At 71.4% G+C, this 109,380-nt stretch carries 106 protein-coding genes, 4 tRNA genes and 2 pseudogenes (1 of these 112 only partly in view); 59 read left to right on the forward strand and 53 right to left on the reverse strand.

Annotation, left to right across the window (positions count from 1 at the left end):
• Window positions 1-470: 470 nt before the first annotated feature.
• Window positions 471-1,082 carry a DUF7504 family protein gene (locus tag ACQE3L_RS10275; protein ID WP_426963686.1) on the reverse strand — a complete coding sequence of 204 codons (612 nt, stop codon included), beginning with the start codon at window positions 1,080-1,082 and terminating at the stop codon, window positions 471-473.
• A gap of 300 nt (window positions 1,083-1,382) precedes the next feature.
• Between ACQE3L_RS10275 and ACQE3L_RS10280 the strand changes: the two genes are divergently transcribed.
• The 5 genes from ACQE3L_RS10280 to ACQE3L_RS10300 all read left to right on the forward strand — a co-directional run bounded on the left by ACQE3L_RS10280 (window position 1,383) and on the right by ACQE3L_RS10300 (window position 6,024).
• A complete protein-coding gene (locus ACQE3L_RS10280; RefSeq protein ID WP_426963687.1) occupies window positions 1,383-2,522 on the forward strand; it encodes a multicopper oxidase domain-containing protein in 1,140 nt (379 codons plus the stop codon).
• 164 nt (window positions 2,523-2,686) lie between these two features.
• Window positions 2,687-3,076, forward strand: a complete 390-nt coding sequence (gene fer, locus ACQE3L_RS10285) for a ferredoxin Fer (protein ID WP_426963688.1) — start codon at window positions 2,687-2,689, stop codon at window positions 3,074-3,076.
• 202 nt (window positions 3,077-3,278) lie between these two features.
• The gene (locus ACQE3L_RS10290; RefSeq protein ID WP_426963689.1) at window positions 3,279-4,316 is read left to right on the forward strand and encodes a prepilin peptidase; all 1,038 of its coding nucleotides are present in this window, start codon (window positions 3,279-3,281) and stop codon (window positions 4,314-4,316) included.
• 89 nt (window positions 4,317-4,405) lie between these two features.
• Window positions 4,406-4,825 carry a phosphoribosyl-AMP cyclohydrolase gene (hisI, locus tag ACQE3L_RS10295; protein ID WP_426963690.1) on the forward strand — a complete coding sequence of 140 codons (420 nt, stop codon included), beginning with the start codon at window positions 4,406-4,408 and terminating at the stop codon, window positions 4,823-4,825.
• A complete protein-coding gene (locus ACQE3L_RS10300) occupies window positions 4,825-6,024 on the forward strand; it encodes a DUF7118 family protein (protein ID WP_426963691.1) in 1,200 nt (399 codons plus the stop codon). Before hisI ends, ACQE3L_RS10300 begins: the two co-directional genes overlap by 1 nt.
• Before the next feature lie 42 nt (window positions 6,025-6,066).
• Here ACQE3L_RS10300 and ACQE3L_RS10305 read toward each other — a convergent pair whose 3' ends face one another.
• From ACQE3L_RS10305 to ACQE3L_RS10325, 5 genes are all read right to left on the reverse strand, one after another.
• Window positions 6,067-6,660, reverse strand: coding sequence for a DUF7411 family protein (locus tag ACQE3L_RS10305; protein ID WP_426963692.1), 594 nt, complete (start codon window positions 6,658-6,660; stop codon window positions 6,067-6,069).
• 4 nt (window positions 6,661-6,664) lie between these two features.
• Window positions 6,665-7,030, reverse strand: coding sequence for a DNA-binding protein (locus ACQE3L_RS10310; RefSeq protein ID WP_426963693.1), 366 nt, complete (start codon window positions 7,028-7,030; stop codon window positions 6,665-6,667).
• Between the two features lie 80 nt (window positions 7,031-7,110).
• Window positions 7,111-8,364 carry a threonine synthase gene (locus tag ACQE3L_RS10315; protein ID WP_426963694.1) on the reverse strand — a complete coding sequence of 418 codons (1,254 nt, stop codon included), beginning with the start codon at window positions 8,362-8,364 and terminating at the stop codon, window positions 7,111-7,113.
• 402 nt (window positions 8,365-8,766) lie between these two features.
• Window positions 8,767-9,426 (reverse strand): DUF7384 family protein, encoded by a 660-nt coding sequence (locus tag ACQE3L_RS10320; protein ID WP_426963695.1) that lies wholly within the window; start codon window positions 9,424-9,426, stop codon window positions 8,767-8,769.
• Window positions 9,427-9,432: 6 nt separating this feature from the next.
• Entirely contained in the window at window positions 9,433-10,497 is a 1,065-nt protein-coding gene (locus ACQE3L_RS10325) for a putative sulfate/molybdate transporter (protein WP_426963892.1), read from the reverse strand.
• A 165-nt stretch (window positions 10,498-10,662) separates the two neighbouring features.
• Between ACQE3L_RS10325 and ACQE3L_RS10330 the strand changes: the two genes are divergently transcribed.
• From ACQE3L_RS10330 to ACQE3L_RS10350, 5 genes and pseudogenes are all read left to right on the forward strand, one after another.
• Window positions 10,663-11,622, forward strand: coding sequence for an ABC transporter substrate-binding protein (locus ACQE3L_RS10330; RefSeq protein ID WP_426963696.1), 960 nt, complete (start codon window positions 10,663-10,665; stop codon window positions 11,620-11,622).
• Between the two features lie 34 nt (window positions 11,623-11,656).
• Window positions 11,657-12,436 carry an ABC transporter permease gene (locus ACQE3L_RS10335; protein ID WP_426963697.1) on the forward strand — a complete coding sequence of 260 codons (780 nt, stop codon included), beginning with the start codon at window positions 11,657-11,659 and terminating at the stop codon, window positions 12,434-12,436.
• 137 nt (window positions 12,437-12,573) lie between these two features.
• Window positions 12,574-13,275, forward strand: a pseudogene (locus ACQE3L_RS10340) (ATP-binding cassette domain-containing protein); the annotation flags it as partial.
• Between the two features lie 93 nt (window positions 13,276-13,368).
• Window positions 13,369-14,265: a substrate-binding domain-containing protein gene (locus ACQE3L_RS10345; protein WP_426963698.1), complete on the forward strand. Its 897-nt coding sequence runs from the start codon at window positions 13,369-13,371 to the stop codon at window positions 14,263-14,265.
• Window positions 14,262-14,981: a TOBE domain-containing protein gene (locus tag ACQE3L_RS10350; RefSeq protein WP_426963699.1), complete on the forward strand. Its 720-nt coding sequence runs from the start codon at window positions 14,262-14,264 to the stop codon at window positions 14,979-14,981. Before ACQE3L_RS10345 ends, ACQE3L_RS10350 begins: the two co-directional genes overlap by 4 nt.
• Window positions 14,982-15,014: 33 nt before the next feature.
• On the opposite strand, the gene ACQE3L_RS10355 is transcribed toward ACQE3L_RS10350, so the two are convergent.
• Window positions 15,015-15,680 (reverse strand): potassium channel family protein, encoded by a 666-nt coding sequence (locus ACQE3L_RS10355; RefSeq protein ID WP_426963700.1) that lies wholly within the window; start codon window positions 15,678-15,680, stop codon window positions 15,015-15,017.
• A gap of 188 nt (window positions 15,681-15,868) precedes the next feature.
• Here ACQE3L_RS10355 and ACQE3L_RS10360 point away from each other — a divergent pair, with 188 nt between their 5' ends.
• Both ACQE3L_RS10360 and ACQE3L_RS10365 read left to right on the forward strand, forming a co-directional pair.
• A complete protein-coding gene (locus ACQE3L_RS10360; protein WP_426963701.1) occupies window positions 15,869-16,720 on the forward strand; it encodes a hypothetical protein in 852 nt (283 codons plus the stop codon).
• Window positions 16,721-16,723: 3 nt separating this feature from the next.
• On the forward strand, window positions 16,724-17,851 hold the full coding sequence (locus ACQE3L_RS10365; protein ID WP_426963702.1) for a tetratricopeptide repeat protein: 1,128 nt from the start codon (window positions 16,724-16,726) through the stop codon (window positions 17,849-17,851).
• Between the two features lie 11 nt (window positions 17,852-17,862).
• Here ACQE3L_RS10365 and ACQE3L_RS10370 read toward each other — a convergent pair whose 3' ends face one another.
• The 5 genes from ACQE3L_RS10370 to ACQE3L_RS10390 form a co-directional block, all read right to left on the reverse strand.
• Window positions 17,863-18,654: a sugar phosphate isomerase/epimerase family protein gene (locus ACQE3L_RS10370; protein WP_426963703.1), complete on the reverse strand. Its 792-nt coding sequence runs from the start codon at window positions 18,652-18,654 to the stop codon at window positions 17,863-17,865.
• Between the two features lie 45 nt (window positions 18,655-18,699).
• On the reverse strand, window positions 18,700-18,984 hold the full coding sequence (locus tag ACQE3L_RS10375; protein WP_426963704.1) for a type II toxin-antitoxin system RelE family toxin: 285 nt from the start codon (window positions 18,982-18,984) through the stop codon (window positions 18,700-18,702).
• A complete protein-coding gene (locus ACQE3L_RS10380; protein WP_426963705.1) occupies window positions 18,977-19,258 on the reverse strand; it encodes a ribbon-helix-helix domain-containing protein in 282 nt (93 codons plus the stop codon). The genes ACQE3L_RS10375 and ACQE3L_RS10380 overlap by 8 nt, the downstream gene beginning before the upstream one ends.
• A gap of 353 nt (window positions 19,259-19,611) precedes the next feature.
• A tRNA-Thr gene (locus ACQE3L_RS10385) sits at window positions 19,612-19,683 on the reverse strand.
• A gap of 183 nt (window positions 19,684-19,866) precedes the next feature.
• On the reverse strand, window positions 19,867-20,511 hold the full coding sequence (locus tag ACQE3L_RS10390) for a DUF7114 family protein (protein ID WP_426963706.1): 645 nt from the start codon (window positions 20,509-20,511) through the stop codon (window positions 19,867-19,869).
• 60 nt (window positions 20,512-20,571) lie between these two features.
• Between ACQE3L_RS10390 and ACQE3L_RS10395 the strand changes: the two genes are divergently transcribed.
• On the forward strand, window positions 20,572-21,264 hold the full coding sequence (locus ACQE3L_RS10395; protein ID WP_426963707.1) for an enoyl-CoA hydratase/isomerase family protein: 693 nt from the start codon (window positions 20,572-20,574) through the stop codon (window positions 21,262-21,264).
• A 28-nt stretch (window positions 21,265-21,292) separates the two neighbouring features.
• Here ACQE3L_RS10395 and ACQE3L_RS10400 read toward each other — a convergent pair whose 3' ends face one another.
• Window positions 21,293-22,252, reverse strand: a complete 960-nt coding sequence (locus ACQE3L_RS10400) for a M48 family metallopeptidase (RefSeq protein ID WP_426963708.1) — start codon at window positions 22,250-22,252, stop codon at window positions 21,293-21,295.
• A 116-nt stretch (window positions 22,253-22,368) separates the two neighbouring features.
• Here ACQE3L_RS10400 and ACQE3L_RS10405 point away from each other — a divergent pair, with 116 nt between their 5' ends.
• A complete protein-coding gene (locus tag ACQE3L_RS10405; RefSeq protein ID WP_426963709.1) occupies window positions 22,369-23,451 on the forward strand; it encodes an aminopeptidase in 1,083 nt (360 codons plus the stop codon).
• Between the two features lie 57 nt (window positions 23,452-23,508).
• Here the strand turns inward: ACQE3L_RS10405 and ACQE3L_RS10410 are convergent, their stop codons facing one another.
• Window positions 23,509-24,447, reverse strand: a complete 939-nt coding sequence (locus tag ACQE3L_RS10410) for a DUF7351 domain-containing protein (protein WP_426963710.1) — start codon at window positions 24,445-24,447, stop codon at window positions 23,509-23,511.
• 126 nt (window positions 24,448-24,573) lie between these two features.
• On the opposite strand from ACQE3L_RS10410, the gene ACQE3L_RS10415 reads away from it, so the two are divergent.
• The 8 genes from ACQE3L_RS10415 to ACQE3L_RS10450 all read left to right on the forward strand — a co-directional run bounded on the left by ACQE3L_RS10415 (window position 24,574) and on the right by ACQE3L_RS10450 (window position 31,772).
• Complete coding sequence (locus ACQE3L_RS10415) at window positions 24,574-24,789, forward strand: PLDc N-terminal domain-containing protein (protein ID WP_426963711.1); 216 nt, start codon at window positions 24,574-24,576, stop codon at window positions 24,787-24,789.
• A gap of 133 nt (window positions 24,790-24,922) precedes the next feature.
• Complete coding sequence (locus ACQE3L_RS10420; RefSeq protein ID WP_426963712.1) at window positions 24,923-25,252, forward strand: hypothetical protein; 330 nt, start codon at window positions 24,923-24,925, stop codon at window positions 25,250-25,252.
• A gap of 293 nt (window positions 25,253-25,545) precedes the next feature.
• On the forward strand, window positions 25,546-26,844 hold the full coding sequence (locus tag ACQE3L_RS10425) for a 4Fe-4S ferredoxin N-terminal domain-containing protein (RefSeq protein WP_426963714.1): 1,299 nt from the start codon (window positions 25,546-25,548) through the stop codon (window positions 26,842-26,844).
• Window positions 26,841-28,163, forward strand: coding sequence for an NrfD/PsrC family molybdoenzyme membrane anchor subunit (gene nrfD / locus ACQE3L_RS10430; protein WP_426963715.1), 1,323 nt, complete (start codon window positions 26,841-26,843; stop codon window positions 28,161-28,163). Before ACQE3L_RS10425 ends, nrfD begins: the two co-directional genes overlap by 4 nt.
• Window positions 28,160-28,423 carry a hypothetical protein gene (locus ACQE3L_RS10435; RefSeq protein ID WP_426963716.1) on the forward strand — a complete coding sequence of 88 codons (264 nt, stop codon included), beginning with the start codon at window positions 28,160-28,162 and terminating at the stop codon, window positions 28,421-28,423. The genes nrfD and ACQE3L_RS10435 overlap by 4 nt, the downstream gene beginning before the upstream one ends.
• Before the next feature lie 274 nt (window positions 28,424-28,697).
• Entirely contained in the window at window positions 28,698-29,870 is a 1,173-nt protein-coding gene (locus tag ACQE3L_RS10440) for an Mrp/NBP35 family ATP-binding protein (RefSeq protein WP_426963717.1), read from the forward strand.
• A 105-nt stretch (window positions 29,871-29,975) separates the two neighbouring features.
• Window positions 29,976-31,334: a heme o synthase gene (gene cyoE / locus ACQE3L_RS10445; RefSeq protein WP_426963718.1), complete on the forward strand. Its 1,359-nt coding sequence runs from the start codon at window positions 29,976-29,978 to the stop codon at window positions 31,332-31,334.
• Window positions 31,335-31,772, forward strand: coding sequence for a DUF3054 domain-containing protein (locus tag ACQE3L_RS10450; protein ID WP_426963719.1), 438 nt, complete (start codon window positions 31,335-31,337; stop codon window positions 31,770-31,772). It begins immediately after the preceding gene.
• A gap of 292 nt (window positions 31,773-32,064) precedes the next feature.
• Here ACQE3L_RS10450 and ACQE3L_RS10455 read toward each other — a convergent pair whose 3' ends face one another.
• From ACQE3L_RS10455 to ACQE3L_RS10465, 3 genes are read right to left on the reverse strand one after another with little or no spacing between them, the layout of a single operon-like run.
• The gene (locus ACQE3L_RS10455) at window positions 32,065-32,271 is read right to left on the reverse strand and encodes a hypothetical protein (RefSeq protein WP_426963721.1); all 207 of its coding nucleotides are present in this window, start codon (window positions 32,269-32,271) and stop codon (window positions 32,065-32,067) included.
• The gene (locus ACQE3L_RS10460) at window positions 32,268-33,146 is read right to left on the reverse strand and encodes a winged helix-turn-helix domain-containing protein (protein WP_426963722.1); all 879 of its coding nucleotides are present in this window, start codon (window positions 33,144-33,146) and stop codon (window positions 32,268-32,270) included. The genes ACQE3L_RS10455 and ACQE3L_RS10460 overlap by 4 nt, the downstream gene beginning before the upstream one ends.
• Window positions 33,147-33,192: 46 nt before the next feature.
• Window positions 33,193-34,095: an ArsR/SmtB family transcription factor gene (locus ACQE3L_RS10465; protein WP_426963723.1), complete on the reverse strand. Its 903-nt coding sequence runs from the start codon at window positions 34,093-34,095 to the stop codon at window positions 33,193-33,195.
• Between the two features lie 306 nt (window positions 34,096-34,401).
• On the opposite strand from ACQE3L_RS10465, the gene ACQE3L_RS10470 reads away from it, so the two are divergent.
• Together ACQE3L_RS10470 and ACQE3L_RS10475 are read left to right on the forward strand one after the other, a co-directional pair.
• A complete protein-coding gene (locus tag ACQE3L_RS10470; RefSeq protein ID WP_426963725.1) occupies window positions 34,402-34,839 on the forward strand; it encodes a DUF8159 domain-containing protein in 438 nt (145 codons plus the stop codon).
• On the forward strand, window positions 34,836-35,771 hold the full coding sequence (locus tag ACQE3L_RS10475) for an alpha/beta hydrolase (protein ID WP_426963726.1): 936 nt from the start codon (window positions 34,836-34,838) through the stop codon (window positions 35,769-35,771). Before ACQE3L_RS10470 ends, ACQE3L_RS10475 begins: the two co-directional genes overlap by 4 nt.
• Window positions 35,772-36,622: 851 nt before the next feature.
• Here ACQE3L_RS10475 and ACQE3L_RS10480 read toward each other — a convergent pair.
• Window positions 36,623-36,696: transfer RNA gene (locus ACQE3L_RS10480), tRNA-Lys, on the reverse strand.
• Between the two features lie 154 nt (window positions 36,697-36,850).
• Between ACQE3L_RS10480 and ACQE3L_RS10485 the strand changes: the two genes are divergently transcribed.
• Window positions 36,851-38,146, forward strand: a complete 1,296-nt coding sequence (locus ACQE3L_RS10485) for a M20/M25/M40 family metallo-hydrolase (RefSeq protein WP_426963728.1) — start codon at window positions 36,851-36,853, stop codon at window positions 38,144-38,146.
• Window positions 38,147-38,176: 30 nt separating this feature from the next.
• On the opposite strand, the gene ACQE3L_RS10490 is transcribed toward ACQE3L_RS10485, so the two are convergent.
• On the reverse strand, window positions 38,177-38,833 hold the full coding sequence (locus ACQE3L_RS10490) for a DUF7119 family protein (protein ID WP_426963729.1): 657 nt from the start codon (window positions 38,831-38,833) through the stop codon (window positions 38,177-38,179).
• A gap of 148 nt (window positions 38,834-38,981) precedes the next feature.
• Between ACQE3L_RS10490 and ACQE3L_RS10495 the strand changes: the two genes are divergently transcribed.
• The 3 genes from ACQE3L_RS10495 to prs all read left to right on the forward strand — a co-directional run bounded on the left by ACQE3L_RS10495 (window position 38,982) and on the right by prs (window position 41,111).
• Window positions 38,982-39,956 (forward strand): HVO_0234 family beta-propeller protein, encoded by a 975-nt coding sequence (locus ACQE3L_RS10495; protein ID WP_426963730.1) that lies wholly within the window; start codon window positions 38,982-38,984, stop codon window positions 39,954-39,956.
• Between the two features lie 102 nt (window positions 39,957-40,058).
• Window positions 40,059-40,129: transfer RNA gene (locus ACQE3L_RS10500), tRNA-Gly, on the forward strand.
• A gap of 133 nt (window positions 40,130-40,262) precedes the next feature.
• Window positions 40,263-41,111, forward strand: coding sequence for a ribose-phosphate diphosphokinase (prs, locus tag ACQE3L_RS10505; RefSeq protein ID WP_426963731.1), 849 nt, complete (start codon window positions 40,263-40,265; stop codon window positions 41,109-41,111).
• A 24-nt stretch (window positions 41,112-41,135) separates the two neighbouring features.
• On the opposite strand, the gene ACQE3L_RS10510 is transcribed toward prs, so the two are convergent.
• Complete coding sequence (locus tag ACQE3L_RS10510; RefSeq protein WP_426963732.1) at window positions 41,136-41,390, reverse strand: DUF8151 family protein; 255 nt, start codon at window positions 41,388-41,390, stop codon at window positions 41,136-41,138.
• A gap of 168 nt (window positions 41,391-41,558) precedes the next feature.
• Between ACQE3L_RS10510 and ACQE3L_RS10515 the strand changes: the two genes are divergently transcribed.
• Entirely contained in the window at window positions 41,559-41,786 is a 228-nt protein-coding gene (locus ACQE3L_RS10515; protein WP_426963733.1) for a DUF7860 family protein, read from the forward strand.
• A gap of 172 nt (window positions 41,787-41,958) precedes the next feature.
• Here the strand turns inward: ACQE3L_RS10515 and ACQE3L_RS10520 are convergent, their stop codons facing one another.
• From ACQE3L_RS10520 to ACQE3L_RS10540, 5 genes are all read right to left on the reverse strand, one after another.
• A complete protein-coding gene (locus ACQE3L_RS10520; RefSeq protein ID WP_426963734.1) occupies window positions 41,959-42,600 on the reverse strand; it encodes a non-canonical purine NTP pyrophosphatase in 642 nt (213 codons plus the stop codon).
• Between the two features lie 104 nt (window positions 42,601-42,704).
• Entirely contained in the window at window positions 42,705-43,376 is a 672-nt protein-coding gene (locus ACQE3L_RS10525; protein WP_426963735.1) for a molybdenum cofactor guanylyltransferase, read from the reverse strand.
• A 97-nt stretch (window positions 43,377-43,473) separates the two neighbouring features.
• The gene (gene yqeC, locus ACQE3L_RS10530; protein WP_426963736.1) at window positions 43,474-44,226 is read right to left on the reverse strand and encodes a selenium cofactor biosynthesis protein YqeC; all 753 of its coding nucleotides are present in this window, start codon (window positions 44,224-44,226) and stop codon (window positions 43,474-43,476) included.
• A gap of 170 nt (window positions 44,227-44,396) precedes the next feature.
• On the reverse strand, window positions 44,397-44,846 hold the full coding sequence (locus tag ACQE3L_RS10535; RefSeq protein WP_426963737.1) for a hypothetical protein: 450 nt from the start codon (window positions 44,844-44,846) through the stop codon (window positions 44,397-44,399).
• Between the two features lie 63 nt (window positions 44,847-44,909).
• Window positions 44,910-47,522 carry a heavy metal translocating P-type ATPase gene (locus ACQE3L_RS10540; protein WP_426963738.1) on the reverse strand — a complete coding sequence of 871 codons (2,613 nt, stop codon included), beginning with the start codon at window positions 47,520-47,522 and terminating at the stop codon, window positions 44,910-44,912.
• A gap of 137 nt (window positions 47,523-47,659) precedes the next feature.
• Between ACQE3L_RS10540 and ACQE3L_RS10545 the strand changes: the two genes are divergently transcribed.
• Both ACQE3L_RS10545 and ACQE3L_RS10550 read left to right on the forward strand, forming a co-directional pair.
• On the forward strand, window positions 47,660-48,004 hold the full coding sequence (locus ACQE3L_RS10545) for a DUF5518 domain-containing protein (protein ID WP_426963739.1): 345 nt from the start codon (window positions 47,660-47,662) through the stop codon (window positions 48,002-48,004).
• Between the two features lie 70 nt (window positions 48,005-48,074).
• Window positions 48,075-48,662 (forward strand): hypothetical protein, encoded by a 588-nt coding sequence (locus ACQE3L_RS10550; RefSeq protein WP_426963740.1) that lies wholly within the window; start codon window positions 48,075-48,077, stop codon window positions 48,660-48,662.
• Between the two features lie 252 nt (window positions 48,663-48,914).
• Here the strand turns inward: ACQE3L_RS10550 and lpdA are convergent, their stop codons facing one another.
• The 4 genes from lpdA to pdhA are packed head-to-tail and all read right to left on the reverse strand — an operon-like array spanning window position 48,915 to window position 54,091.
• Window positions 48,915-50,342 carry a dihydrolipoyl dehydrogenase gene (gene lpdA, locus ACQE3L_RS10555; protein ID WP_426963741.1) on the reverse strand — a complete coding sequence of 476 codons (1,428 nt, stop codon included), beginning with the start codon at window positions 50,340-50,342 and terminating at the stop codon, window positions 48,915-48,917.
• Window positions 50,342-52,000: a dihydrolipoamide acetyltransferase family protein gene (locus tag ACQE3L_RS10560; protein ID WP_426963742.1), complete on the reverse strand. Its 1,659-nt coding sequence runs from the start codon at window positions 51,998-52,000 to the stop codon at window positions 50,342-50,344. Before ACQE3L_RS10560 ends, lpdA begins: the two co-directional genes overlap by 1 nt.
• Window positions 51,997-52,986, reverse strand: coding sequence for an alpha-ketoacid dehydrogenase subunit beta (locus tag ACQE3L_RS10565; RefSeq protein ID WP_426963743.1), 990 nt, complete (start codon window positions 52,984-52,986; stop codon window positions 51,997-51,999). Before ACQE3L_RS10565 ends, ACQE3L_RS10560 begins: the two co-directional genes overlap by 4 nt.
• A 1-nt stretch (window position 52,987) precedes the next feature.
• Entirely contained in the window at window positions 52,988-54,091 is a 1,104-nt protein-coding gene (gene pdhA, locus ACQE3L_RS10570; RefSeq protein ID WP_426963745.1) for a pyruvate dehydrogenase (acetyl-transferring) E1 component subunit alpha, read from the reverse strand.
• A gap of 274 nt (window positions 54,092-54,365) precedes the next feature.
• On the opposite strand from pdhA, the gene ACQE3L_RS10575 reads away from it, so the two are divergent.
• The 6 genes from ACQE3L_RS10575 to ACQE3L_RS10600 all read left to right on the forward strand — a co-directional run bounded on the left by ACQE3L_RS10575 (window position 54,366) and on the right by ACQE3L_RS10600 (window position 61,626).
• A complete protein-coding gene (locus ACQE3L_RS10575; protein WP_426963746.1) occupies window positions 54,366-55,610 on the forward strand; it encodes a DNA double-strand break repair nuclease NurA in 1,245 nt (414 codons plus the stop codon).
• A 604-nt stretch (window positions 55,611-56,214) separates the two neighbouring features.
• A complete protein-coding gene (thiD, locus tag ACQE3L_RS10580; RefSeq protein WP_426963747.1) occupies window positions 56,215-57,057 on the forward strand; it encodes a bifunctional hydroxymethylpyrimidine kinase/phosphomethylpyrimidine kinase in 843 nt (280 codons plus the stop codon).
• A 237-nt stretch (window positions 57,058-57,294) separates the two neighbouring features.
• Entirely contained in the window at window positions 57,295-60,123 is a 2,829-nt protein-coding gene (gene mutS / locus ACQE3L_RS10585; RefSeq protein WP_426963748.1) for a DNA mismatch repair protein MutS, read from the forward strand.
• Between the two features lie 109 nt (window positions 60,124-60,232).
• Window positions 60,233-60,586: a MarR family transcriptional regulator gene (locus tag ACQE3L_RS10590; RefSeq protein ID WP_426963749.1), complete on the forward strand. Its 354-nt coding sequence runs from the start codon at window positions 60,233-60,235 to the stop codon at window positions 60,584-60,586.
• A 3-nt stretch (window positions 60,587-60,589) separates the two neighbouring features.
• Window positions 60,590-60,919 (forward strand): type II toxin-antitoxin system PemK/MazF family toxin, encoded by a 330-nt coding sequence (locus ACQE3L_RS10595; RefSeq protein WP_426963750.1) that lies wholly within the window; start codon window positions 60,590-60,592, stop codon window positions 60,917-60,919.
• A gap of 113 nt (window positions 60,920-61,032) precedes the next feature.
• Window positions 61,033-61,626, forward strand: coding sequence for a DJ-1/PfpI family protein (locus ACQE3L_RS10600; RefSeq protein ID WP_426963751.1), 594 nt, complete (start codon window positions 61,033-61,035; stop codon window positions 61,624-61,626).
• A 379-nt stretch (window positions 61,627-62,005) separates the two neighbouring features.
• Here ACQE3L_RS10600 and ACQE3L_RS10605 read toward each other — a convergent pair whose 3' ends face one another.
• Window positions 62,006-62,299: a PadR family transcriptional regulator gene (locus ACQE3L_RS10605; protein WP_426963752.1), complete on the reverse strand. Its 294-nt coding sequence runs from the start codon at window positions 62,297-62,299 to the stop codon at window positions 62,006-62,008.
• Between the two features lie 61 nt (window positions 62,300-62,360).
• Here ACQE3L_RS10605 and ACQE3L_RS10610 point away from each other — a divergent pair, with 61 nt between their 5' ends.
• The gene (locus ACQE3L_RS10610; RefSeq protein ID WP_426963753.1) at window positions 62,361-64,742 is read left to right on the forward strand and encodes a DEAD/DEAH box helicase; all 2,382 of its coding nucleotides are present in this window, start codon (window positions 62,361-62,363) and stop codon (window positions 64,740-64,742) included.
• Window positions 64,743-64,831: 89 nt separating this feature from the next.
• On the opposite strand, the gene ACQE3L_RS10615 is transcribed toward ACQE3L_RS10610, so the two are convergent.
• Window positions 64,832-65,944, reverse strand: a complete 1,113-nt coding sequence (locus ACQE3L_RS10615; protein ID WP_426963755.1) for an aminopeptidase — start codon at window positions 65,942-65,944, stop codon at window positions 64,832-64,834.
• 315 nt (window positions 65,945-66,259) lie between these two features.
• Here ACQE3L_RS10615 and ACQE3L_RS10620 point away from each other — a divergent pair, with 315 nt between their 5' ends.
• The 6 genes from ACQE3L_RS10620 (at window position 66,260) to ACQE3L_RS10645 (ending at window position 72,406) form a co-directional block, all read left to right on the forward strand.
• Window positions 66,260-67,261: a PstS family phosphate ABC transporter substrate-binding protein gene (locus ACQE3L_RS10620; protein WP_426963756.1), complete on the forward strand. Its 1,002-nt coding sequence runs from the start codon at window positions 66,260-66,262 to the stop codon at window positions 67,259-67,261.
• Between the two features lie 102 nt (window positions 67,262-67,363).
• A complete protein-coding gene (gene pstC / locus ACQE3L_RS10625; RefSeq protein ID WP_426963757.1) occupies window positions 67,364-68,338 on the forward strand; it encodes a phosphate ABC transporter permease subunit PstC in 975 nt (324 codons plus the stop codon).
• Entirely contained in the window at window positions 68,339-70,156 is a 1,818-nt protein-coding gene (gene pstA, locus ACQE3L_RS10630; protein WP_426963758.1) for a phosphate ABC transporter permease PstA, read from the forward strand.
• A 142-nt stretch (window positions 70,157-70,298) separates the two neighbouring features.
• Window positions 70,299-71,210, forward strand: a complete 912-nt coding sequence (locus ACQE3L_RS10635; RefSeq protein ID WP_426963759.1) for a decarboxylating 6-phosphogluconate dehydrogenase — start codon at window positions 70,299-70,301, stop codon at window positions 71,208-71,210.
• A 140-nt stretch (window positions 71,211-71,350) separates the two neighbouring features.
• Window positions 71,351-71,902 (forward strand): DUF7342 family protein, encoded by a 552-nt coding sequence (locus tag ACQE3L_RS10640; RefSeq protein ID WP_426963760.1) that lies wholly within the window; start codon window positions 71,351-71,353, stop codon window positions 71,900-71,902.
• Window positions 71,903-71,917: 15 nt separating this feature from the next.
• Window positions 71,918-72,406: a hypothetical protein gene (locus ACQE3L_RS10645; RefSeq protein WP_426963762.1), complete on the forward strand. Its 489-nt coding sequence runs from the start codon at window positions 71,918-71,920 to the stop codon at window positions 72,404-72,406.
• A 119-nt stretch (window positions 72,407-72,525) separates the two neighbouring features.
• On the opposite strand, the gene arcS is transcribed toward ACQE3L_RS10645, so the two are convergent.
• From arcS to ACQE3L_RS10665, 4 genes are all read right to left on the reverse strand, one after another.
• A complete protein-coding gene (gene arcS, locus ACQE3L_RS10650) occupies window positions 72,526-74,295 on the reverse strand; it encodes an archaeosine synthase subunit alpha (protein WP_426963763.1) in 1,770 nt (589 codons plus the stop codon).
• Between the two features lie 47 nt (window positions 74,296-74,342).
• Entirely contained in the window at window positions 74,343-75,824 is a 1,482-nt protein-coding gene (gene tgtA / locus ACQE3L_RS10655) for a tRNA guanosine(15) transglycosylase TgtA (protein ID WP_426963764.1), read from the reverse strand.
• A 650-nt stretch (window positions 75,825-76,474) separates the two neighbouring features.
• Complete coding sequence (locus ACQE3L_RS10660; protein WP_426963765.1) at window positions 76,475-76,822, reverse strand: nuclear transport factor 2 family protein; 348 nt, start codon at window positions 76,820-76,822, stop codon at window positions 76,475-76,477.
• Between the two features lie 48 nt (window positions 76,823-76,870).
• On the reverse strand, window positions 76,871-77,293 hold the full coding sequence (locus ACQE3L_RS10665; RefSeq protein WP_426963767.1) for a cupin domain-containing protein: 423 nt from the start codon (window positions 77,291-77,293) through the stop codon (window positions 76,871-76,873).
• A gap of 130 nt (window positions 77,294-77,423) precedes the next feature.
• Here ACQE3L_RS10665 and ACQE3L_RS10670 point away from each other — a divergent pair, with 130 nt between their 5' ends.
• Window positions 77,424-78,623 carry a M50 family metallopeptidase gene (locus tag ACQE3L_RS10670; RefSeq protein ID WP_426963768.1) on the forward strand — a complete coding sequence of 400 codons (1,200 nt, stop codon included), beginning with the start codon at window positions 77,424-77,426 and terminating at the stop codon, window positions 78,621-78,623.
• Window positions 78,624-78,650: 27 nt separating this feature from the next.
• Here the strand turns inward: ACQE3L_RS10670 and ACQE3L_RS10675 are convergent.
• From ACQE3L_RS10675 to ACQE3L_RS10690, 4 genes and pseudogenes are all read right to left on the reverse strand, one after another.
• Window positions 78,651-80,374 (reverse strand): annotated as a pseudogene (locus ACQE3L_RS10675) (HVO_2922 family protein).
• A gap of 97 nt (window positions 80,375-80,471) precedes the next feature.
• Window positions 80,472-80,544, reverse strand: a tRNA-His gene (locus tag ACQE3L_RS10680).
• A gap of 398 nt (window positions 80,545-80,942) precedes the next feature.
• Window positions 80,943-81,107, reverse strand: coding sequence for a hypothetical protein (locus ACQE3L_RS10685; protein WP_426963769.1), 165 nt, complete (start codon window positions 81,105-81,107; stop codon window positions 80,943-80,945).
• 50 nt (window positions 81,108-81,157) lie between these two features.
• Window positions 81,158-82,192: a succinylglutamate desuccinylase/aspartoacylase family protein gene (locus ACQE3L_RS10690; protein ID WP_426963770.1), complete on the reverse strand. Its 1,035-nt coding sequence runs from the start codon at window positions 82,190-82,192 to the stop codon at window positions 81,158-81,160.
• A 134-nt stretch (window positions 82,193-82,326) separates the two neighbouring features.
• Here ACQE3L_RS10690 and ACQE3L_RS10695 point away from each other — a divergent pair, with 134 nt between their 5' ends.
• Window positions 82,327-82,833, forward strand: a complete 507-nt coding sequence (locus ACQE3L_RS10695) for a DUF8056 family protein (RefSeq protein ID WP_426963771.1) — start codon at window positions 82,327-82,329, stop codon at window positions 82,831-82,833.
• Window positions 82,834-82,893: 60 nt separating this feature from the next.
• On the opposite strand, the gene ACQE3L_RS10700 is transcribed toward ACQE3L_RS10695, so the two are convergent.
• On the reverse strand, window positions 82,894-83,853 hold the full coding sequence (locus ACQE3L_RS10700) for a DUF5787 family protein (protein WP_426963772.1): 960 nt from the start codon (window positions 83,851-83,853) through the stop codon (window positions 82,894-82,896).
• A gap of 79 nt (window positions 83,854-83,932) precedes the next feature.
• Here ACQE3L_RS10700 and ACQE3L_RS10705 point away from each other — a divergent pair, with 79 nt between their 5' ends.
• The 3 genes from ACQE3L_RS10705 to ACQE3L_RS10715 all read left to right on the forward strand — a co-directional run bounded on the left by ACQE3L_RS10705 (window position 83,933) and on the right by ACQE3L_RS10715 (window position 85,874).
• The gene (locus tag ACQE3L_RS10705) at window positions 83,933-84,325 is read left to right on the forward strand and encodes a hypothetical protein (RefSeq protein WP_426963773.1); all 393 of its coding nucleotides are present in this window, start codon (window positions 83,933-83,935) and stop codon (window positions 84,323-84,325) included.
• Window positions 84,322-84,930 (forward strand): NUDIX hydrolase, encoded by a 609-nt coding sequence (locus ACQE3L_RS10710; protein ID WP_426963774.1) that lies wholly within the window; start codon window positions 84,322-84,324, stop codon window positions 84,928-84,930. Before ACQE3L_RS10705 ends, ACQE3L_RS10710 begins: the two co-directional genes overlap by 4 nt.
• A 101-nt stretch (window positions 84,931-85,031) precedes the next feature.
• Window positions 85,032-85,874, forward strand: a complete 843-nt coding sequence (locus ACQE3L_RS10715) for an NAD+ synthase (protein ID WP_426963775.1) — start codon at window positions 85,032-85,034, stop codon at window positions 85,872-85,874.
• A gap of 31 nt (window positions 85,875-85,905) precedes the next feature.
• Here the strand turns inward: ACQE3L_RS10715 and uppS are convergent, their stop codons facing one another.
• A complete protein-coding gene (gene uppS, locus ACQE3L_RS10720; protein ID WP_426963776.1) occupies window positions 85,906-86,844 on the reverse strand; it encodes a polyprenyl diphosphate synthase in 939 nt (312 codons plus the stop codon).
• A 112-nt stretch (window positions 86,845-86,956) separates the two neighbouring features.
• Here uppS and ACQE3L_RS10725 point away from each other — a divergent pair, with 112 nt between their 5' ends.
• From ACQE3L_RS10725 to lwrS, 3 genes are all read left to right on the forward strand, one after another.
• Window positions 86,957-88,363 (forward strand): APC family permease, encoded by a 1,407-nt coding sequence (locus ACQE3L_RS10725; RefSeq protein ID WP_426963777.1) that lies wholly within the window; start codon window positions 86,957-86,959, stop codon window positions 88,361-88,363.
• A 74-nt stretch (window positions 88,364-88,437) separates the two neighbouring features.
• A complete protein-coding gene (locus tag ACQE3L_RS10730; protein ID WP_426963778.1) occupies window positions 88,438-88,713 on the forward strand; it encodes a 4a-hydroxytetrahydrobiopterin dehydratase in 276 nt (91 codons plus the stop codon).
• Window positions 88,714-88,737: 24 nt separating this feature from the next.
• A complete protein-coding gene (gene lwrS / locus ACQE3L_RS10735) occupies window positions 88,738-89,172 on the forward strand; it encodes an LWR-salt protein (protein ID WP_426963779.1) in 435 nt (144 codons plus the stop codon).
• A 23-nt stretch (window positions 89,173-89,195) separates the two neighbouring features.
• Here the strand turns inward: lwrS and ACQE3L_RS10740 are convergent, their stop codons facing one another.
• Window positions 89,196-90,461 (reverse strand): ornithine cyclodeaminase, nickel-pincer nucleotide-dependent, encoded by a 1,266-nt coding sequence (locus ACQE3L_RS10740; protein ID WP_426963780.1) that lies wholly within the window; start codon window positions 90,459-90,461, stop codon window positions 89,196-89,198.
• A 157-nt stretch (window positions 90,462-90,618) separates the two neighbouring features.
• Between ACQE3L_RS10740 and ACQE3L_RS10745 the strand changes: the two genes are divergently transcribed.
• Entirely contained in the window at window positions 90,619-91,707 is a 1,089-nt protein-coding gene (locus ACQE3L_RS10745; RefSeq protein WP_426963781.1) for a phosphoribosylaminoimidazolesuccinocarboxamide synthase, read from the forward strand.
• A 33-nt stretch (window positions 91,708-91,740) separates the two neighbouring features.
• Here the strand turns inward: ACQE3L_RS10745 and ACQE3L_RS10750 are convergent, their stop codons facing one another.
• Window positions 91,741-92,136, reverse strand: a complete 396-nt coding sequence (locus ACQE3L_RS10750) for a universal stress protein (protein ID WP_426963782.1) — start codon at window positions 92,134-92,136, stop codon at window positions 91,741-91,743.
• A 105-nt stretch (window positions 92,137-92,241) separates the two neighbouring features.
• On the opposite strand from ACQE3L_RS10750, the gene ACQE3L_RS10755 reads away from it, so the two are divergent.
• The 3 genes from ACQE3L_RS10755 (at window position 92,242) to ACQE3L_RS10765 (ending at window position 94,397) form a co-directional block, all read left to right on the forward strand.
• Window positions 92,242-93,270: a DUF7490 domain-containing protein gene (locus ACQE3L_RS10755; RefSeq protein WP_426963783.1), complete on the forward strand. Its 1,029-nt coding sequence runs from the start codon at window positions 92,242-92,244 to the stop codon at window positions 93,268-93,270.
• Window positions 93,267-93,638, forward strand: a complete 372-nt coding sequence (locus tag ACQE3L_RS10760) for a DUF8060 family membrane protein (protein WP_426963784.1) — start codon at window positions 93,267-93,269, stop codon at window positions 93,636-93,638. The genes ACQE3L_RS10755 and ACQE3L_RS10760 overlap by 4 nt, the downstream gene beginning before the upstream one ends.
• Before the next feature lie 153 nt (window positions 93,639-93,791).
• A complete protein-coding gene (locus ACQE3L_RS10765) occupies window positions 93,792-94,397 on the forward strand; it encodes a DUF7504 family protein (protein WP_426963785.1) in 606 nt (201 codons plus the stop codon).
• Between the two features lie 24 nt (window positions 94,398-94,421).
• Here the strand turns inward: ACQE3L_RS10765 and ACQE3L_RS10770 are convergent, their stop codons facing one another.
• The gene (locus ACQE3L_RS10770) at window positions 94,422-94,742 is read right to left on the reverse strand and encodes a DUF8113 family protein (protein WP_426963786.1); all 321 of its coding nucleotides are present in this window, start codon (window positions 94,740-94,742) and stop codon (window positions 94,422-94,424) included.
• 126 nt (window positions 94,743-94,868) lie between these two features.
• Window positions 94,869-95,705: a Rieske (2Fe-2S) protein gene (locus ACQE3L_RS10775; RefSeq protein ID WP_426963787.1), complete on the reverse strand. Its 837-nt coding sequence runs from the start codon at window positions 95,703-95,705 to the stop codon at window positions 94,869-94,871.
• A 195-nt stretch (window positions 95,706-95,900) separates the two neighbouring features.
• Here ACQE3L_RS10775 and ACQE3L_RS10780 point away from each other — a divergent pair, with 195 nt between their 5' ends.
• The 3 genes from ACQE3L_RS10780 (at window position 95,901) to ACQE3L_RS10790 (ending at window position 100,856) form a co-directional block, all read left to right on the forward strand.
• Window positions 95,901-97,529, forward strand: coding sequence for a hypothetical protein (locus ACQE3L_RS10780; protein WP_426963788.1), 1,629 nt, complete (start codon window positions 95,901-95,903; stop codon window positions 97,527-97,529).
• Between the two features lie 87 nt (window positions 97,530-97,616).
• Entirely contained in the window at window positions 97,617-100,403 is a 2,787-nt protein-coding gene (locus tag ACQE3L_RS10785) for a phosphoenolpyruvate carboxylase (RefSeq protein WP_426963789.1), read from the forward strand.
• Between the two features lie 135 nt (window positions 100,404-100,538).
• Window positions 100,539-100,856, forward strand: coding sequence for an RPA12/RPB9/RPC11 RNA polymerase family protein (locus ACQE3L_RS10790; RefSeq protein WP_426963790.1), 318 nt, complete (start codon window positions 100,539-100,541; stop codon window positions 100,854-100,856).
• A gap of 72 nt (window positions 100,857-100,928) precedes the next feature.
• Here ACQE3L_RS10790 and ACQE3L_RS10795 read toward each other — a convergent pair whose 3' ends face one another.
• The 8 genes from ACQE3L_RS10795 to ACQE3L_RS10830 all read right to left on the reverse strand — a co-directional run.
• A complete protein-coding gene (locus tag ACQE3L_RS10795) occupies window positions 100,929-102,347 on the reverse strand; it encodes an ABC transporter ATP-binding protein (RefSeq protein WP_426963791.1) in 1,419 nt (472 codons plus the stop codon).
• Window positions 102,340-103,614: an ABC transporter ATP-binding protein gene (locus ACQE3L_RS10800; protein ID WP_426963792.1), complete on the reverse strand. Its 1,275-nt coding sequence runs from the start codon at window positions 103,612-103,614 to the stop codon at window positions 102,340-102,342. Before ACQE3L_RS10800 ends, ACQE3L_RS10795 begins: the two co-directional genes overlap by 8 nt.
• Window positions 103,615-104,619 (reverse strand): ABC transporter permease, encoded by a 1,005-nt coding sequence (locus ACQE3L_RS10805; RefSeq protein ID WP_426963793.1) that lies wholly within the window; start codon window positions 104,617-104,619, stop codon window positions 103,615-103,617.
• A gap of 64 nt (window positions 104,620-104,683) precedes the next feature.
• A complete protein-coding gene (locus ACQE3L_RS10810) occupies window positions 104,684-105,673 on the reverse strand; it encodes an ABC transporter permease (RefSeq protein WP_426963794.1) in 990 nt (329 codons plus the stop codon).
• Window positions 105,674-105,692: 19 nt separating this feature from the next.
• Window positions 105,693-107,324 carry an ABC transporter substrate-binding protein gene (locus ACQE3L_RS10815; RefSeq protein ID WP_426963795.1) on the reverse strand — a complete coding sequence of 544 codons (1,632 nt, stop codon included), beginning with the start codon at window positions 107,322-107,324 and terminating at the stop codon, window positions 105,693-105,695.
• A gap of 180 nt (window positions 107,325-107,504) precedes the next feature.
• On the reverse strand, window positions 107,505-107,933 hold the full coding sequence (locus ACQE3L_RS10820; protein ID WP_426963796.1) for a type IV pilin domain-containing protein: 429 nt from the start codon (window positions 107,931-107,933) through the stop codon (window positions 107,505-107,507).
• A 104-nt stretch (window positions 107,934-108,037) separates the two neighbouring features.
• Entirely contained in the window at window positions 108,038-108,460 is a 423-nt protein-coding gene (locus tag ACQE3L_RS10825) for a type IV pilin domain-containing protein (protein ID WP_426963797.1), read from the reverse strand.
• Between the two features lie 202 nt (window positions 108,461-108,662).
• Window positions 108,663-109,380, reverse strand: partial view of an NADP-dependent malic enzyme gene (locus ACQE3L_RS10830; protein WP_426963798.1) — the final stretch only. Its footprint extends 1,535 nt past the window's final position; 718 of the gene's 2,253 nt are visible here — the last part of the coding sequence; its start codon lies beyond the right edge, outside the window; its stop codon occupies window positions 108,663-108,665.

Here is a 109,380-nt window from a genome sequence, read left to right on the forward strand (position 1 = left end):
GATAGCGATACTGAGTAGAGTACGGTAGTTGTGCTGTTTTTCTGTCAGATTATGCTTCCATAACTGCTGTTGAGCCTGCTGCTCTAGACAGCAACGTCTAGAAAGCCCCAGCCGGCTCGACCGCGCCGGGCCTCGCTGTGCTCCTCGCTCTCAGCACCGCCCGCTGCGGTGCTTGCGTCGTCCGGGCGGGTTCGAGCCGACTGCCCCTTTCAACCCCACCCCGCCCCGCGACCGCACCGTAGGCCTCGCACCTCCCCAGCCTCGGCGGTGGCGCGGCCGCGAACCGCACCGCAATGCGGCCGCGCCGCCGCCTCCCTCGCGCGGTCGCGGCGACACAGGGTCGCCGCGGCGCGCGCCGACAGCACAGCACCGCAACCGCCCCGCTCCGCGACCGCACAGCACCGCACCGCCGGGAATTTCAGAAATGTGGGTGTTTTGCTTCCGTCTGTAACACCCAGTATCGCTATCGCTCAGAATGTCGTCCAGTCACTCGGCCCGTCGACCCGTTCGCGGACGCGGAACTGGCGCTCGTCGCCCTTGACGCGCGTCTCCACGAGCGCGTCGAACGCCTCGTGGAGCGTGTGTCTGACCGATTCGTCGTGCATCGTCGACCCGAGGGTCGCGACGAACGGCCAGCCCTCGTTCGCGGCCTGTGTCGCGAGCGCGCGCGCGAAGCGGTGGACGCGTTCGGGGTCGGAGAACATCAGCAGCTGCGAGAGCGAGTCGAGGCCGACCGCGCGGGAGGCGGTGGGGCCGCCCCCTTCGACGAGCTCCGTGAACTGGACGCCGAGGTCGGTGAGGTTGCCGGGCGAGGCGACGTAGCGGGTCTCGTCGGCGCCGTCGGCCGAAAGCTCGCGGTCGCGGGTCATGCAGTCGATCACGACGACGCGGTCGTCGGCCGCGCCCGTGATCCGCTCGTGGTCGGTCCTGACCTTCCCGGCGGTGCGGCCGGTGGAGATCACGATCGGCGACGAGGCCCACTCGTGGAGCAGACGGTGGAACAGGTCGTACTCCCCGCTCATCGGTGGCCCGGTGAGGAGCACGCTGTCGGCCGCTTCGACGGCCGCTGAGAGGGGGGTCATCCCGCCTCCGCCCGCTCCGTTTGGATACGGAATTGCGTCATGTCGTCGACCCGCAAGCGGCCCCTCTCCGCGTGCTCGTGACGGAGGAAACGTCCATACGTGGATCCACGCCGAGCGAGCGATAAGTGTTTGGTCCCAATTGTCAGCGGTGAGAACTGTGCGGGCGGTGAGAGCCGTTTTCGGTCTAAGGGTGTTACTTCGAGAAACGGAATCATAAGTGCTTCCCCCGTTCTCGCGTTATAACCCTGTGAGAACACGCGTTCGGGTTTGTAAGGTCGCTCCGAGTACGTTCACTTGCTTATGACGAACCAAATCGGCGCTCCCGGTACGGAGCTCTCACGGCGGGATTTCGTGCGTGCGACGGGATCGGCGGGCGTTCTCGGACTTGCAGGGTGTGCTGCGCCCCGAAACGGGACCGCCGACGGGAACGTCGTCGCGCAGGCGGAGGGGGGTGACCTCCCCGCGGCCGCGGCGCCGCAGGTCGTCGACCTCACGGAGCAGAACAATCAGGTGACGCTCCGGTCGGTCACCTCGCGGCTCCCCGTCCATCCCGGCGACGCGATGGGTGGGCCGGTCGAGCTGCCCCGCGTGTGGGCGTGGCAGGCCGACGACCGCGCGCCGAGCGTGCCCGGTCCGGTCCTCCGGACGACCGAGGGCGAGGACGTGGAGGTGACGCTCGACAACACCGACGCCAACATGCCTCACACGGTCCACTTCCACGGCGTCAGCAAGACGTGGGAGAACGACGGCGTCCCGACGACCACCGGGATCACGGTCGCGCCCGGCGAGAGCCACACCTACGAGATCCCCGCGAACGTCCCCGGGACCCACCTCTACCACTGTCACTACCAGACCCACCGCCACATCGATATGGGGATGTACGGCTTCTTCCGGGTCGACCCCGAGGGGTACGAGCCGGTCGACCAGGAGCTGTTCATGACGGTGAAAGACTGGGACTCCCGGCTCAACCGCCAGTTCGCGGGCGAGGACGTCTCCTACAGCGCCCGGGACCGGAGCCCGGACACGTTCACCATCAACGGCCGGTCGGCGCCGCGGACGCTCCACCCCGAGGACGGCTCGCCGATCATCGTCTCGCAGGGTGACACCGTCCGCGTCCACTTCGCCAACAACGGCTACATGAGCCATCCGCTCCACACCCACAACCACCGGTTCAAGGTGGTCGAGAAGGACGGCTCGCCGATCCCGGAGGTCGCCCAGTACGACCAGGACGTGGTCAACATCGCGCCGGCCGAGCGCAAGACGATCGAGTTCGAGGCCGACGCCGACCCCGGGATCTACCTGCTCCACTGCCACAAGGTGAGCCACGCGATGAACGGGAACAGCTACCCCGGCGGGATGGTCGGCGGTATCGTTTACGAGGAGGCGATGGACTCCGACATCTTCGCCCAGCTGATGGACTACGCGGGCTACGAGCTGTAGCGACGACGGGCGGCGGCCGCGCACCGGACCCCCGACCGTTCTCCCGATCGCCGATTTTGTATCGTCGCTTTCGATTTATCAGCGCGTCGCGAACCGCCGGGACGACGGCGTCGGACTCTATCGAACAGCAAAGCCTAATGAGGTGGGCGTCGAATTCGCGCCTGATGCCCACGGTAGAATACCTCAACTACGAAGTGCTCGACGACCACGGTTGGTCGATGGACGACGACGACCTCTTCGAGAAGGCGGCGGACGCCGGCCTCGACGGGGAGGATTACGGCACCCTCGACGTGAACCAGGGCGAGTACATCCTCGAGGCCGCGGAGGCGCAGGGCTACGACTGGCCCTTCTCCTGCCGCGCCGGTGCCTGCGCGAACTGCGCGGCCATCGTCAAGGAGGGTGAAATCAACATGGACATGCAGCAGATCCTCTCCGACGAAGAGGTCGAGGAGAAGAACGTTCGCCTGACCTGCATCGGCAGCCCGGACGCCGAAGAGGTCAAGATCGTTTACAACGCGAAGCACCTCGACTACCTTCAGAACCGCGTCATCTGAGGCCACTCGGCCGCGAGGCCCGACGAATCCGTTTTTTGCCTGACGCCACGCCGCCCGCCAACTCCCCGTGTTCTCCGCCTCCTGTCACTCGCTCTCGTGGGTGTCGCGGCTGGACGACGGTCGCGGCGATGAGCACTCCGCCGGTTCGCGTCTCACCGACGGCGATCCGAACCCCTAACTCCCCGGCGGCCACGGCTCGGGTATGATCGCCTCGGCGCCGGACCTGCTCCGGCTCGTCGCGGTCCCCGTCTTCGCGTGGGCCGCCTATCGCGACGTGCGGACGCGCCGCGTTCCCAACCGCGTCTGGCCGCCGCTGTACCTCCTCGGCGCGGCGCTGCTGCTGTGGGACCTTCTGGCACGCTGGCCGCTCGCGGGAGTCGCCGGTGACCTCTTCGTGACCCGGGTCGCGGTCAGCCTGCTCGTGGTCGCGCCGCTCGGGTACGCCTTCTGGTACGTGGGGGGGTTCGGCGGCGCGGACGCGAAGGCGCTGATCGCGCTCGCGCTGCTGTTCCCCACGTACCCGAGCTACTTCCTGCCGGTCGCGTGGCTCCCGGCGTTTCCGGCGGTGCGGACCTACGTCGGCGTCTTTTCGCTGACGGTGCTGACGAACGCCGTCATCCTCGGTGCGCTGTACCCGCTCGGTCTCGGGGCGTACAACGGCGCTCGCGGTCGGTTCTCCCCGGCCATGTTCCTCGCCAAGCGCGTTCCGGTCGGGCGGCTCCCGCACCTCCACGGGCGGCTGTTCGAGACGCGAGAGGGGTTCACCCGGCGCGGACTCGACCTGGACGCGCTCCGGATGTACCTGCGCTGGCGCGGCCTGACGCTCGCGGACGTGCGGGCCGACCCCGATCGGTTCCGCGACCCCGCGGGCGTCGGTGAGACGAACGACCCGACGGACGGCGGGACCCATGTCGGCCCCGCGACCGACGGCGGGGAGCGGGTCGACGGGGGGGATTCGGGGTCGGACGCGGTGCCGGAGGGGCAGTCGGCCCCGGAGTCGGAAACGGCCACGACCGCGGACCCCTGGGCGGCGGAGCGCTTCCTCGCGGAGATCGAGGGGTCGGCGTACGGTACCGACCCCGAGACGCTACGTGAGGGACTGGAGACGGTCGCCGAACGCGAGGCGGTCTGGGTCTCCCCCGGGATGCCGTTCGTGGTTCCGCTGTTCCTCGGACTGCTGCTCGGCCTGACGTACGGCGACCTGCTGTTCGCGCTGCTGCGCGCGGTCGGGTTCGTCTGAGGGGCGTTCCGCGGTCGGGCCGCCGCGCGCGGTCCCGGTCGTCCGGGACAGACAAAAGGACTATTCGCGGCCTGCCCGTCCCCTCACGCATGAGCGAGGACGCGACCGCGGCGACCGGCGAGGCGGACGGGGATGCGTCGGACGGCGACGACGGGGTCGAAGTGGACTTCGGCGAGAGCGGTCTCGTCCCCGCCGTCGCACAGGACGCCGAGACGGGCGAGGTGCTGATGCTCGCGTACGTCTCCCCCGAGGCGCTCGAACGCACCCGCGAGACGGGCGAGGCGCACTACCACTCCCGGTCGCGCGACGAGTTGTGGCACAAGGGGGCCTCCTCGGGGCACACGCAGGCCGTCGAGGAGGTCCGCGTCGACTGCGACGCCGACGCGCTGCTGTACGTCGTCGAGCAGGCGGGCGGCGCTTGCCACACCGGGCACCACTCCTGTTTCCACCGGACCGTCGACGGCGAGCACGTCGGCGAGAAGGTGTTCGACCCCGACGAGGTGTACTGATGGTGGACGCGGGAACCGACGCGGACGAGGCCGGCGACTCCGGAGCGGTCGACGCCGAGGAACCGGGACCGACCCCGGGCCCGGTCCGGGAGGCGGCGACGGCCGCGGCCGACCTCCGCGAGGCGTACGACGACCTCGCGGCGGTCGAGGCGCGGATCGCGGACCTCGGTCGCGAGCGCGTGGAGGCCGCGGCGGACCGCTACCGGAACGCGGTCCGAGTGCTCGACGACTACGAGGAGGACGCGGTCGGGACGGGCGACTTCGGCGCGTACGTCCAGTTCGAGAGCGCGTTCGAGGGCGTCACGGACGTCGAGGCGGACGCGCTCGCGGCCGACGCCTTCGCGGCGGCCAACGAGGCGGTCGACAAGCGCCGGCTCTCCGAGTCGGACTTCGAGGCGGCCCGCGAGCACCTCGAGGACGCCCGCGAGTACGTCCGCCTGTTGGAGCGGCGCGACGAGGCGCTCGACGACTATCGGCGCGCACGCCGGGACGCCAACGCGGCGCGCTCCGAACTCGACGACCGCGTCGACGAACTGGCCGACCTGGCGGACGCCGCGGAGGTCGACCTCGACGTCCCCCTCGACCGCCTCCGCGAACCGATAACCGAGTACAACGAGGCGGTCGAGGCGGACTTCCGGCGGTTCAAGAAGGACGAGAGCGCCCGCGAGCTGTTCGACCTGCTGGAGCGGGCCGGGTCCGCGCCGCTGATCGACGTGGACGAGCCGCCGACCGACCTGACGGAGTACGTCGCGGAGTACCCCGCCGCCGAGGAGCCGGTGCCGGACCTGCTGGAGTACGCCGACTACTCGCAGTCGAAACTGGACCACTACGTCGATGACCCCGGTGCGCTCCGCCGGACGGTCGCGGTCCACCGGACGTACCTGGAGCGGCTGGACGGCGAGCCGTTCGCGCTGGCGTGGCCCCCGAAGCCGGCCGAGGAGCTCCGCTACCGGATCGAGGAGCTGATCCCGGTCGTCTCCCGCTTCGCCGACGAGGAGACGGTCGCGACGCTGCGTGACGTGCTGACGGCGACGCGCGACGACGACTACGAGCGCATTCGGGAGGCGGCGACGGTTCGGGCGGAGCTGGACGGCGACGAGCTGGAGCTGGTCGCCTCCGGTGCGGTTCACGACCGGCTCGCGGAGGCGCGGGAAGTCCGGGAGCTCGTGCGGGACGTGCTCGCGGAGACGGAGCGGTAGCCGCCGGGGGACGGAAAAAGGGGCAGTTACGTCCGCGACGCGCTACTCGGCGCGCCCGTGGACGTACGTCTGCTCGTGGTCGGGAAACACCTCGGCGACGACCTCGTCGCCGTCCTCCGCGCGGAGGAGCGCGCGGATCTCCCCCTCGTAGTCGGCCTTCTCGATCTTCTCGCTGGGTCCCTGTTCCACCTCGAAGGTGGCGGTCACGAGCCGGTCGACCGCGTGGCGACCGAACCCAGAGAGGGGGGCGATGTAGTCGACGTCGTGTCTGTCCTCGAGGCTCTGCGCCTGCGCGCGTGAGACGGTGGGGACGCGGTCGTCGCGGCGCGTCCCGTCCGCGACGGCGTCGACGTCGAGCCCCGCGACCGTCTCGAGGGCGTGTTCGTGGATGCGCTGGATGCCGTTGCGCGGGAAGCCGTCCTCGCGCATCGTCGCCGCGGCCTCGCGCGCGACGGCCTCGTCGAGGTCGACGCGCTCGAAGGGGAAGCCGAGCGCCTCGGCCGCCCGCCTGGCGTGTTCGTAGTCGTCCGTCAGCCCGAACGTTCCCGTCACGCAGCGCACGTCGTAGAAGCGGTCCAACAGGAGGGCGGCGAGCGAGGAGTCTTTCCCCCCGCTGTACAGCAGGGCCAGCTCCATCCCCTTACCGCCGCCGGATGTCGAAGCTCTTCTGGTCGGGCTGGAGCTCGCGCAGCAGCTCCTTCATCTGGTCCTCGTCGATCCGGCCCTGGATCCGGCCGCTCTGGGCCAGCGCCGCGACCTGCTTTTTGACCTTCTTGGCGAACTCCGGCTTGGACATCTCGACCGCGTTGAGCCGCTGGCGCGCGTCGTCGGTGAGGTGCTGTTTGAGCACGGCCTCCTGCTGGGCCTCCGCGCGCTCCTGGGCGGCCTGCTGGGCCTCGGGGTCGGCCCCGCCAGCGCCGCCCTCGCCGCCGGCGCGCTCCTGTAGCTCCTGCATCTTCTTCTCGCGAAGCTCTTCCAGTCGTTCGTCGTCGGGGTTGCCACTCATACGCGCACCTTGTGCGTACTCGCGAAAAACGATTTCGGAGGATCCGGGGTCGTCGCTACTCCTCGGCGACCGGTCCGCTTCTACTCCTCGAGGTCTCGATCCGCGGTCTCCTCCGCCTCCCGTTCCCCGAGGTGCGCGCGCAGCGCGTCCACGTCCTTGTTGCCCGCGCCCGTGTTCAGCAGGACGACCGTGTCGTCGGGGCCGAACTCGCCCCGCTCGGCGAGTTCGAACGCGCCCGAGACCGCGGCCGCGCAGGTCGCGCCGACCTCCAGTCCCTCGCGGCGCGCGACCTCGATGGCGGCGTCGAGGATCGCCGCGTCCGAGGTGGCGACCGCGCCGCCGTCCGACTCCCGGACCGCGTCGAGGATCAGCGGACTCGCGCCGGGATCGGGGATCGCGATGCCGTTGCAGGCGGTGTCGACCTCGTCGTCGGCGAGCGGTTCGTGCTCGTCCGCGCCGGCCTCGTAGGCGGCGACGACCGGGGCACACCCCTCGGCCTGCGCGACGTACATCGGCGCGAGGTCGTCGGTCCAGCCCAGTTTCTCCGCCTCGACCGCGGCCTTGTGCATGCCGACGAGGCCCACGCCGCCGCCGGTGGGGTAGACGACCGCGTCCGGCGCCTCCCAGTCGAGCTGCTCGAGGAGTTCCAGCGCCATCGTCTTCTTCCCCTCGTGGCGATACGGCGTGACGAACGTCTTCGTGGAGTACCAGTCGGGGTGTCCGTCCATCGCCGCCGCGTACGCGGCGCCCGCATCGCCGATCTGGGAGCTCCCGGCGGCCCCGCCCACGGGGTCACAGACGTGGAGCTCCGCCCCGTGGACTTCGGTCATCGCCTTCTGCGTGAAGCCGGCGCGCTTCGGCAGGTAGACGTGCGCGTCCAGTCCCGCGCGGGCGGCGTAGGCGGCCGCGGCCTGCCCCGCGTTGCCCGCGGAGTTGAGCGCCACCGTCCCCGCGCCGTGCTGGACGGCCGCGGTCATCGCCGCCGCCTGCCCGCGGTCCTTGAACGTCCCCGTCGGGTTGCGCCCCTCGTCTTTCAGGAGGACGCGGCCGACGCCCATCGCGTCCGCGAGCTCGGGACACTCGACGAGCGCCGTCCCGCCCTCGCCCATCGACACCGCCGCCTCCGCGGGGAACGGGAGCAGTTCCGCGTAGCGCCACATCGAGTCCTCCTCGCGGTCCGCGAGCTGCTCGGGCGACAGATCGACACGGTCGTAGTCGTAGGCCGGGTCGAGGATCCCGCCGCAGTCCGGACAGCGGCCGGGTTCCTCGGCGGGGTCGAAACGGTTCCCGCAATCGACGCAGTCGAGTCCGACGAACGCCTCGGAGGTCTGCATACGCGGTGTCTGTGCGCCCGGGGGGGTAATGGCTGTGGCGCCCGATGCGCGGACACGTCGCGAAGCGACCGCGAGCGGGCGCGGCCTTTCTCGGTGGGCTTCCGAGCACAGCGGAACGCCGGCCCACACGAACCCGACGTCGTTCGCGCGGTCGCGGGCATCGGCAACCGTCCCCGCAGTTCGCGGACCCATCTCTCGGCCAGATGCAGACCCATCCCTCGGCCACATGCGGACCGACGAGCTCTCCGATCGGTCACCCGACAGCGCCACGGTCGGCCGCGAACCCTTTTGAGGGAAAGCGCGCCATCCCGCCGCGTGCCAGGGGCTTTCACCCCGGAGCGGGCAGCGGTCGCGCGACACGTCGCTCCGGGAGCGGTTCGTGTCGCCCGTTCGCCCTGATCCCTACCGTCCCGGCTCGTCCGTGTTCTCTCGCGGCGCCCGGTCCGGGCCGGGGTAGTCGCCGTCCCGGACCTCCGGGTAGAGCCGTGCCGCGTCGAAGACGGCCGCGAACGCCCGCGGTTCGCGGACGCTGACCGGCACGCGATCGCGGAGCGCCGCCCCCGCCCCGGCGCTCGTCAGCCGGTCGTCCAGCGAGAGGACGTGCATCGCGCCGCCCCGATAGGCGGACCCCAGCGCCGGGTGGTCGTCCGGGGGATGCACAACCGGCTCGCGCCAGTCCGCGACCGCCGCGCGCCAGTCTGCCGCCAGCGACGCGTCCGCGGGATCCGCGAGGTCCGCGACGACCGACTCGGCGTCGTCGAGCAGCGCGTCGCTCGCCACCAGCGTCGTCCACGAGTGCCGCCACAGCGCCTCCAGCGCCGCCCGCGCGGAGCCCCCGACCAGCAGGTCCGCCGCGAGCACGTCCGCGTCCGCGACGACGCGCGCCGGGGTCGGTTCGGGCGGCGCCGGCGCCGCGTTCTCGGCCGCGTCGTCCCGGCTCGCGTCGCTCCCCGCGTTCCCGTCACTTCCCGTCCGATCGCGAACGCGCACGAGCGCCTCGCGGACGTCCGCCTCGTCGGCGTCGACCGCGGCGGCGCGGCCGAACAGCGACTGCCAGTCCATGTGCGGTCAACGACCGCTCCGGACATCCAACTTGCGGAGCGTCGCCCACGCCGCGGCCCCGGCGACGAACGCCACGCCGACGTTCGTGAGGGCCCCGAGGAGTCCGACGCCGACCGTGGCGAGGCGGTCGTCCCCGGAGAGCGCGGTCCGCGAGAGATCGGCGCCGACGAGCACCAGCAGGACGCCGAGCGCCGCGAGCGGGAACGCCACCACCACGCCCGCGACGAGCGCAAGCAGGAGGTAGCCGATCCCGAGCAGGACGTTCGCGCCGCCCGTGCGCGCCCCGAAGGCGTGCTTGCCGGCGAGGCCACCGCTGCCGTGGCACATCGGGAGCCCGCCCGCGGGAACCGACAGCAAGGTCATCGCGCCCATGCTTCCCGCGAGTCGGTCCGCGGACACCTCGCGGTCGAACAGGTCCTCGCAGAGCAACGCCGTCGCGACGGCCGCGTTGCCGACGGTCATCGCCAGCTGTGCGGCCGCGCCCTCGACCGCCCCGACCGAGAACGAGGGTCCGCCGCCGGCGAACGGCGTGAGTGTCGGCAGCGACGGCGTCGGAACCCCGACCGCGTCGACGGCGACAGCGAACCCTCCGGCGAGCACGACCAGCGCGCTCGCGCTCCCGTGGCCGAGCGCGTAGAGGGTCACGACGACGAGCGCCGCGGCGACCGCGATCTCGGGCGCGCCGACCGCCAGCTCGGCTCCGGTGACGACGAGCAGCAGCCCAACCGCGAGCTGGATCCCGCGGACGACCGGCAGCCCGACGACGCGCTCGACGGCGCCGACGACGCCGAACCGTCCGGCGATCAGCAGGACGACGCCCGCGAGGAGCCCCCCGGCGACGAGTTCACCGTAACTCATCGCGCCGGCGATGGCCAGCCCCGCGAGCGCCTTCATCGGCTCGACCGAGATCGGGAGCCCGTAGACGACGCCCCACACGATCTGGAAGACGCCGAACGCGACCAGCGCGTGCGGGAGCGACAGCGGCGTCAACGCCCCGAGCGCGACGACGATCGGGAGAACCGTAACCGAATCCCCCAACGCGCCGGTCAGCTCGTCGGCGTCGAACCGCATCTCACGGGCGTCCGAAAAGCGCGTTGTAGCCACGCATATGGGTTCTTCCGGGGATACGTGAACGTTTTCAGAAAACGAACGGAGTTGTCCCCGACCCCCGAGTCAACCGAACGCGATTACCCCAATCCCGGAATTATTATGTGTCCGCGGTCAACCGATGTATCCATGACGAAACAACGACGCGAGTTCCTGAGCGCTATCGCGGGTGCGACGGTCGTCGGAAGCGCCGGGTGTCTGGGATCGGGGCAGAGCGGCGGCAACGGAACCGAAGACGGAAGCGGGAGCGGAAGCGGCGGCAGCGTGCCGCCGGTCGCGGAGGAGACGCTCACGCTGACCACGACGACGAGTACCTACGACACCGGACTGCTCGACGCGTTGAACAGCGCGTTCACCGAGCAGTACGGCGCGGAAGTCGAGGCCGTGGCGCAGGGGACCGGCGCGGCGCTGGAGACGGGGCGGAACGGCGACAGCGACCTGGTGATGGTCCACGCGCGGTCGCTGGAGGACGAGTTCCTCCGCGAGGGGTACGGCGTCAACCGCCGCGACCTCATGTTCAACGACTTCGTGATCGTGGGGCCGTCCGACGACCCGGCCGGCATCAGCGGGATGGAGTCCGCGGCCGACGCGTTCGCGACCATCGCGGAGACGGAGTCCGTGTTCGTCTCCCGCGGCGACAACTCCGGGACGCACACGAAGGAACTCATCATCTGGGAGGAGGCGGGCGTCGAGCCGGGCGGCGACTGGTACCGCGAGGCCGGCGCCGGGATGGGCGACGTGCTCAACCAGGCGAACCAGACGCCCGCGTACACGCTCGCGGACCGGGGGACGTTCATCTCGATGCGGTCTGAGATCGACCTCGAGATCCTCGTTCAGGGGCCCATCGAGGGCGGCCCGGAACTGCTGGCGAACCCCTACGGCGTCATCGCGATCAACCCCGGCGTCCACGAGAACGTCAACTACGACCTGGCGATGTCGTACATCGGCTTCATCACGAGCCCGGAGGGCCAGCAGGTCATCGAGGACTACACGATGAACGGGGAGCAGCTGTTCTTCCCGGAGGCGGTCTCCGAGGACCCGAACTTCCAGCAGTACGTCCCCGAGGGCTGGAGCGCCGACGACTCGTGAGATTCATGACGGAACGCGCTCGGATCGGTAGCGTATGACTCCGACCGTCGCGGCGCTCGTCGAGGCGACCCTCGCGCTCGCGACGGTCGGCATCGGTAGCGCCGCCGACGCGGTCGCGGGCGCCGCGCCGCTGCTCGTCGAGTTCCCGTTCCAGCGGAACTACGTCACGAGCATCGTCCGCGTCTCGCTGTACGTGAGCCTCACCGCGGTCGCGCTCGCCACGCTGGCGAGCGTCCCGGTCGCGCTGCTCGTCGGCTTCGTCGACTTCCCCGGCAAGCGGCTGGTCGTCGCCGTGATCAACACGGGGATGGGGTTCCCGAGCGTCGTCGTCGGCCTGCTGGTGCTGGTGTTGGTCTCCAATCAGGGACCGCTCGGTCCGCTGGACCTCGTGTTCACGAAGGAGGCGATGATCATGTCCCAGTTCGTGCTCGCGTGGCCCGTCATCACCGGCGTCAGCCTCGCCGCCGTGACGAGCGTCGAGGACGGCGTTCGGGACGCCGCTCGCGCGATGGGCGGGACGCGGGTCGACGTGGCACTGGTGACGATCAAGGAGGCCAGATACGGGATCGTCACCGGCGTGCTCGCGGGCGTCGGTCGCGCCATCAGCGAGGTCGGGTCGGTGTTCATCGTCGGCGGCAACATCGCCAGCGCCGACGGCACCTCCATCACGCGGACGCTCACGACCGCGATCCAGTTGGAGGCGCGGCAGGGCCGGTTCGAGACCGCGATGGTGCTCGGCGCGATCCTGCTCGTGTTGGTGCTCGGCGTCAACGCGGTCGTTCTCCGACTCGGCGACCAGCGGGGTGGGCGATGAGTCAGCCACAGGAAACCGAGCGGGAGAGCGAGGCGGTAACCGGGGCGCCCCATGACCGTCAGCGCACGGGCGAGTCGGTCGTCTCGCTGGACGGTGTCGCGCGTCGCTACGGCGAGGAGGCGGTGTTCGAGGACGTGAGCCTCGACGCGCGGCCCGGCGAGACGCTGGCGATCATCGGTCCCTCGGGCGCCGGTAAGTCGACGCTGTTGCGGATGTTCGGGCTGTTCGAGCCGCCGGACGAGGGGCGCGTTCGCGTCGACGACACCGACGTGTGGACCGTCGGCGAACGCGAGCGGCTCGCGGCCCGCCGCCGCGTCGGGACCGTGTTCCAGGAGGCGAACCTGTTCGACGCCTCCGTCCAGCGGAACGTCGCCTACGGGCTCCACGTCCGCCGAGCGTGGCCCGAACGGCTCCGGGAGTCGCTCCGCCGGTTCGTCCGGACCGAGCCGCCCGAGGCGGTCCGGGACGCGCTGTCGACGGTCGGACTCGCCGACGCGGCGACCCGCGACGCCGACTCGCTGTCGGGCGGGGAGGCGCAGCGCGTCGCCTTCGCTCGCGCGCTCGCGTACGAGCCCGACGTCCTGCTGCTCGACGAGCCGACCTCCGATCTGGACCCCCGGAACACCGCGGTGCTGGAGAACGCGGTCGAGACCGCCCGCGACAGCGGGATGGCCGTGGTGATGGCGACCCACGACATGCATCAGGCCGAGCGGATCGCCGACCGCGTCGCGGTGCTGCTCGACGGCGGCCTCGTCGAGGTCGGCCCCGCGGAGCGGCTCTTCGAGGACCCCGACGACCCGCGGACCCGGAAGTTCGTGGACGGTGACCTGGTGTACTGAGAAACCTATACAGGTTTCTTCATCTAGGAAACGGAACTACCGAGGGTTACGCGATCCGAAACGGTTTCGGCGGACGCCGCCGAACCGGCCGGTATGCCGACCCGTCGCCGGAGCGTGATCGCCGCCGGTGGCGGACTGCTCGGTGTCGGCGGGGTCGGGCTCTCGACGCTGTCGACGGCCGACGATCCCGACCCGGCGAGCGGCCGCCTCCGTCTCGCCGTGGGCACGACCCTGTACGACTCGGGACTCGCCGAGGAACTGGCGGCCGCGGTCGCCGAGACGCGCCCCGACCTCGCGCCGGCGCCGGTGCCCCGCGGGACCGGGGCCGCGCTCCGGGCGCTGGCCGCGGGCGACGTCGCCGCCGCGATAGTCCACCATCCGCGTGCGGAGCGACGGGCGGTCGCCGCCGGGGACGCCGTCGACCGCCGGCCGTTCTGTGTCAACGACTTCCTGCTGGTCGGTCCGCCGGGAGACCCCGCCGGCGCCGCGGACGCCGCCGACGCCGCGGCCGCGTTCGACCGGGTCGCCGCCGCCGGCGAGCGGTTTCTCTCCCGCGGCGACGACTCCGGAACCCACGCCCGGGAGCGGCGGATCTGGGCCGCGGCGGACCGCGGCCCGCGCGGCGACTGGTACGGGGCAACCGGGAGTTCGATGGGCGAGACGCTTCGGATCGCCGGGTCCGTGGGCGCGTACACGCTCGTCGACCGCGGGACGTTCGTGAGGCGGCGCGGCACGGTCGACCTCGAGACGGCCTTCGCGACCGGCCTCGCCTCGCCGTCGCCACTTCTGCGGAACGTCTACAGCGTGGTGCGCGCGCCGCCCGATCGCGTGGACGACGCGAGCGCCGGGGCCGCTCGAACGCTCGTGGAGCTGCTCGTCGGCGACCCGGGACGAGGGGCGGTGCGGGGGTTCCGGGCGGACGGCGAACGGGCGTACCGGCCGGTCGAGGGAACAGACTCAAGCGACCGGCGGCGCTCCGTGAAGCCGTGACCGACGAGGACCCGGAGGGCGAACCGGCCGCGACCGCCCGCGCGACCCTCCGCCGGAGCGGGATCGCCTTCGACGCGGACGACGCCGCGCTGCTACGGGCCGTCGCCGCGGAGGGGTCCGTCGCGGGAGCCGCGGCGACGCTCGGCCGTTCGCGGGCGCGTGCGCTCGCCCGACTGGAGACGCTGGGGGGCGCGTTCGGCTCGCTCGTGGAGCGAACGCGCGGCGGCGCGGGCGGCGGCGGGAGTCGACTCACGGAGCGCGGCGAGGCGGTGCTGGCGCGGTTCGACCGCCTCGAGCGCGGCCTGCTGCTGTCCGCGCGGGCACCGGAGACCGCGCTGGACGGCGAGGTCGTCGACGTGGACGGCGAACTCGCGACCGTGACGACGGCGATCGGCGACGTGCGCGCGCTCCACGACGGACTGCGTCCGGGCGACGCCGCGCAGGTTCGAGTGGGGGCGGACGCCGTCACGCTTCAGGGGGCCGACGCCACGCCCGCGGCCGACGAGACGAGCGCGCGCAACCGCTTTTCGGGGACCGTCGCCGCGGTCGAGCGCGGGGAGACGGTCGCGACGGTGCGCGTGACCGTCGCGGAGACCGACGTGACGCTCGCGGCGCTCGTCACGGTCGCCAGCGCCGACAGGCTCGCTCTCGAACCGGGACGGGGCGTGACCGTCAGCTGGAAGGCGACCGCGACCGCGGCCGTGGCGCCGCCGTGACGGAGCCCTCTCCCCGGTCCGAGTCCGTCCGACTCAGGCCGCCTCGGCCGCCGTGAGCTCCGCGCGCACGTCCGCGACCGCCTCGGTGGCCGCCAGCAGCGCGATCCGGTCGCCGGCCTCGACGACCGTCCCGGGGAGCGGGATGGTCAGCGACTCCCGGTCGCGGCCGTGCGCGTAGATGCGCCCGCGGTCGCCCAGGTCGATCTCGTTGACGTGCGCGCCGACGATGGGCGCGTCCTCGGGCACGGTCAACACGAGGATCTGGAGCCCCTCGGTCAGGTCCGCGATGGCGTTGAAGTCGCCGCCCAGCAGCGCGGTCTTCGCGCCCGCGGCGCCGAGCCGCTCGGGATAGATAACCTCGTCCACGTCGTCGGAGTAGCGCTCGTAGACGGCCGCCTCCACGTCCTCGCTCACGCGCATGACCGTCCGCGTGCCGTAGTCGCCCGCGATCAGACAGATCTGGTGGTTCGTCTCCGGATCGCCGGTGAAGCCGCCGACCGCGTCCGCCTCCGCGACGCCCGCCTCCTGGAGCGTCGCCTCTCGGGCGCCGTTCCCCTCCACGACGCGAAAGCCCCGCTCCCCCGCGCGCTCGACCTTCATGCGGTCGTTGTCGACCACGACCACGTCGTGGCCCTCCTCGTCCAGCACGCGGGCGACCCGCGAGCCGACCCGACCGTATCCGACGACGATGACGTTCATGCGAGTCCGGTACGACAGGTGACGGCAAAAGTGTGGGTGGTGGTGCCACGACACGGGGACTGGCGCGGCCGGTGCGACGGCGCCACAGCCGATGCGACGGCACCACGACCGTCCGCCGTCGTCCAGCGCGCCGGTCCGGCTTCCGGGCGAGTCAAAACTATTTATTGACCACCTGTGTTAGCGCCGGTATGGTTACCGTCCAGTCGCACGTGCGTCCCGGCGGAGCGGTGAACGAGGACCTCGTCCGGACCCACGGGAACGCGGTCGTCGTGCTGGACGGGGCGACCGGACTCTCGGACCGGAGCGTCACCGACGCGGCGTCGGACGGGCGGTGGTACGTCGAAGCGCTCGCCGAGGAACTCGGGACCCGGATCGACGAGGGCGGGGGTCGGGACCTGCGGGACCTCGCCTCGGAGGCAGTCGCGGCGGTCGCGGACAGGTACGGCGACCACCCGGGCGCCGCCGAGCAGGACTCCCACGAGGTCCCCTCCGCGGCCGGCGCGGTCCTTCGCTGGGACGACGACCTCGAGTACCTGGTACTCGGCGACTGCGGGGTCGTCGTCGACGCCGGACCCGAGTCCAGAGCGGTCCTCGGCGAGGGGCCGCGCGACCTCGACCGGCGGGTGGTCGAGGAGATGGTGGCGATCCGCGAGGCGGCCGACGGCGCGGTCTCCTACGAGTCGCTCCGCGAGCGCGTGCATCCCATGCTGGTCGACCACCGGAAACGGAAGAACCGCGAGGGCGGCTACTGGACGTTCGGGCTGGACCCGTCGGCGGTCGACCACGCCGCGACCGGCTCCCTCGACCGCCGCGACGCCGAGTTCGCTGTCGCGTTCACCGACGGGTTCGAACCGGTGTGTACGACCTACGACGCGTTCGCGGACTGGTCGACGCTGGTTCCGTACCTCCGAACGGACGGCATCGAGCGGGCGGTCCGCGTCCTGCGTGCCTTCGAGGAGTCCGACCCCGAATGTCGCGAGTATCCCCGTCTGAAGCCGTCCGACGACGTCGCGGTTGCGACGGTCGACCTGAGCGAGTGACCCATGGCCGAACTGAGCGACGACCTCGTCGACCGGATCGAGGCGCGAGCGGACGAGTCGGGGACCGACGACCTGATCGAACTGTTCGGGGACCTCCCGCCCGAGACCGACCGCGAGTGGGAGCTCGCGCTGACGCGGCTGATCGAGGTCGCCCCCGACCGCAAGGAGGACCTCCGGCGGGTCTTCGAGTCGGACGACTTCGGCCAGTCTGACCCCGAAACCGTCCGCTTCGCCGCGTTCTTCGCCTACTGCACGTTCCTCCGGCGACGCGGGAACATCAGCGAGTTCGGCCGCGTCCTCGAGAAGCACGCGGAGTTCGACGACCACCCGATGTACCCGCACTTGCAGGGGCTGCAGGCGAAGCAGCTCCGGACCGGGGAGAGCTACGAACGCGCCATCGAGTACGCCCGACGGGCCCAGTCCCGCGTCGGCCCCGATCACGCCGGCGTGAACCACGCCTACGTCACGGCGATCGTGCAGGCGCTCGAGGAGGACAAAGAGGAGTTCCTCGGGACCCCCCGCGAGCAGCTGCTGGAGGAGGCCGAAGGGATCATGGACCAGCTCATCACCGAGCCGGTCTACCCCAAGTTCAAGGTGACCCTCGGCCGGCTCCGCGCCCTCCAGGGCCGGTACGACGACGCGATCCGGCAGATCAACGAGGGCATCGACCTCGAGGACGACTCGAAGGACAGCTACGTCCTCCGCGTCAACAGCTACCGCAACCATGAGTCGCGGGTGTACCTCGACAAGTACGTCGACGAGATCCAGCGCCGGCAGGACCAGCTCAAGGAGGACGTCGACGACGCGCTCGAGGCGGTCGAGACCGCACAGGAGGAGTCGAAAGACCAGATCAAGAAGCTCCAGGGACAGACGCTGCAGTTCCTCGGGTTCTTCGCCACGCTGCTCGCGGTCATCATCTCGACGGTGACGATCACGCTCGAGTTCTCGATCCTCCCCGCGACCGCCCTGATCGTCGTGCTGATCGGCGGGCTCCTGATCGCGTTCGGCGGCTTCACCGTCATGCTCCCCGTCGACCGGGCCCTGCGGAAGGGCTCCGCGCTGTTCCTCATGGGGCTTTTCACCGCCGGGCTGGGGTTCGCCGTCGCCGCCAGTATCGCGGGCGTCGTCTGACCCCGCCCGGGTTACCGCGTCGACGCCAGCAGCTCGTCGAGGTGGCGGGCGCTCCGCTCGACGTACGCCATGTTCGGCGTGGTCACCTCGACGGAGGCCGACCCCGTCCAGCCGTCCGGCAGCGCCGAGAACAGCCGCGCGAAGTCGATCGATCCCGCGCCGAGGGGCAGGTGCTCGTCGGCGGCGGTCCGCGTGTCGTTGAGGTGGAGGTGCGAGACGCGGTCCGCGTGGGCCGCGAGGAACCGAGCCATCTCCGCGTCGTCGTGGCCGTCGATCCGCGCGTGGCCGGTGTCGAACGTCATCGACGCGTCGGTCCCCGCAAGGAGCCCGGGCACGTCGTCGGTCGCCACGAGCGCGTCGTAGACGTTCTCGACCGAGAGCGTCGCGTCCAGCCCGGCCTCGGCGGCCCGCGCGTCCAGTTCCTCTATCGACCGCTCGACCCGCGCCGCGAGGCGCGCCCCGCCGTGTGCCCGCTCCCACGCGAGCGCGGTCGGGTGGAGCACCGCCGTGTCGGCCCCCGCCCGGTCCGCCGCCCGGTGGCAGGCGTGTAGCTCCGCGACGACCGCCTCGCGGACGCCGTCGAACGGCGACCCGAGGTCGAGCCCCTCGAACGGCAGGTGGACCGCGAGCCCGAGGTCGTCGTACCGCTCCAGCAGCTCCCGGCCCTCGCCGGAGAGCCACTCGCGGTCGGTCGCGCCGTCCAGCATCACCTCGACGTAGTCCAACCCGACCGCGTCGGCCACCTCGAAGTACCCCGCCACGTCGTTGTCGGGCTGCGTCACGACGCCGCGCTCGACGTTCATACCTGCACCGTGGAGCCAGTCGGTGGTAAGCCCCCCGCCTTCGCGTCAGTCGTCGTCAGCGGTGTACGCGCCGCCCCGACGCTTGATACGTGCGACGACGAGCCGCCGGTCGTTCTGTCGGAAGCTCACGGAGAGCCGGAACTCCCCGATGCGGATTTTCTTGTACGGGCTGTTCTGGAGCGGCTCGCCGTAGTCCGGCGGGTCGCGCCACGGCGAGGAGACGATCTCGTCGAGTTTGTCGAGTATCCGGTCCTGGTCAGCGGGGGAGAGTCCGCCGAGGTCGTCTTCGGCGGTCGAGGAGAGTTCCCACGTCCACTCGTCGTCACTCATCGCCCGTGCCGAACCGCTCGCGGGCGTCCTCGGCGCTCGTCGTCCGTCCCTCGCGGATGTCCTCCTCGGCTTCGAGCAGGGCGACGAGTTCGTCGCGGTCGAACGTCGGGAACTCGACGGCGTCCCGGAGCGTGTACCGAATGAACTCGCTCCGGCTGTTGAACCCGCGTCCCTGCCACGTATCGTCGATCTCGTCGAGGAACGACTCGGTGAGTTTGAAGGTCACCGTGGTGATGTCGTCCTCGCCGTCGTCGTTTGTAGCTGCTTTAGACATATCTACGTAATACGTATGTCTTACCAATAGTCGTTTCGGCGGAGCCTCACTCACCGCGTACTCGTCGTGAATCGCCGCATCGAGGGGTTTCTGTCACACTCCTGACTAGGGTTCAGTCATCCCTTTGCGAGCGTTGATTAGCGAAATCAGGAGTGTTCCTTGGGGGACGCGCCCCCGGTCGATATCGGGTCTACCCCACCGCAGTCTGTGAATTGGTTTGTGTGTCCTGACACTTCCCCGAATCGCAATACGGCGAGGGATGCCCTGTTTAGCGAGAGACGCGAATCTTGAACGGGTTTCGTTCAGACGAGTGTAGCCAAAAAGTGTACACACAAGGAGTGTACGGAAGAAAGAGCCTAGGCCGGGATTTGAACCCGGGGTCTCGTCCTTACCAAGGACGCGCTTTACCGCTAAGCTACCCAGGCGCGCGTTTTCTCGTTGACCGGATTCGTCTTTAGGCGTTTCGATCCGGACGCCGTCCGCGAGGTCGTCGCACGGTCGCGGTCTGGCCGTCGGCGCTCGCCCGATGCGGGCTGCTTCAACGCTCGATCCGTCGCTTTCGGGTCGAGAAAGATCGGGGTGACGAGCGAAACGCTCCCTCGGCCGCTTCAGACGCGCTCCTCGGAGAGCGCGGCGATGCGGTCGGCGGTGGCGTCGGGGAGCGCCTGCCCCGGCGGTGGGAACTCGCCGTCGTAGTCGGCGGCGAGTTCGCGGGCGTACGTCTGTAGCTCCGTGGGAGGGTCGCCGCCCACGGCGGTCGTCCCGGCGACGACCGCGAGCTCGAAGACGTCCTCCTCGAGGTTGCGGTCGAGGTCCGCGGCCGCGGCGGGCGCGGCCTCCTCGCGGCGGGTCTGGTCGCGGCCGAACGCGCGGACCACGTCGACGGCGGCGGCGGCGGCCTCGGTGCGCGCGAGCAGGTAGAAGCCCCGCGAGACGAGCACGTCCGCGGCGAGGATGTCGAGGTCGGCGGCGATGTCCGCCTCCGCGACCGCCTCCCCGACCCACGGCTCGTCGTGCGCGAGCCGGCGGGTGAGCCGGAGGCCCTCGTAGATGAGCTGGACGCCGGCGGCGCGGTCGGCGACGGCGTCGAGGTCCGCGGCCGGGTCCAGCGCCCGAGTGGCGACGAGCGCGAGGACGCCGGGCGTCACCGCCGCCGCAGCGAGTCTGTCGTCGAGGACCTCGCGGAGGCGCGCCGGCTCGATGTCGGCGACGGCCTCGCGCGCGGCGGCGCGTGCCCGCACGGCGTCGTCCATCGCCGGAAAGGAAGGCCGGGAAGGGCAAAGACCTTTGGAAACGACCCGTCTCTCCCCACCGTGATCCGCGCGACCGCGGACGGCCCGGTCCGGGTCGTCACCATCGACCGCCCCGCCCGTCGCAACGCGCTCCGCCCCGCGGACCTCGACGCCCTCGCGGACGCGGTGCGCGAGACGAGCGAGCCCGTGGCGCTGCTCCGCGGCGCCGGCGACGCCTTCTGTGCCGGCGCCGACCTCGACGTCGTCGCAGACCTCGACGACCCCGAGGCGTTCGCACGTCGCGGGCAGCGGACCGCGCGCGCCATCGAGACCGCCGACGCGGTGGTCGTGGCGGGCGTCGACGGCGCGGCCCGCGGGGGCGGCGTCGAACTCGCGCTCGCGGCCGACGTGCGCGTCGCGACGCCCGCGGCCACCTTCGGCGAACCGGGCGTCACCTTTGGCCTGTTCGGCGCGTGGGGCGGCACCGCTCGTCTTCCGCGGGTGATGGGCGAGGGCGAGGCGCTCGACTTCGCCTGCTCCGGACGCGTGCTCGACGCCGACGCGGCGCTCCGGACCGGCCTCGTCTCGCGAGTCGTCGACGACCCCCGGACCGTCGCCGACGAGATAGCGGCCAACGCGCCCGACGCGCTCGCGGTCCTGAAGCGCCGACTCCGCGACCGCCGGAGCGCGGAGGAACAGGAGGCGGCGGAGGTGGCCGCCTTCGGCGACCTCGTGCGGGAACACGCCGCGGATCTGGCCGCAGACAGGGAGTGACGGCGCCATCGAGCGTGACGGCACTCTGTCACTCGACCGGGATCCGCGTCCTCCCGCGCTGCCGCCGACGGCGCTCCGCGTCGGCCCGTTCGGCCAGCCGCTCGACGCGCTCTTCGGTCGGGGGATGCGTAGAGATCCACCGCTCCAGCGTCGACTCAGTCTCGCGGTTGGTCGAGAGGGGACCGAGCGGCCACGCCGTCTCGGTCGCGCGCTCGATCCGCCGGAGCGCTCGCGCGAGCGCCAGCGGGTCGCCGGTCACCTCGACCGCGCGGTCGTCGGCGGCGAACTCCCGCCGGCGGGAACGAGCGCGCGCGATCAGGGTCGCCGCGAACAGGACCAGCACCGGCGCGGCGACGACGGCCCGGCGGAGCCGGCTCAGGGGACCCCGCCGGTCGCCCGGTCGGCCGCGGATCCACGCCGACCCCCGGGCGAGTCCCGACAGCGCGAGGATCGCGGGCACGAGCGCGACCGTCAGCAGGCCCGCGGCGGTCTGGACGACTCCCTGCGCGAGCGCGCGGCGGAGGCCGTCGTTGCGCTCCAAGTGGGCGAGTTCGTGGGCGACGATCCCCTCCAGTTCCGCGGGGTCGAGCAGGCGGAACAGCGAGCGGTCGAGGACGAGCGCGCCGCGGTCGCTCCCGCCGACGGCGAAGGCGTTGGGTGCGCCCATCTCCCCGACGTACAGCGTCGGCCGGTCCACGCCCATCCGCGCCGCGAGGTCGTCGATCCGGCGGTGGAGCCCGGGGGCGGCCGACCGCGGCAGCCGGTCCGTCGAGAGGGCGGCGAGCAGCTGGCTCGTGCCGACGCGGTAGCTCAGGTACGCGGACAGCAGGGTCGCGCCGGCCAGGACCGCCGCCAGCGTCGGGGCGTCCGGACGCGTCGCCCACAGCCACAGGAGCGCCCGGTAGCCGAGGAGCGCGGCTGCGAGGTAGCCCGCAAGCAGCACGATCCCGACCGCGGCCATGGCGAGACGGACGACGACTCGGCGCATCGGCGTGGGCTACGCCGGGGACCCTGAAACCGATTCCGGCGGGGCGAGGAGCCGCGTCCGCGGCGGCCGCGCCGCGACAGCGAAACCGGTAACACGGCCGGGCGAGACGGGCGCGTATGGACCCGCGCATCCGCGAACACGCAGAGACGATCGTCGACCATTCCGCCGGCGTCGAGGCCGGCGACGACGTGGTCATCCAGATGCCGAAGGAGGCGGCGGACCTCGCCGTCGCGCTCCACGAGCTGTGCGGCGACCGCGGCGCGAACCCCCTCTGGCTCAACAACTCCGACCGCGCCGACCGCGCGTTCAAGCGCGCCGCCGGCGAGACGTTCGAGGAGCCGGCCCACGAGCGCGCCCTCTACGAGGAGACGGACGTCTTCATCATCGCCCGCGGCGGCGACAACGCCACCGAGGGCGCGGACGTCGCCCCCGAGACGAACGCGGCGTACAACCGCGCCCGCGCCGAGATCAAGAAGGAGCGCCTCTCGAAGACCTGGTGTCTCACGCAGTACCCCACCAGCGCCCACGCCCAGCTCGCGGGCATGAGCACCGAGGGCTACGAGAACTTCGTCTACGACGCCGTCTCCCTCGACTGGGACGAGCAGCGCGAGTTCCAGCAACAGATGGTCGAGATCCTCGACGACGCCGACGAGGTGCAGATTCGCAGCGGCGAGGAGACGGACCTGACGCTCGACGTCTCGGGCATGAAGACGCTCAACGACTACGGCGAGGCGAACCTCCCCGGCGGCGAGGTGTTCACCGCCCCCGTCCGCGACGGCGTCGACGGCGAGGTGTACTTCGACCTCCCCCTGTACCGCTACGGGCGCGAGATCGAGGACGTGCGTCTCACCTTCGAGGACGGTGAAGTGGTCGAGCACTCGGCCGGCCGCAACGAGGACCTGCTGACCGGCATCCTCGAGACCGACGAGGGCGCACGGCACCTCGGCGAACTCGGCATCGGGATGAACCGCGCCATCGACCGGTTCACCTACAACATGCTGTTCGACGAGAAGATGGGCGACACCGTCCACATGGCGGTCGGCTCCGCCTACGAGGACTGCGTGCCGGAGGAGAACGAGTTGAACGAGTCCGCCGAGCACGTCGACATGATCGTCGACATGAGCGAGGACTCCGTCATCGAGGTCGACGGCGAGGTCGTCCAGCGCGACGGCACGTTCGTCTTCGAGGACGGCTTCTAGACCGAGACGCTCGAGCCGCCGTCCGATCCGCGTCTCGAAAGGTCCTGTCCGCCTCGACTACGCCCCGCGCTCGGCCTCCCGGATCCCCAGGTCCGGCCCGAGCGTCACCGTTAGCGTCTCGTCGCCCTCGGGGATGGCCACGCGGAGCGCCCACGGGTCGCGGTCGAGGACTTCGACGTACTCGTCGCTGACGCACCACGGGAGCGTCCAGTAGGGGGTCGCGGAGAGGTCGACGCCGCGCTCGCGGTAGAAGGAGACCACGTCCGACTGGTCCAGAAGCGAGAGGCCGACCGACGAACGGAGCCGGTGGCGGCACTGCGCGCAGACGTGCTCGACGTGGACCGAGAGCCCGAGCGGCGCCTCGTCGGGGTCGTCCGCCTCCACGATCTTCGTGGTCATCCGCCCGTTGCACTCGGGGCAGACGCCGTCCGCGGCCAGGCAGTGGAGGTGGCGCACGCGCTGGTCGAACGCGCGCAGCAGTTCGGTCTCGTCGCGGTCGTTGAGCCCGCCCGGCGGGAACGCGTACTTCCCGTGGGGCTTGCCGCAGTCGGGACAGGCGACCGCGAACGTCTCGTCGGCGTAGCTCGCGCGCAGCTCCGCGCCGCAGGCGACGCAGGGGTCGCCGACGCCGAACGGCTCCACGTCCGGCGACTCGTTGAAGGTGCCCGCGAGCACCGCGCGCACGACCGCCTTGCCCGCGTGTCTGAGGTCGTACCCCTCGTCGGTCCGCACCACGAACTGGTCCGTGAGCTTCCCGAGGTGGTAGTTGAACTGCGCGGAGTCGCGCATGCCGACCTCTCGGCGGAGGTCCGAGAACCGCACCGGCGTCTCCTCGCTCCGCCAGAGGGCCTCGAGGATGGACAGCCGCGTCTCGCTGGCCACCACGGAGAAGGCGTCCGCGGGCGACATGCAGTCGTCGCAGGCCAGAAGCTCCTCCGCGTCCGCCTCGCGTCGACCGCGCCGGTCCCGCTCCGGTGACGTGCTCGCCTCGCTCATGCCCCTAAGTGGCGTGTCCGGCCCCATAACCGTTGCCCGAACCGAATTTTTGTAGAACTTATGAAACGAGTGGCGGGGGCCGGCGCCACCACAAGGAACTTGCGTCCCGGCCGTGATCCCCTGACGATGCTCTCATCGATAGCCCTCCAGGGCGGCGCGGGAGCGATCTTCGGCCTGATCGGCATCTTGCTGTTCGTCGCTCACGTCGCGCTGATCGTCTGGACGTACAGCGACGCCGAGTCCAACAGCAGTCACCCCGCGTTCCTCTGGGCCATCGTCGTCTTCCTCGCGCCGCTTCTGGGGATCGTTCTGTACCTGCTGCTCGGTCGCGACCGCCTGTAGCGCGGTCGCCCGGGTGGCGGCGTATCGCCCGGCGCAGGCCGCGGATTCCTCAAACGAGTTTCAGTAAGCTCCGGTACATAATTGTTTTTCTGCTTACACTTATCGGGGTTCCGGTCCATCGTTTACACGAGTCATGACCCCATCCGACTCGACCCGACGGCGCGGACGCGAGACGACCGGCCCCGGCGGCGTCGGCCGCCGCGAACCGCCCGCAGCCCCCTCGATCCGCGCGGTCGCCGCGACGGCGCTGCTCCCGGCCGCGCTCGTCGCGGGCGTGACCGCGGCGCTGTGGCTCCGCGAGGCCGCCCGCGCGGTCGATCCCTCGGCCGAGGCGGTCGCGCTCGCGGTCCTGCTGGTCGGCGTCTCGCTCGTCGCCCGCCCGCTCCGGCCGACCGCGCTGCTCGGCCGGATCGTCGGTCGGCTGCCGGTCCCCCGGCGCACGACCGCGGCCGACGGGGCGTAGACCGGTCCGCGGCGGGCCGATCGCCCTCGGCGCGTCCGCGACGGTTTCCGGCCGAACCGGTTCGAGGACCGGCCCGTGCGACCGGACTCCGCCGACTGCGTCCCCCTTTATCCGACAGCCGGCGAACGCGTTCGCAGTCGTTCTCAGCCGCGTGGAACGCGGTGCACGCTTGACCGGGCGGCCGCCGTACGCTCGCGTACGGACCCGTCACGCCGACGCGTCGGTCGCGTGCGGTCCCGGGCGGCGTGCCCGACGACGCCGGCCGCGCGCGGTCGGGTCCCGGAGGACCGACCATGAGCACTGACGACGACATCGACACGCCACCCGACGACGAGGAGCGGCACAGGCGACTCCTCGACGAGACCGACTACGACACGGACCTCGGGCTGGAGCTCGCGCGGGACGCTCAGCGCGTCACCGCCGGCGAGTTGAGCGAGGCCGCGTTCTACCGGCGCTACCACGACCGGATCGTCGAGGAGTTCGAGGTGGACGACCGCGAGATCGACCTCCCCGACCCCGACGCGCTCGCCGCGGGCGAGGGGGGCGACGCCGGCGGCGACGGGAGCGGCGGCGCAGAAAGCGAGGGCTTCCTCGACCGCCTCGGGGACGCGCTGGAGGGCTTCGACCCCGACGACGAGGAGTCCCGGCGCTCCGTGATGAAGAAGGGGGCCGCCGCGGGCGCGCTCGCACTCGGCGGGCTCGGAAGCACCGGCGGCGCCGGAGGCGGTGACGGGGGCCCGCCCGGCGCGGCCGCCGCCCAGGAGGAGGACGGCGACGGCACTCGCTGGGGGATGACGATCAACCTCAACAACTGCGACGGCTGCCTCGCCTGCATGGTCGCCTGCGACCAGGAGCACAACCTCTCGCGCGGCGCCAACTGGATGTACGTCTTCGCCTTCGAGGACGAGAATCAGGGCGAGGAGACGAACTTCCTCCCGCGAACCTGCCAGCACTGCACGGACTCGCCGTGTACGAAGGTGTGTCCGGTCGGCGCCCGCCACACTCGCGAGGAGGACGGCCTCGTGCTGACGGACTACGACATCTGCATCGGCTGCCGCTACTGCGAGGTGTCGTGTCCCTACGGCGTCAACTACTTCCAGTGGGGCGAGCCCGACGTGCCCGAGTCGGAGATCGACGACGACCACCAGATCGACGACCGCGGCCGGTGGGTCGGCTCCCGGCCGCCCGAGGGCGTCATGGGCAAGTGCACCTTCTGCGTCGACAGACAGGACGGCCAGATGGGCGAGGAGAAGATCGGCACCACCGCCTGCGAGGAGGCGTGCACGATGGACGCCATCCACTTCGGCGACCTGAACGACCCGGAGAGCCCGCCGAACCGGCACCTCCGGGAGTACCGCGAGTCGCAGGAGAACGACCAGTCGGACTACCCGAACCGGAAGGAGCACACCGTCTCCACGTTCCAGCTGCTGGAGGAGCGCGGCACCGACCCCAACGTCACCTTCGTCGGCAACGCGCCCTCGCAGGACGCCCGGCAGGTCGACGGCCCCGTCACCTACGAGGAGATGGGCCTGACCGACGACCGGAAGGAGGTGCTCGATCAGGGCGCCGCCGCGGGAGGTGAGACGGCGTGAGCGTCGACGTGACCGGCGTCGACCGCGACACGCTCGTTCGGCCGATCCGGACGGTCTCGACGCGCTACCTCGCGGCGCTGGCCGTGGCGCTCGGCATGATCGGCGTGTGGCTGTTCTTCTACCTCCAACAGCTCCGGCACGGCCTGGTCGTCACGAACCTCGCCGACTGGGGCTCCGGCGGCGGCGTGCCGTGGGGGCTCTACATCGGCGCGTTCATCTGGTGGGTCGGCATCGCTCACGGCGGGATCATCCTGTCGGCCGCGGTCCGGCTGCTCGGGATGGACACCTACCAGCCCGTCGCGCGGCTCGCGGAGCTGTTGACGATCGCGGCGCTGACCTGCGCGGGGATCTTCATCCTGATCCACGTCGGCCGGCCGGACCGACTCGTCACGAGCGTCATCCCGGCGTGGCCGACCCGCGTCCAGTGGTCGCCGCTGATGTGGGACGTGACGGTGATCACCGCGTACTTCGTGCTGACCGCGACGTACCTCGGGCTGACGATCCGCTACGACCTCCACCGCCTGCGCGACCGACTGCCGAGCCGGCTCGACCCGATCTACGACGTCCTCCTCGTCGGCTACTCCGAGACCGAGGACGCGGTCGTCGAGCGGATGGTCTGGTGGATCGCGTTCGCGATCATCATCATGGCCCCGCTGCTGCTCCACGGCGGCGTCATCCCGTGGCTGTTCGCGCTGCTGCCGTCGATGGCGGGCTGGGCCGGCGGCGTGCAGGGGCCGTCGTTCCTCTCCATCGCGCTGACCTCGGCGGTGAGCGGGATCATCATCGTCGCGGCCGCGTTCCGGTACGCGTACGGCTGGGAGGCGCTGATCCCCGACGCGGTCTTCCGCGGGCTCGGGCAGTGGCTCGGCTTCTTCAGCCTGCTGTTCCTGTGGCTCCAGCTCCAGCAGGTGATCACGGGGATCTTCGCGGCGCCGACGACGCTCCAGCACGCGACGGAGGTGAAGATCGCGACGCCGCTCTACTGGGCCGCGATCGGGGTGGTGGTCGTCGCGATGCTGTACGTCTTCGCGGCGTCGCTGCGCCCCTCGCTGTTCAGCCTCCCGCTGCTCGTCGCGCTCTCGGTCGGCGTGCTCGCCGGGACGTTGATCGAGAAGGTGCTGTTCGTCGTCGAGGGGCTGATGCACGCGCACTTCGACCTCTACGCGGGCGTTCCGGGCGCGTACACGCCCTCCACGGTCGAGCTGTCGGCGCTCGTCGGGACGGTGGGGATCGTGGTGCTGTTCTTCCTCGTCGTCTCGAAGGTGATCCCGGTCGTGGAACTGCACGCCATCGAGGACCACGGGGAGGTGGAGGGATGACGGCTGCACTGGCTCCCCTTCTGCTCCCCCTGCTCGCCGGCTCGGCCGACTACACGTTGCCGTTCGTCGGCCCGGGGACGTACCTGATCTTCGGCATCGTCCTCCTGCCGGTGTACGTCATGGTCGGCGCGTGGTTCCTCGGTGACCCGAGCGACCGGTTCGCGAACCTGCTCGGCGTGGGCTACCTCGCCGGCCTGACGACCGTGCTGTGGGGGAGCCTGCTGGTGGCGACGCTGGTCATCGGGGCGGTGTTCTTCTGAGCCCGCCCCGGCGCAGCGAGCGACCGCGACGCCGCACCGCCCACCGACCGCCCCCGACGCTGCACCGCCCGCCGCCCGCCCCCGACGCTGCACCGCCCGCCGCCCGCCCCCGACGCTGCACCGCCCGCCGACCGCCCCCGACGCTGCACCGCCCGCCAACCGCCCCCGACGCTGCACCGCCCGCCGCCCGCCCCCGACGCTGCACCGCCCGCCGACCGACTCCGACCCCGCATCGCCCGCCGACCGACCGCGGTCCGACCGACACCACGAACCCATGACCATCACCGAAGCAGAACTGACCGAGCGGCTCCGAGCGGTAGCGGACCCCGAGAACGGCGACGACATCGTCTCGATGGGGCTCATCAACGACGTGACCGTCAGCGACGGCACCGCCGAGGTCTCGCTGGCATTCAACGCGCCCTGCGCCCCGGCGGAGATCGACATCGGCGACCGGGTCCGCGAGGTCGTCGCCGACGCCGGTCTCGATCCGGACCTGAGCGCCGGCGTCGGCGAGGCGCACGGCTTCGACCGGAGCGTGCTGCCCGGCGTCCGCAACGTGATCGCGGTCGCGTCGGGCAAGGGCGGCGTCGGCAAGACGACCGTCGCGGCGAACATCGCGGCCGGGCTCGACGAGCGGGGCGCCCGCGTCGGCATTCTCGACGCCGACGTGCACGGGCCGAACGTCCCCCGGCTGCTCCCCACCGAGAACGAGCCGGGCGTGATGCCCGACGGCGACATCGTCCCGCCGCGCTCCGACGGCGTGCTCGTGATGAGCGCCCACCACATGCTCCCGGGCGACGACCAGCCGGCCGTCCTCCGCGGGCCGATGGTGAACAACGTGATGATGAAGTTCGTCAACGAGGTGGAGTGGGGGCAGCTCGACTACCTGATCGTCGACCTCCCGCCGGGAACGGGCGACGCCTCGCTGAACCTGCTCCAGTCGCTGCCCGTCGCCGGCGTCGTCATCGTCACGACGCCACAGGAGATGGCGGTCGCGGACGCCCGCAAGGGGCTCCGTCTGTTCGAGGACCACGACGCGCCCGTGCTCGGCGTCGTCGAGAACATGGCCGCGTTCCGGTGCCCCGACTGCGGGGACACCCACGAGGTGTTCGGCGAGGGCGGCGCGGCGTCGATCCGCGACGACTACGGCGTCCCGGTGCTCTCGAAGATCCCCGTCCATCCGGACTTCGACAGCGAGGGGAGCGACGGACCCACCGTCCGCGACGACGACAGCGACGTGCAGGACGACCTGTTCGACCTCGTGGACGACGTCGCCGACCGCGTCGGGGCGGTGACCCGCCGGCGGGTCGCGCAGCGCGTCGGTGACTGGGACGCCGGCGGAAGCGAGGGACGCGCCACCGAACGCGGCGGTTCCGACGATCACGACGCCGAGAGGCCCGCGGCCGACGGCGGCGAGGACCCGTCGCGCTGCTCCTGCTCGGAGTGACCGGCGGTCGCCTCGGGCCGGTTTTCCGGGCGGTGAGGCAGTGTGTCCCCCGGCCCGAACATCTTCGGCGGAAGCTCCGGGGTGCCGGCGTTCGAGCGTGCGCGTATGGGCGCGACACGATTCACGACTCTCCTGACGGCGAGCGTCGTCGGCACGTACCTCGTCCTCGCGCTCGGCGCGACGACCGCGACGGCGGGGGAAGCGGCGGCGTCCGGGCCGCTCGCATGGGTCGCGTGGGGCCACTACGCCCTCGCGGCCGCAGTCTGGGCGCTGGTCGCCGCGACCGCCGTCTACGCGCGGCGCGAGGATCGCGCGACGGGCGTCCGTGCGGGGCTCGCGCTGGCGACGGTCGGCGTCCCGGTCCAGGGACTGGTCGGGCTGGCGGGGCGCGTCGGGGGCTTCGACGCCGCGAGGTGGGGCGTCGGCGTCGGGAGGATCCACCTCTTCGGCGGCGTCGCGGCGTTTGCCGTGCTGCTCGTCGTGCTGGTCCGACACCTCGACGCGACGGTCGCCGACCCGGACGCGACGGCGGAGGACACGCCGACCGGGGCCAGTTCCCGGCCGTCGCCGGTCGACGCGACCGCTCCGAACGGTCCCGCGGACCGCCTGCGCGCGTACCTCGCGCTGACGAAGCCGCGGCTGATGTGGCTGCTCTGCCTGCTCGCGCTCGCGGGGATGGCGCTGGCGGCGGCCACGGGCGCGGCGGTCGACGGCGTCACCGTGGTCGCGACGCTGGCCGGCGGCGTGCTCGCGGTCGGCGCGGCCGGGACGTTCAACCACCTGTTCGAGCGCGAGCGGGACCGGAAGATGGCGCGGACCGCGGACCGGCCGGTCGCGACTGCGACGGTGCCGCCGCGGCGCGCGGCCGCGTTCGGCCTCGCGCTCGCCGCGGCGTCCCTGGGGCTGCTGTGGACGGTCGTCACCCCCCTCGCGACGCTGTTGACCGCCGGGGCGATCGTGTACTACGCCGTGGTCTACACCGTCCTGCTGAAGCCGACGACGCGCTGGAACACCGCCGTCGGGGGCGGATCCGGCGCGCTCCCGGCGCTCATCGGCTGGGCCGCGGTGACGGGCGGGATCGGGCTCCCCGCCGTCCTGCTGGCCGGCGTCGTGGTGCTGTGGACGCCCGCGCACTTTTACAACTTCGCCATCGCGCACCGCGGGGAGTACGCCCGCGCCGACTACCCGATGCTCCCGGTCGTCGCGGGCGTCCGGGCGACGCGCCGGCGGACCTGTTACTGGCTCGGCGCCACGCTGGTCGCGGCGGTCGCGCTCGGCGTCGTCGCGGAGTTCGGCGCGCTCTACGCCGTGACGACCGCGGGCGCCGGAGGCGTCTTCCTGCGGTCGCTCGTCCGGCAGTACGACCGAGGGACGGACGCGGCCGCCCTCCGGACGTTCTACGCGTCGAACGCCTACCTCGGGCTGCTGCTCGCGGCGGTCGTCGCCGAGGCGGTGGTGGTCTGAATGGCGGACGCGACCCGGACGCGACTCGCCGCACCGCGGCTCCCCCGCTCCACCGCGGTCGTCGCCGCGGTCGGCGACGCCGCCGCGATCTCGGCGTTTCTCGGCGTCGGCCTGCTCGCGCACGCGATCAACCCGATCGCGTTCCCGCGGCACGCGGCGCTGACCGCACTCCCGTTCCTGCTGGCGTGGGCGGCCGTCGCGCCGCTCGGCGGGGTGTACGCGCGCGCCGTCTCGACGGACCTCCACGCGACGACGCTCCGCGTGACCGTCGTCTGGACGGCGACCTCGCTGTTCGGGGCCGGGCTCCGCGCGACCCCGATGCTTCCGGGCGACGCGCCGGCGACGTTCGTCCTCGTGAACGTCGGGATCGGGCTGGCGTTCCTGCTCCCGTGGCGGCTCGCGTTCGCGGTCGCAATCCGTCGGTTCGAGGGGAAATGAAGGGGTTTTGCGGCTGATCTCGTCACATCGCGTCTTCTTCCCGTTTTCCGGATGCTGGACCCCGGCTGCAGCGGCGAGCACTTCGATTCGGTGTCGTGGCGGTGCTCTTCCACTGCAGCGCGTGCGCTGTCAGCGCGCGAGCGACGCGCGCGATGTCGCCGGCGCCGACGTGAGCGCGGTACGGAGCGAACGGCGGCTCGAAACCCCACCGCTCGGACCGCCTCGTCACCACTCCCGCTAGAAACTCCGAGGAGGGTTGCGGAGCGCGAGGGGACGCGAGCGTCGGCCGCGGTCAGGAGGCGTCGGTAGTGCCGTCGGAACCCGCGGAGTCAGCCGCCAAATCGCCGTCCAGAAACCGCCGAAGCGCGGCCGCGCAGTCGGGACACAGCAGCACTTCGAGGTCGCCGTCGGGGTCGAGCACGTCGACCGCGCCGAACTCCTCGCCGGGGCGGATCGTCGCGCCGCAGCGGACGCAGTCGTGTGGGCGGACCAGGGTCATGCGGGCGTCTCGATCGACTGGATCCGGAGTTCGGGACCGAGGACCATCTCCCGCGTGACGTTCTCGACGGTGAGCCGCACGTGGACCGTCAGCGGGTCCCTGCTCGAAACCGCCTCCTGGCGTTCGACGCGGGCGTCCCAGTGCGGCCACTCGAACAGGTCCACGCCCTCGCTCGCGAACGCGGCGACCACCTGCGGGAGCACCAGCGCGGCCCGGGAGGCGCGCGTCTGCATCCACCAGTGGCACCGCGTGCAGTCGTAGCGGAACGCGTCCGCGGAGTCGGACCACCGTAGGCTCCGGACCGGGCCGAGCGCCCGGAGCTCCACGGAGCCGGCGCAGTACGGGCAGTAGCCCTGATGGAGCGAGAGCATGTCCCGCTTGATCCGCTTGCTCGCGGTCTCGAGCAGGTTCGCGGGGAGGTCGTCGCCGAAACAGCCCCCCACCAGCACGTAGCGGACGAGCACCTCGTCACAGCTGCCACACCAGAGCCGGAAGCGATCGTTGGCGTACTCACACCGCAGCGTCCCTTCGCAGTCGTCGCCCAGACAGGGGAGGTCGGTCTCGAACGGGCCGAGGTCCTCGCGCACGCTGTACGCGCCCGCGAGGATGGCCTGATAGATGTCGATCCCCGGGCGAGTCAGGCGATACCCCGCTTCGACGCGCTCCACGAACGTGCCCCGGAGCTTCCCGAGGTGATAGGCGAACCGGCCGTTGTCCTCGACGCCCACCCGGTCCTGGAGCGCGGAGAACGGCAGCGTCACGTAGCCGTCGCCGTCCTCGGCGGGTCCGCCGAGCTCGCGCACGATGGCGAGGCGCGTCTCGTGGGCCAGCGACGCGAACCGCTCGGACGGCGTCGCCGGCCGGTCGTCGGTCATGGTTCGCTGTCGCTGTCACGAAAGTTATGACTGGCGACCGCGGAGGTTACCGCCCGCTACCGGCTTCGTCCGGGTCCCGCACCGCCAGCACGTCGAGTTCGCCGTCGAACGTCACGACGCGGGTGACGCCCTCGACGGTCATCGTCAGCTCCACGCGGAGCGGGTCCTCGGACAGCACCGTCTCCTCCCACTCGTAGGCGTCGCTCCACTGCGGCACCGCGAACGTGTCGACGCCCGCGGCCGCGAACTCGCCCGCGACGGCCGGCTTGATCAGCGCCACCACGGAGGTGCGGAAGTCGATGAACCAGTGACAGCGCCGGCAGGTCCGGCGGCTGGCCACGGGGTTCCCGGCTTCGGTCGGCTCCCGAAGCCGGCGACGCTGACCGCGGTACTCGATGTCGACGGGGCCGGCGCAGTAGGGGCAGAACCCGAGCTCCATCGAGAAGGTGTCGCGCTTGAGCCGGCGGTCGGCCGCCCGCAGGAGGTCCGCGGGCAGGTCGTCACCGAACGCGTGCGGGTCGACGGGGTAGCGCACGCGGAACGCCTCGCAGCCGGCGCACTCGAGGCGGAACCGGAAGTCCTCGTAGCGACAGACGCAGTCGGCGCCGCACGCCTCCGGACAGGGGACGTCGGTCTCCAGCGGGCCGACGTCCTCGTGGTCCGCGTAGACGCCCGCCTGTATCGCCTGATACACCTGGATCCCGGGGACGCGGAGGCGGTAGCCGCGGTCGGTCCGCTCGACGAACCGTCCGACGAGCCTGTCGAGGTGGTAGCTGAACCGGCCGCTGTCGTCGACGCCGACCCGGTCGCGGAGCTCCGAGAAGGGAAGCGCGTCGAACGAGCCCGTCCCCCCGGCGTCGCCCAGCACGCGGATCACGTCCAGCCGGGTCTCGTCGCTCAGCACGGCGAAGGCGTCCGAGACCGCGTCCACCGGAGGCTCGGTGGTCATCCCCGGATACTGTCAGGCGAAACGGAAAAACGTACCGTGTGGGTCTGGATCGTTGCGCCGTGGAACTTGTCTGCGCCGAAACACGAGGTGAAGGGAGTTTCACCGAGACGTTATAATCCCGGCTTCGAAAGCAACGAACGCCGCGCGGGTACCGAAATCGTGTGCCTCTGACATTCCGACTCGCCCCTCGGGCGAGTCCCCGCCCGCGGCATTCCTGTCCCGCCGAGCGACCGCGTTGGTCGCTCCGGCCGTGGCGTCACGCCCGCGAGCGGTAGCGATTTACCGTCGGCGCTCGCCACTTGGAGCATGACCGCGGACGAGCACGACGGCGAGCGGCCGCCCGTTGCGGACGAGCTCCGGAGCCACGGCGTCAGCGTCGAGTCCGTCGACTCGCGGGACCCGCTGACGGTTACCTACCTGACGGCGTTTCCCGCCAACGAAGTCCACCGCCGCGAGGTGGGCCGCGCCTGCAACGCCCTGCTTGACCTGGCGGCGGACGGCGCGTGGGCGCCGACGCGCGTCGAGGCGACCGTCGTCCGTGCCCCGGGCGACGTGCTCGGTACGTGGCACGCGGAGCCGGAGTGGTTCCGCGCGCTGCTCGCGGACGAGATCACCGAGACGGAGTTCTCGGCGCGCGTCGTCGACACGATCGCGCACGCTGGCGGCCCCGACACGGAGGGTGGCCCCGATGCCGAGAGCGACCCCGATGCCGAGAGCGACCCCGATGCGGAGGGTGGCGCGTGACTCGCCGGGACCCGATCAACCGCGCACAGCGGGACCTCGACCGGCCCGCCCGCGAGCGGTACGCGACACGACGGCTCGCCTTCGAGAGCGGCGGCGCGACCTGTCGCGGCGTCCTTCACCTCCCCGCCTCGACCGACGACCCGCCGCTCGTCGTGCTCGCGCCGGACGTGGGCGCCGAGCGCACCGCCGGGCTCCCGGCGGTCGCGGAGCGGTTGGCGGCGGCGGGCTACGCCGCGTTCACCTTCGACTACCGCGGGTTCGGAGCGAGCGACGGCGACGACCGCCGGATCGCGCCCGCCCGCCAGCGCGCCGACCTCGCGGCCGCGGCGGACCGGGCGCGGCGCGTCGACGCGGTCGGCCCGGAGACGGTCCTCTGGGGTGCGGGCCTCGGTGCGGCCCACGCGCTCCGACTCGCGGGCGAGCGCGCCGACGTGGACGCCGCGATGGCGATCACGCCGATCCTCGACGGGCGCGCCTTCCTCCGACGCAACCGCGGGACGAAACAGTTTCTCCGGGCGGTGGCGGCGGGCGTCCGCGATCGCGTCGGCGGCTGGGCGGGCGCGGGCGTCGAGGTCCCGATCGTCGGCGACCCCGAGGCGAACGCCGTCGTGACCGGTCCCGGCGCGAAGCGCGCGTACCTCGACCTGGTCGACCGCGAGTCGGACTGGCGGAACGCCACGCCCGCCCGGTCGCTGCTCTCGCTCGCCCGCTTCCGCGACGACGCGCTCGACGGCGTGCGCGTTCCCGCGCTGCTACTCGCGGGAACCGGCGACGCGCAGGCGCCCGCGAGCGAGGCCGAGCGCGCGGCCGACGCCCTCCCGAACGCGACGCTCGTCCGCATGCCCGCCGACCACTGGTCGCCGTACGCCGCCGATTTCGAGCCCGCGATCGGTCATCAGGTGGCGTTTCTCCGTGATGCGCTCGACGGCTGACCGGCGGCGTGAGCCGCTCTCCGGCGTGGTTCGCGGCCTCCGCGGGTCAGGTTCAGCCGGAGCCTCTGCCGATCGCAGCGGCGCAGCAGGAACGCTCTCGATGGAGCGCTCCCCGACCGTCTTCCGTCTCTGCCTCGGTCACGACCGCTGGCGTTGCGGGCAGCACCACCCAGAGATACCGCGTCGAGTTTTCGCACGGCGGGTTTCCGTTTCCGTCTCGGTCACAGAGCCTGCTGATCCGGGTAGCGACACTCAGACCGCCCCAGCCGGCTCGACCGGCCGCGCATCGGCAGACGGTTCGGGCTGCCTGCAGTCGCGGGCCGCCTGCGACTCGCTGACTCTCGCTCGACACGCTCGTGACAGCGTCGTCGTGCCGGGTCGAACCGGCTGCCCGTTTTCAGTCCCACCCCGACAGCGCCGCGACCGCCCCGCGACCGCCCCGCGACCGCCCCGCGACTGCACAGCACACCACCCCGCGACTGCACAGCACCGCAGCCTCGCACCTCCCCAACCTCGGGCCGGACGCGGCCGCGGACAGCACCACATCGCGGCCGCGTCCAGCCCTCCCTCGCGCGCGTTGCTCGCGCGCGCCGACAGCTCGGCACCGCGACTGTCCGCCCCGCACAGCACCGCGACCGTCCGCCCCGCACAGCACCGCGGCCGGCCGAACGTTTTTCGCGGATCGCGCGGAACTCCCGCCGTGAGTGCAGCTCCATCGCGCCGGCTGCGGTGCGTCGTCCTGCCGACCTACAGCGCAGGATCGGAGACTCTGGAGCGGAATCCGGGATTCCGAAGCGAAAGAAGAATCGAAAGAAGAAGCGAAGAAGACGAAGCGAGTCGAGACCTGGGCACGGGCCGGGAGGGATTCGAACCCCCGACCGTCCGGTTAAAAGCCGGACGCTCTCCCTAACTGAGCTACCGGCCCTCACCTCTCGGTTGCGTCAGCGCACGCATAAGCGTTTACAAAACCCGGCCGGCGCCGGGTTCGGTGCCGGACCGCCACGCCCAACTCCGGCGATGTGGCACGATCCCGAACCGCCGACCCCAACCGTTATTCTCCCCTCCCGCGACCCCCGATTATGGAGTTCGATCTGCGGGCGTTCACGGACCGACTCTGCGGGTTCGCGACGACCGCGGGCGCGGAGGCCCCGGCGGCCGCGTGGGTGCGCGAGCGGTTCGACGCGCTGGGGTTCGAGACGTACACGTGGGACGCCGACCCGACGCTGCTCGCCGACCACCCCTCGTTCCCGGACGACCCCGCCGCGATCGACACCGAGGGACGCCGGAGCGTGGCGGGCGCGCTGGCGTTCGGCGACGCGACCCTCGACGGCGACGACGCGTCTCCCACGCTCCTGTTGAACGGCCACCTCGATGTGGTGCCCGTCGAGCGGTCGGAGTGGGAGACGGAGCCGTTCGAGCCGATCAGACGCGGCGGACCGGACGGGGACGGAGCGCGCTCCGGGGAGGAGACGCTGACCGCCCGCGGCGCGGCCGACATGAAGTCGGGACTCGCGGCCTGCGTGGGCGCGGCGCTCGACCTCCGCGCGGCGGCGGAGGCGGGCGAGGTCGACCTCGACGGCCGGGTCGTGGTCGAGGCCGTCGCCGGCGAAGAGGACGGGGGCTACGGCGCCGCGACCGCGGCGCTCGCGAACCCGTACCCCTTCGAGCGCGACGCCGCGGTGGTCGCGGAGCCGACGGACCTCCGGCCGGTGGTGGCCACGGAGGGGAGCCTGATGGCCCGACTGGAACTCGACGGGCGGAGCGCCCACGCCGCGACGCGGTGGGTCGGCGAGGACGTGCTCCCGCGCTTCGAGGCGGTCCGGGAGTCCTTCATGGACCTCGAGGCCGAACGCAACCGGACGGTGACCCACCCCCTCTACGACCGGTTCCCGGTCGCGTGGCCCGTGGTCTGCGGGCGCGTCGAGGCGGGGTCGTGGGCGTCGACGGTCCCGGCAACGCTGTCCGCGGAGTTCCGGATCGGCGTCGCGCCCGGCGAGACGGTCGCGGCGGTCGAGGAGCGGTTCCGCGAGCGGCTGGCGGCCGCGACCGCGGACGACCCGTGGCTCGACGAGCATCCGCCGCGGTTCGAGCGGTTCTCGGTCCAGTTCGAGCCGGCCGAGGTCGACCCCGACGAGCCGGTCGTCGCGGATCTGCGGGCCGCGATGGAAGAAACCGGGCTCCCGGAGACGGACCCGCGAGGAGCGACCTACGGCGCCGACTCGCGCCATTACGTGGCGGCGGGAGTGCCGACGGTGCTGTTCGGCCCGGGCACCATCGCGGAGGCGCACTTCCCGAACGAGACGGTCGCGTGGGTCGAAGTCGAGAAGGCACGCGAGACGATCGGGGCGACCGCGCGACGGTTCCTTGGCGCGTAGCTCCGGGCCCGGTATCCCGCTCCGGCTCCGCTACTCGGAGAAGTACTCGCGCAGCGCGTCGGCGACGACCGCGCCGGGCTCCTCGTTCCGCATGGAGGCGCGGCGCCGGAGTTCGACGTACTCCGCGACCGGCAGGTCCAGCGTCAGCCGACCGGGGACGACGCCCGCCTCGCGGAGCGCGTCCTCGGCGTCGGCGCCGTCGTTGACGGCGGAGGCGGCGGAGCGGATCTCCCGAACCGTGAGGTCGCCGTCCAGCACCGCCCACGCGAGCAGGTAGCGGTCGTCGCCGCCGACGCGCGCGATGTGCTTGGCGGCGGTGGGGGCGATGTGGCCGCGGGCGACGTGTCTGCGGATCGCCTGTGGGAGGTCGTGGACGCGCGCCCACTTGCGGATGAAGGAGACGGAGACGGCCTCGCCCGCGCGCTCGGCGGCCGCCTTGTACGACCCCTCGCCGCGGACCAGCGCCGCGCAGGCGGCCGCGCCCCGGAGCATCAGGACGTGGTCGTCGCCGCCGACGGCGCCCGCAGCGAACCGGGCGACGGTGTCGGCGGCCTCCGAGACGCTGTCGGGGTCGGTCGGGTCGAACCCCACCGCCTCGGCGGCGCGCTCGCCCGTCACCTCCGGGTCGGCGCGGACGACCGGCTCGCCGACCGGCGAGTGCCGCTCCGACGGTGGCTCCTCACTCATACCTCGACCTGCACGCCGGCCGGCAAAAGTCCCTCGCACGGGGGCAAGTACTGGCCCTTGCGCGGACGGACCCGCGCGAGGGACCGACCTCTCCGCGCTCCCGTCGCCGACCGACACCTTCTCGGCCGGCGCCGCCCCACTGCCGACGATGCCCGCCGAGGACGACATCTCGCTGGCCGAGAAGCGCGTGTACGCCGGGTCGGCCGGCCGGACCGACGTCTACCTCGCGGCCGGAATGGGGCTCGTCCGGGTCGCCGTCTCCGCCGACAAGATCGGCGAGTTCGGGATCGCCGAGCGCGCGGACGCGCGGGACGTGGCGGTCGCCGGCGGTCCCGCGAAGGCGGACGCCGACGCGAACGGGCGGCCCCGGAGACGCCTCGCGCTCGCGACGGCGGAGGACCTGCTGGTCGCACGACTCCCGTCGAGCGCGGAGGCCCCCGACGCACCCGCAGGGAGCCGCGCCGACGCCTCCCTCGAGTTCACGTCGACGGGGCTCGGTCCGACGGCCGCGGTCGGCGTCCACGACGGTGCCTTCGTCGCGGCGACCGCGGACGGCGATGTCCACCGAGTCGACCCCGAAGCGGCGGTCGGGACCGAGGCGGACCACGTCGCGGAGACCGCCGCCGGGACGAGGCTCGGACGCGTCGAGGAGCCGACCGCGGTCGACGGCCCCCTCGTCGCCGGCGCGGACGGCGTCCACCGCGTCGTGGGCGACACGCTGGAGCGCGTCGGCCTCGCGGACGCTCGCGACGTGGCCGGGACGGGCGTGCCGCTCGCGGCGACGGCGACGGGGCTCTACTGGCTCGGCAACGGCTGGATGGACGCCCTCGCCGGCGGTTTCCGGGCGATCGCGGCCGACGGCGATGGCCACGCGCTCGCGGTCGACGAGGAGGGAACCCTCTCGGTCCACGTCGGCGACGGGTTCGCGGGCGACGCGTGGGACGCGGCGTCGCTGCCGGTGTCGGACCCGGTCGCGGCGGTCGGTTACGGTCCCGGGCTGGCGCTCGCGGCGACCGACGCCGGAACGCTCTGCGTCGACGCCGGGGACGGCTGGCGCCACCGCACCGTCGGCGTCCGCGAGGTCCGCGGGGTCACGGCGGTTCGGGCCGCGGACGGGCGCTGAGTCGCCGCCCCGGCGATCGAAACGTGCTGGCGGCCCCCCACGCCGTCGTCCGAATGTGACAGGTTTAAGTAGGACAGCGGCACACGTACAGGTACGGGAAGCGCACCGGTAGTGTAGTGGTATCACGCAACCTTGCCATGGTTGCAACCCGAGTTCAAATCTCGGCCGGTGCATTTTTCAACGACGTGAGAAAGATATCGTCCGGTTCATCCTCCCGTTTTCGACCGCCGAGCCGCGGCGCTCGGTCGCCGGAGCGGCCGCGCGAGTAAGGAAACCGGTTTAAGCGCGTCCGCGGAACCGATAGCCATGATCGTACCCGGGTCGAGCGCCCAGACGCTCGCGGCCGCGCTGGCCGCGGAGACGGGACGCTCGCTCGCGACGCCGACCTACGAGCGGTTTCCGGACGGGGAGGGGCTCGCGTCGGTCCCGGAGTTCGCCGGAGACGCCGCGGTCGTCGTCGCCAGCACCGACAGCGACGAGGCGTGGGTGGAACTGCTCCAGCTACAGGACGCGGTTCGCGAGGCGGGCGCGACGGACGTGACGACCGTCGTCCCGTACATGGGCTACGCCCGGCAGGACCAGGCGTTCAAGCACGGGCAGCCCGTATCGGCTCGCGCGATGGCGCGCGCGGTCTCGACCGGGACCGACCGCGTCGTCCTCGTGAACCCCCACGAGCCGAACGTCGCCGACTACTACGACGCGCCGACGACCGTCGTCGACGCCGCGGGCGTCCTCGCGGCGCCGCTCCCCGACCTCGACGACCCGCTCTTTCTGGCGCCCGACGAGGGCGCGACCGACATCGCGGAGACCGTCCGCGACGCCCACGGCGCCGGCGAGACGGACTTCTTCGAGAAGCACCGCGACCGCGACACCGGCGAGGTCGAGATCTCCCCGTCCGACGCGCCGGTCGCGGACCGGGACGTGGTCGTCGTCGACGACATCGTCGCCACCGGGTCGACGATGAGCGAGGCGGTCGAAGTGCTCGTCGAGCGCGGCGCCGCCCGCGTGCTCGCCGCCTGCGTCCATCCCATGCTGGCGAGCAACGCGGTCACGAAGCTCCGGCGGGCGGGCGTCGAGCGCGTGGTCGGCACCGACACGCTCGAACGCGCCTGCTCCGCGGTCTCCGTCGCGCCGGTGCTGGCCGAGGAACTGTAAGGGGCCGCTTCCGCGCTCGTCCCGCTACTCCGCCGGGTTCGCGAGCAGCCGCTTCGCCCGCGGGAGGAGCGTCTCGTAGCCCAGCAGGTACGCGCCGCCGTACAGCAGAACGGTGCCCATGAACAGCATCCACGCGCCCACCGTCACGTCGCCCGCCGTCACCGCGGCGAGCCCGAGACGCTCCAGGTAGACGCCAATCGATGAGAGCGCGCCGGTACCGACCACGAGCGCGACGAGCTCGACGATTTCGGCCGCGAACGCCTCGACGGTCTTTCTCATGTCCCCCCTGCGGTGGTCGGCCGTTGTCAACCTTTCGAGGCGCTCGCGGTGGCGAACGGGGAGACGGATGGCACCGAACCGGCGGAAGGGACGGCGACGAGTGGCTGTTTCGGCCGACGCGAAGACGGACCGAAACCGATATTTGGGGTCATCGACTCGGTGGCGCGTATGGCTGGACGCTACGGCGACGCGGACTACGGACGGATGACGAAGGGCGGCGCGCTGGTCGGCGGCGCGCTGTTCGTGGCCGGCGCGCTCGCGGAGTACGGCCTCCACGCGACCGGCGGTGCGACGGAGACGCTGAACACCGTGTTCCTGACGATGGAGTTCCTCGGTCCGGTGATCGCGCTGATCTCGGTCGTCGTCTTCGGGGTCGTGATGCCGCTGACGGAGTGACCCGCCCCCGCCGAGAGAGGTGGGGCGAGGGCGCTGTACGGTCGCGGTGCAGTCGCGGTACGTTGCGGTGCGGTCGCGGTGCCGGGCGGTTGCCGTCCCGATCGGTAGCATCCGCGGTCGAGACAGAAACCTCGGAACGCCGCAAAGGCGGCCGCAGAGGCCGCCGGGCGACTTATCGCTCCGCGAACCACTCCGCGAACTTGCCCAGCGCGCGGCCGCGGTGGGAGACGGCGTTCTTCTCGGCGGCGTCCATCTCCGCGAACGTCGCCCCGTCGTGCTCGAAGATCGGGTCGTAGCCGAACCCGCCGTCGCCGCGCGGTGCGACCATGCGGCCGGGGACGGCGCCCTCGAACAGTTTGACCGGGAGCGGGTCGTCGCGTGCGTCGCCGTCCTCGCCCTCTCCGTCCGGCCCGGCCGCGGCCGCGGCGACGCGGTCCCCGCGGTCGACCGGGTCGGGGCTGGCGGCGAACCCCTCGCCGTCGCAGTAGGCCAGCACGCACCGGAACGAGGCGCGGCGGTCCGCCAGTTCCTCGGCGATCGCCCAGACGCGCTCGACCCCGAGCGTGTCCTCGACGTACGAGGAGTAGGGACCGGGGAAGCCGTCTAAGTCTTCGATGAACAGCCCGGCGTCGTCGACGAGCACCGGTTCGCCGGCGTGGCGGTACGCCTCGCGCGCGCCCCGGGCGGCGATGGGCCCGAGTTCGGACGCCTGGATCTCCGTGTAGTCGAACTCGAGTTGGCCGACCGACTCGGTCCCGAGGTACTCCTCGGCCTCGCGGACCTTCCCGGGGTTCGTCGTCACGTAGTTGAGCATGTCGGCGCTGGGACGGGCCGGGAGGAATAGGCGTCGATAGCGCGCGGCGGTCGGCAGGCAACGCGGCGCCGCGCGGAGCCGACTCGGGGCGTCGGTTTCCCGACTCAACGCTCCTCGCGGACCCGGCGCTCGGCGGCGAGCAGTTCCTCGCGCGTGTTGCAGTTCTCGAAGGTGCGCGCGTCGGTGACCCGGCGGATCTCGGCGTCGCCGACGACGACGTGGTCGAGTTCGAACAGCGGTTCGATGATCTTGCGGGCGCCGGCCTCCAGCGCGGCGTCGCAGGCGTCCGCCATCGCGTCGGCGCGATAGACCGCCTGCGTCGTCTGGAACCACTCGTCGTCGAGCTGCGGCACCGCGGCGTCGTGTCCGGCCGCGGCGTCGAACAGGTGCGCGAGGAACGCGGGGTCGACGAACGGCATGTCGCAGGCGACGACCGCGGCGTACTCCCCGGGCGCCGCCCGGCAGGCGTTCCGGATCCCCGCCATCGGCCCCTGGTCCGGGTCGGCGTCCGGCGCGTACGTCACCGGGAGCGGATACCCCTCCAGCGCCGCGTCGATGGCCTCGCGCTGGTCCGGGCGACAGTTGACCACGAGGTCGTCCACGACCGGGTCGCCGCCCGACGCGCGCGCGGCGCCCGGTGCCACGGGGGCGTCCGCCCCCGCCAGTCGGTTCGCGACGCGCCGGATCATGGGGACGCCCGCCAGTTCCGCGACCGCCTTGTCCGCGTCGCCGAAGCGCGTCGAGCGCCCCCCGGCGACGATGGCTCCCGTCGGCATACCCGCGGCTTCGCGCCGGGGGCGCAAGCCGGTTTCCCTTCGGCCGGCGAGCGCGAGAGAGACCCGGCGCGGTCCGACCGCCGACGGAACACTCCGCTCAGACCGCGTCCGCGACCGCGCCGTCGATCAGCCGCCCGAGGACGACGTGCGGGACGGGCACGTCGCCGTCGTGGTGCTCGTGGAAGGCCGCGGCCACCGCGCGGGCGTCGGCCTCGCGGGCGTCGTCGTCCACCTTGTTCACGAGCGGGATCGCGGTCGCGCCCTCCGGCACGCCCTTCAGTCCGCCCTCGCGGCTCGCGAGGACGGCGCCGACGACCTCGGGGGTGACCGGCTCGCCGACCGCGGCGTCGACGCCCGCCGCCTCCGCGACCGCGACGACGCGCTCGGGGCGGTGGACGCGCTCGTCGGTCAGCGGCTCGCCGACGACGCTCGCGCTCGCGACGGGAACGACTACGTCGGTCCGGCTGGGGATCTGCGGCTCGGTCTCCTTCGGCGCCTTAAACTCGCGCATCCGCGCGCCGTCGGCCTTGATCAGGACCGGGCCGTCGTGGGCCGCGATCAGGTCGTCGACGACCGCGGCGTCGTAGCCCAGGTAGCGGTCCTCGCGCTCGCGTTCGGGGACGAGTCCGAGCGGGAACTCCCCGTTTTCGGCGGACGCCAGCCGACCGACCGGGTCTTCGGTCACCGCGACTGCCCCGACGTGGGAGTCGAAGATGGGGATCCGCACGGCGGCGGTCACCACGGCCCGGTCGAGTCGCTCCGCGAGCGCGTACATCGTGGTCTTCTTGCCGCCCGCCCCGACGACCGCGACCGCGGCGTCGTCGGCGCGGAGGGCCTCGACGATGTCCATGCCGGTCGTTCTGCGGCGGGCGCTAAGTGGCTGTCGGCGTATTTCTGTCGGCGTATTTCTGTCGGCGGTGTTTCTGTCGGCGTATTTCTGTCGGCGGTGTTTCTGTCGGCGTATTTCTGTCGGCGTATTTCTGTCGGCGGTGTTTCTTCGGCGGGAGATCGACCGCCCGATCAGGCGCGTCGGAGCGCGGCGACCGACGCCCCCGCGACGCCGGCGACCGCGACGGGGACGGCCGACTGGAACGTCTGCGTCAGGATCGGTCCCCACACCGGGCCGGCGGTGCTGCCGTCCGCCAGGGTGAACGCGAGCACGAGGTAGGCGGCGATCAGGCCGATCAGGCCGCCGCCGAGAAACAGGGCGAACAGGGGCGCGACGGCGGCGCCCGTTCCGCCGTCCGCTTCGCCCGCCTCGACGCCGCCGTCGCGGGCGATCGCGGCGCCCGCGGCGGCCGCAACGCCGAGCGTCAGCACGAAGCCGACGCTCCGGAGCAGCTGGAGCTGGTAGACGACCGCGGTGTCGAGGTCGACGGCGTCGATCGCGATCGGGAAGCTGGCGACGACCGCCGCCAGTCCGAGTCCGGGGACCAGTGCGAGCAGGGCGTGTCTGAGTTGGAGGGCCATCGAGCGGCGATTCAGGCGGCCCGGATAAATGTGCTCGGGAGTTTCGGCGGCGGAAGCCTCCGATCAGCTCTCGGCCGCCTCGGCGACCGCGACCGCGTCCTCGGGCGGCTCCGCGGGCTCGACCCGACCGAGTCGGAGCGCGTTACCGGTGACGCCGAGGCTCATCCCCATGTCGCCGACCAGCACCGCCATCGCGATGGAGACGTAGCCGAAGGGCGCGCCGAGCGCCAGCAGCGCCTTGACGCCGAGCGAGGCGGCGATGTTCGTCCTGATCACCCGCGAGGCGCGCGCGGAGAGGTCCACGAGGTAGGGGAGCCGCGTGAGGTCGTCGCCCATCAGCGCGGCGTCGGCGGTCTCCAGCGCCGCGTCGGTGCCGGCCGCGCCCATCGCCACGCCGACCGTCGCGGCCGCGAGAGCGGGCGCGTCATTGACGCCGTCGCCGACCATCAGGACGCCGCCGTCGCTCGCCTCGCGGAGTTCGCGGACCGCGTCGACCTTCTCGTCCGGCAGCAGGTCCGCGCGCACCTCGTCGACGCCGACGCGCTCGCCGATGGCGCGGGCGGTGCGCTCGTTGTCCCCGGTGAGCATGACGACGCGGCCGATCCCCAACTCGTGCAGGCGGTCGACCGCCCACGCCGCCTCGGGGCGGACCGTGTCCGCGACCGCGACGACGCCCTCGATCTCCAACTCCGTGCCGACGAGGACGACGGTCTTGCCCTCCTTTTGCAGCCGCGGGATGGTCTCGTTGATCAGGTCGACGTACGCGCCCGCTTCGTGGTCGCAGGCGGCGGTCTCGTCGGTGAGTGGGTCCTGCTCGGCTCCCTTCTCGCCCTCCTCGCCCTCCCCGATCATCGCCCCGCCGTCCGCGCGCAGGTGGGCGTGCTCGAGGTCGAAGCCGAGGTCCGCGAACAGCGCGGGCTTGCCGGCGTAGTGGGTCTCGCCGTCGACCTCGGCGCGGACGCCCTTCCCGGTCAGCGCCTCGAAGCCGGACACCTCGCGGTCGGGGAGCCCCGCCTCCTCGGCGCGGGCGACGACCGCGTTCCCGATGGGGTGTTCGCTCCGGCGCTCCAGCGCGGCCGCACACGAGAGCACGTCGGCCTCGTCGGCGTGACCGACCGGCACCACGTCGGTGACCGACAGTTCGCCCGTGGTGAGCGTCCCGGTCTTGTCGACCGCGACCGTCTCGACGTCGCCGGCGTTCTCGAGGTGTCTGCCGCCCTTGATCAGGACGCCGTTGCGGGCCGCCGCGGTGACGCCCGAGACGACGCTGACGGGCGTCGAGATGACGAACGCGCAGGGGCAGGCGATCACCAAAAGCGCGAGCCCGCGGACGAACCAGTCGGTGAAGCCGCCGGCACCGAACAGCGTCCCGCCGACCACCGTGAGCGCCGCGAGGCCGACGATCAGGGGCGTGTAGACGCCCGCGAAGCGGTCGACGAACCGCTCGGCCTCGGTGTCCTCGGCGGTCGCGGACTCCACGAGGTCGACGACGCGCGCGATGGTCGAGTCGTCCGCGGTCGCGGTGACCTCCACCTCGACGTAGCCCGCCTCGTTTATCGACCCGGCGTACACCTCGTCGCCCGGCTCCTTGTCCGCGGGGACCGACTCGCCGGTGATCGGCGACTCGTCGACCGCGGTCTCGCCCGCGACGACCACGCCGTCGAGCGGGACCTTCTCGCCCGGCCGGACGGCGACGCGCTCCCCGACGGCGACCGCCTCGGCGGGGACGGTCTCCTCCGTTTCTCCCTCCGGACCGTCGCGGAGGACGGTCGCGGTGTCAGGCGACAGCTCCATCAGCGCCGACAGGGAGTTCCGCGCCCGGTCGACCGAGAAGCGCTCCAAGAGCTCCGCGGTCGAGAAGAGCACCGCCAGCGTGGCGGCCTCGAACGGCGCGCCGATGGCCAGCGCGCCCGCCATCCCCGCGGACATCAGCAGGTCGATGTCGAGGCTCAGGGTCTTCGCGGAGTAGTAGCCGTTCCGGAGGATCGGCGGGCCGGCGGCCGCCACCGCGAGCACGTACGCGACCCACGCGCCCGTTATCGTCCACGGGCCGACCGTCGCGAACTGCGGGTTCGCGCCCGGGACGGCCCACTCAAGCGCCAGTCCCGCCGCCAGCAGGACCGCCCCGACCCCGGTCGCGACCCCGCGCCGGGTTCTGAACGCCGCGGTGGCCGACTCGGTCCCGGTGCCGCCCGGGGAACCGCCCGCGCCGGCTTCGACCACCTCGTAGCCCGCGCTCTCGACGGCCGCGATCAGGTCGGCCTCGTCGACCGTCTCGGGGTCGTGGACGACGGACACCTCGCCCGCGGTCGGGTTCGTCTCGACGCCGGTCACGCCCGCGGCCTCGAGCGCCGACTCGACCTTCCCGGCACAGGAGGCGCAGTCCATATCCGGGACCGACAGGCGCGTCGTCCGCTCGTCGACCACCTCGTAGCCGGCCCCTTCGACGCGGTCCTCGACCGCCGCGGGCGTCGTCCGGTCGGGGTCGTACCGGACGATCAGGACGCCGCTCGTCGGCCGCGGGTCCACCTCGCGGACGCCGTCGAGGCCGCGGACGCTCCGCTCGACCTTCCCGGCACAGGAGGGGCAGTCCATGTCCGGGACCGACAGTCGGAGGGTGGCCCCGTCTCCAGGATCGCCCGACGCCGCGTCGTCGGGCCCGTTCGTGTCGCTCATACCCGACGGTAGCCCGCGTGGACTTATTAACGCTGCTGACAGGAAACGGGGGTTATCTGTGTGTCTTTGATAACGATACGGGTAGCCGTTCACAACGTTGCGTGGGGCTTTTGCCACCGCGCTGTCTCCGGGCGGTCATGACCGACTGGAAGGCCGTCGTCTACGGGTTCGCCGCGATGCTGCTCGCCGAGGTACTGGCCGTCATCGTTCCGGTGCTGGGACACGGGCTCGCGGGGCTCGTCGGGGGGTTTGTCGCGGGCTATCTCGCCGGGGGCGGCCTCCTCCGGGGGGCGTGGCACGGGCTGCTGGCCGGTTCCGTCGCGGGGATCCTGATCGGGGTCCTGCTGGCCGTGGCCGGGGGGTTGATCGGCCCCCTCGGTGCCGCGCTCGGCGGGAGCCTCCTGCTCGTCGTGGTCGCGTTCACTCTTCTCGGTGCGATCCCGAGCGCGCTCGCCGGCGCCGTCGGCGGGATCCTCGGGTAGCCGTCCCCGGCGTGAACCGGCCGCCGCGGCGAGTCGCGGCGTTGAAACCCCGGCCGCGACTATGGCGACTATGGAGTTCTCGCGACGCGCGCTGCTGACCGCGGCCGGGGCGGGGGTCGCCGGGACCGCCGGCTGTCTGGATTTCGCGGCCGGCGACGGTCCGCAAGGTCCCGAGGGAACGCCCGCGAGCCTCGAGTGCTCGGACGAGGGGTTCGAGCGCTTCGACCCGCCGTTCGACGACGACGCGGTCCAGTACGTCACCGCGCGGACGCCGGACGGACACCGCTTCGAGCTGGCCGCACAGGGGACACAACAGAGCTACGGCAACGAGCTCCGGGTCACCCTCCGGAACCTCTCGGACGCCGAAATCGAGATCGGCCCGAAGGAACTGGTCAGCATCCAGCGCCGGACGGAGGCGGGCTGGCAGGAGGTCCGCGGCGCCGACGGGGCGATCCCCGCGTTCCCCGACGAGGTGCGGACGGTCGGCAGCGGCGGGGGGTACGCGTGGTCGGTCCGGCTCCGCGAGCCGGAGATCGCCGCGCTCGGTCCCGAGGGGCTGCGCGTCTGCCCAGCGCTCGGCCCCGGCGTTCACCGGTTCGTCTTCTGGGGGCTCCCGGGCGACGCCGCGGCCGGCCGGGAGTTTCAGATCATCGGCTGACGTACTCCGGTCGATCTACCCCGTGTGAACGGTCGGTAGAACTCCCGAGGGCGCGTATTTCGTACTAACGACAAAATATTTACGGTCCCGGAGATCACGTACTGGTGACTCACTCGCCCCGCCGCCCGGGACGTGAGTCGTACCGCTTGGCAGTGGTATCGACGCCGGCCTCCCGCCGGCGTTTGGAACGACGCCCGCGAGCGGCGGCGCCGTTCCCCGCGTTCCGGGCCCGGGTCGACCCGCGGCGTCGACCTACCGGTTCAGGGTGTGGATCGCCTGCCCCAGCGCGTTCTCCGCGGCCTCCATGACCGCCTCCGCGAGGGTGGGGTGGGTGTGGACCGTCGCCGCCACGTCCTCGAGCGTCGCGCCCATCTCGATCGCCAGGGTCACCTCGGCGATCAGCTCCGAGGCCTCCGGGCCGACGATCTGCCCGCCGAGCACGACGCCGCTCCCCTCGTCGGCGACGATGCGGACGAAGCCGTCGGTGTGGCCCGTCGTCAGCGCGCGCCCCGAGGCGTTGAACGGCATCTGCCCGACCGCGGGCTCGTAGCCGGCCTCGACCGCCTCGGCCTCGGTCATGCCGACCGTGGCGATCTCGGGGTCCGTGAAGACGGCCGCGGGGATCGCCTGCTGGTCGAGCGCCGCCGGCTCGCCCGCGATCACCTCCGCGGCGACGATCCCCTCCTTCGAGGCCTTGTGTGCCAGCATCGGCTCGCCGGCCACGTCGCCGACCGCGTGGACGTGCTCGACGCTCGTCCGGGTGCGGTCGTCGGTCTCGATGAAGCCGCCCTCGGTCGTCTCGATCCCGGCGTTCTCCAACTCGAGGGTGTCCGTGACCGGCTGGCGGCCGACTGCGACCAGCACCCTGTCCGCGGCGTAGCTCGACTCCTCGCCGTCCTCCGTCTCGGTCGAGATGAGGTAGCCGCCGTCCGGGCCCTCCTCCCAGCCGCTCGCGCCCTCGCCGAAGTGGAACTCGATCCCGAGATCCTCGGCGCGCTTCCGGACGATCCGGGAGACGTCGTCCTCGTAGGGGACGAGGATGTCGTCGAGCATCTCCACGACGGTCACGTCCGCGCCGAGTTTGGCGTAGACGGTCGCCAGCTCCATGCCGATGTAGCCGCCGCCGACCACGACCAGCCGGTCCGGGACCGTCTCGGCCGCGAGCGCGTCCTCCGCCGACCAGACGTGGTCCTCGGCGTACTCGAAGCCGGGGATCTGGATCGGCCGCGAGCCGGTGGCGATTATGGCGTGCTCGAACTCGATGGACTCCGAGCCCTGCCCCTCGCCGCCGTGGGCGACGCGGACCCTGTTCTCGTCGGCGAACGTGGCGGTCCCCTCGACCAGGTTGACGCCGTTGGCCTTGCAGAGCTTCTCGACGCCGCCGGTGAGCTGCTCCACGACGCCGTCCTTCCACGACTGCATGCCCGCCATGTCGACGGCGGGGTCGGCGTGGATCCCCATGTGCTCGGCGTTGCCCGCTTCGTGGGCCAGTCCGGCGCCGGTGATCAGCGCCTTCGAGGGGATACAGCCGCGGTTGAGGCAGGCGCCGCCGTAGGCGTCCTTCTCGACCAGCGTCGTGTCGAGGCCTTCTTGCGCGGCGCGGATGGCGGCCACGTAGCCGCCCGGCCCGGCGCCGATCACCAGTACGTCAGTCCCGGTCGCGATGTCTCCGACGACCATTATGAGTCAAGTAGCAGCAGGGGGCTTTCAAGGTGGTCCATCACGGTGTTGGCGAACTGCGCGGCCACGGCGCCGTCGATGACGCGGTGGTCGATCGACAGCGAGAGCGGGAGCGTCGGCGCCGCGACGACCTCCTCGCCGCCCTCGTCGCCGAGGAACGAGTCGTCCGGGTCGACCTCGCGGACCACGGGCCGCTTCTCGATGGCGCCGAGGCCGAGGATCGCCGTCTCGGGGTAGTTGATGATCGGCGTCGCGTACTCGCCGCCGATGGCGCCGAAGTTGGTGATCGTGAAGGTGCCGCCCTTCATCTCCGCGGGCTTCAGTTTCCGTTCGCGGGCGCGTGCCGCGAGGTCGTTGACTTCCTCGGCCAGCTCGAAGATCCCCTTCTCGTCGACGTCCTCGACCACGGGGACCATCAGGCCGGCGTCGGTGGCGACCGCGATGCCGATGTTGTAGTAGTTTTTCAGGGCGATCTCCTCGTCGTCCTCGCGGAGTTCGCTGTTGAGGTAGGGGTGCTCCTTCAGGCCGGCCACGATGGCCTTCATCACGAAGGGCATGTAGGTGAGCTTCACCCCCTCCGCCTCGGCCTTCGGCTTCAGCGTCTCGCGAGCCTCCACGAGCGCGTCCACCTCGGCGGTGTCGTGGTGGGTGACGTGGGGCGCGGTGTACTTCGAGCGCGCCATCTGCTTGCCGATGGTGCGCCGCACGCCGCGGTACGGCACCGTCTCCTCCGGTTGCGGGCCGGCGACGTCGGCGCCGGCGGTCTCGGTTTCTGCCGCCGCGCCCGGGGTCGCCGCCGGTTCGGGTTCACCGGCCGCGCCCGCCGCGCCCTCGCCGCGCCGTGCGGCCGCGTACGCCTCCACCTGCTCGGCGGTGACGAACGCCTCGCCGTCGCGGGTCTCGTCGGTCGGCACGTCGTCGATGTCGACGCCCGCCTCGCGGGCGGTTTTTCTGGTCGCCGGGACCGCGAGCGTCGTCTCGCGGCCGGCGGGCTCGACGGCGTCGGACGCGCCCGACGCCGTCGCCTCCCCCCCGCGCTTCGAGACCGCGGACTTCCGGCCGGCGTCGGTCGACGCCGGCTCGGGCGCGGGCTCGCCGCTCCCGCTCGCCTCGGAAGCGGTCCCGGCCCCGGAGCCGCCCTCGGCGTGGGCGCGCACGTCCGTCTCGCTCACGCGACCGCCGGGTCCGGACCCGGAGACGGCGCCGAGGTCGACGCCGAGTTCGCGCGCCAGCCGGCGGACCGAGGGCGGCGCGAACACGCGTCCGTCGGGGGCCGGCGGCTCGGCCGGCTCGTCCGCGGAGTCCTCTTCTTCCGCGGCGGCCGTTTCTGCGGCCGCCTCCTCGTCGACCGGTTCTGCGGCCTCCGCACCGCCGGCTGCTTCCTCCTCGGCCGCCTGCTCGCCGCCGTCGCCCTCCTCGTCGACGGTGAAGGTGATGATCACGTCGCCGACCGGGACCATCTCGCCCTCCTCGACGAGCAGCTCCTTCACGGTCCCGTCGTACGACGAGGGGATCTCCACGAGCGCCTTGTCCGTCTCCACCTCCGCGACCGGCTGGTCCTCGGTGACGGTGTCGCCCGGCGCGACGAGCCAGTTGACCAGTTCGCCCTCGGCGACGCCCTCCCCCACGTCGGGGAGCTTGAACTCCTTCGTCGTCATGGGAAGTTCACCGCCTCCTTGACGCCCGCCTCGACGCGCGCGGCGCTCGGCAGGTAGTAGTCCTCGAGCGCGTACAGCGGGAACGGCACGTCGAAGCCGGTGATCCGCTTGACCGGCGCCTCCTGGTACAGCAGCGCCTCCTCCTGGATGGTCGCGGTGATCTCGGCGCCGAGCCCGCCCGACTTGGGCGCCTCGTGGACCACGGCCGCGCGGCCCGTCTTCTCGAACGCCTCGACGATCGCCTCGCGGTCGAGGGGGGAGACGGTGCGCAGGTCGACGACCTCGCACTCGATCCCCTCCTCGGCGAGGCTCTCGGCGGCCTCCATCGTCGGCCGGGTCATCGCGCCCCAGGTGAACACGGCGATGTCGTCGCCCTCGCGGCGCGTGATCGCCTCGCCGAGCGGCACCTCGTAGTCCGCCTCGGGCACCTCGCCGCGGAACGCGCGGTAGATGAGCTTCGGTTCGAGGAAGACGACCGGGTCGGGGTCGCGGATGGCCGAGATGAGCATCCCCTTCGCGTCGTACGGCGTCGAGGGGATGGCGACCTTCAGCCCGGCCTCGTGGGCGTAGAAGGCCTCCTTCGACTCGGAGTGGTGTTCCGGTGCGCGGATCCCGCCGCCGTAGGGGGCGCGTAACGTCATGGGGAGCGTGAACCGGCTCCGGCTCCGGGTGCGGAACCGCGACATGTGGGAGACGATCTGGTCGAAGCCGGGGTACATGAAGCCGGAGAACTGGCACTCCGGCACCGGCCGCATCCCCATCGCCGCCATCCCGACCGCGGCGCCGATGATGCCCGACTCCGCCAGCGGCGTGTCGATGACGCGGTCGCCGCCGAACTCGTCGTAGAGGCCCTCGGTGGCGCGGAAGACGCCGCCGTTCTTGCCGACGTCCTCGCCGAGGACGACCACGTCCTCGTCCGCGCTCATCTCGGTGAACAGTCCGTCCCGTACCGCCTGCACCAGCGTGAGGTTCTGTGTCTCCGTCATCTCAGTCCTCCAGGAACGCATCGTCGCCGTACTCCTCGCGCACCGCGGCGAACTCCTCGTACTGCCGCTCCAACTCGGGCGGCAGGGCCTCGTAGACGTGCTCGAACATCTCGCGCGGCTCCGGCCGCGGCACCGACTCCGCGGCGTCGATGGCGTCGGCGACCTGCTCCTTGACCGACGCCTCGACCTCCGCGACGCGGTCGTCGTCGAGGACCCCCTCCGCGCGGAGGTACTTCTCCAGCCTCGGGATGGGGTCTTTCGCCTTCCACTTCTCGACCTCGTCCTCGTCGCGGTAGACCGTGGGGTCGTCCGCGGTCGTGTGCGCGCCGAAGCGATACTGCACCGCCTCGATCATCGTCGGGCGGAGCCGTCCCTCGTCGGGGTCGCGGGCCTTCTCGACGGCCGCGGTCGTCGCCTTGTACACGGCGAGGGGGTCCATGCCGTCGACGCGGACGCCCTCGAAGCCGTAGGCCTCGGCCTTCTGGGCCAGCGTCGCGGAGGCGGTCTGGCGCTCGCGCGGGACCGAGATGGCCCACTGGTTGTTGTTACAGAAGAAGACCGTCGGCGTGTCGAAGACGCCCGCGAAGTTGAGCCCCTCGTGGAAGTCGCCCTCGCTGGTGGCGCCGTCGCCGAAGTAACAGAGGAACACGTCGTCGTCGCCCTGCAGCTTTTTGGCCCACGCCGCGCCGGTGGCGTGAGGGATCTGCGAGGCGATGGGCACCGCGACCGGGAACACGTTGACGCCCTCGGGCATCCGGTTGCCGTCCTCGTGGCCCATCCAGTAGAGCAGGGTCTGTTTCAGCGGGACGCCGCGAACCAGCGCCGCGCCGTGTTCGCGGTACGAGGGGACGATCCAGTCGTCGTCCGCGAGCGCGAGCGCGGAGCCGATCTGGGCGCCCTCTTGCCCCGACAGCGGCGGGTAGGTCCCCATCCGCCCCTGCCGCTGGAGGCTCACGGCCCGCTCGTCGAAGTGGCGGGCCAGCTTCATGTAGCGGTACATCGCCACGAATTCCTCCTCGGAGAGGTCGGGCACGTCGCCGACGACCTCGCCGTCCTCGTCGATCACGCGAATCGTGTCCTCGGGATCCGTCTCGAGCACGCTCATCCGCGAACCCTCCTGTGCATACCCGGAAGTCCGACGCCCGGCTAATAGGGTTTTCGTAAATAATTTACTATAGTCAGAAATTCTGCCAACCGTTCGCAAACCGTCCACTCGAACCGAACAAAAACTGACGTTCGGCGATCGAAAGCCGTCCTCGACCGGCCATTTCTGGGAAGATCCTCATTTTCCCGAACAGTAATGGACAAACGGGAAGGATATCCGGATCCCCGACCCCCTGACCGACCCCTTTTAGTCGCCGACGGCCCCGTGGGAGGACGTGACGCTCGACCCGATCCACGTCGACAACATCGCGCGGTTGGCCCGTTCCATCGCGGGCAACGTCGACACGACCGACCACGAGGACCTCGCGAGTCGGGTCTGGAGCGACTTCCTCCCGGACCTGCGCCGCGACGGGCGGACCGTCCTCGAACCGGTCGCGGACCACGCGAAGCGCCGGGTCGCGGTCGACGACGTGGCGCTGACGGAGCGCCCGTTCCCGACGACGCACGGCCTCGACTCGGGGACGATCAACCCCACGACGTTCAAGAACGGGCTGGTGGTCGACGTGGCCCACGCCGCGATGGCCTCGGAGCCGACGGATCTCGGCCTCCACCGCTCGCGGACCATCGTCGCGACGGTCCACTCCGCGGACACGACCACCGACCACGACACGGAGTGGTTCCCGCGCGACGAGGGCCACACCCGCCAGCGCGTGCTCCACGTCCCGACCGTCAACCGCTACGCCGAGAGCGTCGTCCACGCGCTCGCGCTCTACCTCGCCGAGAGCAGCCACGCCCTGGAGCACTTCGACGCGGTCGCGGACCTGCTCGTCCTCGACGGCCCCATCTACCCGAAGGAGCTGTTCACCTGGGTCGACCGCGACCCCGAACTCGGCGACCTCGCCCGCGAGGCGAAGCCGAGCGCCGTCATCGAGAACTACGTCCGCCTCGTGGAGCGCGCCGTCGAGGCGGACGTGCCCCTCGCCGGGTTCGTGAAGAACCCCTCCGGGCGCGCGGTCGTCCGGGTCCTGAACGCGAAGGGCATCGAGGCGCCGTGGCCCGACGACGCGGCGCTTTTCACCCGCCTGCTGGAGCGCCGGGACGACGACGGTGAGCTCCAGACCGACGAGCTCACCTGCACGACGTGGTTCCGCGCCCGCGGCGGCACGGACCGCCACATGGCCGCGGACGGCGACGCGCTCGGGATCGACCGCGAACTCGACCCCGAGGCGTACGAGACGACGTTCATGGTGGTCTACGACCCGCGGACCGACGTGCCCTACAAGGTGGAGGCGCCGTACGCGTTCACCCGCGACCCCGGGGTCCGCGACGCGCTCACGACGCAGGCGCTCGCGGACGTGGCCGCGGCCCGCGGCCCGCCCGAAGCGGTCGCGAAGGCCGACGAGCTCGCGCGGATCGGCGCCGAGGAGAAGGCCTCCCTCCGCCGGAAGTTCGAGCAGGGGTTCGACGCCGAGCGCCTGCGGACGTACGACGACGTGCGCTGGGACGCCGCGGAATACTGATTAGGCGAACACGGCGGATAAAGGCCCTTCACCGTTCGTACCCGGTGATTCCGTGTCGATATTTCTGTCCGAGATGCTGGTTCCGGTGTCCGGGAGCGAGATGCTCAGAAAGCCCCAGCCGGCTCTCTATACGCAGGCGATTTTTGAACGGCTGGCGTGTCTGTTAATCTGGACAGCAACACCCGGAAAGCCCCAGCCGGCTCGACCGGCCGCGCCTCGCTGCGCTCCTCGCTCTCCGCAAAGCCCGCTGCGGTGCTTGCGTCGTCGGGGCCGGATCGAGCCGGCTGCCCCTTTCAGTCCCACCCTCCGCACGGCACCGCAGGCCTCACACCTCCCCAACCTCGGCCGCAGGCCGGCCGCGAAACCGCAACGCAGGCGGCCGGCCCGCGGCCTCCCTCGCGCGGTCGCGGCGACACAAGGTCGCCGCGGCGCGCGCCGACCGCACAGTACCGCGACCGCACAGTACCGCGACCGCACAGTACCGCGACCGCACAGTACCGCGACCGCCCCGCAACCACCTCCAACCGCTCCGCAACCGCGCGGTCACGCCACTGTCCCGAACCACAACCAGCTAATACAACCGAGAGATTATTATCGACCGAACATGACCGACGCGTACGATCCGGTCTCGCGGCCGGTGGCGCTGACCGTCGCGGGCAGCGACAGCGGCGGCGGGGCGGGGATCCAGGCGGACCTGAAGACGATGAGCACTCACGGCGTCTTCGGCACTTCGGCGGTGGCGGCGACGACCGCACAGAACACGCAGGGGGTGACGGACGTGCATCCGGTCCCGACCGACCACGTCGCGGCGCAGATCGCGGCGGTCCGCGAGGACTTCGCGGTGCGGGCGGTCAAGACCGGGATGCTGGCGACCGCGGAGACGGTCGCCGCCGTGACCGAGGCTTTCTCTGGCGCCGAGGCCCCGCTCGTCGTCGACCCCGTGATGGTGGCCGCGACGGGGGACCGCCTGCTGGCGCCCGCGGCGGAGGCCGCCTACGAGGACCTGATCGCGGCGGCGACGCTCGTCACCCCCAACGCCGACGAGGCCGCGGTGCTGACCGACCGCGAGGTGACCGATCCCGACGCGGCGGCGGCCGCGGCGCGGGACCTCGTGGGAATGGGCGCCGAAGCCGCGCTAGTGACGGGCGGGCACCTGCCGGGCGACGCCGTCGTGGACGTGCTGGCGCTGTCGCCCGGCCGCTCCGGCGGGGACGGCGGAAGCGCAGCCATCGACGCATTCCGCATCGAGTCGCCTCGCGTCGAAACGCGCGCGACGCACGGCTCCGGCTGCACACTCTCGAGCGCGGTCGCGTCCCGGCTCGCCCGCGGGGAACCGCTCCGGGCCGCGGTCGAGGCGAGCGTCGGGGAGATGGGCGAGGCGCTCCGCCGCGGCTACGACGTGGGGGAGGGACCGGGCGCGGTGAACCCGACGGCGCTGGACCGGTAGCCGCGGGCCGGGGCTCGCGGTCGTCTCCCCCCGTCACGGAACGGAAAAGCTTCAAAGTCGGGCGAGGGGATCCGACACGTCGCGTCGGGGACCCACCGGGTAGGGGCGGGTCAACGACGCGGCAGCCGCCGAGCCGCAGAGCGGCGGTGCCGTCCCGCCGACACGCGCCGCGACGGATCGGTCCCCACACCCGCGCCGACCCGCAGGGTTTTAGCGCGCCACGGCGGGAGTACGGGTATGGCTCAAGGGATCGTCGGGGAGTTCCTCTCGCTGAAGGCGGAGGCCGACGCGGACCTCCTCGCGATGCAGTGCGGCGACTTCTACGAGTTCTTCGCGGACGACGCCGAGACGGTCGGCGAGGAGCTCGACCTGAAGGTGTCCCAGAAGTCCTCGCACGGCTCCTCGTACCCGATGGCGGGCGTCCCGCTCTCGGAGCTGACCCCCTACCTGAAGGCGCTCGTCGAGCGCGGCTACCGGGTCGCGGTCGCCGACCAGTACGACACGGAGGACGGCGGCCACGCCCGCGAGATCACGCGGATCGTCACCCCCGGAACGCTACTGGAGACGACCGACGCCGACGCACAGTACCTCGCCGCGGTGGTGCGCGCCGGGTCCGGCGGTCGAGATCGCTCCAGCGCCGGCCCCGACACGGGCGCGGACACCGACGCGGACGGCCCCTACGGACTGGCCTTCGCCGACGTGACGACGGGCCGATTTCTGGTGACGGAGGTCGCGGACCGCGGCGAGGCGCGTGCCGAACTCTACCGCTTCGACCCGGTCGAGGTGCTGCCCGGGCCGGCCGTCAGAAACGACGACGCGACGCTGTCGGCGATCCGCGAGGCGGTCGACGCCGCGCTCTCGGTCCACGACGCGGAGGCGTTCGCGCCCGGCCGCGCGAAACACGCCGTCCGCGAGCAGTTCGGCGACGAGACCGCGGACGCGGTCGGCCTCGACTCCGAGCCGGCGCTCCGCGCGGCGGGCGCGGCCCTCGCGTACGTCGAGGAGACCGGCGCGGGCGTGCTGGCGTCGATGACCCGACTCACCGCCTACGGCGCGGACGACCACGTCGAGCTCGACGCCACCACGCAGCGCAACCTCGAACTCACCGAGACGATGAGCGGGGACGGCGAGGGGTCGCTGGTCGACGCCGTCGACCACACCGTCACCAGCCCCGGCGGGCGGCTCCTCCGGGAGTGGATCACCCGCCCGCGCCGCGACCGCGCGGAGCTTGACCGCCGGCTCGACGCCGTGGAGGCGCTGGCGTCCGCCGCGCTGGCCCGCGACCGGCTCCGGGAGGTGCTGGAGGGCGCCTACGACCTCGAACGGCTCGCCGCCCGCGCCACGAGCGGGAGCGCCGGCGCGCGCCAGCTGCTGTCCGTCCGGGACACGCTCGGGCTCCTGCCGGCGCTCGCGGACGCCGTCTCCGACACGCCGCTCGCTGACTCGCCGGTGGCCGCGGTGCTCGACCGGCCCGACCGCGAGGCCGCCCGCGCGCTCCACGACGAGCTCGACGAGGCGCTCGCGGAGGACCCGCCGAGCACCGTCACGCAGGGCGGGCTGTTTCAGCGCGGCTACGACGAGGAGCTCGACGCGATCATCGAGGAGCACGAGGCGGCCAAGGAGTGGCTCGACACCCTCGCGGAGCGCGAGAAGCGCCAGTACGGCCTCTCGCACGTCACCGTCGACCGCAACAAGACGGACGGCTACTACATCCAGGTCGGCAAGTCCGTGGCGGATGAGGTCCCGGACCACTACCGGGAGATAAAGACGCTGAAGAACTCCAAGCGGTTCGTCACCGACGAGCTGGAGGAGCGCGAGCGGGAGGTCATGCGGCTGGAGGAGGCCCGCGGCGACCTGGAGTACGAGCTGTTCGAGTCCCTGCGCGACCGCGTGGCCGACCGCGCCTCCCTGTTGCAGGACGTGGGGCGGACGGTTGCGGAGCTGGACGCGCTGGCGTCGTTCGCGGAGCACGCCGCGGCCAACGACTGGACGCGGCCGGCGCTCGCGGAGCCGGGACCGCTGGACGTGGAGGCGGGTCGGCATCCAGTCGTGGAGCGGACGACCGACTTCGTGCCGAACGACCTCCACATGGACCGCGAGCGCGGCTTCCTGATCGTCACGGGGCCGAACATGAGCGGGAAGTCCACCTACATGCGGCAGGCGGCGCTTATCACCCTGCTGGCGCAGGTGGGGTCGTTCGTCCCCGCGCGGTCGGCCCGGATCGGGCTCGTCGACGGCGTCTACACGCGCGTCGGCGCGCTCGACGAGCTCGCCCAGGGGCGGTCGACGTTCATGGTCGAGATGCAGGAGCTGTCGAACATCCTCCACTCCGCGACCGAGGACTCGCTGGTCATCCTCGACGAGGTGGGCCGCGGCACCGCCACCTACGACGGCATCTCCATCGCGTGGGCCGCCACCGAGTACCTCCACAACGAGGTGCGCGCGAAGACGCTGTTCGCGACCCACTACCACGAGCTGACGACGCTCGCGGACCACCTCCCGCGCGTCCACAACGTCCACGTCGCGGCCGACGAGCGCGACGGCGAGGTGACGTTCCTCCGCACGGTCGAGGAGGGGCCCACCGACCGCTCGTACGGCATCCACGTCGCGGACCTGGCGGGCGTCCCGAACCCCGTGGTCGACCGTGCCGGCGAGGTCCTCGACCGCCTCCGGCAGGAGAAGGCCATCGAGGCGCGGGGCGGCTCCGCGGGCGGGCGCGGCGGCGCGGCGACCGGCGGATCCGGCGGAGACACCGAACAGGTCGTCTTCGACCTCTCCTCCGGATCGTTCGCGTCCGCGGGCGGCGGCGACGCAGGCGGCGACGCGGACGACGGGGACGCGGCGCGGACGAACGCCGACCGCGCGACCAGCGCCGCGGACGGCGGCGAGACCGCCGCGGCCGGGGCGGCGTCCGCGCCGGAAGCGGGGTCCGCGGCCGCCGACGAGCCCGCGCTCGACCCGGAGACGGCCGCGGTCCTCGACGCGCTCGCGGACGTGGACGTCAACGAGACGCCGCCGGTCGAACTGCTGGCGAAGGTCCAGGAGTGGCAGGAGAAGTTGGAGTGACCGGCCCATCCGTTTCGAGTCCTCGGATCGGCGGTAGCGACATCCGCCTCCGTCCTGACGGGTAACGTTTATGACGATCTCTGACGTACTCTGACAGACGCGGACACCTATGCCGATCAAGCTCGACCCGGCGGACGAGACGCCGCCGATCAAACCGGAGACGAACGCGCACGAGCTCCTCTCGGTCCTTCTGGACCACCCGGACATGGGGTTTTCTCCCAAGGAATTGGCAGAGATGACCAGCGTTCCCCATTCGAGCGTCCACAAGACGCTCGCCCGGCTTCGGGAGAGGGGTCTCGTTCGGAAGGTCGACTCGTACTGGGCGGTCGCTGACGACGTCGCGGCCTCGCGGGTCGCCAACGCGGTGAGTCTCCGGGAGATCGAAGCGGCGTACGGCGACGACGCGTACGGCGACGACGATGAGTGGGCCGAGTCGGCACCGGACCTCGGAGAGAACGCGTAACGAATGGCGTACGCACACGGAAGCGTCGTTCTCGCACCGGCGACGTTCAAGAGCGGCGTTCGACCGTACCTCGTCGTGTCCAACCGGAACCGCCCGTTCCACGGAGACCGATACACCGTCGCCGTCGTCACTTCCACGAACCGCGAGACGGCGGTCGAGTTGACCGCGGATTCGCTGACCCAGGGCGAACTCAAGACGTATCCGAGCTACGTTAGCCCGTGGTCGCTCCATGTGCTTCCTCATCAGGAAATCGCGAAACGCGTCGCTCAGGTGGACGAGGAGACGATGGACGCGGTCGCGGGGGTCGTTCACGACCTGACGAAAGTGATCTGAGTCCGGTTCCGAGACGGACCCGGACCACCGTCTCGCGTTCTCCGGACTCGTGAAACTTGATCCTCAATTTAAACTTTATCTCGCTGCTCCGCGTAGGTGTGATCGGTGTTACCATGTCCAAGCAGATCCTGATGATCGTCGGCGACTTCGGCGAGGACTACGAGATCATGGTCCCGTACCAGACCCTCGAAGCGGTGGGCCACAGCGTCGACGCGGTCTGTCCCGAGAAGGAGGCGGGCGAGACGGTCAAGACCGCGGTTCACGACTTCCGGGGCGACCAGACCTACCTCGAGGAGCGCGGCCACGACTTCGAGTTGACCGCGACGATGGCCGAGGTCGACCCGGCGGACTACGACGCGCTCGTCGTCCCCGGCGGCCGCGCGCCGGAGTACCTCCGGACGTACGACGCGGTGCTCGACGCGGTCCGACACTTCTTCGAGGCGGACAAGCCCGTCGCGTCGCTGTGTCACGGCCCGCAGATCCTCGCGGCCGCGGGCGTGCTGGAGGGGTACGAGATGACCGCCTATCCGGCGGTGCGCGCGGAGGTCGAGGCCGCCGGCTGCTCGTGGGTCGACGGCGTCGTCCGCGACCGGAACCTCGTGACCGGCCAGGCGTGGCCCGACCACCCCGAGTGGCTCGCGGCGTTCATGGACCTGCTCGGCGACGAGGTCACCCACGGCGACCCGGCGGCCGCCGCGGACGATTGATCGTGTCTCGCGGCCGCTCGCGGGACTTTTCGTAGGGTGTGGTGACGAGGGCGGTCCGATCGCGGGGGCGTCGTTCGGTTCGGACGTTCCAGTCGGCTCCCTCTTGCGGGTGTTCCGTGTCTGTCGCGGACTCTGCTGTTCGGGACAGCACCACCTCGAAAGCCGACTGCCCCGTTCAGTCTCACCCACCGCAACCGCACCGCAGCCTCGCACCTCCCCAGCCTCGGCCGCGGGCGGGGCGCGGAAACCACAACGCACCGCAGCGCGCCCCGCCCGCGACCTCCCTCGCGCGCGTTCCTCGCGCGCGCCGACCGCACCGATCACTGAACGGACAGCCGTCGACGCTGGGTCGGTCCCTCACTGCGGTTGTGGATGGCGCTCAGTCCTCGGCCGCCGCGTTCTCGATCCGTTCCGTCAGCCACTCGTAGTGGTCGAGCAGCCGCTTTTCTCCTTCGTCGGTGAGGCGGTACACGTCCGCGATGCCGTCGACGCGCGCGGCGAGGAACCCCCTGTTCTCCAGCGCGTCGAGCGTCTGCCTGAACGTCCGCGGGTCCACGCGCTCGTCCGCGTGCTCGGCGAGGCGACTCTTGAGCGCTTGCGCGCGGATCTCGCCCGCCTCGTGGACCAGCGCGCAGATGTCGCGCCGGCGTCCGCTGTGGAGCCACCTGGGCATGCGCCGGCGTTGGCGACCGATTGAGAAACGCCTTTCCCCCCGAGGCGCCCGGTTTGTGGTAATGCATGGCAGGTCTCCGGAGGGCGAGGTGCCGACGCGGGTGGCCGAGGCGCTGCCCGAGTTCGCGGACGCGTTCGGCTTCGAGGAGTTCAACGAGATGCAGCGGGAGGCGCTGCCCGGCATCCTCGAGACGGACGGGAACGTGGTCGCGGCCGCGCCGACCGGCGCCGGCAAGACCGCGCTCGCGGAGCTGGCGATCTGCAAGACGCTGCGGGAGGGCGGCACGGCGCTGTTCATCGCGCCGATGCGCGCGCTCACGAACGAGAAGGAGGCGGAGTGGGACCGCTTCGAGGAGTTGGGCTACTCCGTCTACGTCGTGACCGGCGAGCGGGACCTCAACCCGCGCCGCGCCGAGCGCGCGGACATCCTCGTGATGACGCCCGAGAAGGCCGACTCCGCGACGCGGAAGCACGACTCCGCGCGCTACGACTTCATCAACGCGGTCGACTGCGTCGTCATCGACGAGGTCCACCTGCTCGACTCGGACCGCCGCGGTGCGGTGCTGGAGGTCGTCGTCTCGCGGCTCCGCCGGCTCCGAGACCCCCGGATCGTCGCGCTCTCCGCGACGATGCCGAACATCGAGGACGTGGCGGAGTGGCTCGACGCGCCGCCCGAGACGACCTACGCCTTCGGGGACGAGTACCGGCCCGTAGACCTGGAGACCGGCGTGAAGACGTACAGTCACGGCGCGAACGCGTTCGCCGACAAGTACCGCCGACTCTACCGCGCGCTCGACCTCGCGATCCCCCACGTCCGCGAGGACGGGCAGGCGCTCGTGTTCGTCTCCTCCCGACAGGACACGGTGCAGGCGGCCAAGAAGACCCGCGACGAGCTGACCGAGCGCGACGTGCCGGTCGGCGCCCGCGGCGACTACGAGTTCCACAACGACGCGACGGAGCTGTCGAACGACACGCTCCGGCAGTCGGTGCTCGACGGCGTCGGCTTCCACCACGCCGGGCTGGGCAAGGAGGACCGCGACCGCGTCGAGGAGTGGTTCAAACAGGGGAAGATCGACATCCTGTTCTCGACCTCGACGCTGGCGTGGGGCGTCAACCTCCCCGCCCGCTGTGTGGTGATCCGGGACACGAAGTACCACGACCCGCTGGAGGGCGAGACGGACATCTCGCCGATCGACGTGGTCCAGATGCTCGGCCGCGCCGGCCGCCCCGGCTACGACGACGTCGGGTACGGCTGGGTGGTGTGTGACCATTCGGACGCCGACAAGTACCGGAGCCTGCTCTCGGAGGGGAAGGAGATCGAGTCGCGGCTCGCCGAGGAGCTCGACGCGCACCTCAACGCGGAGATCGCGATGGGGACGATCCGCGGGCTCGACGACGTGATGGGGTGGCTGGAGACCACCTTCTACTACGTTCGCGCGCGGTCGGAGCCCGAGGCGTACGACTTCGAGGCGGTCCGCGAGCGCGTGCGGGAGACGGTCGAGGCGCTGGTCGACGCCGGCTTCGCGGAGACCGACGAGAACCTCGGGATCTCCCCCTCGAAGCTCGGCCGGCTCGCCTCGAAGTACTACCTCCGACTCGACACCGCCGAGCGGTTCCGCGAACTGGCCGACTGCGACGCGGTCACGGCCGACGCGATCCTCGAGGCGGTCGCGGCCGCCGACGAGTTCGACTCCGTCTCGGCGCGGTCCGCGGAGGCGGACGCGGTCGACCGCGCGCTCTCGGCCGCGGGCGTCGACACCGACCTGGAGAACGGTCACCGCAAGGTGCTGGCCATCCTCCACGCGTCGACGGTCGACTCGGTCCCCTCGGACCTGCGCTCGGACGCGTGGGTGATCCGGCGGAACGCGCTCCGCCTGCTCGCCGCGCTCCGGGAGTTCCTCGACGCCTTCGCCGGCCCCCGCGCCGCCAACCTCGGGACGCGCGTGGAGGCCCGCGTCGAGCACGGCGTCTCCCGCAACGCGGTCGCGCTCACCGCCATCGACGGCGTGGGCGCCGGGCGGGCGGAGACGCTGGCGGACGCCGGCTTCGCCTCGCCCGCGGCGGTCGCGGACGCCGGCGCCGACGCGCTCGAGGCCGCGGGGATGGCCGAGGGCGTCGCCAGCCGGATCGTCGAGGCCGCGGCGGAACTCCCCCGGATCGACGTGGACTGGGGGGAGTTCCCGGAGACGGTCGCCGTCGGCGAGAACGAGATGGTCGAGGTGACGGTGCGGAACCGCGGCGGCGGCGCGCGCGTCGGCGTCCGCGTGACCGTCAACGACGTGGAGATGAACGAGACGACGACGTACCTCGACGGGCGGACGGCGGTCCCCGTCGGCGTGTTCGGCACCCCGACCGCGGACGAGTTGGAGTTCGTCGTGGAGACGACGTTCCCCGACCTCCCCCTGATGCCGGTTCGCGCGTCGCGAACGGTCAGGGTGGAGTGAGCCGGTCGGGAACCGGATAGTGACGTGCCCCACAGGTACGGCGGAGGAGGGCGGAAATGCGGGCGGTCACACACCGCGAACTCGTGTCCCTATCCCTCGAACCCGTCCTCCCACCGGAACGTGCCGTTCCGCTGGACGACCTCGCCGTCGACCGCGATGAACGACGACTCGCTCACGTCCGCGATCATGTCGACGTGGACCGCGGAGTCGTTGCCCGACTCGCCCGCGGGCAGGCACGCGTCGTAGGCGCGACCGACCGCGAGGTGGATCGTGTCGCCCATCTTCTCGTCGAAGAGGATCGAGTCCGTGAACCGGTCGATGCCGCGGTTCATCCCGATGCCGAGTTCGCCGAGGCGGCGCGCGCCCGCGTCGGTGTCGAGGATGGCGGCGAGTTCCTCCTCGCCGGTCTCGGCCGCGAAGTCGACCACCTCGCCGTCCTCGAAGGTCAGACGCACGTCCCGGACGCGGGTCGCGTTGATCGTCATCGGCACGTCGAAGAACGCCTGCCCCTCCGTGGCGTACGGCGCGGTGAACACCTCGCCGGAGGGGAGGTTGTGGGAGTCGTACGCGACCGACGCCGCGGAGTTGACCACCGTTCGGCCGTCGATCGACATCGTCACGTCCGTCTTCGGCCGGTCGTCGCGGTCGACGACGATCCGGACCTCCTCGCCGGCGTCGAGCAGGTCCTTCATCGTCGCCATCTCGTCGGCCAGCGCCTCCCAGTCGCGGAGGACGGCGTCGTAGACGAACGCCTGGTACTCCTCGTAGGCCATGCCGGCCTGCTGTGCGAGGCTCCGGGTCGGGTGGACCGTCGAGACCCAGTCGGTGTCCATCCGGGCCTCGCGGACGCCCTGTCGGGCGGTCCGGTAGGCGCGGCGCGTCTCGCTCGGCACGTCCGCGGTCGCGGTCGTGTTCCGACCGCCGCCGATCCGGAGCACCGAATCCGCCCGCTCGTAGAGCGCGAGTTCGTGGGCCGGGTCCTCGTCGAACTCGCCGCCGTGTCCGCGGAGGTACGCCCGCGTCACCTCGTCGGAGCCGTAGGTGGGAACGACGTTGGCCCCGCGCTCGCCCAGTTTCTCCGCGACCGCGACGCCGAGCTCGTGGGCGTCCTCGGCCACGTCGAGCACCACGTCGTCGCCCGCCTCGATCCGCGCACTCCAGTCGACGAGCACCTCGGCGTGCTCGCGGACGCGTTCGTCCATGCCCGACGCTCCGCCTCCCGCGACCTAAACCCCGGCGCTCCGCCGGCCGCGGTCCCGTCCCGCGAGGAGGGATATATAGTCGAGAGGCGACACGTCAGAAGTGGTGGTCTTCGGTTCCATCAGAGATCGACTATCGAATGACAACAGTTCCCACAGAGCATCTGAATCCCTGAAACCTCGTTTTTCTGGCGTTTTGACGAATACCCCGTCCGTTCTGCATCTGTCTATATAGAGGATATAGGGATATATACTGGTCTGAACGGTCGGTAGCACTCATAGTAGCCTTCATACCCGAACCAGCGTTCGTTACGGGTGATGGTCGACAACACCGACGACACGAAGCGGACGTGGGGAACCCGGCGGAACTTCGTCGCGGCGGCCGGCGCGGCCGCGACCGCGGGGCTTGCGGGCTGTACGACCGAGGAAGACGGCAACGGCGGCGGGAACGACGGGCTCTCGGGCGACATCAACATCGCCGGGTCGAGCACGGTCTTCCCGCTGATGAGCGCCATCGCGGAGGACTTCGCGTCCGAACACGACGGGGTCAGCATCGACATCAGCTCGACCGGCTCCGGCGGCGGCTTCCAGAACCACTTCTGCGTCGGCGAGACCGACTTCAACAACGCGAGCCGCGAGATCGCCGAGGAGGAGGAGGAGCTGTGCGCCGACAACGGCGTGGAGTACATCGAACTGGTCGCGGCGACGGACGCGCTCACGGTCATCGTGAACAACGAGGCCGACTTCGTGGACTGTCTGACCGTCGAGGAGCTCGCGCAGATCTGGGAGTCAGACGCGGCCGAGACGTGGGACGAGGTCCGCGACGAGTTCCCGAACGAGGAGATCGAGCGCTACGGCGCGGCCGACACCTCCGGGACCTTCGACTACTTCGTCGAGAACGTGCAGGGCGAGGAGCGCGGCCACACCGACGACTACCAGGCGACCGAGCAGGACAACACCATCGTGCAGGGGGTCCAGGGCAGCGAGTACGCCATCGGCTACTTCGGCTTCTCGTACTACTACCAGAACCCCGACCAGGTGAAGGCGCTGGGCATCGACGACGGCGACGGCTGCGTCGAGCCGAGCCTGGAGACGGCCTCCTCGGGCGAGTACCAGCCGCTCTCGCGTAGCCTGTACACCTACCCCTCGGTCGAGTCGCTCGGGAACGACCACGTCGCGGAGTTCGCGCGCTACTTCCTCGAGCAGACGACCAACGAGGAGCTCGTCGCCGGCGACGTGGGCTACGTGCCGAGCACGCAGGAGACGAAGGAGCAGCAGATGGAAAAGCTTGAGTCTGCCATCGAAGAAGCAAACAACTGAGAGCCCCATGTGCCGACCGACGCACCGGCCGACGACGGACCCGGAGTCGACGCCGAGAACAGCCCCCTCGGGGCCCCGCCCACCCTCGCGGAGTGATCCCGCGTGAGCGGCGACGCGGACGCCCCCGACCTGTCGCGGGCGAGCGGCGCGAAGCGGGTCCGGGAGAGCGCCTACGGCGGCCTCTTTGCGGTGTGTGCCGTGCTCACGCTTTTGACCACGGTCGCCATCTTCGCCACGCTCCTATCCGACGCAGTGGTGTTCTTCTCGGAGGTACCGGTCGTCGACTTCCTGACCGGAGTGAACTGGTCGCCCAACCCGCGAGGCGGGTCGCTGGCGTTCGGCCTGATCCCGCTTCTGGTCGGGACGCTGGTGGTGACGATCACGGCCGCGTTCGTCGCGATCCCCATCGGCACGCTCACCGCCATCTACCTCAGCGAGTACGCAACCCCGCGCGTGCGGTCGATCCTGAAGCCGCTCCTCGAGGTCCTCGCCGGCGTTCCGACGGTCGTGTACGGCTACTTCGCGCTCGTCTACGTGACGCCGGCGCTGAAGGCGACGCTCTTCCCGGAGATCAGCACGTTCAACGCGCTGTCCGCCTCGCTGATGATCGGCATCATGACCATCCCGATGGTCTCGTCGATCAGCGAGGACGCCATGAGCGCGGTGCCCGACGAACTCCGACAGGCCGGCTACGGCCTCGGCGCGACGAAGTTCGAAGTCTCGACGGGCATCGTCGTCCCGGCGTCCATCTCGGGGATCGCCTCCTCGTACATCCTCGCCGTCTCGCGCGCCATCGGCGAGACGATGGTGGTCGTGGTCGCGATGGGCGCACAGGCGAACCTCCCGTCGGTCCGGACGGGGCTGATGGGCATCCCCTACGTCACCCCGGGCGACGTCCTGTTGGAACCGGGCATGACGATCACCGTCGCGATGGTCCAGATCGCCAACGGCGACCTCGTCGGCGGGTCGCTGCCGTACCGCTCGATGTTCGCACTCGGGTTCGCACTGTTCGTTCTCACCCTCATCATGAACGTTATCAGCGACCGGATCGCCAACCGCTATCGGGAGGAGTACTGAATGGCGACGAACGACACCGCGTCCGACGCGGGCGCCACCGACGACGCCGGCGGTCCCCGCAACGCGGCCGACGAGGTCGACTTCGGGGAGGTCAGCCGCATCAAGGGGATCGCTTTCGAGTACCTCTCGTTGGGCGCCTCCGTGGTCGGACTCGTCGCGCTCGCGGTGCTTCTGGTGTACGTCGCCGTCGACGCGTTCGACCTCGCGAACGCCAGTCCGGCGTGGCTCCTCACCTACTTCCTCGCGCTCGTGCTCCCGTACGTCGGCTTCTGTCTGTACGCCGCGAACGACCCCGATCTGACGCGGAAGGCGCTGGTCGCGCTCGGCGGCGGTCTCGTCGCTGTCGCGGCCGCGTTCACCGCCTTCGAGGCGCTCGTCGCCCCGATACCGCGGCTCTCGTGGCAACTCGGGTATCTGTTCGTCGTCGTCGCGCCCGTGGCGGCGATCCTCACGCTCGCGGCGAGTCGGGAGCCGGTCGGGGCGGTCGGGTTCGGGCTGATCGGCCGCGTGGTCGGCGGCGCGGCGCTCGGGCTGGTCATCGGCATCCTGTTTCTGGTGTTCGACGCCCGGCTCTGGTTCCTCGCGTACACGATCGGCGTGGTCCCCGGTGCGGCGCTGTACGGCCTCGGTCGGGTCCGTGACCGTCCCAGACTCGAGACGTTCGCGGTCCCCGTCGCCGTGGTCGGCGTCGTCCTCGCGGCGGCGCTCCGGCCCGTGATCGACACCTATCCGACGGACTTCCCGCTGTTCGTGTGGACGATCGCCGTCCCGCTGTCGGCGGCCGGCGCGCTGCTCGTCGCCCGCCGTGGTCGGCCCCGTGCCGCGGCCGCGGTCGGTCTCGGCTCGCTGGGTGCCGGGCTGGCGGCCGGCCTGGGCGCCGGGACGGTCGGCACCGCGCCGGAGACCGCCCTGCTCGTCACCGTCACCACCGCGGTTCCGACGCTCGCGTCCCTCGACCGCCGGATCGCGGCCGGTGAGGGGATCGCGGGGCTGGCCCTGCCGGCGCTGCTGGTCGGCGGGACGCTCGTCGGCGCCCTCATCGTCCAGACGCTCGGGCTCCCCGCGCCGGACCCGTGGCTCGACCCGGGCTACGTGACCGAGGCGCCCTCCCGGACGCCCGAGGACGCCGGCCTCTACCCGGCGATCGTCGGATCCGTCATCATCATCGCGCTGGTCGCGCTCCTGTCGTTCGCGCTCGGAGTGGGCACCGCGGTGTTCCTCGAGGAGTACACGGCCGAGACGGGCGCTATCGGTGTTCTCACCCGCCTGATCCAGGTCAACATCGCCAACCTCGCCGCCGTTCCCTCCGTCGTCTACGGACTGCTCGGGCTCGGGCTGTTCGCGAACCTGCTCGGATTCGGCTACGGGACCGCGGTGACGGCGTCGCTCACGCTGTCGCTGCTGATCCTCCCGATCACCGTCATCTCCGCACAGGAGGCGATCCGCGCGGTGCCGGACGAGCTCCGGCAGGGCTCGGACGCGATGGGCGCGACGCGGTGGCAGACGACGAAGAACGTCGTGCTCCCGGAGGCGCTGCCCGGAATCCTGACCGGGACCATCCTCGCGCTCGGACGCGCCATCGGCGAGACCGCGCCGCTCATCATGATCGGCGCCGCGACGACCGTGTTCAGCGCTCCCGACAGCCTGTTCAGTAAGCTCAGCGCGATGCCGATGCAGATCTACGCGTGGGCGAACTTCCCGCAGGCCGAGTTCCGGTACGGCGTCGTCGCGGCCGGCGTGGTGACGCTGTTGATCGTCCTCGTCACGATGAACGCGACCGCGATCGTCGTCCGCAACCGCTACGAGCGGAGCGGATAGGCGCCTCGGCCGGAGAAGCGCGGTCCGCGCGGGCGATTTCTGTCGGCGGTTTCGCGGGTGAAAGCGTCGAGTTCACGCCGGAGTCCTCCCGTCGCTCCCCCGAACCGGAACCACTACCTCGGGGCACGCCGACCGCTCGCGTATGCAACTGGGCGTCATCGGACTCGGCCGCATGGGCCAGATCGTGGTGAACCGCTCGCTCGACGCCGGCCACGAGGTCGTCGCGTTCGACCTCTCCGCGGAGGCGACCGCGGAGGCGGCCGAGCGGGGCGCGGACCCGGCCGACTCGGTCGAGGATCTGTGTGACCGACTGGACGAGGGGAGCGGCGATGACGGCAAGCGGATCTGGCTGATGGTCCCCGCGGGCGACCCCGTGGACGGGACGCTCGCGGATCTCGATCCGCACCTCACGGACGCGGACGTGGTCGTCGACGGCGGCAACTCCCACTTCGAGGAATCGGTCCGCCGCGCGGAGGCGACCGAGGCGGCGTACCTCGACTGCGGCACCTCCGGCGGCCCGGCCAGCGCCGAGGCGGGCTTCTCGCTGATGGTCGGCGGTCCCGAGTGGGCCTACGAGGCGATGACGCCCGTCTTCGACGCGGTCGCGACCGGCCCGGACGGCCACGACCGCATGGGCGCGTCCGGCGCGGGGCACTACGTGAAGATGGTCCACAACGGCGTCGAGTACGCGCTGATGCAGGCGTACGGCGAGGGGTTCGAACTGCTCCACGACGGCCGCTACGACCTCGACATGGAGTCGGTCGCGCGGACGTGGAACAACGGCGCGGTCATCCGGTCGTGGCTCCTCGAACTCTGCGAGGAGGCGTTCGCGGAGGAGGGATCCGACCTCGGCGACGTGGCCGACCACGTCGCGGGCGGCTCCACCGGCACCTGGACCGTCGAGGAGGCGCTCGAACAGGAGGTTCCCGTGCCGCTCATCTACCAGGCGCTCGCGGAGCGGTTCGACTCGCGGAACGACGGCCGCTTCTCGCGCCGGCTCGCGAACCGTCTGCGGTACGGCTTCGGGCGGCACGAGGTGGCGCGGCAGGGGTAGGCGTTGGCGACCGGCTAGCTTCCATCTGTATCCCCTTTCGACCTCCGGACGCCTCTACTCGCAGCTTTCTCTCGATTATGCAAGGGTCCACAAACATATATGCGAGTAGGACACCAACATCGTTCCAAGAGGTGCCACGCATGTCCGAACCCTCGGAAGATGGGGTCCGATCGTGGACCGAGTCGATGAGCGCCCGCGAACGCATTCGAGCGGTCGCCGAGACGCTCCGCGAACCGCGGTCGATCAACTGGGTCAGCGAGCAGGCCGACGCCGCCTGGAGCACGACCAACGAGGAGCTCCAATCCCTCGTCGAGCAGGGCCAGTTGCGCCGCGTCGAAGCCGGCGAGACGACGCGCTACCAGCCGGACTACACGCGACTGCTCTTCGAGGAGATCCGCACGCTCATCGAGGAGAACACGCGCGAGGATCTCCGGAGCGAACTGGCGGCGATCACCGAGGAGATCGAGGAATGGCAGGCGACCTACGACGTCGAGACGTGGGAGGAGCTCGAACAGTCGCTCGCCGACGGGGACCTCGCGAGTGCCGAGCTTCGCGACCGCCGCGACGTCATCGCGTTCTGGCGCGAGAACGAGGCGGATCGTCGCCTCATCAAGCACGCGCTGGAACTCTACTCCGACGTCGAAGCCGCTCGCGAACGACTGACCGACGTGGCTGACCGGGCCACGAGCTAATCCTCCGCTCTCACGATGATCTTCCTCGCCGGTCGCGACCGCTATACGCAGCGGACCCTTCTCCGCGACGTCCACGACCGATTGACGAGGCAGGCCGGGTGTGAGACGGTGCAGTATCGCCCGTCCCGACGGCGGCCCCGGTACGTCATCGCGGATGTCGATCCGACGACGTTCCTGAGTGACGCGTACGACGCGGCGGCCGCACGACTGGAGATCCGCTTCTGGTACCCCGCCGGCGTCGACCACGAGTACTACCGCATCAACTGGGTCGAGCCGGACCGAAACCTGATGCTCGGGTTCCACCAGGACGCCGACCATCCGGATCTCGGGCCCTGCCACGTCCAACTCAACTACGACGACACGCCGGTCGATCGGCACAGCGCGGCGTTTCTCGATGAGCATCCACTCGCGGTCCTCGATGACCGACTTCAGCAGTTGCCAGCGCTGGCAGAGGCGGTTCGCTGGGACAACGGGACGCCCTCGCTTCCGACCTGGCCAGTCTAGATGGTGGCTCGGATTAGCGAACGCGGCGGACTGGCTCCGAACGAACCGTCAGGTTTCGGAGAACTCGACGAGCGGCGAACGACTCCCGCCCTCTCAGAAATTCCGCCGACCGCGCTCCCCTACTTCTCCTCGGAGTGCCGGATCTCGACCGCGATGCCGCGCGAGGAGTCGACCATTTCGGGGCCGCTCATGGACGCGCGGCCGACCGCGAACGCCTTCGGGCCCTCGACGACGACCTCGTCGCCGGGCCTGATGTCGTCGCTCGCGTCGAGGACGCCGGGCGCGAGCACCGAGCCGCGGGGGACGAAGCCGTCGATCTCGACGCGCTTGGTGGGGGCGTCGCTCTCCACCCAGCGCTTCCCGCCCGCGAGCGTGAACGAGAGGACGCCGTACTGCGGGACCATGGTGGCGAGTTGGGTGCCGTCGTCGCCGACGCCGTCGGTCCACGACTGGAGCTTGGGGTAGCGGCCGGTCGTCCGCAGGTCCGCGGGGAACAGCGCGTCGCCGGCGCCGTCGCCGAGCTGGTAGTCCGCCATCGCGCGGACGGTGGCGTGCTCGCGCTCGCGCTTGCGGTAGGCCTCCTCGCCCTGCAGCGCGGCGTTGAGCTCGCCGAGCGACTCGTCCGTCGTGGGGTGGTCGACGCAGGTGTACTCGAAGGGGGTGTCCACTTCGGCGGCGACGCGCTCGCAGATCTCGCGGTAGCCGTCCTCCGGGACGTGCGCGATCACGCGCGGGTAGTCGTTGCGCTCGAGGTAGCGCCGGAGCACCTCCGCGACGAACTCGATCTCGTCGCCGGACCAGTCGCCCGTGACGACGCTGTCGTAGTGCTGGGCGGGGTAGGTCGTCTCCAGCTCCTGCGGGACGACGCCGATGGGCGAGGTCATGGAGGCGACGTGGCCGCGCCACTGGATGGCGTCGTGGAACTGGCGGTGGCTCTGGGAGTCGGAGTAGGGCTTCGTCGCCGAGCAGGGGACCAGCACGAGCGGGTGGTCCGTCAGCCGGCTGCGGTAGCGGCTGGTGACGCGGTCCGCGAAGCGCTGGATCTCGACGCGCGAGAGGGTGTCCTCCGTCGCGGCCGTCAGCTCCGAATCGCGGATGAGCGGCGTCCGCTCCTCCAGGTACGCCCACTGGTCGTCCAGCCGGCGCATCGTCGCGGTGAGCCACTGGTCGTGGCGGGCCTGTCCCTCGACGTAGTCGCGGAGCCGCCCCTCGCGGATCCGGTGTCTGATCCGGCGCAGTTCGGCCTTCAGGGCGTTGACGTTGTGCGCGGCGCAGTCGGCGCGGTCGAACGCCTCCCGCGGCGTCGCACAGGCCGGACAGGCACAGGGGAGTCCCTCGAGGTCTTCCAGGAAGTACTCGCCCTCGTCGGTGAGGTACATCCCCTCCAGTCCCCTCGCGCGGGCCTTCGTCGCGTCCAGCAGGTCGACGCCCGCGTAGACGAGCGTCGCGGCGTTGCGCGGCGTGGCGACGCCGGACAGAAAGACGGCGGTGTCGGTGGGGAGCGTCTCGCGCACGTCGACGATCGCCTCGACGAACGCCGCGGCGTGGCCGACGAACCCCTCGGCGTCCGAGAGGAGGTAGGCGTCGGCGCCCACGTCGCGGGCGTCGTCCGCGGCCACGACCGCGGCGCTGGGGTAGTCCACGTCCGGGCCGTCGACCCGGAACGACTCCTTGACGGGGTCGCGGGTGCCGGCGGGGAACGCGCGATGCGGGAGGACGGTCAGCGCGTCGTCGTCGCCGTCGGGAACCTCCTGCTCGGCGGCCCAGAGGCTGCCCGCGTCCGCGAGGAAGGGGTCCGCGAGCGCCGGCGTCGTCACCGGGTCCGCGAGGCGCAACTCGCCCAGTCGGGCGGCGCCGTCGCGCTCGTGGACCTCGAAGTGGTCGGTCATACCCGTTCTCGACGGCGGACGGTCAATTGCGTTGCGTTCGCGCTTCGCTATCGGTGCAACTCGGCGAGGTTCTCCAGCGTCACCGCGTCCGGGACGGCCGCGAGCGCGCGCTCGTCCCAGTCGTCGTGGGCGAGGGTCACGTCGGCCTCGGGATTGGCGGCGACGAGTCGGGCGACGCCCGCCGCGGCCGCGCGCTGGAGGTCCGGGTCGGCGCGCTCGGGCACGGTCGCGGTGAGGGGATACGTCTCCGAGAGCGCCGCGGGCGCGGGGCCGAACGGCGGCCACACCCGCCACGCCTCGTCGAAGTCGTGGTCCGAGGGCGCCTTCGATTGCGTGAGCAGCAGGCTGTCGGGGACCGGCAGGCGTTCGATCCGGTCGTGGTAGCGCGCGACCTCGGGCCGGCGGGCCGACTCCCGCGAGAGGTAGAAGAAGCTCCCCTTCGAGACGGGGTCGTGGGCCTCCACCTGCTCGGCGTGGTCCAGAAGGGTCCGATAGCCGTCGAGCATCCTGGGGTGCCCGCGAGCGCGGCGCTCCACGAGCTCCATGAGGTTCCCCGACGCGATGGCCTGCTTGATCCGCCGCATCTCCTCGAAGGTGACGTGGAGGTTGTGCTCGGCGAGCAGGCGCTCCGTCTCGTCGTCGGGCGCGCCGCGGACGTCAGCGGGCGTGTGCTCGGCACAGACCGGACACGAGCAGGGGAAGTGGCGGAGCTCCTCCAGCTGCTCGGTACCGGAGACGGTGAGGTACCGGCCGTCACGGGCCATCAGCGCGTACGCCGCGGAGTCGAACAGGTCGCAGCCACAGGCGACCGCCAGCGCCAGCATCATCGGGTGGCCGGCGCCGAACAGGTGGACCGGCGCGGCGGGGCCCAGCCCGCGCTTCGCGCCCAGCACGGCCTCGACCATGTCCGCGTAGCGGTAGCCGTTCATCATCGGCACGACCGCGCCGACCGGGAACACGTCCAGGTCGGTCGCGGCCGCGTGGCTGCCCGCCTCCTCGCGCAGGTCGGGATACGTCGACCCCTGCACGGGCGCGTTGACCAGCATCTCGCCGGTGTCGACCGTCTCCGCCTCCGCGAGCGCGTCCTTCGTCTCCGCCAGGTCCGAGACGGCGGTCTCGCGGTCGACGTCCGGCGGCGTGGGGATGTCGACGGGCGTCCCGATGTCGGAGCCGATGGCGCGCTGGAACTCGAGGATCTCCTCGGTCGTCACGTCGATGTCGCCGTACTCCGCCAGCTGGAAGGAGCCGGAGTCGGTCATGATCGCGCCGTCGAAGCCGAGCAGCTCGTGGAGCCCCTCCTCCAGCGCACGCTCGCGAACGCGGTCGGTGTTCCTGATGATGTAGGAGTTGGTGATGAGGATCTCCGCGCCGAACTCCTCGCGGAGCCGCCGCGGTTCGATCGTGAGCACGTTCGGGTTGACGACGGGCAGGAGGGCGGGCGTCTCGACGGTCTGGTCCGCCCGCGGGACCTCCAGCCGGCCGAGCCGGCCCATCCCGTCGTGGTTCCGGACTTCGAACTGCTCGCGCATGGACGCAGTCGGTGAGGGGCGGCGGTAAGGATTGCGTTCGGGCGTGGACGGGGTTGGGGAGGTTTCCGTCTCGGTTGCTGGCTCTTTGGACGGCGATTGTTCTGTCTCAGTTGCGGATCCTGCTGATCGGGACGGCAACACCCAGAACGCCCCAGCCGGCTCTCCCGACGACGCGTTTTCTGTGTCTGCTACTGATCCTGCTGTTCGGGACAGCAACATCCAGAAAGCCCCAGCCGGCTCTCTGGACGACGTTTCTGTTTCTGTCGTAGCTCCTGCCGATCTGGACAGCACCACCCAGAAAGCCCCAGCTGGCTCGACCGGCCGCGGCACGCTCTGCGCTCCTCGCTCCCCGCACAGCTCGCTGCGGTGCTTGAGGCGCCGGGGCCGGGTCGAGCCGGCTGCCCCTTTCAGTCCCACCTCGCCCCGCTCCGCACCGTAGGCCTCGCACCTCCCCAACCTCGGCCGCGGGCCGGCCGCGAAACCGCAGCGCGGGACAACCCGCGTCCCGCTGGCCTCCAGCGTGCAGTAGCGCGCTGGAGACACCGCAGGCGGCCGGCCCGCGACCTCCCTCGCGCGCGTTTCTCGCGCGCGCCGACCGCCAGGTACGTGCTGTACAGCAGCGCTTCCGGTCTCGAAGGGTTGCACAACCGTCAGTCGTCGAGCGTCTCGGTGTACGTCTCCAGCGCCGCGACCGCGCCGTCCTCGAAGCCGAACACGTCGACGAAGGCGAACAGGTCCTCGCCGTCGGGGCCGCGGAGCCGCCCCCGTACCGCGACGCCGATCCCCTCGGGGTAGACGCCGTCGACCGCGTGCGTGGTGTCGGTCATCGGACGCTCGTCGCGCATGAACCGGACGAAGGCGCTTCGCCCCTCGAGGGTCCGGTCCGGCCGGTAGTGGACGAACTCCGGGCGAAGCAGGGCCGCGAGGCGGTCGTAGTCGCCGGCGTCGATGGCGTCGTAGTACGCCCGTGCCTTCGCCTCGGCGTCGGCCGGGGTCACGGTCGCGCCCCGCGCGTCCTCGTCTCCCCCGTCATCGCGGTCCCCCGATCACTCCTCCACGAGTTCGATGGCGTCGTCGCCGTGGGGCACCGTACAGAGGAACGCGGCCCGCGTCGTGCCGTCGTTCTCGTACCAGTGCTCGACGCCCGCGGGGATCAGCAGGGAGTCGCCCGGGCCGACGCGGTGCTCCTCGTCGCCGATACCCACCACGTAGTCGCCCGCCAGCACGTACTGGATGTGCTCGACCTCGTTGGTGTGGCGCGGGACGGTGCCGTCCGGTTCGATCAGGAACTTCCGGAGCGCGAAGTTCGGCGCGCCGTGCTCCTCGCCGATCAGGACGCCCTTCCCCATGCCGTCGGCCGCGCCGACCACTTCGTACTCGATCTCGCCGTCGCGTCGGATGACGGGTTCCGGTGCCGCGCCGCCGTCGGTGTCGCCGTCGGGGTCGGTGTCGCCGTCGGTGTCGCTCATACCTCCCCTCGCGGCCGGCGGGACTTATAAGGCCGGTTCGCCGGTCCGCGGCGCGTCGGGGAACGGTTTTTCGGCCGGCCGCGGCACCGCTCGCCCCGCCTTTATCAGCGCGGCCCGCCAATGGCGAGGCATGCGAGGTATCACGATCGGGCGCCTGTTCGGCATTCCGATCAAGCTCAACTGGACGTTCCTGCTTGTGTTGCCGCTGTTCGCGTACCTGATCGGCTCGGACGTGGCGGCCATCGCGACGGTCGTCAACGAGACGATGGGCGCGGGGATCGACGTCGCGTCGCTGGAGGCGGGGACGACCCCGTGGCTGATCGGGCTCGCGTCCGCGCTGGGGCTGTTCGCGGGCGTGCTCGTCCACGAGTTCGGTCACTCGCTGGTGGCGATACGCTACGGCTACGCCATCGACTCCATCACGCTCTGGCTCCTCGGCGGGATGGCCAACTTCGCCGAACTCCCCGAGGACTGGAAACAGGAGTTCTGGATCGCGGTCGCCGGTCCGATCACCAGCATCGGCGTCGGCGTGGTCTGTTACGGGCTGTTCCTCGCGACGCCCGCGGGCCTCGACCCGCTGCTTCTCGTGTTCGGCTATCTCGCCGTCCTGAACGTGGTGCTCGCCGTCTTCAACATGCTGCCGGCGTTCCCGATGGACGGCGGCCGCGTGCTCCGCGCGCTGCTCGCGCGCGGCAAGCCGCACGCGAAGGCGACCCAGCAGGCCGCGGAGGTCGGCAAGGTGTTCGCGTTCCTGCTCGGCATCATCGGGCTGTTCTCGAACCTGTTCCTGGTGCTTCTGGCCTTCTTCATCTACATCGCGGCCTCCGGCGAGGCCCAGCAGACGACGCTGAAGGCGGCCTTCCAGGACGTGCAGGTCGCGGACGTGATGACGCCCCGCGAGGACCTGGACGTGGTCTCCGAGGAGACGACCGTCGCGGAGCTGGTCGACCGGATGTTCCGCGAGCGCCACACCGGCTACCCGGTGCTGGACGGCGACGACCTCGTCGGCCTCGTCACGCTCGAGGACGCCCGCGAGGTCCGCGAGGTGGAGCGGGACGCCTACGAGGTGGCCGAGATCATGGAGCGGGACATCAAGAGCGTCACGCCCGACACCGACGCGATGGAGGCGCTCCGACTGCTTCAGGAGCACGGCGTGGGGCGCCTGCCGGTCATCGACGCGAACGGCAACCTCGTCGGACTCGTCTCGCGGACGGACCTGATGACCGCGTTCAACGTGATCCAGACCGGCGGTCGCCCGGCGTCGCTCCGGCAGCGCGTGCTTCCGAGCGAGGGCGCCGCCGGCTCCGACGACGCCGGGCCGCTGCGGTGAGGCGCGCGCCGACGAGCAGCGCCGCGGTCAGTCCTCCGTCTCCTCCTGGTCGGCGCCGGGCGCGTTGCGCTTGACGCCGTCGACCGCGTCCTCCGCGGCCGACCGCGAGGCGTACCCCTCGCCCGAGTCCGCGAGGATGTTGCCGTTGCGGTGGCGGAGCCGCCAGCGCCATTCGCCGCCCTGGTCCTCGTACACCTCGAAGGCGGCGTCCTCGACGTCGAGCACGTCGGCCTCGGGCGCGTAGTCGCGGACGCGGTCGACCGCCTCGCGCGCGCCGCGCTCGTCGGCGTAGCCCTGCCCGGAGTCGGCGATGATGTTCCCGTTCTCGTGTCGGAGCCGCCAGCGGTACTTCCCGCGCTTGTCCTCGAAGACCTCAAACGTTGCACTCATGGAACGTGTTACCGTGTCTCGATACTCACATAAAGGTGTGCGCCGGGGTCGGGAAACCGGTCGACGGACCGGCCGCCTCAGACGTTCTCGACGTCGGCGTCGGGCGCGTTCGACCGGACGCTGTCGAGTCCCTGTCGGGCCTTCGAGCGCGAGGAGTAGCCCTCGCCGGAGTCCGCCAGCACGTTGCCGTTCTCGTGGACGAGCCGCCAGCGGTGGTCGCCGGCCGCGTCGCGGTAGATCTCGAAGGCTGCGGGGTCGATCCGGAGGTAGTCGGCGCCCGCGACGTGCTCGCGGACGCGGGCGGTCGCGCGCTTCGCGTTCGACTTCGAGGCGTACCCCTCGCCGGAGTCACCGATGACGTTGCCGTTCTCGTGGCGGAGCCGCCAGCGCCAGCCCCCCTCGGCGTCCTCGAACAGTTCGAAGGTGGCCCGGCTCGCCACGTCCTCGTCCTCCGTGGGGACCGCCACGTCGGGGTCGTCCGCGTCAGCGGGCACCGGCTCCGCGTCCGCCTCGCCGGACTCGACAGCGCCGTCCTCCTCAGCGTCGGACGCATCCTCCTGGCCCTCGTCGGGCTCGATCCGGAGCACGCCCGCGCCGAACGCGTTCCGCATCACGCTGTGCATCCCCTGCTGGGCCTTCTGTCGGCTGCTGTATCCCTGCCCGGAGTCGGCGATGACGTTGCCGTTGCGGTGGCGCAGCCGCCAGCGCGTCTCGCCCGCGCGGTCCTCGTAGAGCTCGAAGCGCGCGCGGCTGGTCCGGAGCGTCTCCAGCTCGGCGCTGGCGGCGGCCAGCTCCTCTTCCAACTCGCGGACGCGCGTCTGCGTCTCCTCCAGCTCCGCGGCCGTTTCGTCGAGCTCCGCGGCGGTCTCCTCCATCTCCGCGGCGGTGCCGGCCGACTCCTCGCGGAGCGTCTCGACCTCCTCGTACACCGGGTCGGTGACCATCGGGACGACCGCGCCGGCCAGTCCGATCAGGACGATGCCGGCGGCGTAGAGCGCGTTGACCACGCCGTTGCCGCCGCTTCGCGACCATCCGTCCGGGAAGACGACGAGGAAGTAGACGACCGCGAGCGCGGTCAACAGCGTTCCGAGCGCCGCGAGCGTCGTCGCCGACCGGCGCAGCGGGAACCGGACGACCGCCCCGAGCATCGCAAGCGGCGGCGAGAGCGCGACCAGCGCGTACCCGAGCGCCCGAACGCCCGTTCGCGGCTCCGTCAGGGCGAAGACGATCACGCCGAGGGCGCCACACAGCACCCCCAGCGCGAACAGCCAGTAGCCGCGGACCTCGTCGTCGGTCCGCGCGGTCCCGATGCGGTCCTCGTACAGTTCGGCGAGCGTTCCGGATGGTTTGGCATCAGACATGTGGGATAGGATCGACTTGTGGCTACTTACCTATATGGGTGGGTCACGTGTCAAAAATCAAAAACGCCGCGCCTAAGCGGCCGATCGCTCGGAGAAGGTCCGGGTGCGAGAATCGAACCCGCGTCTCAGCCTCCACAAGGCTGAAGGATAGTCCACTACCCTAACCCGGACGCGCATTTCTGCGTACCGCGCTGTGACGGATATACGTTACGAATCGGGGGGCGCGTGCGAAGCGCGACCACGGGACGGGCGGGTGGTCGGCGGCGCCGCTCCGAGTGACGATGGACGAAAGGACAGACGGCCGCCCCGGGCGGGGGTCGGGGCGGCTGGGGGACGCGCCGCCGCGGTCGCGGGCGAGCGCGGTCGCGAATGGGCGCGTCCGGTGGGGAACGGGTGATGCCCACGGCGTTCCCCGGCGGCCGACGTGCGTCGGCCGAGTGCGGGACGCGGAGACCGTCCCGCAGCCGGCGACTATCGACGCCGGCGTCCCGAACGGCAGCAGCCACGCGGCGTTCGGGAGCGGGCCGCGGCCGGACCGACGGAGACGGTCGGCCGGGCCCGAAGGTGGTCAGTCGTGTGTGAGCGTCCGCGCGTTCCGACCACCCCCTCCCCGGACGTACGGCTCGTCACGCTGCACGCGGCGCTCGGCGGGACGGCACCGCTCGGACGGCCCGACAGGGTGAACGTCGACGCGCTCGACGACGGGGCGTCGCCGATCGACCGTGGTGTTCACACTGGTTTAGGTGGGCCTAATCTACATAAGCGTTTCTGTTTTTGGTCGCCCTAAACGCTACCGGCCGCGCGCTCCAGCACCTCGGCGACGCCGACGAGGGTACCGCCCGCGGTGACGGTCGCCTCGCGGGCGACCGAGTAGGCGATCCCCGCGCGGTCGGTGCGAGCGACCTGCAGCGTCTCGTAGGTCGTGGGGTCGTACAGCGTCCCCACGCGCTCGTCCGCGGCGACCGCGTCGCCGGTGGAGAGGTCCTCGCGGGGGACGAACAGCCCCGAGTCGGCCGCCCGGACGCGCCCGAGGTGGTTCTTCGCGACCGTTCCGGACCATTCGGCCGCCTCGCCCGCGAGCACGCCGGCGTGTCGCAGCGCGCTGAGGGTTCCCGCGACTCCCACCTCGACCGCGTCCTCGACGACCTCCCGGCTGTGGGCGAGTTCGGGCGTTATCGTGGGGATCCCCTCGCGGGTGGCGGCGACGCGGAGTTTGCCCCCGAAGTCGCGCTCGGCCCACTCCGTGTCGGCGTCGTCGCCCGCGGCCTCCGCGAGCAGGAGGTCCGTGCCGAACGCCTCCGCGAGCGCCCGACACTCCTCGTCGCCGCGCATGTAGACGGTGTGGGTCAGCATCGTCGGCGAGCCGGTGTGGAGGTCGACGATGGCGTCCGCCCCGCCCGCGTACGCCCACAGCTTCGCGGCCATGCGCTCGTGGATCGTCCCGTCGGCGTCGCCCGGCCAGCATCGGTTCATGTTCCCGTTGACGGAGTCGAGCGCCTCCGGCGTCGTGTAGGAGACGCGGTCGAACGTCAGCGGGTCCGCGACCGGCACGGCGACCAGCGTTCCGGAGAACTCGTCCCCCGCCTCACCGCCGACGAGGCGCTCGTGGAGTCGGCGGAGCACTTCAGCGCCGTTCACCTCGCGGCCGTGCTGGGCCGCCTGCGCGTAGACGATCGGACCGTCGGCGTCCGCGATCCGGGTGGGGTCGGTCGCGTCCTCGCCGTGCTCCGCGACCGCCTCGCCGTAGACGTGAACCGTCGTGCGGATCGGGACCCCGGAGGGAAGCCGCGCGAGCGTGAGCTCCTGTGCGGTGTGCATGTCCGGGGCCTCGGCCCGCCCGGCCTTATAAGACCGGCTCGCGGCGAGAGGGCGACCTCCGGACGCCGCGGCGCGAGGAAGCCGACGACCCCGTCCCGCGGGGGTTAAGCCGCGGAGGATCCTACTCCGGGGCGATGCTCGACAGCTACCGGGGCGCCCTCGGGGCGATCCCCTACGCGCTGTTCGCGAGCCGGTCGTGGCTCTTCCGGGTCTACGTCCTCGTCGGGACGGCCGCGGCGGCGCTGATCGCCGTCGTGATGACGCTCGCGCTCGTCGTGGAGATGGGCAACACCGAGGACCTGACGACCGGCGGGCTCGCGTCGTTCACGCGCACGCTGTTCGTCCTCGCGGGCTTTCTGACGGCCGGGCCGCTGCTGGCGCCGACGCTTCTGGTCGCCAGGCGCCACCGCCGCGAGGAGTCGGTCGACGACCGCTACGACGCCGCGCTCGCGCTCGCCGGGTTCGGCTTCCTCGCGTCGATCTACCTCGCGCTGCTGATCTCCGCGCCCGCCGAGCTACGCGAACCGACGACCTCCGCCGTCGTCGGCGCGCTCTATGCGGCCCCCTCCGCGCTCGCGGTCGTCCCGCCGCTCCTCGCCGCGACGGCCATCGCGGCGGTCCACCGGCGGCTTCACGACTGACCGATCCGGCGCGACCGACGGGCCGCCATCACGCGTCGCGCCGCCCGTGCCCGGCTGCCGTCACTCGCCGAACCGCCCCAGCCCCGCCTGTCGTCGCGGCCCGACGCCGTCGGGGTCCGCGACCCACGCGCTCCGGGCGTCACGGAGCGCCGCGAGGTCCGCGTCCGGTCCCTCGTCCGCCTCGAACGCCGGACAGCCCTCGCCGCACTCGCCGCCCGGGTGGACCACGCGGTCGAAGTGCTCGCACCGGGGGCGGCCGTCCGCGGTGACCGCGGCCCGGGCGCACGCCGGCGGCGCCGGCCGCCACCCCTTGCCGTATGCGCGCTCGGCGATCCGACGGCGCTTGCGGGCCTTCGCCGCGGCGTCGACGAGCGCCACGTCGGTCCGGAGGCCGCGCTCCTCGCGGATCTCCACGCCCGGCTCGGTCGGGTCAAGCGGCGTGGCCTCCCGGACCACCTCGCGCTCGCCCGTCTCGGGATCGAAGCGCCAGACGCCGACCGAGTCGGGGATCCGGTTGAGGTGCGCGCGGGTGACGTAGGAGGCGGTCGCGAGCACCACCTCGTCGAACAGGCCGAGCGCGACGTCGAAGCGCAACTGCGCCTCCAGGTCGCCCGGCCGGCCGAGGTCGGGTTTGTTCTCGACCGCGGTCAGCGACCCGACCCAGTCGCCGGGGTAGCGCGCGGTCGCGCGGACGCAGTCGACCCCGTCGCGCCGCTCGCGCTCGAGGTAGCCCGCCTCGACCGCCGCGTCCACGATCCCCGCCGCGCGTCCGGGGTCCGTCTCGAAGGCGTCGCGGACCGGGACCGCCGTGCCGGGACCGACGGGCGCCTCGACCGCCGCGGGCGGGATCGTGTCGGACGCGACGGCGGCGCGCTCGTCGAACCCCGGCCCGGGCTCCAGCAGGCAGACGTCGACGACGCGGGACCCGGGCGCGGCGACCGCGGCGCCGAGCTGGCGCGCGACGACGCGGTCCGGCGACTCCAGGGCCGCACACAGCGCCAGTTCGAACCGGTACTCCACGAATGGGGGACGGGCGCGAACCGGCTAAAGCGCGTCGGCGTTGCGAAACCCGTATTCGCCCGTCGGCCCAAGCGGTGCCATGCGCCGGGTCACGCGGAACCTGATCGTCGTCATCGCGCTGGTCGTCGTCGGTCTGCTCGCGCTCGGGGCGCTGCCGGGGTACCTCGGCACCGGCGAGCCCTATCACCTCGTCGTCGAACCGACCGACGAGGAGGGGCCGGCGGTCAACGTCACGGACGTCTCCGAGCGCCGCTACCCCTACCTCACGGGCGCGCTCGCGAGCGAGGACGGCCGCTCGGAGGGGTACCAGACCGGCCCCTACGGGCTGAAGGAGTCGTTCACGCACACGCCCTTCGACGAGGTCGACGCGCTCTCACAGCGCGTGCCCGAGGCGGTCGTCGCGGAGGGCCGCGTCCGGATCGAGTACGAGGGGAACCGCTATTACGCGACCGTGCGGCGGGAGTCCGCATGAGCGACGACCGCGACAGGACCGCAGACCTCCGCGACCACCCCGCGTTCGCGGACGGGCGGAAGCACTCGCTGCCGGGCGCGCCGGAGTGGCCCGTCGAGGAGGTCGCCGTCGAGTACGAGACCGGCTGGATCACCGCGGGCTACGACCGCGTCGAGCAGCCGGACGGCAGCCTGAAGGACTACTACTGGGCGGAGCTGCCGCCGGCGACCGTCGTGGTCGCGGTGGCCGAAGGGGAGGTGCTGTTCGTCGAGCAGTACCGGCCGACGGTCCGGGAGACTCACCTCGAACTCCCCGCGGGCATCGTCGAGCGGGGGGAGTCGTTCACCGCCGCGGCCGAGCGCGAGCTGGCCGAGGAGACCGGCTTCGCGCCCGGGTCGACGAGCCTGCTGCAGGAGACGTGGTGTTCGACCGGCGCGCTCAGACACAAGCGCGGGTACGTCTTCGCGGCGGACCTGGAGCCGGTCGAGCGCGCGCTCGACACGAACGAGTTCCTGATCCCGCGGACGGTGCCGGTCGAGGAGGCGGTCGAGGTCGCCCGCGAGCCGCCGACGAACGACGCCACCCTCGAGGGGCTGCTGTTGGCCGAACACGAGGGGCTGCTGTAGGCGCGTCGTGGCGCCACGAGAACCGCCCAGAACCGGACGTTCGTCCACGTCCGACCGGCCGGCGAGTGCTTATTAGTCGCCCCGCGCCGAACCGTCGCCCGATGACTCAGCGCTCGGACAAGTCGGTGCTGCTGTCGGCGGAGCCGCCGCTCGACCTGCGGCTCTCGGAGGAGGAACTGGCGGCGACCCGCGACCGGATCGTCTCGTTCATCGCGGAGACGGTCGACGCCGCGGGCGCCGAGGGCGCGGTGCTCGGGCTCTCGGGCGGGATCGACTCCACGCTCACCGCCTACCTCGCGGTCGAGGCGCTCGGCGAGGAGGCGCTCCACGGGATCACGATGCCCTCGGAGGTGAACGACCCGGACGTGATGAGCGACGCGGAGCGCGTCGCCGCGAACCTCGGCATCGAGTACGACGTGATCGAGATCGGTCCCATCGCGGACGGGTTCTTCGAGGCCGTCCCGGAGGCGGCCGCCGACCGCACCGCGAAGGGGAACGTCTTCGTCCGCACGCGGGCGGTGCTCAACTACTTCGTCGCCAACGCCGAGGACCGGATCGTCCTCGGCACGGGCAACCGCTCGGAGGCGATGACGGGCTACTTCACGAAGTACGGCGACCAGGCGGTCGACTGCAACCCCATCGGCAACCTCTACAAGATGCAGGTGCGCCAGCTGGCCGCCCACGTTGGCGTCCCCCACGACCTGGTGATGCAGACCCCGACCGCGGGGATGTGGACCGGCCAGACCGACGAGGCGGAGCTGGGGATCGACTACGACACGCTGGACGCGATCCTCGCGTGCCACGTCGACGGCCCGCTCTCGCGGGCGGCCACCGCCCGCGAACTCGGCGTCGAGCCGGCGCAGGTCGACGCGGTCGTCGAGCAGGTGCAGTCGACCGCCCACAAGCGCGCGATGCCGCCGGCTCCGGCGTCGACGCGGTTCTGAGGGCGACGACCGATCCTCGAAGGCGTGGGGGTCAGTCGACCGTCTCCTCGCTCGCGGCGTCGTGGCGCGCCACCTCGTCGGCCAGCCGGTCGGCCGCGCCGCTCGGGAGCTGCTCGCGGAGCCGCCCCGCGACCGACCGGGCCTCCGAGAGCTCCGCCTCCGCGACCGCGCGCACCAGCGCGACCGCCCGGTCCGTGCGCGCGCGCTGCCACGACTCCTCGCGCGACTCGTAGGTGCGGACCGCCCGCAGGAAGTCGATCCGCGAGAACTCCGGCCAGTAGGGGGCACAGAAGAACACCGCGGCCTCGTTGCCGTTGGCGTGCCACGGCAGGAAGTTGGAGGTGCGCTCGTCGCCGCCGGTCCGGACGATCAGGTCCACGTCCCGGACCGGGCGGCGGTAGAGCCGGTCCTCGACCTCCGCCAGGTCCACGGCCGCGGGGTCGAGGTCGCCCGCCGCCACGTCGCTCGCCACGTCCCGGGCGGCACACAGCAGCTCGTTCCGGCCGCCGTACGCGAGCGCGACGTTGAGCCGGAACTCGTCGTACCCCGCTGTTCGCTCCTCGGCGTACGCGACCGCCTCGCGCACGCGGTCGGGGAGTCGGTCCACGTCGCCGATGGCGCGGATGCAGACCTCCCGCTCGTGGACGCGGTCGGCGTCCGCGAACTCGCGGAGCTTGTCCTCCAGCAAGTCGAACAGCGGCTCCAGCTCCTCGTCAGGGCGGTCGAAGTTCTCCGTCGAGAAGGCGTACAGCGTCAGCTCGGCCACCTCGAGGTCGGCACACCAGTCCAGCACCTGCTCGGTGGTGGAGGCGCCGGCGCGGTGGCCCTCCGGCGCGTCCTCGCCCTGCTCGCGGGCGTACCGCCGGTTGCCGTCCTGGATGATCGCGACGTGCGTGGGAGTCTCGCCGATCTCTCGCCGCAGCAGCCGCTCGTAGGCGCGCTCGAAGCCGCCGCGGAGCCGGGAGAGCATACGTCCGCTCGAAGACGCGCGGTCAGGATAGGCCTTGTGTGTCACGCGGTCGCGTGTGCCGATGCCGGGCCGCCACCGGACTTTTGGCCGCCCGCGGCGACCCTGCGAACGCATGGGCGGCGACGATCTCGGGCTGACCGAGGCGGTGTCGATCGCGCTCGGCGGGATGATCGGCGGCGGCATCTACGCGGTCCTCGGCGTCGTCGCGGGGATCACGCGGGCGGCGTGGGTCGCGTTTCTCGCGGCCGGCGTCGTCTCGCTGTGTGCCGGCTACTCGTACACCCGCCTCAACGCGATGACGGACAACAGCGGCGGCTCGGTGACGTTCGTCCAGTGCTACCTCGGCAACTCCGACCTGGCGGGGATGCTCGGCTGGACGCTGCTGTTCGGCTACGTCGGGTCGATGGCGATGTACGCGTTCGCGTTCGGCGAGTTCGCGGTGTCGTTCGTGGGCGTCCCCGTCTCGGTCGGCGGCGTCCCCGCGCGCCCCGTCGTCTCCGTGCTCGCCGTTGCCGGATTCGTCGCGCTCAACCTCGCCGGCGCGCGCACGTCGGGGAGCGCGGAGAACCTCCTCGTGGCGGCGAAGGTGGCGATACTCCTCGCGTTCGGCGCCCTCGGCGTCGCCTACGCGCTCGGCGCCGCGCCGCGCACCGGGCTCGCCTTCGGGGTCGGCGAGCTCTCGAGCGTCGGTCCGGTGGTGGCGGCCGCGGTCTCGTTCGTCGCGTTCCAGGGGTGGCAGCTGCTGTTCTACGACCAGGAGTCGATCGCCGACGCGGAGCGGACCATCCGGCGGGCGGTGTTCGTCGCGATCCCCGCCGCGGTGCTCGTCTACGTCCTCGTCGCGGTCGTCACGGTGAGCCTCGCGCCGGGCGCGCTGGAGAGCCACCCGCACCTCGCGCTCAAGGACGCCGCGCGGACGATGCTGACCCCCTACGGCCTCGGCGCGCTCGGCGGGACGGTGCTGGCGCTGTCGGCGCTGTTCTCCACCGGCAGCGCGATCAACGCGACGATGTTCTCCTCGGCGCACCTCGCGAAGGGGATGCTCGACGACGACCTGCTGCCGGACCGCGTGGGCGACGGCGACGCGAACGGCGCGCCGGAGCGGACGCTGGCCCTCCTGGGCGCGGTGACCGCCGCGTTCACCGCGGTCGGCAGCCTCAACGCGATCACGTCGTTCGCGTCGCTGTCGTTCATCGTCGTGTTCGGCGCGATGAGCCTGCTCTGTCTCCGCGAGCGGGACCACGAGTCGGTCCACCCGGCCCCGCCCGCGGTCGGCGCGCTCGGCGCCGGGCTGTTCCTCCCGCTGATGGCGAACAACCTGCGGACCCGCGAGCCCGAGACGTTCTCGGCCGTCCTCGTGCTGGTCGTTCTCGTCGTCGGCGTGGAGCTGCTCTACTTCAAACACGAGGCGCTCGAGCGGCGGGTGGTTCCGATCGAGTCCGAGCGGATCGACGACGCCCTCGACGGCGCGCTCGACGACGCCATCGAGGAGTTCGCCGAGCGGTCCGACGAGGAGTAGCCCACCGAACCGGCCGGAGGGCCGACGAGGGGGGCGCCCGAACGCTTAACCCCTCCCGAGCGCACGCCACGCACATGGCCGAACGACTCGACGACGACGCGGTCGACCGGCGGCTCCCGGAGGGCTGGGAGCGGGACGGGGACGAGATCGTCCGCGTCTACGAGTTCGACGACTACCTCGACGGCGTCTCCTTCGCCGGGACCGTCGGCGAAGTGGCCGAGGAGGCGTTTCATCACCCGGAGATCGTCGTCCGGTACGGGGAGGTCGAGGTGCGCTTTACCACCCACGAGGCCGGCGGTATCACCGAGAAGGACCTCCGCCTCGCCGGCCTCTGTAACGACGAGTACTGATCGCCGCCCGGACGCGTCCCGACCATGAACGCCGCTTACGTCTTCACCGTCGAGTTCCGCCTGGAGCCGGACGGCGTCCGCGTGTCGCCGAACCGCTTCGAGACGACGATGGAGATCCCCGCGCCGACGCCGCCGACGGCCTCCGAATCCGGCCCCGAGTCGGGGGACGGTTCCGGCGGCGCGTCCGCGGGCGCCGACGCCGCGGCGTCCGACTGGCGGTTCTTCCGCGACCGGCTCTGGCGCGGCGAACTCGGCGCTCCGGAGCGGTTCCGGTCGGTCGCGAGCGACCGGCTCGGCGTCGAGGTGACCGCGGTCACGTTTCGAGAACTGCGCACCGACGAGGCGTACCTCGACGCGCTCCGCGAGTCGGTCGCCGCGAATCTCGAAGACTTCCGCGCCGAGAGCGTCGACGACGCCCTCCACAAGTACCTCGGCTCCTCGATCCACGTCCGGGACTGAGCCGGAACCGAGGTGGGCCCGATTCAGTCGTCGGCCACGCCGAGGTCCGTCTCCCCCTCGATCACGTACTCCGCCAGCGTGGGGACGAAGGTGCCGATGTCGGTGACCATGCCGACCGCCTGCGCGGAGCCCCGGTCGAGCAGCTGCGTCACCGTGGCGGGGTTGATGTCCACGCAGACCGTCTTCGTCGTGGAGGGGAGACAGTTGCCGACCGCGACCGAGTGCAGCAGCGTCGCGAGCATCAGGACGATGTCGGCCTCGCGGGCCTGTTCGCGGATGGCGTCCTGGGCCGCGACCGCGTCGGTGATCGTGTCCGGCAGCGGGCCGTCGTCGCGGATCGACCCCGCGACCACGTAGGGAACGTCCTGCTGGACGCACTGGTACATCACGCCCTCGGTGACGAGTCCCTCCTCCACGGCGGGCTCGATGCCCCCCGCGCGGATCACCTCGCTTATCGCCCAGATGTGGTGTTTGTGGCCCTTCCGGGGGTGTTCGAGCGTCTCGACGTTCATTCCGAGCGAGGTGCCGTAGATGGACCGCTCCATGTCGTGGGTGGCGAAGCCGTTGCCGACCGAGAGCGCGTCGACGTAGCCGGCCTCGACCAGTCGCGCGAGGTCGTCGCCGGCGCCGGAGTGGATCACCGCCGGGCCCGCGACGACGAGGACGTTGCCGTCGTCGGCTTTCACCTCGCGGATCTCCTCGGCCACTTCGCGGATGGTCGACTCGGAGGGGCGCTCCGCCGAGACGCCGCCCTGCATGAAGCCGAACGCGCCCTCGCCGCCGCGGGGGCGTTCGGGGGGGTTGACGCGGATCCCCGCCTCGTCCGTGGCGATCAGGTCCCCCTCCTCGACCGCGTTGAGCACCTTCGTGTACGCGCGCGGCCCGCCGTCGGGACCGCCCTCGGGGTCGACGACGAGCGCGCAGTCCATCTCGATGTGCTCGACCGGGAGCCACTCGCCCTCGTAGCGCACCTCCGTCGGGTGGTTCGTCGTGGAGTAGAAACTCGGCGGCACGACGCGGTCGTCGGGCGCCGCGACGAGCGTGGCGTCCGGCGGGTTCTCCAGTACCGCCCCGTTCTGGTGGAGCTCGTGGAGGATCTCCTTCAGCGTCGCCTCGTCGTCGGCCGACACCGCCATCCGGCAGTAGGACTCCTCGTCCTCGTGGCGTCCCACGTCGAACTGCTCCACGTCGAAGGAGCCGCCGAGATCCATCACCGCCGCGAACGCGCGCTGCATCGTCCCCGAGTCGATGATGTGGCCCTCAAGCTCGACCGTGCGCGTGACCGTCATACCCGTCACTCGGTCGCGGCCGGTATGTCGGTTTCCCTCCGGGCGAACTCTCGGCGACCACGGACTGATCCGCATTTATGGATATCTGGGCGGAGATTCATGGCCGGGTGACCACAGAAGTGAAAGATTCATGGGGCGGGCGCGCACGCTCTCGGGTATGACGAGCGTGAAGGAGTTCCGGGTCGCCGAGCCCGCGACCGCGACCGACCTGGGCCGCGGCCGGTTCGTGTTCACCGACGCCTACTCCGTCTTCGACTGGGGGCGGATGCCCGACGCCATCCCCGGCAAGGGCGCGAGCCTCTGTTCGATGGGCGCGTACAACTTCGAGCTACTGGAGGCGGCCGGGGTCCCGACCCACTACCGGGGCGTCGTGGACCCGGCCGCGGGGACCGACCCGGCGGCGGACGCGGTCCCCGAGTCGGCGGTCGTCCCGCTCGCCGAGGCCGACGGCGCGCCGACCGAGATGGCCATCGCGCTGACGCAGGTGCCGGACCTGCCGTACGTCGGCGGGAAGGGTGACCAAGCCGAGACCGACCCCTCCGGCTACGACTACGGCGCCTACCACGACGCGGCGGGTGAGAACTACCTCGTTCCCCTCGAAGTGGTCTTCCGCAACCGCGTGCCGGTCGGCTCGAGCCTCCGGGGGCGCCGCGATCCCCGCGAGGTGGGGCTCGACCGCGACGAGTGGCCCGAGGCGGTCGTCGACCTCCCGGAGCCGGTCGTGGAGTTCTCGACGAAGTACGAGGAACAGGACCGCTACCTCACGCAGGAGGAAGCGGACCGGATCGCGGGGGCGGCCGACGTCGACGCGCTCGCCGACCTCGCGCGCGAGGTGAACCGCGTCGTGACCGAGCGGGCCGAGGACGCGGGGTTCGTCCACGAGGACGGCAAGATCGAGTGTCTGTACCACGAGGGCGACCTGCTGGTCGCGGACGTGGTCGGTACGTTCGACGAGAACCGGTTCTCCTACGACGGCCAGCAGGTGTCCAAGGAGGTCGTCCGGCAGTGGTACAAGCGGGCGGATCCCGACTGGGTGGCCGCGGTCGCGGACGCGAAGGCCGAGGTCGCCGAGCGCGACGTGGCCGACTGGCGGACGCTGTGTGACGCCGAGCCGCGTCGGCTCCCCGAGGACGTGCTGGGCGCGGTCGCGGACCTGTACGCCGCCGGCGCGAACGCCTACACCGGAACCGACCGGTTCGACGCGCCGCCGGTCGAGGAGGCCGTGGCGGCCGTGCGAGACCTGTAGCCGGCACGCGTCGTGAGCCGGTGGCCGCGCCCGCTACTCCCGCGGCACCGAGACCACCGGCCGCTCCGCCTCCAGCAGGATCGTCTGCGCGACGCTACCGAACAGCGCCTTCCCCGCCGGGGTGCGGTGGCGGACGGCGATCAGCACCTCGTCGGCCTCGACCTCCTCGGCACACTCCAGCACGTCCGCGGCCGGGGCGTTTCCGCGGACGAACTGGTGCGTCTCCACGGTCGCCGCGGCGCCGAGGCGGGAGGCGACCACGTTGAGCGCGTCCTCGCCGAACCGGATCTCCTCGGCGGTGGTCTCGTCTCCGCCGCGCTTCGAGTTGACGGCGTGGACGGTGTCGTCCGCCGCGAGCCGCTCGTGCAGGTAATCGCAGATCCGGGCGCTGGCGTCGACGGAGTCGGTCGCGAGCACGTACGTCGTCATGGTGGGGGCGTCGGGCCGCGCCGGCGTAAAAGTATCCGCGCCGCCCCAACGTGTTGGCCCTGTGACGGGAGAAAGCACTTATCCGATGGGTCGGATCGTGAGCGCGTGAACCGAGAGTCCACGCTGGCGGTCGTCGCGGCCCTCCTCCTCGTCGGCGCCGCGGGGTTGGTGCTCGCCGCCCCGGACGCGCTCGACGACCCGCGGTCCGAGAACGCGCCCCCCGGGCACCTCGCCGTCGCGGAGACGGCGGTCGCCCCGGGCGAGATAACCGGCGAGACCGCCGCGCTGCGGATCGACACGGGGCTACGTCACCGCGGCGGCCCCCTCGAGAACGTCAGCGTCCGCTACCGCGCGGTCGACGCCGACTCCGGCCTGCTGGTCGACGAGCGGCGGGTCGGGCTCGGCGAGGTGACGGGCGACGGCGAGGTCTCGGCGACGGGGACGCTCGTCGTTCCGCGGGAGGGCGGCTATCGGATCGAGACGACGGTCTTCGCCGACGGCGAGCGCGTGGCGAGCGACAGCGGCACCGTCCGCGGCGTCGCGGCGCTGACGCCCGCCTACGCCGACCGCCGCGTCGGCTTCGCCGACCATCGCGTCTGGCCGACGCTCGCGGTCGCCGTCGACGAGGCGGACGGCGAGACGGCGACGCTCCGGATCACCGCGTCCGTGACGAACCGCGGCGACGACCCCTCCGAGGCCGTGGAGCTCGCGGTCCTGCTCAGACAGAGCGACTCGAACGTCGTCGCCGACCGCGCGACGGCGACCGTGGGTGAGATCCGCCCGGGGCGCACCGAGACGGTCGACGTGACCGTCACCGTGCCGGACGAGTACAACTACTACGTCGACGCGATGCTCCGCGCGGACGGCGTGGTCGTGGACGAGGCCGGCAGCGTCGCGAACCTGAACCCGCGGGAGACGATCAGCGCGAACCGGACCACGGAGTCCGTCGCGTTCAGCGCCGCGGACTTCGCCGAGGAGGAGTCCGAGCCCGAGCCGCGGCCCGAGGAGCGCGAGGAGGCGACCGGCGGCGAGACGCCCGGCTTCGGCGCGGTCGCGGCCGTCGTCGCGCTGCTGTCGTTCGTGCTGGCCGGCCGCCTGCGCCGCCGCGGAGCCGACCGAGGTGACTCCCGATGACAGACACTCCAGACGCCGACGCTGACGCATCGCCCCCGACCGACCCGGACGCGAGCTCGGACCACCGGCCGGACGCCGACGGAGCGCCGGCGGTCGACGCCGCCCCGGACGAGGACCCCGACCCGGGGAGAGAGGACGAGGGACGGACGCGGCGCCTCCGGAGCATCCTGGACAAGGCGGCGCTCGGCGCGTTCGTCTTCGTGGCGCTCGTGACCGCGATCGGCTTCTACCGGTACACGGGCGCGACCGTCCGGACGTGGGTCGACCCGGCCTACCAACCGATCGTCCTGGCGGCGTTCAACCTCGCGCTGCTGTTCGTCGCGGCCGCCGGCGTCTCGGTCCAGCTCCGCCGGCTCGGCGAGGACTGATCGTCTATCGGGATCGGTCCCGACGTGTCGGTGATCGATCGCGCGCGTCCGCCGACGATCAGTGCCCCGATCGCCGGCCATCGGGGCGTATCCCCAGAATATTCGACGGTCTCGTCCCAAAAACTAATGCCGTTTCGGCGAGACGAGACGCGTATGGAGTCCACGCGGCGCGACCGGGCACGGGTCCGTCAGCACTTGGCCCGGCTGAAACGGCGGGGCTGTAACCTCCTGGTCGTCGGCGCGACCGACGCCGCCACCCACCGGGCCGCGAGCCGCCGGCTGTTCGGGTCTCCGGACGCCGGTCGCGACCGCGTCCTGATCGCGGTCGGGGAGACCGATCCGGACCGCTGGCTGCCCGACGGCGGTCGGGTGATCGACGCCGCGGTGGACACGCGGTCGGCGGCCGCTCCGACCGCGCCGTCCGCGCCGTCGCCGTCCGTCCCGGCGGCGGTCGACGCCGCCGCCGGGGAGAGCGGCGACGAGCCAGGTCGATTCCGGCTCGGGGTCACCGCGCTGGCCCCGCTGCTCGAGTCGCCCGGCGGCGCGGAGACGGTCGCGTCGCTCCGCGAGACCGTCCGGGAGGCGAACGGGGTCGGTCACTACCACCTGTCGGCGCCGTTCGACGCGGACCGGACCCGCGCGGTCGCCGCCGACTTCGACGCCGTGATCGAACTCCGGCGCGCAGCGGCGGGCCCTCAGGAGCGGTGGCACGTCGAGGGGGCGGACCTCGTCACGCCGTGGCTGCCGCTCGAGGAGTGACGCCCTGCGCGACCGCGATCCGTCCTACTCGTCCGGGAGCGTCTCGGTCGACCCCGGGATCTCCTCGACGCGCTCGGCCAGCGAGGCGGCGTCGGCGGCCACCGTCGACGCGTCGACGCCCGCCTCGTCGGCGACGAGCCGGAGGTGGGCGGCCGCCAGCGCGAGCGCGCGCAGCCCCTCGCGCTCGGGGTCCGCGGTGCGCTGGGCGAACGTCGTGTCCACCTCGCCGTCGCGGACCACGCCGACGTAGGCCGCGTCGATCCCCTCGCCGTCGAGCAGGTCGCGAGCCGCCGCTATCTCCGCCTCGAAGTCGTCGTCGGAACCGCCGGCGTCGTCATCGGTCATGGGGACACGTGCGCGGTCGGTGACCAAAAACCGCCGGGTCGCGACCGGCGAACCGGCAGGTACGCGGTCGGGTGCGAGAAAAGCGAGGCGGTTCGGGGGACGCGACCCGATTCGGTGCGGTTCGCTCTAGTCCGTCCGGGGGCGCGCGACGAACAGCGTCTCGACGATGCTGAAGGGGTCGTACACCGACTGGTGGCACTGGCAGTAGACGCCGTTCGCGGCGTCGTAGCGGGCCGACTCCTCGTTTTTCTTGTAGCCCGGGATACAGCAGAAGTGGGTGCAGACGTTGACCCACGCCATGAAGCCGTCCTCCGTGGACGCCTGAAGCCACTCGTCGTCCTGGGCCGCCTCCTCGACGCGCGGGGAGCGCAGCACGACCGCGGTGATCGAACTGTCCGTGTCCTCGGAGCGCCAGGTGGCGAGGGCCGGCTTGCCGACGCCGTCGGCGCCGATGCCGTTGCCCCACTCGGTGTAGTCCTCGAAGTCGTCGCGGTGGATCGGGTCGCCGTTCTCGTAGGCGTTGCCCTGCCAGTCGTAGCCGCCGGCCGCGGACTTGAAGATGTTGTCCGACTCGAACTCGGGCTGGATCCCCTGGTAGCTCTCGATCCCGCAGTACTGGAACCACTCGCCGGAGTAGGTGACGCCGCCGGGCATCTCCTCTTTCGCGACGGTGATCTCCTGGCCCTCCTGGGTCTCCGTGGCGGTCTCGGGCCACTTGCCGCGGATGTACCCGTCGTCGGTTATCTCGACGGGGATCTGGGGCATCCCGCGCGGAGCGGGACCGCCGACGCGCTCGATGGCCATCGCGGTCGTCTGTCCCCCGCCGGTCCCGGAGGAGGTCGTCAGGGAGTTGATGGTCGCCGACCCGGTGGCGCCGACCCCCGCGAGCGCGCCGCCGCCGACGACGCCTTTCACGAACCGCCGCCGGCCGGACTCGGCCGGATACTTGTCGTCCTCGCTCATGGAGGAACCTTGGTCGGGCCGGTAAAAAGCATGACGAAGCCTCCGGCGACGTGGGAACGGTCCGGCGGGAACGGCCGTCGATCGTCGACGACGCCGGCAAGTCCGCCCCGTCGAGGGATCCGAGAGCGCGGGAAGACGCAAACGGCCGTTTGTGCCTCCTGAAGGCATTTATCGTGGGCGGCCGACCGTCCGTCCATGCAGCGTCGCCGACTCCTCGCCCTCCTCGCGGCCGGCACCGCCGGCCTGGCCGGCTGTAACGCGGCCGACGACCCGGCCGAGAACGACCCCGCTACCCGCACGACCGACCCCGCGACCGACGCAGTGACGGACCGCCCCCCGACCGACGGGGCGCCGAGCGTCGCGACGCCCCCGCCGGCCGGCGAGCAGCACGACCACCTCGACCTCCCCGATGGGGACGGGTTCGCGCAGTTCGAGCGACTGACCATGCCCGGAGCCGACCGCGCCGGGGCGCTGACCGGGGTCCGCTACCGGACCGACGAGGGCGTCGCGGTGCGGCTCCGCGTCCTCTCGTCGGCGAGCGCGGAGGGCCCGGCCCGGATCGCCGCCACGGCGACCAACGAGTCGCCGTTCGTGGAACACGTCCGATTTCTCGACATTCCGCCGTTCCACGCGCCGCTGCGGGCCGACGCGGCGGAGTACGCCGACGTGGAGCTACGGGACACGAGCTATCGCGGCGACCTTCAGCTGCTCCCGACCGCCGAGAGCGACCTGATCGAGACGGACCCGAGCGTCGAGCGCACCGACGCCGGCGTCTGGCGGCCCGCTGCGGGGGTCACGCACCCGGACCTGCCGGAGGTGCTCCGACTCGAACCGGGGGACACGCTGTACGGCGAGTACGTCGTCGTCGGCCACCGGGAGGGGGAGGGGAGCCTCCAGCCCGCGCGCTACCGGCAGTCCGCCCCGGAGGGCGGCTTCGCGATCACCCTGTGGGAGCGCGGCGCGCCCGGGCCGAGCGCCGACTCCCGGTTCGCCGACCGGACGGTGCCGGACCTCGCGGGCACCTGGGCGAGCGACGGGACGAGCGAGCGCTGGTTCCACGAGGCGGACGCGTCGACGCCGACGTACCTGTACCCGAGCGCCGAGCGCGTCGAGACGCCCGGCCGGATCCGGTTCACGTACGTCAACCACGGCGAGGAGATCGCGGGCGGGAACCCCTACGACTGGAGCCTCCACAAGTTGGTCGACGGCGAGTGGTTCCACATCGCCCCGCGGGGGATCAACCAGCCGATGGGCTTCGTGCAGCCCGGCGACACCGAGACGTGGGACCGAACGTTCTACGGCGGCGACGGGCTCGACACCGGGGAGACGGAGCGACGGGAAGCGCTGGTGTTCGGCGGCACCGACGGCGTCAGTCACCTCGGGGGCGGCACCTACGCGGCGCGCGTCGGGATCTCGGTCGACGACCGCGACCCGGCCGCGCTGTTCGAACTCGTCGGCGACGAGACGGTCGTCACCCCGACGACCGACGCCGAGACGGAGCGCCCCGGGGGGGAGCTGGTCGTTACGGACCAGACCCGCGCGGACGCGGAGCGCCCCCGGGACCTGGTCGCCGAGCGCGTCGCGGCGGACGCGACCGAGGCGGGGTTCGACCGCCGGCTCATCCCCGAGCAGGTGATGCAGCCGTGGTACGCCGGCTTCCGCAACACGCTCGCGTTCCGGTCGGAGCTACGAGAGGCCCTCGACCGGATCCGCCTCCGGACGAGCCGCAGCGTCGCGACGAACGCGGTCGGCTACGACCGGGAGGCGGTGACGGTCGCGTTCGACGGCGCGGCGTACCGGATCGAGAAACGCACGCCTGCGTGACGGTCGGTCCTTCATGATTAACTCATAGGCGAGGCAATTCTTCGCCTCATACGTGTTTTTAACCGGGCGGGCGTGATACTCCTTGCCATGGAGTTGCACAACAGGAGCGTGCGGCAGGACGTTCGGGAGCTGGGCGCCCTGCTCGGCGACGTGCTGTCGGAACAGACCTCGACCGAGGCCTTCGAGACCGTCGAGGACCTCCGGACCGCGGCGATCGCGTACCGAGAGGGGGACCTCGACTCCCGCGAGGCCCTTCGGGCGGAACTGGACGAGCTCTCGCCGGAGGAAGAGAGCATCGTCGCCCGCGCGTTCACGACGTACTTCGAGCTGATCAACCTTGCGGAGGAGCGCGAGCGCGTCCGCGCCGTGCGCAACGGCCGACAGGAGGACGCGCTACCGGACGCGCTCTCGCGGACGGCCGCCGACCTCGCCGAGGACGGGGTCGACGCCGCGGAGTTGCGCGACCTGCTCGACGACGTGCTCATCGAGCCGACGTTCACCGCCCACCCGACGGAGGCCCGTCGCGGCACCGTGAAAGCGAAGCTCCGGTCGATCGCGGGCCATCTGGAGGAGCTCGACGAGCGAAACCTCACCGACGGCGAGCGGGCCGACCTGTGGCGCCGCATCGACGCCGAGGTGACGAGCCTCTGGGGGACCAGGCAGGTCCGCGGACGCCGCCCGGAGCCGGAGGACGAGGCGCGCAACGTCCAGTGGTACCTCGAGAACACGCTCTACGACGTGGTCGGCACCATCTACGACGACGTGGCCGAGGCGCTGACCGCGGGGGACGGCGACGGCCTCCCCGACGCGGTCGCCTCCGCCGACGCGAATGGCGGGGCGACCGACGGCGGGACCGGCGGGGACGGGAGCGCCGGCTACGAGACCGACCTCGACGTGCCGAAGCTGTTCGAGTTCCGGTCGTGGGCCGGGTCGGACCGCGACGGCAACCCCTTCGTCACGCCGGACGTGACGACCGAGACGCTGGAGCGGCAGCGCGCGGTCGTCATCGAGCGCTACCGCGAGGAGCTGAAGCGGCTCTCGGCGGTGTTCAGCCAGGACGGCGACCGCTACGGGACGACCGCCGCCTTCGAGCGGTCGCTGACCGCGGACCGCGACCGCTTCCCGCGGATCACCGAGGAGGCCGTCGAGCGCTATCCCGACGAGCCGTACCGACAGAAGCTCCGGCTGATGCGCGAGCGCCTCGACCGCGTCGGCGACGTGCGCCCCGGCGGCTACGAGGGCCCCGACGAGCTTCTGGACGACGTGAACGCCGTCGCGGACAGCCTCTCGGCGGACCGCAACGCGGAACTCGTGGAGACGTATCTGGACCCGCTCCGCCGCCGGATCGACACGTTCGGTTTCTCGCTGGCCTCGCTGGACCTGCGCGACCACCGCGAGAACCACACCGAGGCGGTCGCGGAGGCCGCCGCGGAGGAAGGCATCGACTACGGCGAGATGGACGAGGACGAACGCGCCGAGTTCCTCACGGAGGCGATCCTCCAGGACGAGTCGGTCGTCGACCCCGCGGAGCCGGGCGCGGTGTCCGACACGGCCGCCCGCGTGCTGGAGCGGTTCACCGCGCTCGGCGAGTGGCAGTCGGAGTTCGGCGTCGAGGCCATCGACACTTACTGCATCTCGATGACCGAGGAGCCGAGCCACGTGTTGGAGGTGCTGTTCCTCGCCGACCAGGCCGGCGTCGTCTCCCTGCCGGACCACTGCGGGCTCGACGTGGTGCCCCTGCTTGAGACGGAGTCCGCGCTCAACGGCGCCGAGCGCATCATGGGGACGCTGTTCGAGAACGAGGCGTACGCGGAGGCGCTGGAAACCCGCGGCGGCGTCCAGGAGGTGATGCTCGGCTACTCCGACTCCAACAAGGAGAACGGCTTCCTCGCGGCCAACTGGGACCTGTTCAAGAACCAGCGTCGCCTCGCGCGCTTCTGCGAGGCCGAGGACGTGACCCTCCGCCTGTTCCACGGCCGCGGCGGCTCTATCTCCCGGGGCGGCGGGCCGATGAACGAGGCGCTGCTGGCGCTGCCCAACGAGACGGTCACCGGGCAGGTGAAGTTCACCGAGCAGGGCGAGGCCATCGCCGAGAAGTACGCCAACCCCCGCATCGCCGAGCGCGAACTGGAGCAGATGCTCGACGCGCAGATCCGCGCCCGCCACGAGGCGACCGAGGAACCCGAGGAGGCGATCCCCGACGCGTGGATCGACGCGATGGAGACGATGGCGCCGACCGCCCGCCAGACCTACCGGGACCTGCTGGAGTCGGACGGCTTCGTCTCCTACTTCGAGCAGGCGACGCCGATCACCGTCATCGAGGACCTCAACCTCGGCTCGCGGCCGGCCTCCCGCTCGGAGGACCGCAGCGTCGAGGACCTCCGCGCGATCCCGTGGGTGTTCTCGTGGACCCAGACCCGGTGTATCCTGCCGGGCTGGTACGCGCTCGCGACCGGCATCGACGCCTACCTCGACGACGGCGGCGACCTGGACACCCTCCGCGAGATGTACGACGAGTGGCCGTTCTTCCGCACGACGCTCGACAACGCCGCGATGGCGATGGCGCGCACCGACATGGAGATCGCCAGCGAGTACGCCGCCCTCGCGGACGAGGACCTCCGCGAGCGCTTCTTCCCGGAACTGAAGGGGGAGTACGAGCGTGGCGTCGAACTCGTCCGCGAGATCTCCGGGCGCGAGGAACTCGTCCGCCGCGAGTGGCTCGGCGAGAGCCTCGACCGCCGGAACCCCTACGTCGACCCCCTGAACGTGCTGCAGGCGCACCTGCTCGAACAGACCCACCGCACCGACGCGGAGGAGCGAACCCTCCGGCTGACCGTCAACGGCATCGCGGCCGGGATGAAGAACACCGGGTAGACGGTCCGTCACGGTGCGGGGCGGTACAAGGCGGTGTGGCGGTGCAGTGCGGGGCGACGCGGATCAGTGGGACTCCCTCCCGTTCCCGCGGCTTCGTTAACACATTTATCCGACACGCGCGTATCCGTCGTTCAGATGCGATTCTGTGACGACTGTGGTTCGCTGATGCACACGGAGGGCGACGCGTGGGTGTGTCGCTCCTGTGAGAACCAGGAGCCGCGGAACTCGCAAGCGGAGGCGGCGATGACGACGCAGGACGGGCAGCGGGACGACGGGGCACCGGACGTGGCCGACGCGGGCCACGACTCGACCGAGACGATGCGGGAGCCCTGTCCGGCGGACGACTGCGACGGCGACCGGGCCCGCTACGAGATGCTGCCGAAGCCGGGCGGCTCCTACGAGGTGCGGCTGTTCACCTGCGTCGAGTGCGGCCACAAGTGGCGCGAGTCCTGACGGCACACCCCGCGACGTCGCCGTTCACGGCGAAAAACGCTCCTCGAAAAACGATCGGACCGGTTCCGGCGATCAGTCCGCCGACGAGCCGGCGTCCTCGGCGGGCGCGCCGTCGCCGACCGCGCCGGCGGGCGCGTCGTCTCCCTCCGCCTCCCACGCCGCGACCGCCTCGCGCACGTCGGCGGGCTGGTCGCGCAGGTGACAGGCCGCGGGGTGAGCGCTGTCGGGCAGTTCGGGGTTCACCGCCTCGCAGACCGAGGCGTAGCGCTCGCGCAGGATCTCGGCGGCCGTCTCCTCTTCGTCCGCGGCCAGCGCCTCGAACGCCTCGTCGAGGACGGCCGCGTCCTCGCCCGTGACGTCCTCCTCGAACGACTCGAACAGCTCCTCGCGCATCGTCTCCTTGAACGCGGACACGTCCTCGCGGTCGGGGTCGCCCGCGAACTCCCAGACGAACTCCAAGTCGAGCCCCTCGCGCTCGATCCGGTTCCGGAGCGTCGTCACGTCGGTGTACGTCCGCTGCGGGAGGTCGACCTCCTCGGGCGGGATCACCTTCGGACAGCGCGTCCGGAACGAGCAGCCCGAGGGCGGGTTCCGCGGCGAGGGCACGTCGCCGCGCAGCGCCTGCACCTCGCGGTCGCGCTCGTCGGTGTCCGCGCGCGGCACGCTCTCCAGCAGCGCCTCGGTGTAGGGGTGGTCCGGGTCCTCGAAGATCTCGTCGACCGGCCCGATCTCGACGACCTCGCCGAGGTACATCACCGCGACGCGGTCGCAGATGTGGCGGACGACGGAGAGGTCGTGCGCGATGAACAGGTAGGTGAGGTCGAACTCCGCCTGCATGTCCGACAGCAGGTTGAGCACCTGCGCCTGCACGCTCACGTCGAGCGCGGAGACCGGCTCGTCGAGCACGATGAACTCCGGTTCGAGCGCGAGCGCGCGGGCGAACCCGATCCGCTGGCGCTGGCCGCCGGAGAACTCGTGGGGGTAGCGGTCGGTCTGGTCCGCCGAGAGGCCGACGCGCTCCAGGAGGTCGGCGGCGCGCTCGCGGCGCTCCTCGCGGGTGCCGACGCCGTGGATCTCCAGCGGCTCGCGGATTATCTGCCCGGCGGTCATCCGCGGGTCCAGGCTGGAGAAGGGGTCCTGGAACATCACCTGCGCGCGCTTCCGGAACTCGGAGAGCCGGTCGCCGTCCATCTCGAACACCTCCTCGCCGTCGAAGGTGACGGAGCCGCCGGTCGGCTCGCGCAGGCGCATCAGCGTCTCCGCGGTCGTCGACTTCCCGCAGCCGGACTCGCCGACCACGCCCAGCGTCTCGCCGGGATAGACGTCGAAGTCGACGCCGTCGACTGCCTTGATCGACACCGGGTCGTTGCGGAGCAGGCGGTCGATCAGCGTGTCCTGCTCGTAGTAGTACTTCTCCAGCCCCCGCACTGAGACGAGCGGCTCGTCGGTGCGGCGGGCGGCGTCGTCGTGTGGCTCGTCGTGGTCAGTCATCGCTCGTCGCCTCCTCGGCCGCGGCGTCCGCGGTCGATCCCTCGCCCGCCGCCGAGTCGCCGGCGGCCGGTCCCTCGAAGTAGCCGTCCGCGAGCGCCTCGCTCTCGTCGTACTCGCCGTCGACGAGGACGCAGCGGGCGGCGTGCTCACCGCCCACCTGTCGCTCGCCCGGCGGGTCCAGACAGCGCTCCATCGCCTTCGGACACCGGTCCGCGAAGTAGCACCGGTCGTCCATGTGCGAGTCGATCAGGTCGGGGACGTTCCCCTTGATGGGGTGGAGTCGATCGCCCGGTCTGTCGAGGTCGGGGACCGAGCCGAGCAGCCCCTGGGTGTACGGGTGGACCGGGTCGTCGAACACGTCCTCGAGCGTGCCGCGCTCGACGATCTCGCCGGCGTACATCACGCCGACGCGGTCGCACATCCGCGCGACGACGCCGAGGTTGTGCGTGATCAGGACGATGCTCATGTCCGTCTCGGCCTGCAGGTCCTTCAGCAGGTTGAGGATCTGCGCCTGGATGGTCACGTCGAGCGCGGTCGTCGGCTCGTCGGCGACCAGCACGTCCGGCTCGCCGGCGAGCGCCATCGCGATCATCGCGCGCTGGAGCATGCCGCCCGAGAACTGGCTCGGGTACTCGTCGGCGCGCTCGGCGGGGTCGGGGATGCCGACCTTCTCCAGCAGTTCGATCGCCTCCAGCTTGCTCTGTCGGTTGACGAAGTCGCGCTGGGGGAGCACGAGCCCCGAGAGGTAGCTCCCGAGCCCGTACCCCTGCGTCTTCGAGCGCACGGACCGGGGGTTCGCCTCGGCGCGGCGCTGCACCTCGACCGCTTCGGCGATCTGCTCGCCCACCGTGAGCGAGGGGTTGAACGCCGACATGGCGTCCTGGAAGATCATCGAGAAGGAGGGGCCGCGCAGCGCGCGACGCTCCCCCTCGGAGAGCTGGAGCACGTCCACGAACTCGCCGTCGACCGCCTCGGGCGTGCGCTCGCGATGCTCCTCGGCCAGGTCCGCGTTCCGGTACCAGATGTGGCCGCCGGTGATACGGCCGGGCGACTCCACGAGGTCCAGAAGCGACAGCGCGGTGACCGACTTGCCGGAGCCGGACTCGCCGACGATGCCGAACACGTCGCTTTCACGCACCGCGAAGGAGACGCCGTCGACGGCGTTGACCTGTCCCTCCTCGGTGAAGAAGCGCGTCTCGAGGTTCTCCACGCGGAGGAGGTCCTCCTCGGAGGTCGCCACCGTGTCGGGGATGTCGTCGTCGGCCATCTACATCCCCCCCGACTCGCCCTCGATGCCGGGGTCTAACGCGTCACGGAGCCAGTCGCCGATCAGGTTGATCCCGATGACGGCGGCGACGATGGCCAGCCCGGGGATGGAGGCGATCCACCACGAGGTCGCGAGGTAGTTGCGGCCCTGCGCGATGTCGAAGCCCCACGAGAGGTTCGTCCCCGAGAAGCCGAGGAACGACAGCGCCGACTCCAGCAGGATGATCGCGGCGACCTGAATGGTCGCCAACACGAGGATCGGCGTGAAGCTGTTGGGCAGGACGTGTCTGAGGATGATCCGCCCGTCGCTGGCGCCCATGCTGCGGGCGGCTTTCACGTACTCCTCCTGTCGAAGCGAGAGCGCCTCCCCGCGAGCGATCCGGGCGAACCACACCCAGTTCACCAGCGCGACGACGAGCGTCACGGTCACGGGGAAGACGAACGTCTCCGGCATCCCGTCCGCGAGCCCGGCGGTCACGAACGGGTCGGGTATCGGGAGCGTCAGCGGCCCCAACAGTCCGACGAGCGCGACCGCGAGCACGAGCGACGGGAACGCCAGCATCACGTCCGCGAAGCGCATCAGCCCGTCGTCGATCCGGCCGCCGTAGTAGCCCGCGGTGAGCCCCACCGTGACGCCGGTGATGGCGGCGACCGCCGAGCCGATCAGCCCGACCAGCAGCGACGTGCGGGCGCCGTAGAGGATCCGCGAGGCCATGTCGCGGCCGACCGCGTCGGTCCCCATCGGGTGCTCCAGCGACCCCTCGACCGAGCGGCTCACGGTCTGGACTTCGCCGTCGACGAACTCGCTGGTCTCCCGTTCGGACTCGAAGCCGAGCGGCGGGAGCTGTGCCTGCTCTGGGTTCGTCTGGGTCGGGTTGTGCGGCGCCAGAAGCGGCGCGAACGTCGCCGAGAGGACGACGAGCAGCATCAGAAACACGCCGACCTTCGCGAGCAGGCTGTTGCGGAACTCCTTTTTCAGGTTCCGCTTGAGTCGGTCGGAGATCACGGTACCACCACGTGGCGCGCGGGGGCGCCACAGCGCGCGTTCGTGTGTGCGGCGAGACGAGAGATCATTCGTAGACCACCTGCGGGTTGACGTACGCGTACAGTCCGTCGACGATCGTGTTGACGATCACGAAGCCGGCGCCGATGACGATCAGCGACCCCTGGATTATCGGCCAGTCGCGGGAGTTGATCGCGTCGATGACGAGCGTGCCGAGACCGGGCCAGGTGAACACCGCCTCGGTGATCACCGCGCCGCCGATGAGGGTCCCGAGCTGGAGGCCGAGGATCGTGATGATCGGGATCAGCGTGTTGCGGAGCGCGTGCTTGTAGCGCACGAGCGTCTCCGGGAGCCCCTTCGCGCGGGCCGCGCGGACGTACTCCTTGCCGAGCTCGTCGAGCATCCCCGACCGCGTGAGCCGCGTGATGAGCGCCGTGAAGTACGTTCCGAGCGTGATCGCCGGAAGGGTGATGTACCTGAGCCAGACGAGGATGCCGGCGAGAGTCCCCTCCTGCCAGATCAGCTGGACCGCCGGCCAGAGCCCGATGGCGCGCCGGCCGGTCGGGAACCAGCCGAGCTGGACCGACACGAGCAGCACCAGCATGATCCCGAGCCAGAAGTTCGGGGTCGAGATGCCGACCAGCGAGAAGCCGGTCGCGGCGTAGTCGGCCGGCTCGTGCCGGTTGGTCGCCGAGATGACGCCCAGCGGGATCGAGAAGACGACGGCGACGACCGTCGCCGCCACCGCCAGCTCGACGGTCGCCGGCAGGCGCGCGAACACCCGCGCCGCGGCGGGCGTACTCGAGATGTACGAGTACCCCATATCGAGCTGCAGCAGGCCCCAGAGGTAATCGAGGTACTGGACGTACATCGGCTGGTCGAGGCCCAGTTCGGCCGCGATGCGTGCACGGAGTTCGGGCGAGGCGTCGAGCGGCGCGACGAAGTCGACCGGGCTGCCGGGGGTGACGAACCGCAGCATGAAGACGGCGGTGACGACCCCCCAGATGACGAACAGCCCCTGGAGGCTGCGTCGAACGAGGAACTTTGCGAGAGACATCGAGTAGATGACCGTCGGGTCAGGCCCGTGTGAACTCCTCGACCGAGATCTGTTCGTCCTCGCGGGCGTTCCACTCGATGCGGTTGCTGATGCCGTAGACGCTGTACTGACGGTGCAGGAACGTCCACGCGGCCTCCTCGCTGACCGTCCGGTTCGAGTCGGCCATCAGCTCCGCGCGCGCCTCCTCGTCGGACTCGTTGCCCGCGTCCTCCATCCACCCGTCGACGTTCGACTGGTCCCAGTGGCTGATCGACCCGCCGCTCGTGAGCCACGGGAGGATCGTCTGGCTGGCGTCGAAGGTGGTGTTCCCCCAGCCGATGAGGAAGAAGGCGGGCGAGGTGTCGCGTGACCCGTCCAGGATCTCGCTGGCGAGCGAGCCGAAGTCGCGCTGCTCGACCGAGCAGGAGACGTTCGAGAGGTCGTCGATGTAGCCCGCGGCCGCCTGCGCGACGTTCACGTCGCCGAGGTAGCGCCCGACGGGCGTGTGGAGGGTGATCTCCTCGCCCGCGTAGCCGGACTCCTCGATCAGCGCCTCGGCCTCCGCGGCGTCGGTCGGGTACGGGTCCACGTCGTCCGCGTGGCCGACGTAGCCCGACAGGGTGGGCTGACCGGTCGGGTCGCCGAAGCCGTCGAGCACGTTCTCGATGATCGACTCCAGGTCGATGGCGTAGTTCATCGCCTGCCGGAACGCCGCGCTGTCGAACGGGGCCTTCGCCTGGTTGTGGACCAGGAAGAGCACGCGCGTGCTCGGGACCGCCTCGATGCTGCCGGCGTCGCCGTCCTGGATGGTCGGCGCGTCCTGCGGCGGCACGTTCACGATGAGGTCCGTCTCGCCGGCCTGCAGTTCGGAGACGCGCGCGCTCGACTCCTCGGCGGCCTGGAAGGTGACCGCGTCCACGTCGGGCGCCTCGCCCCACCAGTCCTCGTACCGCTCGTACTCGACGGAGACGTCCTCCTCGTAGTTGACGAGCCGGTACGGACCGGTGCCGTTGATGTTCTGGGCGATCTCGCCCTGCGAGCGCTCCTCGGCCCACGACTGCTGGAGGATCAGGCAGTAGGACGCCTGCAGCGAGAACACCATCGGGTTGAGGCCGTCGGAGTAGACGTGAACGGCGTGTTCCTCCTCGTCGGCCTCCGCGTCCACGATGCCCGCCAGCTGGTCGCGCTGGGGGCTCTCCAGCCCGGTCTCGGGGTCGACGACGCGCCGGATGGAGTAGGCGACGTCCTCGGGGGTGAGCTCGTCGCCGTTGTGGAAGGTGACGCCCTCGCGGAGCGTGTAGCGCACGTGGCCGTCCTCGACGCGCTCCCAGTCGGTGGCGAGGCGCTCGACGATGCGGCCCTCCGCGTCGCGGAAGAGCACGCGGTCGTACGCCTGCAGGAGCACGTTGTCGGTCGACGTCTCGCGGTGGTTGTGCGGGTCCAGCGTCGTCGCCATCTGGCCCTGGGTGACGGTGGCCTCGAACGGCTCGTCGGAGGTGTCCTCCGTCTCCGTCTCGGTGTCCTCGTCGCCCCCGCCCATCTCCGTCTCCGTGGGCGTGTCGATGTCCGCGCCGTCGCCGGCACAGCCGGCCAGCCCGACGCTCGCCGCGGCCGCCCCCGCGAACTTCAGGTAGCCTCTGCGTCCGATCTCGTCGTTGCTATTCGTCGGCATGGAGCAACCATGGGATGACCCGGATAAATAGGCGTCGCTCTCAGGACCTTTCTTTCCGGCTATCGGCGGTCGATCGATCGTGAGACGGCCGGGATCGCGGGGGACCTCCCGACCGCCGGAGCGACGTCGCTCCGCCGCGGAGCCGGTCCGATGCCGGGACCGCGGCGGTTCGCGCGCCGATCAGTTGGGCGCGGTCGAGCGACCGATCGTCTGGCTGGAGCTGCCGTCGTTGGCGGTCCAGATCACCCGCACGTCGGAGCCGGACCCGACGTTCGTGTGGGTGCTGCCGTCGCCGGCGGTGACGGGGCCGCTCCCCTGCCAGTCCTCGGTGACCGAGGCGCCGCTCGCGTTCGTGAAGGTGACCGACAGCTGGTCGATCGGGACGCTGTCCCCGCCCTCGTGGGTGACGGTGGCGTCGTAGTCGGTGCCGTTGTCGACGTAGTCGAAGCCGAAGCTCGCGCTCGGCGAACTCTGCTGGAGCGAGTCGCCCAGCCCCAGCACGAACGTCCCGATGACGGCCGCGAGGATCACCGTGATGGCGACCATCAGGATGACGCCGATGACCGGCGACACCGCCCGCTCCTCCGAGAATAGTTGCTTGATGTTCATGTCTTCAGTAGAGAAACGCGACGGGGACGGATAACCCTGCTTCGAGCCGTGAGCCCGTGGCTCACAGGAGCACTGAATTCAAAAACTGAAGGGAATCTTCGGGATCAGACCGTCGGCGCGTCGCGGCTGGCGATGGTCTGGCTCGAACTGCCGTCGTTGGAGGTCCAGATCACGCGGACCGTTTCACCGGACCAGTTAGCAGAATTATTCAACTCGACTGAAGTTCCCGCATTTACGGTTCCCGTTGTGTTCCAGTCATTGCCGGCCAGGGAACTCCCGTCTGCAGTCGTCGCGAGCTGTTCACCGGGGATCGAGTCCCCACCCTCGTGGCTGATCGTCACGTTCGTGTCGCTGTTGAAGTCGAAGCCGAAGCTCGCGCTCGGACTGCTCTGCTGCACGCTGTCACCCAGTCCCAGCACGAAAGTACCGATGACGGCCGCGAGGATCACCGTGATGGCGACCATCAGGATGACGCCGATGACCGGCGAGACTGCCCTGTCGTCCGTGAATAGCTGTTTGATGTTCATGGTTGGACGAACGCGCGCCCACACCGGCTCGCCGGCGTGACGCCCGTTTCTGGTCCTCCGTCCGTATCCGGGACGTATCAAGGCGTTGTCTAAATTCTCAGAACAGATAATTACGGTACGCGGCCGTTACCGCGCGCAGCCGGCCCCTACCGGTCGGATCGGCGGCCGATCCGGGACCGCGGCGTGGGGCGGTGCGGGGTCGTCAGTCCTGCGCGTCGACGACCGCGACGCCCGCGAGGTTGACGATGTCCTTCACCTCGTCGCCGCGCTGGAGGACGTGGACCGGCTTGTCCATGCCGACCAGCATCGGGCCGATGGCCTCCGCGCCGCCGAGGCGCTGGAGGAGCTTGTAGCCGATGTTGCCCGCCTCGAGGTTCGGGAAGATCAGGACGTTCGCGGGCTCCTCGAGGTCCGAGAACCCGTAGGTCCCCTCGAGGATGTCCTCGACGACCGCGGTGTCGGCCTGCATCTCCCCGTCGACCGGGAAGTCCACCTCGGGGTCGTCGTGGAGCCGGGCGACCGCCTCGCGGGGCTTGCGCGTGCCCTCGTTGTCGACGCTGCCGAAGTTGGAGTAGGAGAGGAGGGCCGCCCGCGGCTCGACGTTGAACCGCCGGGCCAGGTCAGCGGTGTGTTTGGTGACCTCCGCGAGCACCTCGTCGTCGGGCGCCTGGTTGACCGTCGTGTCGGCACAGAAGATCACCCGGTTCTTGAACGTCAGCATGTAGACGCCGGCGACGTGATCGGCGTCCTCGGCGGAGCCGACGACCTGCAGCGGCGGCCGGAGCGCCGAGGGGTAGTGGTGGGTGAGCCCGGTCAACATCGCGTCGGTGTCGTCCATCTCCACCATCACGCTGCCGAGGTAGTTGGTGTCGCGGCGGACCAGCTCGCCGGCCTCGCGGCGGGTGATCCCGTTGCGCTTC

It is taken from the genome of Haloparvum alkalitolerans (genome assembly GCF_050122995.1).
In the GTDB taxonomy this organism is placed as follows: Archaea; Halobacteriota; Halobacteria; order Halobacteriales; family Haloferacaceae; genus Haloparvum; species Haloparvum alkalitolerans.

What these genes read in the sequence shown, in the direction of transcription:
- ACQE3L_RS10275 (WP_426963686.1), bottom strand. Translation starts at nt 1,082, where the DNA reads ATGACCCCCCTCTCAGCGGCCGTCGAAGCGGCCGACAGCGTGCTCCTC.
- ACQE3L_RS10280 (WP_426963687.1), top strand. Translation starts at nt 1,383, where the DNA reads ATGACGAACCAAATCGGCGCTCCCGGTACGGAGCTCTCACGGCGGGAT.
- fer (WP_426963688.1), top strand. Translation starts at nt 2,687, where the DNA reads ATGCCCACGGTAGAATACCTCAACTACGAAGTGCTCGACGACCACGGT.
- ACQE3L_RS10290 (WP_426963689.1), top strand. Translation starts at nt 3,279, where the DNA reads ATGATCGCCTCGGCGCCGGACCTGCTCCGGCTCGTCGCGGTCCCCGTC.
- hisI (WP_426963690.1), top strand. Translation starts at nt 4,406, where the DNA reads ATGAGCGAGGACGCGACCGCGGCGACCGGCGAGGCGGACGGGGATGCG.
- ACQE3L_RS10300 (WP_426963691.1), top strand. Translation starts at nt 4,825, where the DNA reads ATGGTGGACGCGGGAACCGACGCGGACGAGGCCGGCGACTCCGGAGCG.
- ACQE3L_RS10305 (WP_426963692.1), bottom strand. Translation starts at nt 6,660, where the DNA reads ATGGAGCTGGCCCTGCTGTACAGCGGGGGGAAAGACTCCTCGCTCGCC.
- ACQE3L_RS10310 (WP_426963693.1), bottom strand. Translation starts at nt 7,030, where the DNA reads ATGAGTGGCAACCCCGACGACGAACGACTGGAAGAGCTTCGCGAGAAG.
- ACQE3L_RS10315 (WP_426963694.1), bottom strand. Translation starts at nt 8,364, where the DNA reads ATGCAGACCTCCGAGGCGTTCGTCGGACTCGACTGCGTCGATTGCGGG.
- ACQE3L_RS10320 (WP_426963695.1), bottom strand. Translation starts at nt 9,426, where the DNA reads ATGGACTGGCAGTCGCTGTTCGGCCGCGCCGCCGCGGTCGACGCCGAC.
- ACQE3L_RS10325 (WP_426963892.1), bottom strand. Translation starts at nt 10,497, where the DNA reads ATGCGGTTCGACGCCGACGAGCTGACCGGCGCGTTGGGGGATTCGGTT.
- ACQE3L_RS10330 (WP_426963696.1), top strand. Translation starts at nt 10,663, where the DNA reads ATGACGAAACAACGACGCGAGTTCCTGAGCGCTATCGCGGGTGCGACG.
- ACQE3L_RS10335 (WP_426963697.1), top strand. Translation starts at nt 11,657, where the DNA reads ATGACTCCGACCGTCGCGGCGCTCGTCGAGGCGACCCTCGCGCTCGCG.
- ACQE3L_RS10345 (WP_426963698.1), top strand. Translation starts at nt 13,369, where the DNA reads ATGCCGACCCGTCGCCGGAGCGTGATCGCCGCCGGTGGCGGACTGCTC.
- ACQE3L_RS10355 (WP_426963700.1), bottom strand. Translation starts at nt 15,680, where the DNA reads ATGAACGTCATCGTCGTCGGATACGGTCGGGTCGGCTCGCGGGTCGCC.
- ACQE3L_RS10360 (WP_426963701.1), top strand. Translation starts at nt 15,869, where the DNA reads ATGGTTACCGTCCAGTCGCACGTGCGTCCCGGCGGAGCGGTGAACGAG.
- ACQE3L_RS10365 (WP_426963702.1), top strand. Translation starts at nt 16,724, where the DNA reads ATGGCCGAACTGAGCGACGACCTCGTCGACCGGATCGAGGCGCGAGCG.
- ACQE3L_RS10370 (WP_426963703.1), bottom strand. Translation starts at nt 18,654, where the DNA reads ATGAACGTCGAGCGCGGCGTCGTGACGCAGCCCGACAACGACGTGGCG.
- ACQE3L_RS10375 (WP_426963704.1), bottom strand. Translation starts at nt 18,984, where the DNA reads ATGAGTGACGACGAGTGGACGTGGGAACTCTCCTCGACCGCCGAAGAC.
- ACQE3L_RS10380 (WP_426963705.1), bottom strand. Translation starts at nt 19,258, where the DNA reads ATGTCTAAAGCAGCTACAAACGACGACGGCGAGGACGACATCACCACG.
- ACQE3L_RS10390 (WP_426963706.1), bottom strand. Translation starts at nt 20,511, where the DNA reads ATGGACGACGCCGTGCGGGCACGCGCCGCCGCGCGCGAGGCCGTCGCC.
- ACQE3L_RS10400 (WP_426963708.1), bottom strand. Translation starts at nt 22,252, where the DNA reads ATGCGCCGAGTCGTCGTCCGTCTCGCCATGGCCGCGGTCGGGATCGTG.
- ACQE3L_RS10405 (WP_426963709.1), top strand. Translation starts at nt 22,369, where the DNA reads ATGGACCCGCGCATCCGCGAACACGCAGAGACGATCGTCGACCATTCC.
- ACQE3L_RS10410 (WP_426963710.1), bottom strand. Translation starts at nt 24,447, where the DNA reads ATGAGCGAGGCGAGCACGTCACCGGAGCGGGACCGGCGCGGTCGACGC.
- ACQE3L_RS10415 (WP_426963711.1), top strand. Translation starts at nt 24,574, where the DNA reads ATGCTCTCATCGATAGCCCTCCAGGGCGGCGCGGGAGCGATCTTCGGC.
- ACQE3L_RS10420 (WP_426963712.1), top strand. Translation starts at nt 24,923, where the DNA reads ATGACCCCATCCGACTCGACCCGACGGCGCGGACGCGAGACGACCGGC.
- ACQE3L_RS10425 (WP_426963714.1), top strand. Translation starts at nt 25,546, where the DNA reads ATGAGCACTGACGACGACATCGACACGCCACCCGACGACGAGGAGCGG.
- ACQE3L_RS10435 (WP_426963716.1), top strand. Translation starts at nt 28,160, where the DNA reads ATGACGGCTGCACTGGCTCCCCTTCTGCTCCCCCTGCTCGCCGGCTCG.
- ACQE3L_RS10440 (WP_426963717.1), top strand. Translation starts at nt 28,698, where the DNA reads ATGACCATCACCGAAGCAGAACTGACCGAGCGGCTCCGAGCGGTAGCG.
- cyoE (WP_426963718.1), top strand. Translation starts at nt 29,976, where the DNA reads ATGGGCGCGACACGATTCACGACTCTCCTGACGGCGAGCGTCGTCGGC.
- ACQE3L_RS10450 (WP_426963719.1), top strand. Translation starts at nt 31,335, where the DNA reads ATGGCGGACGCGACCCGGACGCGACTCGCCGCACCGCGGCTCCCCCGC.
- ACQE3L_RS10455 (WP_426963721.1), bottom strand. Translation starts at nt 32,271, where the DNA reads ATGACCCTGGTCCGCCCACACGACTGCGTCCGCTGCGGCGCGACGATC.
- ACQE3L_RS10460 (WP_426963722.1), bottom strand. Translation starts at nt 33,146, where the DNA reads ATGACCGACGACCGGCCGGCGACGCCGTCCGAGCGGTTCGCGTCGCTG.
- ACQE3L_RS10465 (WP_426963723.1), bottom strand. Translation starts at nt 34,095, where the DNA reads ATGACCACCGAGCCTCCGGTGGACGCGGTCTCGGACGCCTTCGCCGTG.
- ACQE3L_RS10470 (WP_426963725.1), top strand. Translation starts at nt 34,402, where the DNA reads ATGACCGCGGACGAGCACGACGGCGAGCGGCCGCCCGTTGCGGACGAG.
- ACQE3L_RS10485 (WP_426963728.1), top strand. Translation starts at nt 36,851, where the DNA reads ATGGAGTTCGATCTGCGGGCGTTCACGGACCGACTCTGCGGGTTCGCG.
- ACQE3L_RS10490 (WP_426963729.1), bottom strand. Translation starts at nt 38,833, where the DNA reads ATGAGTGAGGAGCCACCGTCGGAGCGGCACTCGCCGGTCGGCGAGCCG.
- ACQE3L_RS10495 (WP_426963730.1), top strand. Translation starts at nt 38,982, where the DNA reads ATGCCCGCCGAGGACGACATCTCGCTGGCCGAGAAGCGCGTGTACGCC.
- prs (WP_426963731.1), top strand. Translation starts at nt 40,263, where the DNA reads ATGATCGTACCCGGGTCGAGCGCCCAGACGCTCGCGGCCGCGCTGGCC.
- ACQE3L_RS10510 (WP_426963732.1), bottom strand. Translation starts at nt 41,390, where the DNA reads ATGAGAAAGACCGTCGAGGCGTTCGCGGCCGAAATCGTCGAGCTCGTC.
- ACQE3L_RS10515 (WP_426963733.1), top strand. Translation starts at nt 41,559, where the DNA reads ATGGCTGGACGCTACGGCGACGCGGACTACGGACGGATGACGAAGGGC.
- ACQE3L_RS10520 (WP_426963734.1), bottom strand. Translation starts at nt 42,600, where the DNA reads ATGCTCAACTACGTGACGACGAACCCCGGGAAGGTCCGCGAGGCCGAG.
- ACQE3L_RS10525 (WP_426963735.1), bottom strand. Translation starts at nt 43,376, where the DNA reads ATGCCGACGGGAGCCATCGTCGCCGGGGGGCGCTCGACGCGCTTCGGC.
- yqeC (WP_426963736.1), bottom strand. Translation starts at nt 44,226, where the DNA reads ATGGACATCGTCGAGGCCCTCCGCGCCGACGACGCCGCGGTCGCGGTC.
- ACQE3L_RS10535 (WP_426963737.1), bottom strand. Translation starts at nt 44,846, where the DNA reads ATGGCCCTCCAACTCAGACACGCCCTGCTCGCACTGGTCCCCGGACTC.
- ACQE3L_RS10540 (WP_426963738.1), bottom strand. Translation starts at nt 47,522, where the DNA reads ATGAGCGACACGAACGGGCCCGACGACGCGGCGTCGGGCGATCCTGGA.
- ACQE3L_RS10545 (WP_426963739.1), top strand. Translation starts at nt 47,660, where the DNA reads ATGACCGACTGGAAGGCCGTCGTCTACGGGTTCGCCGCGATGCTGCTC.
- ACQE3L_RS10550 (WP_426963740.1), top strand. Translation starts at nt 48,075, where the DNA reads ATGGAGTTCTCGCGACGCGCGCTGCTGACCGCGGCCGGGGCGGGGGTC.
- lpdA (WP_426963741.1), bottom strand. Translation starts at nt 50,342, where the DNA reads ATGGTCGTCGGAGACATCGCGACCGGGACTGACGTACTGGTGATCGGC.
- ACQE3L_RS10560 (WP_426963742.1), bottom strand. Translation starts at nt 52,000, where the DNA reads ATGACGACGAAGGAGTTCAAGCTCCCCGACGTGGGGGAGGGCGTCGCC.
- ACQE3L_RS10565 (WP_426963743.1), bottom strand. Translation starts at nt 52,986, where the DNA reads ATGACGGAGACACAGAACCTCACGCTGGTGCAGGCGGTACGGGACGGA.
- pdhA (WP_426963745.1), bottom strand. Translation starts at nt 54,091, where the DNA reads ATGAGCGTGCTCGAGACGGATCCCGAGGACACGATTCGCGTGATCGAC.
- thiD (WP_426963747.1), top strand. Translation starts at nt 56,215, where the DNA reads ATGACCGACGCGTACGATCCGGTCTCGCGGCCGGTGGCGCTGACCGTC.
- mutS (WP_426963748.1), top strand. Translation starts at nt 57,295, where the DNA reads ATGGCTCAAGGGATCGTCGGGGAGTTCCTCTCGCTGAAGGCGGAGGCC.
- ACQE3L_RS10590 (WP_426963749.1), top strand. Translation starts at nt 60,233, where the DNA reads ATGCCGATCAAGCTCGACCCGGCGGACGAGACGCCGCCGATCAAACCG.
- ACQE3L_RS10595 (WP_426963750.1), top strand. Translation starts at nt 60,590, where the DNA reads ATGGCGTACGCACACGGAAGCGTCGTTCTCGCACCGGCGACGTTCAAG.
- ACQE3L_RS10600 (WP_426963751.1), top strand. Translation starts at nt 61,033, where the DNA reads ATGTCCAAGCAGATCCTGATGATCGTCGGCGACTTCGGCGAGGACTAC.
- ACQE3L_RS10605 (WP_426963752.1), bottom strand. Translation starts at nt 62,299, where the DNA reads ATGCCCAGGTGGCTCCACAGCGGACGCCGGCGCGACATCTGCGCGCTG.
- ACQE3L_RS10610 (WP_426963753.1), top strand. Translation starts at nt 62,361, where the DNA reads ATGCATGGCAGGTCTCCGGAGGGCGAGGTGCCGACGCGGGTGGCCGAG.
- ACQE3L_RS10615 (WP_426963755.1), bottom strand. Translation starts at nt 65,944, where the DNA reads ATGGACGAACGCGTCCGCGAGCACGCCGAGGTGCTCGTCGACTGGAGT.
- ACQE3L_RS10620 (WP_426963756.1), top strand. Translation starts at nt 66,260, where the DNA reads ATGGTCGACAACACCGACGACACGAAGCGGACGTGGGGAACCCGGCGG.
- pstA (WP_426963758.1), top strand. Translation starts at nt 68,339, where the DNA reads ATGGCGACGAACGACACCGCGTCCGACGCGGGCGCCACCGACGACGCC.
- ACQE3L_RS10635 (WP_426963759.1), top strand. Translation starts at nt 70,299, where the DNA reads ATGCAACTGGGCGTCATCGGACTCGGCCGCATGGGCCAGATCGTGGTG.
- ACQE3L_RS10640 (WP_426963760.1), top strand. Translation starts at nt 71,351, where the DNA reads ATGTCCGAACCCTCGGAAGATGGGGTCCGATCGTGGACCGAGTCGATG.
- ACQE3L_RS10645 (WP_426963762.1), top strand. Translation starts at nt 71,918, where the DNA reads ATGATCTTCCTCGCCGGTCGCGACCGCTATACGCAGCGGACCCTTCTC.
- arcS (WP_426963763.1), bottom strand. Translation starts at nt 74,295, where the DNA reads ATGACCGACCACTTCGAGGTCCACGAGCGCGACGGCGCCGCCCGACTG.
- tgtA (WP_426963764.1), bottom strand. Translation starts at nt 75,824, where the DNA reads ATGCGCGAGCAGTTCGAAGTCCGGAACCACGACGGGATGGGCCGGCTC.
- ACQE3L_RS10665 (WP_426963767.1), bottom strand. Translation starts at nt 77,293, where the DNA reads ATGAGCGACACCGACGGCGACACCGACCCCGACGGCGACACCGACGGC.
- ACQE3L_RS10670 (WP_426963768.1), top strand. Translation starts at nt 77,424, where the DNA reads ATGCGAGGTATCACGATCGGGCGCCTGTTCGGCATTCCGATCAAGCTC.
- ACQE3L_RS10690 (WP_426963770.1), bottom strand. Translation starts at nt 82,192, where the DNA reads ATGCACACCGCACAGGAGCTCACGCTCGCGCGGCTTCCCTCCGGGGTC.
- ACQE3L_RS10695 (WP_426963771.1), top strand. Translation starts at nt 82,327, where the DNA reads ATGCTCGACAGCTACCGGGGCGCCCTCGGGGCGATCCCCTACGCGCTG.
- ACQE3L_RS10705 (WP_426963773.1), top strand. Translation starts at nt 83,933, where the DNA reads ATGCGCCGGGTCACGCGGAACCTGATCGTCGTCATCGCGCTGGTCGTC.
- ACQE3L_RS10710 (WP_426963774.1), top strand. Translation starts at nt 84,322, where the DNA reads ATGAGCGACGACCGCGACAGGACCGCAGACCTCCGCGACCACCCCGCG.
- ACQE3L_RS10715 (WP_426963775.1), top strand. Translation starts at nt 85,032, where the DNA reads ATGACTCAGCGCTCGGACAAGTCGGTGCTGCTGTCGGCGGAGCCGCCG.
- uppS (WP_426963776.1), bottom strand. Translation starts at nt 86,844, where the DNA reads ATGCTCTCCCGGCTCCGCGGCGGCTTCGAGCGCGCCTACGAGCGGCTG.
- ACQE3L_RS10725 (WP_426963777.1), top strand. Translation starts at nt 86,957, where the DNA reads ATGGGCGGCGACGATCTCGGGCTGACCGAGGCGGTGTCGATCGCGCTC.
- ACQE3L_RS10730 (WP_426963778.1), top strand. Translation starts at nt 88,438, where the DNA reads ATGGCCGAACGACTCGACGACGACGCGGTCGACCGGCGGCTCCCGGAG.
- lwrS (WP_426963779.1), top strand. Translation starts at nt 88,738, where the DNA reads ATGAACGCCGCTTACGTCTTCACCGTCGAGTTCCGCCTGGAGCCGGAC.
- ACQE3L_RS10740 (WP_426963780.1), bottom strand. Translation starts at nt 90,461, where the DNA reads ATGACGGTCACGCGCACGGTCGAGCTTGAGGGCCACATCATCGACTCG.
- ACQE3L_RS10745 (WP_426963781.1), top strand. Translation starts at nt 90,619, where the DNA reads ATGACGAGCGTGAAGGAGTTCCGGGTCGCCGAGCCCGCGACCGCGACC.
- ACQE3L_RS10750 (WP_426963782.1), bottom strand. Translation starts at nt 92,136, where the DNA reads ATGACGACGTACGTGCTCGCGACCGACTCCGTCGACGCCAGCGCCCGG.
- ACQE3L_RS10760 (WP_426963784.1), top strand. Translation starts at nt 93,267, where the DNA reads ATGACAGACACTCCAGACGCCGACGCTGACGCATCGCCCCCGACCGAC.
- ACQE3L_RS10765 (WP_426963785.1), top strand. Translation starts at nt 93,792, where the DNA reads ATGGAGTCCACGCGGCGCGACCGGGCACGGGTCCGTCAGCACTTGGCC.
- ACQE3L_RS10770 (WP_426963786.1), bottom strand. Translation starts at nt 94,742, where the DNA reads ATGACCGATGACGACGCCGGCGGTTCCGACGACGACTTCGAGGCGGAG.
- ACQE3L_RS10775 (WP_426963787.1), bottom strand. Translation starts at nt 95,705, where the DNA reads ATGAGCGAGGACGACAAGTATCCGGCCGAGTCCGGCCGGCGGCGGTTC.
- ACQE3L_RS10780 (WP_426963788.1), top strand. Translation starts at nt 95,901, where the DNA reads ATGCAGCGTCGCCGACTCCTCGCCCTCCTCGCGGCCGGCACCGCCGGC.
- ACQE3L_RS10785 (WP_426963789.1), top strand. Translation starts at nt 97,617, where the DNA reads ATGGAGTTGCACAACAGGAGCGTGCGGCAGGACGTTCGGGAGCTGGGC.
- ACQE3L_RS10790 (WP_426963790.1), top strand. Translation starts at nt 100,539, where the DNA reads ATGCGATTCTGTGACGACTGTGGTTCGCTGATGCACACGGAGGGCGAC.
- ACQE3L_RS10795 (WP_426963791.1), bottom strand. Translation starts at nt 102,347, where the DNA reads ATGACTGACCACGACGAGCCACACGACGACGCCGCCCGCCGCACCGAC.
- ACQE3L_RS10800 (WP_426963792.1), bottom strand. Translation starts at nt 103,614, where the DNA reads ATGGCCGACGACGACATCCCCGACACGGTGGCGACCTCCGAGGAGGAC.
- ACQE3L_RS10810 (WP_426963794.1), bottom strand. Translation starts at nt 105,673, where the DNA reads ATGTCTCTCGCAAAGTTCCTCGTTCGACGCAGCCTCCAGGGGCTGTTC.
- ACQE3L_RS10815 (WP_426963795.1), bottom strand. Translation starts at nt 107,324, where the DNA reads ATGCCGACGAATAGCAACGACGAGATCGGACGCAGAGGCTACCTGAAG.
- ACQE3L_RS10820 (WP_426963796.1), bottom strand. Translation starts at nt 107,933, where the DNA reads ATGAACATCAAGCAACTATTCTCGGAGGAGCGGGCGGTGTCGCCGGTC.
- ACQE3L_RS10825 (WP_426963797.1), bottom strand. Translation starts at nt 108,460, where the DNA reads ATGAACATCAAACAGCTATTCACGGACGACAGGGCAGTCTCGCCGGTC.